This is a genomic window from Microbacterium sp. nov. GSS16 (assembly GCF_028198145.1).
Classification (GTDB): Bacteria; Actinomycetota; Actinomycetes; order Actinomycetales; family Microbacteriaceae; genus Microbacterium.
In genome coordinates this window covers 2,104,543-2,217,796 of the sequence record NZ_CP116338.1, presented here as the reverse complement: position 1 = coordinate 2,217,796, position 113,254 = coordinate 2,104,543, and the positions used below count along the sequence as shown (strand labels likewise).

Below are 113,254 nucleotides of genomic sequence, written 5' to 3'. Positions count from 1 at the left end.
CACGATGTCGAGCACTTCGAGGCGCGGCGGCAGCACGGCGATCCGCACGCGACTGTGCGGTGAGAGCAGGACGGAGACCTCCGCCCCCTCGGCGGTGCGGAAATCCACGAACCGACTGTGGGCGGCGGCTTCCTCGATGCGCACCTTCAGATCACCGATGTCCTCGTCGTGCCCAAGGGGCATGCTGTCGTCGTCGTCGATCACGATGATCGCGTGCTGCATCTGCCCTGTGGTCATGCCTGCGACCGTAATCACGCTGGCCGACTTGCAGGAGGGGGTTGCGCTCGGCGCATCCGCCAGCAACATTCTCGATGTGCGCGCGGGCCCGGAACGAGAAAACCCCCGGACTCGTCCGGGGGTCTCTGTCTGTGCGCGATACTGGGATCGAACCAGTGACCTCTTCCGTGTCAGGGAAGCGCGCTACCGCTGCGCCAATCGCGCCTAGAAGGCTGTTCAGTTGTCAGAGAGGTGGCGACGGGATTCGAACCCGTGTAAACGGCTTTGCAGGCCGGTGCCTAGCCTCTCGGCCACGCCACCGCGAGGTGGATTCGAACCCACATGCCGAAACCCCCTGAAGGGGGCTCCTGCACTCGAGCGGATGACGAGACTCGAACTCGCGACCCTCACCTTGGCAAGGTGATGCGCTACCAACTGCGCTACATCCGCATATTCTGTTTTCGTTTCCGGCGTCCCGGGCACTTGAAATACATTAGCCCAGGATCAGCGCATCACCAAACCGCTCCACGCCGCCGGGCGTGTCTTCACCCGCCCCTCGAGCCGCCACGCCCGGCTGGCCGCACGGTGTCAGGACGCAAGCGCGGATCGGGTATGCTTTCTGACTGTGCCACCGTGCACGACACAACTCCACAAGGGCGATTGGCGCAGTTGGTAGCGCGCTTCCTTCACACGGAAGAGGTCGTCGGTTCGAGTCCGGCATCGCCCACCAGCCCGAGGCCCCCGTCAGTGATCTGCCGGGGGCCTCGTCGTGTGTGACGGGCGCATCGGGGCACGCCCCGTAGCACAGACGGACGCGAATCGCGCCCCCGTTCACACATCCGCGCGCGGCGATCAGGCTGAACGCATGCTTCACCGGATCGCAGACGACGCCCCCCTTCTTCTCGTGCACGGCTACGACCTCGGCGCCCGCATCTGGTCACGAGTGCGTGAGGGTGCGCGCGGCGCCCCGATGCGGCTGCTCGGCCATCGCGCGGTGTTCGTGCGCGGCGAGGAGGGCGTGAGTCTGTTCTACGACGAGACCCGCGTCGCCCGGCACGGCGCCATGCCGCGCTTCGTCCAGGAGACCCTGTTCGGGCACGGATCGGTGCACAGCCTCGACGGCGCGGACCACCGTCATCGCAAGGCCACTTTCGTCGACGTCGCCTACGAGGACGAGCAGGTGCGCCGCCTGGAGCCGGAGCTCGAGCGCGAGTGGCGGCGCGAGCTCGACGAGTGGATCGCGGGCGGCGACCGCACGGCCTACGACGCCGCCGTCGGGGCCTTCGGTCGCGCCGGCATGCAGTGGGCGGGCCTTCCCGGCTCCGACGACGCGCGCACCAGATGGGCGGGGCGGCTCGCGCAGATCGTCGACGGCTTCGGCCGCCCCCTCTCCCCCGCCTTCGCCGAGGCGCTGTTCAACCGCCTCTGGTCCGACCGACGTGCGGCGCGACTCATCCGCGATGTGCGCGCCGGCACCCTCACCCCGCCCGAGGGGACGGCGCTGCACGAGTGGGCGTGGCATCGCGGAGCGGATGGAAGGCTTCTCCCCGAGCGGCTGGCCGGGGTCGAGCTGCAGAACAGCATCCGTCCGCTCATCGCCGTCGCACGCTTCGTCGCCTACGCGGCGAAGCAGCTCCTCGAGAACCCGGACTGGCGCCTGCGCATCCATGCCGAGACGGCGCGCAGCGGGCGACTCGTGGGCGGGCAGCTCGCTGTGGCGTTCGCCCAGGAGATCCGCCGGACGTCGCCGTTCGTTCCGATGCTGCCGGGGCGGGCGATCACCGACATCGACTTCGACGGGCAGCACGTTCCGGCGGGTGGGCGCGTCGTCATCGACATCCTCGGCACGAACGTCGACGACGCATCGTGGGACGATGCGAGCGAGTTCCAGCCGCAGCGTTTCACCCACCGCCCCGATTACGAGGCGATCCCGGCGTTCATCCCGCACGGTGGCGCCGACGTCGCCACGGGCCACCGCTGCCCGGGCGAAAAGCTCGCGATCGCCGGCCTCTCCGCCGCCATCGCCGCTCTCAGCGACCCACGCGTGCGGATCGACCCCGAGGGCCTCGACGTCGATCGACGCCGGCTGCCCACGATGCCGGCATCCGGCGGCTGCGTGCACGCGGCGGCCGCGCAGCGCGCAGACACCGGCCGAGACGACGACCGAGACCACGAGCACGAAGACGAGCACGACGAGCAGAGGAGCATCTCATGAAGGCACTGACCTGGCACGGCAAGCGCGACGTCCGCATCGAGCAGGTGCCCGACCCGGGCATCCTCGAGCCGACCGACGCGATCATCCGCGTCACCTCCACGGCGATCTGCGGTTCCGATCTGCATCTCTACGAGCTGCTCGGCCCGTTCATCGACCGGGGAGACATCCTCGGCCACGAGACGATGGGCGAGGTCGTCGAGGTCGGTTCCGCGATCGAGAATCTGACCCCCGGCGACCGCGTCGTCATCCCGTTCAACATCTCGTGCGGCACGTGCTGGTTCTGCCGGCGGGGTCTGCAGTCGCAGTGCGAGACGACCCAGGTGCGCGAGTACGGCAGCGGCGCCGCCCTGTTCGGGTACACGAAGCTGTACGGGCAGGTGCCAGGTGGGCAGGCGGAGTATCTGCGCGTGCCGCTGGCGGACTACAACCACGTGAAGGTCGGCGGCGCCCTGCCAGACGATCGCTACCTGTTCCTCAGCGACATCCTGCCCACGGCATGGCAGGGGGTCGAGTACGCCCACATCCCCGCCGACGGCACCGTCGTCGTGCTCGGGCTCGGTCCGGTCGGCCAGTTCGCCGCCCGTATCGCCCGCTTCCGCGGGCACCGCGTGCTGGCCGTCGACCCTGTTCCCGAGCGCCGCGCCATGGCCGCCCGGCACGACATCGAGGTGTTCGACCTCGACGACGACACCGTTGCGCATCTTCGCGACCTGACGGCCGGCCGCGGCGCCGACTCGGTGATCGACGCGGTCGGGCTCGAAGCGCACGGCAGTCCGGCGACCTCCCTCGTGCAGCAGGCGGTGGGGCTGCTGCCCGATCCGCTGTCGCGACCCATGCTCGAGCACGCCGGCGTCGACCGGCTCGCCGCGCTGCACGCCGCCATCGACTTGGTGCGTCGCGGCGGCACGGTCTCGCTGAGCGGTGTGTATGCGGGCGACGCCGACATCCTGCCGATGAAGACGATGTTCGACAAGCAGATCGCTATGCGGATGGGCCAGTGCAACGTCAAGCGCTGGACCGATGAGATCCTGCCCCTCGTGGAGGACGACACCGATCCGCTCGGCGTGATGGACCTCGTCACCCACCGGGCTCCCCTCGACGACGCACCCGACCTGTACCGCACGTTCCAGCGCAAGGAGGACGGCTGCATCAAGGTCGTGCTGAGTCCTGGCGCCACGCAGTCGGCGCACGCGCCCGCCGGCGACGGCGCCCTATGATCGGCTTCACCGGCACGCGAACGCTGCCGCGGGCAGAACGGTGGCGCACATGAACGACTCACGCATCGTCGTATCCGGTGCGAGCGGTCTGATCGGCGGGGCGCTCACGCGGTCGCTTCGCGGGGACGGCGTGCGCGTGGTGCACCTGGTTCGGCGTCCCGCCCGCAACGGCGACGAGATCGAGTGGCTCACCGGCGGCAGGCTCCACCCCGACGCGCTCGCGGGCGCTGCCGCCGTCGTGAACCTCAACGGCGCCAGCATCGGCCGGCTGCCCTGGGGCGCCGGCTACCGGCGCACGCTGCGCGAGTCGCGACTGCGGCCCACCTCGGTTCTCGCTGACGCTCTGCTCTCCCTGAAGGCCGATGCCCCTCCCCTGCTGTCGGCGTCGGCGGTGGGATATTACGGCGATCAGCCCGGCATCCGTCTGGACGAGAGTGCGGCATCCGGTGAGACCTTCCTCGCCGGCCTCTGCGTCGAGTGGGAGCGGGAGGCGATGCGGGCTGCCGCAGCGACGCGCGTCGCGCTGCTGCGCACCGCGCCGATCCTGCATCCGGATGCCGTGCTGAAGCCGATGATCGCCCTCACCCGCCTCGGGCTCGGCGGCCCGCTCGGATCAGGGCGGCAGGTATGGCCCTGGATCTCCCTGGAAGACGAGGTTCGAGCGATCCAGCACATCATCGACTCCGACCTGCACGGTCCGGTCAATCTCACCGGACCGCATCGGGCGACCGCTGGCGGGATCGGTCGCACCCTGGCTTCCCTGCTGCATCGGCCGTACCTCATCCCGGCGCCCGCCTGGACGCTGCGTCTGGGTCTCGGACGCGCCGCCGCAGACTCCCTGCTGCTGGCCGACGCCGACGCCGTGCCCGACGCGCTGACCCGCAGCGGGTTCGCATTCCGGCATCCCACCGCGCCGGAGGCTCTCGTCGCCGCGCTCGACTGAGCGACCACCAGCGTCGACGGCGGTTCACGTGACACAGCGGGGGTGCCCATGGCACCGCTGCGGGGCGCCGGCATAAGACACGTACGTGCCTTGCCGTCGCCCCACAGGGGTGCTAGCGAAGAGTGCTCAGGCCCGAGCCCGTGCCACGGCGGCGCGAGCGGGCTGCGGCTCCGAGAAGATCACCACGATGATCACGGTGATACCCACCACCACGTGGGGCACCCACGCGTTGGGGGCAGCGGAGATGAAGCCGAACAGCAGCGGCGACAGCGCCAGGAAGAGGCTGGCGACCACGTCGAAGACGAGGTGCACCGGCATCGGGATCAGCTTGAACGGTCCCCACTCGTAGCTGGTGAAGAGGCTGTAGACGATGAGGCCGACCCCCAGGACGATGGGGATCACGACGGCGGGTCCGCCCATTCCCGCGAAGCCGAAGAGCCAGGGAGCGACGATGAGCGCGGCTCCCACCAGGTAGTCGAGAACGCCGTGGACTTTCGTGGGAATGAAGCGCATGATTCCTCCTTGATCGGTCGAGCCGCGGACGGCGGCTCGGAGGGTGTTCGTCACTCCGGTCCGATCGGATTGCATGCCCGACGCTGCGCCTCAGTCCCGAGCCCACCCGTACCGGTCGACGAGCGCGCGGGCGATGCGACCATAGCGGGCGACATCGAGCACCGCCGCCTCTCTGCGCATGCCGTCGTGGTGCACGCTGTACAGCTGCTCGATGTCGACCCACGACTCGCGCCCCTGCGCGTCCCAGGCGCCGGACCCGATCGAGATGAAGTCCCCATCGCGCTCATGGGCTCTGCTCGTCATCCGCACCGCGTAGACGCGGTCGGAGCCGTGCCGCCCGATTACCAGCACCGGCCGGTCCTTGCCCCGTCCGTCGTTCTCCGCGTAGGGCACCCAGGTCCAGATGATCTCCCCGGAGTCGGGCAGGTGATTGCGCGAGGGCGAGTAGCCGACGCTCACACCGCCGACGCGCTCGGGGTCGACCTGCACGGTCTCGGCCCCGGGCATCCTGCCGGCCGAGGAGTCCCCCTCGGGTGTCGATCGGCTGCGGTCCGGTCGCAGGGTGGCACGCCGGCGGGGGCGGGCCTGCTGCCCGCCCCCGCTGCGCCCCGACAGCGCCCTGCCGAGAAGGTCGACGATGACCGAGAGGATCCTGCTGCCCGAGCTCACCCGCCCACCATAGCGGCGGGTGACGGCGCGAGCGCGTAGCCCTCCTCGCCGTGCACGGCCAGGTCGACACCGGCGAGCTCATCCTCGCCGGTGACGCGGAAGCCGATCGTCTTCTCGATCGCGAAGCCGATCGCGTAGGCGACTACGAACGAGTAGACCATCACTCCCCCGGCCGCGATCACCTGCACGGCGAGCAGCCGCAGATCACCTCCGGTGAACAGGCCCTGCCCGGTGGCGAAGAAGCCGAGGTACACGGTTCCGAGCAGCCCGCCGACGAGGTGCAGGCCCACGACGTCGAGCGAGTCGTCGAACCCGAGCCGGAACTTCAGATCCACCGCCAGTGCGCACGCGACCCCCGACAGCGCTCCCAGCAGCAGCGCCCATCCCGGCGTCAGGTCGGCGCAGGCGGGAGTGATCGCGACGAGACCCGCGACCAGGCCCGAGACCGCTCCGACCGAGGTCGGCTTCCCGACCCGCAGCTTCTCGACGAGCACCCAGCCGAGGATTCCTGCGGCAGCGGCGCCCAACGTGTTGATCGCGATCAGACCCACACCGCCCATGTCGTCCGAGAGCCATTCGGCCCCGGCGTTGAACCCGAACCATCCGAACCACAGCAGCGCCGCGCCCAGCAGCGTCAGCGGCACGTTGTGCGGCTTGTTGAGCTCGCGCCCGAAGCCGATGCGCTTGCCCAGTACGAGAGCCAGCGCGAGGGCTGCGGCGCCTGCGTTGATGTGCACGGCGGTGCCGCCGGCGTAGTCGATGACCGCCACTCCGCTGTCCTCCCCGAACAGCTCCGTGCCGAGGTTCATGATCCAGCCGCCGCCCCACACCCACGCGGCGATCGGGAAGTAGCCGATCGTGCCGAAGATGCCCACGAAGATGAGCCAGGGGCCGAAGCGCGCCCGATCGGCGATCGCACCCGAGATGAGCGCGACGGTGATGATCGCGAAGGTGGCGCCGTACGCGACTCCGAGCAGGGCGACGTTGGCGTCCGGTCCCGCCGATGCCGCCGCCAGGCCGAGATCGGCGAACGGGTCGCCGGCGAAGTGCGACGGAGACGCGACGCTGCTCATCGAGTAGCCGTAGAGAACCCAGAGCACAGCGATCAGACCGATCGCGCCGAAGCTCATCATCATCATGCTGATGACGCTCTTCGCCCTGACCAGACCACCATAGAAGAACGCCACCCCGGGCGTCATCAGCAGCACGAGCGCCGTCGCGGTGACCACCCACGAGACATTGCCTGTGGCATCCATGTCGAAACCTCCTCCGTTGAACGAACGAGGTCAGTCTGGGCTCCTGATGTTTCCGGCGGGCACGCATCGTGTTTCCGGCACGTTACGCCGCGGCGCGCGGTGTGACGATCGTGTTACTCGGCTGCGGAGTGGGTCAGCGCGTTCAGGCGCGAGATCGCGCGCAGGTACTTCTTGCGGTATCCCCCGGCGAGCATCTCGTCGGCGAACACCTGGTCGAGGGCGACCCCGGTGGCGACGATCGGCAGCTGGGCGTCGTACACCCGGTCGACGAACGCGACGAAGCGCAGCGCCTCGGACTGGTCGGTCAGGGTGTGCACGTCGCGCAGGCCGACTAGCGACAGCCCGTCGATGAGGCGGATGTAGCGGGACGGATGCACCCGCGCCAGGTGCTGGATGAGATCGGCGAACGCGTCGTCGGATGCCTCGCCCGAGGCCGCCGCCTGTTCGATCGCCCGCGCGTAGCGGGTGGCGTCGGACACCACCGAGCTGCCGTCGATCGCGCGCTGCCGGTAGTCGACGCCGTCGATGCGCAGGGTCTCGAAGCTCTCGGACATCGCGTGGATCTCGCGCAGGAAGTCCTGCGCGGCGAACCGGCCCTCACCCAGCGCGTTGGGCGGGGTGTTCGAGGTGGCGGCGAGCTTCGTGCCCGACGCCACCAGCTCGCCGAGCAGGCGCGTCATCACCATGGTGTCGCCGGGGTCGTCGAGCTCGAACTCGTCGATGCAGAGCAGATCCGCGCCGCGCAGCAGATCGACCGTGTTCTTGTAGCCGAGCGCGCCGACCAGGGCGGTGTACTCGATGAACGAGCCGAAGTACTTCCGGCGGGCGGGAAGAGCGTGATAGACCGAGGCCAGGAGGTGGGTCTTGCCGACACCGAAGCCGCCGTCGAGGTAGACCCCCGGCTTCATCGGGGTCTCCTTCGGCGCGCGGCGGAACAGGCCCGCCTTCTTCACCGGCGTGCCTCCGGCCGCGCCGGCGAAGCGCTGCAGCAGCTGCTTGGTGGCCTCCTGCGACGGATAGCGCTCGTCCGAGCGATAGCTGTCGAAGGTCGCTTCGTCGAACTGGGGAGGCGGGACGAGGCTCGCCAGCATCTCGGTTCCGGTCACGACGGGCGTGCGCTCGGTGAGGTGCACGACGCCCGTGCTGATCTGCTGGGTCATCACGTTCCTGAGGTCATAGTCTTACGATCCGGATGCGGGTGCGCGCCAGGGGATCTATCGTCATAGGGGACGGCTCAACTTTACGCCGTCGCATGCCCACCCGAGCCCGACCCCTGAGGAGCATCCGTGGCCGTCGATCGCGACACGTCATCCCCCAAGTTCGCCGAGTACGCCGAACCCGGCCGCCTCGTGACAACCGAGTGGCTCGCCGCCCGCCTCGGCACCCCCGGCCTCGTGGTGGTGGAATCCGATGAGGACGTGCTGCTCTACGAGACCGGGCACATCCCCGGTGCGGTGAAGATCGACTGGCACACCGAGCTCAACGACCCCGTCGTGCGCGACTACGTCGACGGCGAGGGCTTCGCCGAGCTGCTGAGCCGCAAGGGCATCGCCCGCGACGACACCGTGGTCATCTACGGCGACAAGAACAACTGGTGGGCCGCTTACGCGCTGTGGGTCTTCTCGCTGTTCGGACACGAGGACGTGCGCCTGCTCGACGGCGGACGTGACCGCTGGATCAGTGAGGGGCGCGAGATCACCACCGACAAGACAGTGCGCCCGGCCACCGAGTACCCCGTGGTCGAGCGCGACGACTCGCAGCTGCGTGCCTACAAGGAGGACGTGCTCGCCTTCATCGGCAAGGGGCCGCTGATCGACGTGCGCTCGCCCGAGGAGTACAACGGCGAGCGGACCACGGCGCCGGCCTATCCCGAAGAGGGCAGCCTGCGCGCCGGGCACATCCCCACCGCGCAGAGCGTGCCGTGGGGCAGGGCGGTCGCCGAGGACGGCGGTTTCAGGCCACGAGCCGAGCTCGAGGCGATCTACCGCGACGAGGCCGGCATCGACGACTCCGACGACGTCATCGCCTACTGCCGCATCGGTGAGCGCTCCAGCCACACCTGGTTCGTGCTGAAGCACCTGCTCGGCATCGAGAAGGTGCGCAACTACGACGGCTCGTGGACCGAGTGGGGCAGCGCCGTGCGCGTGCCCATCGTCAGCGGCAGCGAGCCCGGCACGCTCTGACCTCGCAGCCCCGGCGGGATGGGATGATGGCAGGGATGACTGACAAGCACGTCCCCGCCGTCCTCGCCGAGTTCCGCGACGAGTTCCTCGAGCTGCCCGAGCCCGATCGTCTCGAGCTGCTGCTCGAGTTCGCGAACGCGCTTCCTCCCGTCTCCGATGAGATCGCGGCCCATCCCGAGATGGCCGAGCGGGTGGCAGAGTGCCAGTCCCCCGTCTACATCTACATCGAGGTCACCGACGGCGTCGTCACGATGCACGCGACGGCGCCGCCGGAGGCCCCGACGACCCGCGGATTCGCGAGCATCCTCGCGCAGGGCCTGACGGGCCTCACCGCCGACGAGGTGCTCGCGGTGCCGAACGACTATCCCCAGAGCCTCGGTCTGACGCGGCTCGTCTCGCCGCTTCGGATCGGCGGCATGACGGGGATGCTGATGCGCGCGAAGCGTCAGGTCGAAGCCAAGCGCTGAGCGGCCGGCGACGGCCGCGGCTCGCCGTCAGACCAGGCCCTGGCCGGTCAGCCAGTCGGTGATCGCCCCCGACCAGCCCTGCTCGTCGTAGTTCCAGATCTTGGTGTGACGCGCACCGTGGAACTCCGGCATCGTCACGAGATCGGGTCGCGCCTCGGCCAGCGCGTGCGACGCATCGGCCGGCACGAACCCGTCGTCGTCGCTGTGCAGGATCAGGATCGGGGCGTCGAGCTCTGAGGCGCGGGCGACCATGTCGAGCCTGTCGAACGGGATCGCCTCCTCGGCTCCGCTGAGCCGGGCGAGGAACGTGTTGCCCAGCGCTCCCATCGCGAGCCCCGGCAGCGGTTCGCGCAGCCCCGACTCGCGTGCCTGGAAGCGCAGCACCGTTCGCCAGTCGACGACGGGCGAGTCGAGGATGACGCCGGCGATGGCATCCCGATGCTCGGACGAGACCGCGGTCTGCAGGGCGATGGCGCCGCCCATCGACCATCCCATCAGCACCACGCGCTGCGCGCCGTGACGCAGCGCATAGCCGATCGCCGCGTCGACATCGCGCCATTCCGAGGCGCCCAGGGCGTAGCTGCCCCCGCGCGTGCGCGGCGCCTCGCCGTCGTTACGATACGACGCGACCAGGGTCGGCAGACCGAGCGCGTTCATGACGGGGACGGCGCGCAGGCACTCGGAGCGCAGCGTGCCGCGGCCGTGCACCTGGATCACCCACGTCGACGAGTCGGCGGGGAACAGCCAGGCGGGGCAGGGGCCTGCGGGCGAACCGATCAGCACGCTCTCCCAAGGCAGGTGCAGCTCGCTCGGCGACACGTGGTACCAGCCGCTGAAAGCGGCGTCGCGGTCGACCCGCGCTCCCGGCTCGATCTGCGTGAGCAGCTTGCGGCGCACGCTCGCGGCATCGGCGCCGAGCACCGCCCCGAGCTTGACGTAGCCGTATGTGCCGGTGGTGAACAGTCCGTAGCGCCCAGGCAGCTCGGTGTCGGGCGTGCGGCTGAGCTCGATGGTCTGCGCGCCCGTGTCGACGGCGAGGATCTGCGTGTCATTGCGGCGCACCGAGGGCATGACCACGCGGCGGGCCGTGGCGAGCACGGCGGCTGCCCCGGCCGCGGCCCCCGCGGCGATGACAGCGGGGACGGCGAAGGCTACGGCGTGCCTGAGACTCTTCATCGCCTCCCGACTCTAGCCTGTCCAGGTGAGCGCACACCCGGATGCCGCGACGCTGTTCGACGCAGCGGCGGCAGAGCTTCGTGAGACGGCGTTCCGCGCCGACATCGTGGTGCGGGAGATCCCGTCACCCGCCGGGCTCGCGCCCTTCGCCCTGGCGCTCGCGGCCGATGTGCGTCCCGACGATCAGGGCGACTCGGTGTACGGCACCGGCCGCTTCGTGCTGCTGCACGATCCCGGCGAGCCGGATGCCTGGGGCGGCGCCTGGCGCATCGTCGGGTTCGCGCAGGCTCCCCTCGAGCCCGAGATCGGCACCGACCCGCTGCTCGCGGACGTCGCCTGGTCGTGGCTGGTCGACGCGCTCGATTCGCGTGGTGCCGTCTACCATTCGGCCTCCGGTACCTCCACCAAGATGCTCTCGAAGGGGTTCGGCGCGCTCGCGGCCGAAGGGGACGGAGCCCAGATCGAGCTTCGCGCATCGTGGACTCCGGATGCCCCGCTGCGCCCGCATGTGGAAGCATGGGCAGAGCTGGTCGGGATGCTCGCGGGACTCCCGCCCGGATCAGAGGACGTCGCCGTGTTCGGCGCGAGAAAGGGCGCACGTGGCTGAGTACTCCGTGATCGACGACCGTGCGGAGTTCGAGCGGGCGGCGCAGATGCTCGCCGAGGGATCGGGTCCGGTGGCCGTCGATGTGGAGCGGGCATCCGGATTCCGCTATTCGCAGCGCGCCTATCTCGTGCAGGTGTTCCGCCGCGGAACGGGTGTCTTCCTGTTCGATCCACCAGCGATCGGCGACTTCCGGCCGCTTCAGGATGCCATCGGCGACGCCGAATGGGTGTTCCACGCCGCCAGCCAGGATCTGCCCTCTCTGCGCGAGCTCGGCCTCGAACCCGGCCGCATCTTCGACACCGAGCTCGCCTCACGTCTTCTCGGCAGTGACGGCTTCGGGCTCGCTGCGGTCGTCGAGCACACGCTGGGCATCACTCTCGCCAAGGCGCATTCGGCCGCCGACTGGTCGACCAGGCCGCTTCCCGATCCGTGGCTGGAGTACGCGGCCCTCGACGTGCTCCACCTCGTCGATGTGCGAGACGCTCTCGTCGACGAGCTCGACGCCGCCGGCAAGTCGGAGATCGCCGCGGAGGAGTTCGATGCGACGCTGCACCGCCTGCCCAAGCCGCCGCGTGAGGAGCCGTGGCGCCGACTGAGCGGGCTGCACAAGGTGCGCGGGGCCCGGCAGCTGGCCGTGGCTCGCGAGCTGTGGACCGCGCGTGAGCAGTACGCCGAGCAGATGGATGTCTCCCCCGGCCGTCTCGTTCCCGACCGCTCGCTGCTCGCGGCCCTGCTGGCCGCGCCGCGGTCGAAGCAGGAGCTCGCCGGGCTCAAGGAGTTCAACGGGCGCGCGAGCCGCACCCAGATCGACCGCTGGTGGGCGGCGATCGAGCGCGGTCGCACCACGGAGGATCTTCCGCGCGAGCGCGTGCCGAGCGATGCCCTCCCGCCGCCTCGCGCGTGGGCCGATCGCAACCCCGATGCCGATCTGCGGCTCAAGGCCGCCCGGCCCGTGGTCGAGGCCCTCGCTGAAGAGCTGCACATGCCGACCGAGAACCTGCTCACCCCCGAGCACCTGCGCCGTGTCGCCTGGCAGCCGCCGGCCGACCTCACGGCGGAGTCGATCTCGGCCGCGCTCATCGACCTCGGCGCTCGGCCATGGCAGGTTGCGCATACCGCACAGAAGATCGTGGATGCGTTTGTAGAGGGGCCGCAAACAGCCGTCGAGGGGTTCCCGACCGCTTCGTAGGTTCGATCCAACCGATTCCAGGCGGTCATACCGCGCTCCTAGGCTGGACGAGAACCCCAACCTATGGAGGCAGAGTGGCCGAGATCTCGGACGTCTACTTCGTCGATGGAGTGCGCACCCCCTTCGGGCGCGCCGGCGAAAAGGGCATGTACTGGAACACCCGCGCTGATGACCTCGCCGTCAAGGCGACCATCGGCCTGATGGAGCGCAACGCCGCCGTGCCGGCCGACCGCATCGACGACGTCGCGATCGCGGCGACCTCGCAGACCGGCGACCAGGGCCTCACGCTCGGCCGGTCGGTCGCCATCCTCGCGGGCCTCCCGCAGACCGTGCCGGGCCTCGCCGTCGAGCGCATGTGCGCAGGCGCGATGACCAGCGTCACCACGATGGCGGCGTCGATCGGTGTCGGCATGTACGACTTCGCCCTCGCCGGCGGCGTGGAGCACATGGGCCACCACCCCATCGGCGGCAACGCCGACCCGAACCCGCGTTTCGTCGCCGAGAAGATGGTCGACCCCGGCGCACTCAACATGGGCGTCACCGCAGAGCGCATCTTCGACCGCTTCCCGCACCTCACCAAGGAGCGCTCCGACCGCTTCGGCATGCTCAGCCAGCACAAGGTGCAGGCCGCGTACGACGCGGGCAAGATCCAGCCCGACCTCGTGCCGGTCGCGATCAAGGGCGCCGACGGCGCCTGGGGTCTGGCCACCGAGGACGAGGGGCGTCGCCCGCAGACCACGATGGAGGATCTCGCCGCGCTGAAGACGCCGTTCCGTCCGCACGGGCGCGTGACCGCCGGCACCTCCTCGCCCCTCACCGACGGCGCGACCATGTCGCTGCTGGCCGGCGGCGGCGCGGTGAAGGAGTTCGGGCTGACCCCGAAGATGAAGATGGTCTCGTTCGCCTTCGCGGGGGTGCAGCCCGAGATCATGGGCATCGGCCCCATCCCGTCGACCGAGAAGGCGCTGAAGAAGGCGGGCCTCGACATCTCCGACATCGGGCTGTTCGAGCTGAACGAGGCCTTCGCCATCCAGGTGATCTCCCTGCTCGACCACTTCGGGATCGCCGACGACGACCCGCGCGTCAACCAGTGGGGCGGCGCGATCGCGCTGGGACACCCGCTCGCGGCATCCGGAGTCCGACTGATGATCCAGCTGGCGGCGCAGTTCGCCGAGCGTCCCGACGTGCGCTACGGCCTGACCGCCATGTGCGTCGGCCTCGGCCAGGGCGGCTCGGTCATCTGGGAGAACCCGTTCTACGACGGCAAGAAGAGGAAGTGACCGCGATGGCCGAGACGATCAGGAACCAGTACGTCGGCGTCGACTTCACGCCGCTCTCCGCCCTCTCCGACGACGAGGTCGTCACGCACTCCCCCGTGCGCGACATCCGCCTCGCATCGGGCAAGGTGCTCGCACTCATCACGCTCGACAACGGTCGCGACCACACCAGGCCGAACACGCTGGGCCCCGCAACACTCACCGAGCTCGGCGAGACGCTCGACTCGCTCCGAGCTCGCGCGGCCGCGGGCGAGATCCAGGCGGTGGGCATCACCGGCAAGCAGTACATCCTCGCCGCCGGCGCCGACCTCTCCGACATCAGCCGGGTGGGCTCGAAGGACAACGCCCGCCTGATCGCGCAGCTCGGACACAAGGTGCTCGGCTCGCTGTCCGAGCTGGGAGTGCCGTCGTTCGCGTTCGTCAACGGACTCGCGCTCGGCGGCGGAATGGAGATCGCGCTGAACTCGACCTATCGCACGGTCGACGCATCCGCTGCGGCTCTCGCCCTGCCGGAGGTCTTCCTCGGCATCATCCCCGGCTGGGGCGGCGCCTACCTGGTGCCGAACCTCATCGGCATCGAGAACGCTCTCGAGGTCGTCGTCTCCAACCCGCTCAAGCAGAACCGCATGCTCAAGCCGCAGCAGGCGTTCGAGCTCGGGCTGATGGACGCCATCTTCCCGGCATCCACCTTCCTGGAGAGCTCGCTGGCATGGGCAGACGCGGTGCTCGGCGGGAAGAAGGTCGAGCGCAGGAACGAGCCGGGCAAGATCGAGCGCACCGTCAAGTGGCCGATCGCGATCAAGATGGCCCGCGGCATGCTGGAGTCGAAGATCGGCACCGTGCCCCGCTCGCCCTACGTCGCCCTCGACCTGCTCGAGAAGGCGAAGAGCGGCACGAAGGCCGAAGGCTTCGCCCGTGAGGACGAAGCTCTCGCCGAGCTCGTCACCGGCGATCAGTTCGCCGCGTCGATGTACGCCTTCGACCTCGTTCAGAAGCGCGCCAAGCGCCCCGTCGGGGCACCGGACAAGGCGCTCGCGAAGAAGGTCACCAAGGTCGGCATCATCGGCGCGGGTCTGATGGCCAGCCAGTTCGCCCTGCTGTTCGTGCGCAGGCTCCAGGTCCCGGTGCTGATCACCGACCTCGACCAGGCGCGCGTCGACAAGGGCGTGGCGTACATCCACGACGAGATCGGCAAGCTCGAGCAGAAGGGCCGCCTGGACGGCGATACCGCCAACAAGCTGCGCTCGCTCGTCACCGGCACGACCGACAAGAGCCAGTACGCCGACTGCGACTTCGTCATCGAAGCCGTGTTCGAGGAGGTCGGCGTCAAGCAGCAGGTGTTCGGCGAGATCGAGAAGATCGTCGCCGAGGACGCGATCCTCGCCACGAACACCTCGTCGCTGTCGGTCGAGGAGATCGGCTCCCAGCTCGCCCACCCCGAGCGCCTGGTCGGCTTCCACTTCTTCAACCCGGTCGCGGTCATGCCGCTGATCGAGATCGTGAAGACGCCGCAGACTTCGGAGGCAGCCCTGTCGACGGCCTTCGTGGTCGCGAAGGGCCTGGGAAAGAACGCCGTGCTCACGGCCGATGCTCCCGGCTTCGTCGTGAACCGTCTGCTCGCGAAGGTCATGGGCGAGGCGGCTCGGGCCGTGTACGAGGGCACTCCCATCGCAGACGTCGAGAAGGCCTTCGGGCCGCTCGGACTGCCGATGGGGCCGTTCCAGCTGATCGATCTGGTCGGCTGGAAGGTGGCGGCTCACGTGCAGGACACGATGGTGCGTCACTTCCCCGACCGCTTCTACGCGAACGAGAACTTCCACGCGCTCGCCGAGTTGGATGCCGTGGTCGAGAAGGACAAGGGCGGGCGCGTGACCGGCTGGACCAAGGGCGCCGAGAAGGTGCTCAAGGGCCATGTCGGCAGCTCGCCGGCATCCGCCGAGACCATCCTGCAGCGCGTGCAGGACGGCCTGGCGCAGGAGATCCGGCTCATGCTCGATGAGGGTGTCGTGCCCGAGGTCGAGGACATCGACCTCTGCCTGATCCTCGGCGCCGGCTGGCCGTTCATCGACGGCGGTGCCTCGCCGTACCTCGATCGCGAGGGCGCCTCGGAGCGCGTGTTCGGCAGCACGTTCCACACCCCGCCGATCCGCGGGATCGCGAACAGCTGACTCGCGCGAGCCGATGCCGGCTCAGACAGGGGTCGCACCTGCGGGTGCGGCCCCTGTCTGCCGTTCCAGGCCCGTGCTCACCCCATCTGAGGCGGCCGGCGGTCCTCGTGGCCGCGGCGCGGCCAGTGGGCGAAGGCGCGCTCTGCGAGAGCGGTGATGGTGAGCGAGGGGTTCACCCCCGGGTTCGCCGGCACGGCCGCTCCGTCGACGACGTGGATCCCGGGATGCCCCCACACCCGGTTCCACGGGTCGACGACACCGCGGTCGGGTGACTCGCTGATCACCGCACCGCCCAGGAAGTGCGCGGTCAGCGGGATGCCGAAAACCTCGGGCCACGATCCGCGGGGTTCGGTGCGCACACCGGTCTCCTGCTGCATCCGGCGTGCGATCGCCGCGACTGCTCTATGCGCCTCGGGCAGGTGCGAGGGGTTGGGCTCGCCGTGCCCCTGCCGGCTGGTGAGCACGTCACGGCCGAACCGCCGGCGCAGCGAGAGCGTGAGCGAGTTGTCCGCGGTCTGCATCACCAGTGCGATGATGCCGCGCTCGCTCCAGCGGTGCAGCCCGGCAAGGCGCAGCTGGCGGAGCGGATGCCTGGCGAGCGCGCCGATCAGCGAGACGAGCCGTCCGGCCACCGACTGGTCTCCGGGGACGAGGACGGTGGCGAGGGCGCCGCCCATCAGATTCGAGCCGGGGCCGTAGCGCACGTTCTCGACGTGCGTGCGCTCGTCGACGTGGAACGAGGTGGTGATGGCCACACCGTGCGCGTAGCCCGCGGCATCCGGCACCCTCGTCGCCACAGCACCGTCCAGCGCCTCCGAGTTGGTGCGGGTGATCTGGCCCACGGCATCCGAGATGCGCGGCAGCGCGCCCGATGCACGCATGCGGTGCAGCAGCTGCTGCGTACCCCATGTGCCTGCCGCCAGGACCACCTGCTCGGCCTGGACAGTCTGCCTTCTGCGGCGCAGCCAGGCGCCCGAGCGCTCGGTCGTGACGAGGAATCCGCCCCGCGGATCCTCACGGACGTCGACGACGGTGCGCATCTCGTCGATCCGCGCACCGCGTCGCTCGGCGAGGGCGAGATAGTTCTTCACGAGCGTGTTCTTCGCTCCGACCCGGCAGCCGATCATGCAGTTGCCGCACAGGGTGCATCCGGTGCGATCCGGTCCCTCCCCGTCGAAGAACGGATCCGGCACCCGCACCCCCGGCATGCCCAGGAAGACCCCGACCGGAGCGCGTCGGAAGGTGTCTCCCACGCCGAGGTCCTGTGCGGCGCCGGCCATGATCCGCTCGACAGGGCCGGTGTGCGGGTACTCGTCGACGACACCGAGCATGCGCGTCGCCGTGGCGTAGTGCGGGGCGAGCTCGCCCTGCCAGTCCACGCCGGCAGGCCAGTTGCGATCGGCGAAGAACGTCGGCGGCGGCTCGTAGAGGGTGTTCGCGTAGTTCAGAGATCCGCCGCCCACGCCCGCACCGGCGAGGATCATGACATGCGGCAGGCGGTGGATGCGCTGCACACCGAAGCACCCGAGTCTCGGCGCCCACAGGTAGCGACGCACGTCCCATGACGTCTTCGCGAAGTCGTGGTCCTCGAAGCGCCGACCCGCCTCGAACACGCGGACGCGGTACCCCTTCTCGGACAGGCGCAGCGCGGCGACGGATCCGCCGAAGCCCGATCCCACGATCACGACGTCCTCGTCATACGGCATGCGCTCACTCCCTCGGGATCATCATCGTCACGGCGGCCGGGCGGACGCCGATCGAGCACTCCCCCGCGCCGACGCGCTCGCCGTCGGCGTACACGACCAGGTCGGGTGCCGACACCCGCACCGAGCCGGCCCGCCGGCGCTGCACCTCCGGCCGACGCAGGTGGGTTCCGCGCAGCAGCAGCGGGAACAGCCGGAGCAGCCGCAGTCGGGTGAGCGGTGCGACGTGCACGACGTCGAGCCGCCCGTCGTCGGCTCGGGCGTCGGGGCAGATCGGCATGCCGCCACCGTAGCTGCCGGTGTTGCCCACGGCCAGCAGCGTGCCCGGCTGCTCGTGTTCGACTTCGCCGTCGACCGAGATCCGGAACGCCGTCTGACGAAGTCGGGCGAGCTCGACGACGAGCGCGAGGTAGTAGCGCAGCCGACCGCTCGGGTGCCGCAGCGTGTTCGTGCGCTCGCTCACCTTCGCGTCGAAGCCGAGGGCGGCCACGGTGAGGAAGACCCGTTCCGACCCCTGCGACGAGATCGTGCCGAGGTCGATCGTCCGTGCGGAACCGCTCAGTGCGGCGAGGGCGGCCCGCTGCGGGTCTGCCGTCGGGATGCCGAGCGCTCTCGCCAGATCGTTCCCGGTGCCCGCCGGAACGAGGGTGATCGGAAGCCCGCTCTCCGCCAGCAGGTCGACGATCCCGGTGAGCGTCCCGTCTCCGCCCACGACGACGATCCCATCGGGTTCGTCGCGCACCGCCCGCTGAGCGAGCGATCGGGTCTGCTCGGCCGAGCTTCCCTCCAGCAGCGCCACCTCCGCCCCGGCCGTCCGCAGCGCGCTCTCCGCCTCGGCTCCTGCGCGGGCGGCGTGCCCCCTGCCCGCCTGCGGGTTGATGATGAGGGCGAGGCGCACGACCTCATTCACGGTGCGGTTCTCCGCCGACCAGCGCGTTCGGGTTCATGATCCCCCGCGGGTCGAGTTCGCGCTTGACCGCCCGAAGGATGCGGATGCCCGTCTCGCCGACCTCCCGAGGCAGCCACTGCGCGTGGTCGCGGCCGATCGCGTGATGGTGGGTGATGGTGCCGCCGGATGCCACGATCGCGTCCCCCACCCGGCGTTTCACCGTGTCCCACGTCTGCAGCTGATCGTTCCTGACCCCGGCGAGGACGGTGAAGTACAGCGAGGCGCCGGTGGGGTAGAGATGCGAGATGTGGCACATCACGAAGCTCCGCGCGCCGGCCGCGGCGAATCCGTCCTTGAGCGCGGAGGTCACCGCGGCCCGCAGCCGCTGCAGGTTCGACCAGGTGGTCGCGGTCTCCAGCGTCTCGCAGAAGACGCCCGCATCGAGCAGCGCGTCACGAAGGTACGGTCCGTCGAACCGCGTTCTGGCCCAATCCTCGGCTGCGCCCTGCCCGGTGCTGGTCCCGCCGGCGGCGGCGATCAGCTCCGCCGTGCGGGCGCGCCTGTGCTCGGCATCCTCGCCCTCGAAGACGGTCACCGCGCTGGCGCCCTTCGCGAGCGCCTTGCCGATGCGGCCGACCTGCGCCAGGCTCACGCCGGTCTCCGCCTCGTCGGAGAGGCGGATGACTGTGGGTGTGCCGCCACGCTGGACGACCTCGCGCAGGGCGTCTGCTCCGGTGGTGAAATCCGGGAAGCTCCATGATTCGACGACGCGGGTCTGCGGTATCCGATGAACGCGAACGCGCACTTCGGTGATCACCCCGAAGATCCCCTCCGAACCGAGCAGCAGTCGGGTGAGGTCCGGACCCGCCGCCGATCCGGGGGCGCCGCCGAGATCGAGATCACCGGTCGGCGTCGCCGCGCGCAGCCCGGTGACCATCGCATCGAACCGCCCGTAGCCGGCGGAGTTCTGGCCGGAGGAGCGCGCGGCCGCGAACCCGCCGATGCTGGCATACCGGAAGCTCTGCGGATAGTGCCCGAGTTCGAAGCCGTGCTCGGCGAGCAGGCGCTCCGCCTCCGGACCGCGCGTGCCGGCGAGCAGCACCGCCTCGCCGCTGACCGGGTCGAGTCCGACCAGCCCGCTCAGCCGGGCGAGGTCGAGAGCGATCACCGCTCGGTGACGGCCGGCGTCGGGGGCGACTCCGCCCACCACGCTCGTGCCGCCGCCGACCGGCACGACCGCGATCCCGTGCTCGCCGGCGACCGCCAGCACCGCCGCGACCTCGTCATGGGTCGATGGACGCACCACCGCGTCGGCGGCTCGCTGTCGTGGTTCGCGTCGGCGAAGCAGATCGGGGGTGGATCTGCCGCCGGACCGCCGCACTCTGGACTCGACGTCGATGCGGACCTCACTGTCGCCGACGACGGCCCGCAGAGCGTCGATGTCGGCGCCGGAGAGTCGGGACGGCGCGACCTGCACGTCGTCCAGATGCACCGAGGGCGCCGGCCGCGGCACTCTGCCCAGCAGCAGCGGCAGCAGCGCCCGGACCGCGCGGGGCAGCTCGACGGCGCGGTCCGGATCTCCCCAGCCGTTCCATCGCATCTCCTGCGGCTCGACGGCGGTGTCGCTCGAGGACGTCATGCATTACAGTGTGACAGATCATGGAAGATCGTCAACCGCAGACCGATGCCATGGTCTCCGACGGCGCGCTCCCCGGGCGCTGGGAGGCCATGCAGCATCGCATCCTCGACGCCGCCGAGCTGCTCATCGCGCAGCGCGGCGTGCGCGGACTCGCGATCGCCGAGCTCGCTCGCACCGCCGAGGTCAGCCGCCCTACCGTGTATCGCAGCTGGGCGAGCGCCGACGAGGTGGTGCGCACCACTCTGCTGCGGCGCATGCTGCGACTGCTCGACGGGATCCCGGTGGCGGCGGATCGCCCCGCCCTGGTCACCGCGGTGCACGATTTCACCCGCGCCTTCCAGGCGGATCCGCTCTACGCGGCGTTGCTCGAGCGTGAGCCCGAGATCTTCACGCGCTACACCCTGCACAGGTTCGGTGCCAGCCAGCGCGCCATCCTGCGCTGGCTCTCGGCATCCGTCGCCGCCGGACAGACGGGCGGATCGGTGCGCACCGGAGACCCCGGGCACATCGCCGTGATGCTGCTGATCATGACCCAGTCCGCGATCCTGTCCCACGGCACCGTGTCGGATCTGATCAGCGACGACGCCTGGGAGCACGAGCTGCATGCCGCCGTCGACGGGATGCTGCGGCCATGAACAGCTCTGCGTCCAGGAAGGGCTCTGCGTCCAGGAAGGGCTCTGCGTCCGGGAACAGCTCTGCGGCCCTGAACGCATCGCGGCGCCGGATCGAGCTCGCGCGGGCTGCGGAGACCGTCGCCGACGTGCTGATCGTCGGCGGAGGCATCACCGGAACGGGCGCGGCGCTCGATGCCGCCGCCCGAGGATTGAGCGTCGTGCTGATCGAAGCGCACGATCTCGCGTTCGGCACCAGCCGGTTCAGCTCGAAGCTCGTGCACGGCGGGCTGCGGTACCTGGCCACCGGTGATGTCGCGACCGCCAGGGAGAGTGCCAGGGAGCGCCATCTGCTGATGACCGCCATCGCCCCGCACCTCACCCATCCACTTGCCCAGCTGCTGCCGTTCTCTCCCGGCATCGACATCCGCCAACGCGGCGCGGGCGCTGCGGGCATGGTGATCGGAGATGCGCTGCGCTGGCAGGCGCACACGCCGCGTCGCGTGCTGCCGGCGCCGCACCCGGTGTCGGGCCGCCACGCGCGCCGTCTCGTACCCGCGCTGGCACGCGAGGGACTGCACGGCGGCATGGTCGCGTACGACGGCCAGCTCGACGACGACGCGCGTCTCGTCGTCACGGTCGCGCGCACCGCGGCGGCGCTCGGCGCGAAGATCCTCACTCGCGTGCGCGCCCGCGCCCTGCATGCGAATGCGGTGGACGCCGAGGACGAGCTCAGCGGCGAGAGACTGCAGCTGCGCGCTCGCACCGTCATCAACGCCACCGGCGTCTGGGCGGGATCACTCGACGGAGCGATCCGGGTTCGGCCCAGCCGCGGCACGCACATCGTGCTCGACGGCGCCGACCTCGGGCATCCCACCGCCGCGCTCACCATCCCGCACCCCGGCTCGATCAGCCGCTACGTCTTCGCCCTCCCGCAGCCGGACGGGCTCGTCTACGTAGGACTGACCGATGAGGACGCGCCCGGCCCCGTGCCCGATGTCGCCGAGCCGACCGAAGGCGAGATCGTGTTCCTGCTCGACACGCTGAATCGAGTGCTCGCTCGTCCCCTGCCGCGGGAGCGGGTGCTCGGGGCGTTCGCCGGCCTTCGTCCGCTGGTCGACAGCGGCGATGCCACCTCGGCCGACGTGTCGCGTCGTCACCTCGTGACGGTGTCCGACGCCGGCGTCGTGAGCGTGCTGGGGGGAAAGCTCACGACGTACCGTCGCATGGCGCAGGACGCCGTCGACGTCGCCGTCGAACGCGGCCGACTCGAGGCGGCTGCGTGCACCACGGCCTCTCTGCGGCTGGTGGCGCTGCCCGAGCGGATCCCGCAGGCGCCGCTCGTCGACGGTGCGGCGGCGACCGAGCAGGACGTCGTGAACGCCGTGCGCGAGGAGGGCGCTCTCGATGCCGATGACGTGTTGGATCGTCGGCTGCGAGCGGACGTGGTGCCCGCGCGGCGCGCAGCTCTGCTCGCGCCGGTCACCCGGCTCGTCGACCGGACGCTCGACGAGCTCAGTGCTTCTGAATGAGTGAGAGGTCGATGGCGCCGGTCTGTCCGGCCGCCTTCGCCACCGGGATCCTGGTGCCTCCCACCTGTGCGACGATGTCGGCCGTGATCTTCTCGGCCGTGAGCCCGGCGTCCTCGAGGATCTGCTCGCGCGAGGCGTGCTGCAGGAACTCGTCCTGCACGCCCAGCTCATCGACGCCGGTGTCGATCCCCGCCTCGCGGAGCACCTGACGCACGCGCGTGCCGATGCCGCCCGCGCGGATGCCGTCCTCCAGCGTGATCACAAGACGATGCCGCGCCGCCAGGGATACGACCGACGGCTGCACGGGAACCGCCCACCTCGGATCGATCACCGTCGCGCCGATGCCGCGCGCATCCAGTCGCGCGGCGATGTCGACGGCCACCTCGGCGAACGAGCCGATCGCGACGATCAGCACGTCCTCCTCGTCTCCGCGAGCCAGCACATCGGTGCCGTCGGCGAGGCGCTCGACGGCGGTGATCGGGTCGGGCACGTCTCCCTTCGGGTAGCGGACCACGGTCGGCGCGTCGTCGATCGCGACGGCTTCGGCGAGGCACTCGCTCAGCCGCACGGCGTCTCGTGGGGCGGCGATGCGGACGCCGGGCACCATCTGCAGCATCGCGAGATCCCACACCCCGTTGTGGCTCGGCCCGTCCGGACCGGTCACGCCGGCCCGATCGAGCACGAACGTCACGCCGGCGCGGTGCAGCGCGACATCCATCAGCACCTGATCGAACGCACGGTTCATGAAGGTGGCGTAGATCGCCACGACGGGATGCAGACCGCCGAAGGCGAGCCCGGCGGCGGACGCGACGGCGTGCTGCTCGGCGATCCCGACGTCGTACACCCGGTCGGGGAAGCGCTCGGCGAAGGCGGCGAGGCCGGTCGGGCGCAGCATCGCGGCGGTCATCGCGATGACCTTGTCATCACGGCTGCCTATCTCGACGAGCGCGTCGGAGAAGACCGAGGTCCACGACGTGCCGGACGACGACGACAGAGCGCCGCCCGTCTTCGGATCGATGCGACCCACGGCGTGGAACTGGTCGGCCACATCGTCGAGCGCCGGCTGGTAGCCGCGCCCCTTCTCGGTGATGGCGTGCACGATGACAGGGGCGCCGTAGTCCTTCGCGTATCGCAGCGTCTCGATGAGCGCCTCGACGTCGTGGCCGTCGACCGGGCCGAGGTACTTGATGTCGAGGTTGGAGTACAGCGCGACGTTGTTCGCGAAGCGCGAGAGGAATCCGTGCGTGCCACCGCGCACGCCGCGGAACACCGCGCGGCCGAGCGGGCCGAACGCGCGGAACAGACGATCGGACTTCCGGTGCATCTCGCGGTACATGCCCGCGGTGCGCACGCGATTGAGATAGCGCGACATGCCGCCGATCGTCGGAGCGTAGGAGCGGCCGTTGTCGTTGACGACGATGACCAGATTGCGCTCGTTGTCGTCGCTGATGTTGTTCAGCGCCTCCCAGGTCATCCCGCCGGTCAGCGCGCCGTCGCCGACGACCGCGACGACGTGCCGATCAGCGCGACCGGTCGCGGTCAGCGCCCGTGAGATGCCGTCGGCCCAGCTCAGCGAGCTCGACGCGTGCGACGACTCGACGACGTCGTGCACGCTCTCGGAGCGCTGCGGGTAGCCGGCGAGCCCGCCCCGCGAGCGGAGGTTCGAGAAGTCCTGGCGACCGGTGAGCAGCTTGTGCACGTACGACTGGTGCCCGGTGTCGAAGATGATCGGATCGTCGGGTGAGGAGAACACCCGATGCAGGGCGATCGTGAGCTCGACGACGCCGAGGTTCGGCCCGAGGTGCCCGCCGGTGCGAGCGACGTTCTCGACCAGGAATGCTCGGATCTCAGCCGCCAGCTCGACCATTTCCCCGTTGGAGAGTCGATCGAGATCTCGGGGGCCGGTGATGCTCGGCAGGATCGGCATGGACGTCCTTCCGCGACGTTGACCGCACGCCGGAGACGGCGCGCGCATCCGGATATTCTACCGCGCGATACGACGAGGGCCCGGATGCCGAGGCATCCGGGCCCTCGTCTGCTCGCGTCAGACCAGCGAACGCAGCACGTACTGCAGGATGCCGCCGTTGCGGTAGTAGTCCGCCTCACCGGGGGTGTCGATGCGGACGACCGCATCGAAGGTGATGGGCTCGCGACCCTCTGCCGAGAACTCGCTCGGGGTGGCCGTGACCTTGACCGTCTTCGGCGTGGTGCCCTCGTTGAGGGCGGTCAGACCCTCGATCGAGATGACCTCGGTACCGTCGAGGCCGAGCGACTCCCAGGTCTCTCCCGCCGGGAACTGCAGCGGGACGACGCCCATGCCGATGAGGTTGGAGCGGTGGATGCGCTCGAAGCTCTCGGTGATGACCGCCTTGACGCCGAGCAGGTTGGTGCCCTTGGCCGCCCAGTCGCGCGACGAGCCAGAGCCGTACTCCTTGCCGCCGAAGATCACCAGCGGGATGCCCTGATCCTGGTAGTTCTGCGACGCGTCGTAGATGTACGCCTGCGGACCGCCCTCCTGGGTGAAGTCGCGGGTGAAGCCGCCCTCGATCTGCTGACCGTCGTTGACGGCCTTGACCAGGGCGTTCTTCAGGCGGATGTTCGCGAACGTGCCGCGGATCATCACCTCGTGGTTGCCTCGACGCGATCCGTAGGAGTTGAAGTCGCGCTGCTCGACGCCGTGCTCGGTGAGGTACTGCGCGGCCGGCGTGCCGGCCTTGATGTTGCCGGCGGGCGAGATGTGGTCGGTGGTGACCGAGTCGCCCAGCGTGGCCAGCACGCGAGCACCGGTGATGTCGGTGACGGGCGCGGGGGTGAGCTCCATTCCGTCGAAGTAGGGCGCCTTGCGCACGTACGTCGACGCGTCGTCCCACTCGAAGATCGGACCGGTCGGCGTCGGCAGGTTCTTCCAGCGCTCGTCGCCGTCGAAGACGGTGGCGTACTGCTTGATGAACTGGTCGCGCGAGATCGACGAGTCGATGATCTCCTGCACCTCGTCGGCGGCGGGCCAGATATCCTTCAGGAAGACATCGTTGCCGGCCTCGTCCTGACCGAGCGGGTCGGTCTCGAAGTCGAAGTGCATCGAGCCGGCGAGGGCGTACGCGACCACGAGCGGCGGGCTGGCCAGGTAGTTCATCTTCACATCGGGGCTGATGCGTCCCTCGAAGTTGCGGTTGCCCGAGAGCACCGCCGTGACCGCGAGGTCGTGCTCGTTGATCGCCGCCGAGACCTCTTCGATCAGGGGGCCGGAGTTGCCGATGCAGATCGTGCAGCCGTAGCCGACCGTGTAGAAGCCGAGACCCTCGAGATCCTTGTCGAGGCCGGACTTCTCGTAGTAGTCGGTTACGACCTTCGAGCCGGGGCCGAGCGTGGTCTTCACCCACGGCTTCTGCTTGAGGCCCTTCTCACGCGCCTTGCGGGCGAGAAGGCCGGCTGCGATCATCACAGACGGGTTCGACGTGTTGGTGCACGAGGTGATGGCGGCCAGGGTCACCGCGCCGTTGTCGAGGATGTAGTCCTGACCCTCGGGGGTCGTCACCTTGACCGGGTTGGATGCGCCGTGGTCGCCGCTCGAGGCGAGCATGGAGTGCTGGTGCGCGCTCTCGTGCTGGTACGAGACGCCCTCCTCCGACACGTGCTCGCGCTCGACACCTGGCGCATTGCCGGGGTCGGATGCCGGGAACGTGCCCTCGACCTCGACCGAGGCCTCGTTCGCGGAGGTGTAGTTCAGGATGTCCTTCTCGAACTGACTCTTCGCCTCGGCGAGCAGGATGCGGTCCTGCGGGCGCTTGGGTCCGGCGATCGAGGGGACGACCGTCGACAGGTCGAGCTCCATGTACTCGGAGTACGAGGGCTCCTTGTCGGCGTCGTGCCAGAGGCCCTGCGCCTTGGCGTACTGCTCGACGAGCTCGACAGCGTGCTCGTCACGGCCGGTGAGGCGCAGGTAGTCGATGGTCACGTCGTCGATGGGGAACATCGCCGCAGTCGACCCGAACTCCGGCGACATGTTGCCGATGGTCGCGCGGTTCGCGAGGGGGACGGATGCCACACCGGCGCCGTAGAACTCGACGAACTTTCCGACCACGCCGTGCTGACGCAGCATGTCGGTGATTGTGAGCACGACGTCGGTGGCGGTGACGCCTGCGGGGATCTCGCCGGTGAGCTTGAAGCCGACCACGCGCGGGATGAGCATCGACACCGGCTGACCGAGCATCGCCGCCTCGGCCTCGATGCCGCCGACGCCCCAGCCGAGCACGCCGAGTCCGTTGACCATCGTGGTGTGCGAGTCGGTGCCGACGCACGTGTCGGGGTATGCGCGCAGCACGCCGTCGACGGTGCGGTCGTAGATGACCTTGGCGAGGTGCTCGATGTTCACCTGGTGCACGATGCCGGTGCCGGGGGGCACGACCTTGAAGTCGTCGAACGCGGTCTGGCCCCAGCGCAGGAACTGGTAGCGCTCGCCGTTGCGCTGGTACTCGATCTCGACGTTGCGCTCGATCGCGTCAGGTCGACCGAACAGGTCGGCGATGACGGAATGGTCGATCACCATCTCGGCGGGAGAGAGCGGGTTGATGCGGTTCGGGTCGCCGCCGAGCGCCGTGACGGCCTCGCGCATGGTGGCGAGGTCGACGATGCAGGGCACGCCGGTGAAGTCCTGCATGACCACGCGCGCCGGCGTGAACTGGATCTCGGTGTCGGGCTCCGCGGTGGGGTCCCACGATCCGAGCGCCTCGATCTGCGCCTTCGTCACGTTCGCGCCGTCCTCGGTGCGCAGCTGGTTCTCGAGGAGCACCTTCAGAGCGAAGGGGAGCTTCTCGCTGCCGGGGACCGAATCGATGCGGAAGATCTCGTAGTCGGTGCTGCCGACTGTCAGGGTGCTCTTGGCACCGAAGCTGTTCACCGTGGACACGAATCCGTCTCCTTCTGATCGGATGGGAGCGACAGGCGCTTCCATCTTGCTCGCCGAGTGAGCACCAGGGCTAGCAAGGCCTGCCTTACCAGTCTGCGCCGGACGACCGCTCGGCGGAATGAGCAATTTATCTTGACGTCGAGATAAATCTAGCAGAAGAGACGCCGCTCGGCGGCTACTCGACGCGCCGGTAGAGCGCTCGGACGACCAGCCACGTCACGGCGACCATGGGTGCGAACAGCGGCAGACCCATGACCAGCTTGAGGGTGCCGAGCAGGGTGACCTGATCCGTGAGGTACAGCGGCAGCTGCACCGCCAGGCGCAACAGGAACAGCGCGCCCCAGGCGAGTCCGAGCCAGAAGAAGGCGCGGCGCTTGCGTCGGTCGTCGCGCCACGCGGTGCCCTCCCCCATCAGGAATCCGACGGCGAGGCCGATGATCGACCAGCCGATCAGGGCGGCGACGACCATCACCGTGCCGTAGAGCGCGTTCGTGATCAGACCGGGGATGAAGTTGTCGGCGCCGCGTCCCGTCCACAGCGCCAGCCCGGCAGCCGCAGCCGCGGCGACCAGACCGCCGAACGCCGCAGCCGGTGGTGACTTCTGCACGAGCCGGACGATCGTGAACACGGCGGCGATCCCGACCGACACGCCGAGCGACAGCAGCAGCGGGTCGGGCCGGAGGGTGAACAGGATCACGAACGCGAGACTGGGCAGCACCGACTCCACGATCCCGCGCCATCCGCCCATCGCACTCCACACGACCCGGTGGGCGCTCTCGTCGGTCTCCGAGCTCAGCCCGGCACGGCGGGCGGCGCCGCCGAGAGCGGCGCCGATGACGTCGGCCGCCGACGGCTCGGGTGATCCAGCGGGCTCGGGTGATCCGGCGGGCTCGGGTGATCCCGCGGGCACGGGCGAGGAATGGGCGGGAGCGCGCGACTCGCCCCGGTCGTTCGCCTGCGTCACGCCGATCCCGGCGTGGAGGGCATCTTCAGGGGGATCAGATCGCGCGGCGGCATCGGCGTCGCGCCTCGCACGACGACGATCGAGCGGAACAGGTCCTCGACCTGCTCGGCGGCGGACGGATCGGAGGCCGCATCACCGCCGATGACTCCGCGCAGGAACCACCGCGGACCGTCTACGCCGACGAAGCGCGCCAGCCGCATGCCTGACCCCTCCGCGGCCGTCGCGGGCACCTCGGCGAGAAGCTCCCTGCCCAGGGTGCCCTCGCGCTCCTCGACCCGCCCGCCCTGCGTGCGGATCTGTTCGCGCAGCTGCACCCGCGTCTCATCCCACAGGCCGCGCGAGCGCGGCGCGGCGAAAGGCTGCACCTGCAGCGACGAGCCGGCGTAGTCGAGCCCCACTGCCACGATCCTCTTGCTCTGCTCCTCGACCTCGAGGCGCAGGTTCAGACCCTCGCGGGGCAGCACCTTGATGCCGCCGAGGTCGATGTACGGACGAACGGGGTTCGCCTCGCTGTCGTCGAACGGGCCGGCGGTCGCGCGATCGGCCGGTGCGGACTTCAGCGTGGGTTCGATCTCTTCAGTCATTCGCTCTTTCCCTGGGTATAGCCGGTCGACCCGAATCCGCCGTCACCGCGCGCACTCTCGGGCAGCTCGTCGACGGGCTCGAAATGCGCCTGCACGACGGGCATCACGATGAGCTGCGCGATGCGGTCGCCGACCGCCACATCGTACGCTTCCCTGCTGTCGGTGTTGAGCAGGCTGACTCTGATCTCGCCCCGGTAGCCCGCATCGACGGTGCCGGGCGAGTTCACCACGGTGATGCCGTGCTTGGCGGCGAGGCCGCTGCGCGGCACGACGAATGCCGCGTAGCCCTCGGGTAGCGCGATGCGCACGCCGGTGCCGATCAGCGCGCGCTCGCCCGGCTCGAGCCGGACGGCCTCGGCCGACAGCAGATCCGCCCCGGCGTCTCCGGGGTGCGCGTAGAACGGCGCGTTCGCCGAGATAATGGGGACGGCAACGGAATGAGTCACCCCATGAGGCTAATGCAGAACATCCACTCCGACACGCGTGAGACCTACCGCGAACGACTGTCCCCCGGCCTGTGGCTGCTGGTCACCATCGCCCTCGCGGGACCGATGGTCTCGCTCGTGCTGACGCCCCTGGATGCGAGCCTGGCGCTGCTGGTCGGCGGGGGCGTCTCGCTCGTGCTGGTGACGCTGAGCATCGTGCTCTCCCCCACCGTCCGAGTGATCGACGGCGTGCTGCACGCGGGCCGCGCGCACATCGATGCCGTGTGGCTGGGCGAGCCCGCCGAGTTCTCCGGTGAGGATGCCAGGGCGCGGCGCACGCATCAGATCGCCAGGGACGGGTGGAACCTCCTCCGCGGCGGGATCGACGGCGTGGTCGTCGTGCCCGTCACCGATCCCGACGACCCCATGAACAGCTGGACGATCTCCTCGCGGACACCCGACCGCCTGGCCGCCGCGATCCGGGCGGCACGAGCTCAGTGCGGCTGACGCCGCTGACCACGGTCGGACCCGAGACACAGAACGCGCCCCGAGCCATCAGGCCGGGGCGCGTGCGTGTCGGTGATCAGGCGGCGCATTCCTTGCAGATCGGGCCGTCGGCGCCGTCGTGATCGAGCTGCGAGCGGTGCTTCACGAGGAAGCAGCTCATGCAGGTGAACTCGTCCTGCTGCGCGGGCAGCACGACGACATCGAGCTCCATGTCGGAGAGGTCGGCGCCGGGGAGCTCGAACCCGGTGGGGTTGTCGGAGTCCTCGACATCGCCGGCACCGGACTGGGTGCTCGGCACGCGCTCCTTGAGGGCTTCGATCGACTCTGAGTCGTCTTCGCTCTTGCGAGGGGCGTCGTAATCGGTTGCCATGCGGTGATTCTCCACTTCCGTGGTGCGGTGATCGTGGGGGTGGGGGGATCCGATTTCGGGTGATCGGCGGGCCATAGTTTGCACGACTGAGCACCAATTAGCAAATGCCCTCAGGCCCGGTCGGGGAAACTCGCGGCACGCCCACGGTATTCCCCGCCCGATCACGGTGCGCGTGACACCATGAACGCACACCCACCAGAGGGGCATCAGCATGGAAAACGTCACCATCGTCGGAACGGAAGCGGGAGTCCTCGTCCTCGCCACCGAGTCCGGTCAGCGATTCGCGCTGCCCATCGACGACGTCCTGCATCGCGAGGTGCGTCGAGCGACCCGCGAGGCGGAGCCCGCTCCGGCTCGTCTGGCCGCGAGCCCGCGCGACATCCAGGCGCAGATCCGCGCAGGTCTGACCGCCGCCGAGGTCGCGGCGCTGCTCGGCGTGAGCGAGTCGGATGTGGCGCGCTTCGAGGGCCCCGTCCTCGCCGAGCGAGAGCACATCGTCAACCAGGCGCTCGCTGTGCCGGTGCTGATCGGCAGCGAGGTCGAGCCCGATGCGCAGCCGACCTTCGGCTCGGCCGTGCGCGAGAAGCTGGCTGACCTGGCGGCATCGGACGAGCGCTGGGCGAGCTGGAAGGACGAGGCCGGCTGGACGGTCAAGCTCGAGTTCACGGCGAACGAGGTCGCACACGACGCGCGATGGACGTTCGACCCCCGCCGCAGCACGCTGTCGCCGATCAATGCCGATGCCGCGCAGCTCTCCCGGCAGGGCTCCCTTCCCGAAGGGCTCATCCCCCGCCTCCGCGCCGTCGAGGCGGAGCGCGTCTCGCCCTACAAGGACGACAGCCGCTTCGACTCGGGGGCATTCGGACCGCGCCTGCTTCCGCCGCCTGAGGAGGGTGAGGACTCCCCCGCCGCAGAGCACTCGAGCGCGGCCGTTCAGGATGCCGCGGCCCGCCGCGCACCCGACGAGCACCGCACGAGCTCCGAGACCGCGGACCTGCTCGAGGCGCTGCGTCGCCGCCGTGGCCAGCGCGAGTCCGCCCCACTGTTCGAAGAGAGCGAGGAGGAGGACGCGTCGCCGCTGGCGCTCTTCGACGCGCTGGACGAGTCCGAAGAAGAATCGACCGCGGCGAAGCCGGCTGCAGAGCCCGCCGCCGAGCAGCCGAGCGGGCGCCGCAAGCGGCGCAACGCCATGCCCTCCTGGGACGAGATCGTGTTCGGAGCGCGCACAGACGAGTGACCCCTCGACAGGCTCAGGGACTCAACCGCGTCAGCGCCCGAAGGCGCCGAGCCGGATGAACGGCACACGCCATTCCTCCGGCGTCAGCGCACCGTGCTGCCCGACCATGCCGCGCCCGCGCTGGTCCTCGGCCTCGGCGTCGTAGAGGGCGACATTGCCACGGGCGATGACGAGCAGGTCGCCGATGCGCTGGCGCACGGCATCCGAGACCACCGGGCCGAACAGGCCGGCGTCGATCGCCTCGACGCGCCCCACCACGTCCGCCGTCCCCTCCAGATCGCGTCGCCAGCGCGCCAGCAGGGCCGCGTGGTCGACATCCGGCTCGGCGTAGACGTGCAGCATCCGCGGCTCGCCTCCAATGTGCCGGATGCCGTCATGCCAGCCGCCTGCGGCATCCAGAACGAGATGACGGTGCTGCGGCACATCGATCATCCCGTGATCGGCGGTGACCAGCACGCCCACCCCGTCGGGCACCGGCCGCGCCAGCGCGGCGTCGATGTCCTCGAGAGCGGCGACCCACTCGGCTGAATCGACGCCGTGCCGATGACCCGCCTTGTCGACCTCCGGCAGGTAGCAGTACACGAGGGCTCCGTCGTGGGCATCCGCCAGCTGCCAGGCCAGCTCCACTCGCTCGGCCGCACTGCGCGCCGAGCGGAAGTCCGCGCCGCGCAGGGTCGCGGCTGAGAATCCGCTGCCGGCGTAGGCCGGGATCCCGAGAGCGAAGACCGGATGCCCGGCCGCTGCGGCCTGCTCGAACACGGTCGGAGTGGTCTGCCACTGCAGCGGGTCGATGCCTCCCGCCTCCCACCCGCTGAGCAGGTTCACCAGCGCGTCGGACTCCGGCTCGCGCACGCGGTAGCCGACCAGTCCGTGCGCACCGGGAGCCGCTCCCGTGAGCAGACTGGTCAGTGCGGCTGCCGTCGTCGTCGGGAACACGGCCCCCGCGACGTCCTTCTTCGCCATCGCCGATGACAGCGTGCGTGCGTGCCCCGCGTGCGCGCGCAGCGACAGGGCGCCCAGCCCGTCCACGACCACCAGCACGGTCGACCGCACGGCGGGGAGGTCGGCGGATCCGCCGCGCAGCGAGGCGAGCAGCTGCGGCGCCACCCCGCTGATGTTCCGCGTCGAATCAAGGCTGGTCGGTAGGATGAGAGGCATCCGGGTCAGTCTCGCACAGGTGGCCCGACGCACCGCGCCCGAGCGTTGTTGCGAGTCCGCACCGAGCGACCAGCAGGAAGTCCATGCCAAAGCCCTCGTCATCCGAGCCCGTTCAGGAGCGCATCCAGGACATCGACCTCTCGCAGGAGATGCAGGGCTCGTTCCTCGAGTACGCCTACTCGGTGATCTACTCGCGCGCGCTGCCCGACGCGCGCGACGGGCTGAAGCCGGTGCAGCGGCGCATCCTGTACCAGATGGCCGAGATGGGCCTGCGCCCCGATCGCGGCCACGTCAAGAGCGCGCGCGTCGTCGGCGAGGTGATGGGCAAGCTGCATCCGCACGGCGACTCCGCCATCTACGACGCCCTCGTGCGGCTCGCGCAGGACTTCGCGCTGCGCGTGCCCCTGGTCGACGGGCACGGCAACTTCGGCTCGCTGGATGACGGCCCGGCGGCGTCGAGGTACACCGAGGCGCGTCTTGCGGCATCCGCTCTGGCTATGACCGAGAGCCTCGACGAGGACGTCGTCGACTTCGTGCCCAACTACGACGGGCAGTTCCAGCAGCCGGCCGTGCTCTCGGCCGCATTCCCCAACCTGCTCGTCAACGGCGCCAGCGGCATCGCCGTCGGCATGGCCACGAACATGGCGCCGCACAACCTCATCGAGGTGGTCGCGGCCGCCACCCACCTGCTCGAGAACCCCGAGGCGACCACCGCCGAGCTGATGGAGTTCGTGCCGGGTCCCGACTTCCCCTCCGGCGGCATCCTCATGGGTCTCGACGGGGTCAGGGACGCGTACGAAACGGGTCGCGGCGCCTTCCGCCTGCGGGCGAAGACCTCGATCGAACCGCTCGGGCCGCGCAAGACCGGCATCGTCATCACCGAGCTGCCGTACCAGGTCGGGCCCGAGCGCGTCATCGAGAAGCTCAAGGATGCGGTCACCGCCAAGAAGCTGCAGGGCATCAGCGATGTGCAGGATCTGACCGACCGCAAGAACGGCCTGCGCCTGGTGATCACCGTCAAGACCGGATTCGACCCGGCGGCGGTGCTCGAGCAGCTGTTCCGCTTCACGCCCCTCGAGGAGTCCTTCTCGATCAACAACGTCGCGCTCGTCGACGGCCAGCCGCGCACGCTGGGCCTGAAAGAGCTGCTGCGGGTCTACCTGCAGCACCGCATCGAGGTCGTGACCCGGCGCAGCCGCTATCGTCTGGCGCGACGCAACGAGCGACTGCATCTCGTGCGCGGCCTGCTGGTGGCCATCCTCGACATCGACGAGGTCATCCAGGTCATCCGCTCGTCCGACGACTCGGAGGCTGCTCGCTCGCGCCTGCAGCAGGTGTTCGAGCTCGACGAGGTGCAGGCCGAGTACATCCTCGAGCTGCGGCTGCGCCGCCTCACCAAGTTCTCGCGTCTCGAGCTCGAGGCCGAGCGCGACAAGCTGCTCGCCGAGATCGCCGAGCTCGAGACCCTGCTCGCCGATCCCGCGCTGCTGCGGGCGCAGGTCGCACGCGAGCTGGATGCCGTGGCCGAGCAGTTCGGCACGCACCGGCGCACCCTGCTGCTGAACGCTGCCCCACCCAAGGCGCGCACGACGAAGTCGGCGGCGGAGCTGCAGATCGCCGACGCGCCGACCACGCTGCTGCTGTCGACCACGGGCCGCGCCGTGCGCATCGACCTCGAGCCCGGCGGTGTCATCACGACGCCCCCGCGTCGCAGCAAGCACGATGCCATCCAGGCGCGACTGGAGACGACCACGCGCAGCGAGATCGGCGCGGTCACGACGGCCGGGCGCGTCGTGCGATTCACCCCCGTCGACATCCCCGCCGTCCCCGCCTCGTCGGTCGGTCTGGGCGCCGGTGTGCGCATCTCCGACTATCTCGGACTGACCGATCGCAGTGAGCGGGTCATCGCTCTCATCCGGTTCGACGACGACACGCCCCTCGCTCTCGGCACCAGGGACGGCGTCGTGAAGCGCGTCGTGCCGTCGACCCTGGCGGTGCGCCCCGAGCTGGAGGTCATCGGGCTGAAGCCGAAGGACGTCGTCGTGGGTGCGGCACCCGCCCCTGACCACGCAGAGCTCGTCTTCATCACCTCGGATGCTCAGCTGCTGCACTTCTCGGCGTCGAACGTGCGCCCGCAGGGGGCACCCGCCGGCGGAATGGCCGGCATGAAGCTCGGGCCGAAGAGTCAGGTCATCTCGTTCACGGTGATCGACTCGGCCGATGAGGCCGTGGTGGTGACGGTCTCGGGTTCCGAGGGCACGCTCGCCGGCGCTGACGCCGGCCGCGCCAAGGTCTCGTCGTTCGCCGAGTTCCCCGCCAAGGGCCGGGCCACCGGAGGGGTGCGGGCGCACGCGCTCCTCAAGGGCGAGGACGGGCTCCGCCTGGCCTGGGCCGGCGTCGACCCGCGCGCAGTGGGGACAGACGGCGCAGCTCGCGTCCTGCCCGCCTCCGGCGCGAAGCGCGATGGCTCGGGCCAGCCGCTGGACGCCGTGATCGGGTCGGTCGGCACCGCGATCGGCTGACCCTTCGGCGCGGTCAGGGACCCAGTTCACTGAGGCCCCTTCGGCAGGTCAGGGACCCCACTGGGCTCAGGGACCCAATGGGGGTGGGAGCTGCGGGGGCTCAGGCGTCGATGGCCTCGCGGCTGAGACGGTCGCTCGAGGTCATGATGAACTCCCGGCGCGGGGCGACCTCGCTGCCCATCAGCAGCTCGAAGGTGCGCACCGCGGCGTCAGCCGACTCGGCGTCGTCGATCGTCACGCGCCGCAGCAGACGACCGGACTTCTCCATGGTCGTATTGGCCAGCTGATCGGCATCCATCTCGCCCAGGCCCTTGTAGCGCTGGATCGGATCCTGCCAGCGCTTGCCGGCCTTCTGCAGCTTCGTGAGCAGCGCGTGCAACTCGGCCTCGGAATACGTGTAGATGGTCTCGTTCGGCTTCGAGCCCGGGTTCATGACGATCACCCGATGCAGCGGCGGAACGGCCGAGTACACGCGACCCGCCTCGACGAGCGGTCGCATGTAGCGGAAGAAGAGGGTGAGCAGCAGCGTGCGGATGTGCGCGCCGTCGACGTCGGCGTCGCTCATCAAAATCACCTTGCCGTAGCGAGCGGCGCTGAGGTCGAAGGAGCGGCCGGAGCCTGCGCCGATCGTCGTGATGATCGCCGCGCACTCGGCGTTGCCGAGCATGTCGCTGATCGACGCCTTCTGCACATTGAGGATCTTGCCGCGGATCGGCAGCAGCGCCTGGAACTCGCTGTTGCGTGCGTGCCGGGCGGTGCCGAGCGCGGAGTCTCCCTCGACGATGAACAGCTCGCTCTGCTCGAAGTCCTTCGAGCGGCAGTCGACGAGCTTCGCGGGCAGCGACGACGACTCCAGCGCCGTCTTGCGCCGCTGCGTCTCCTTGTGAGCGCGAGCCGAGAGACGAGCCTTCATCTCCGAGACGATCTTGTCGAGCAGCATCGACGCCTGGCTCTTGTCGTCGCGCTTGGTCGAGGCGAAGCGCTCGGCGAGCTGCTTGCGCACCACCTGCGCGACGATCGTGCGCACGGCGGGCGTGCCGAGCACCTCTTTCGTCTGCCCCTCGAACTGCGGCTCGGGGACGGTGACGGTGAGCACCGCCGTGAGGCCGGCCAGCACGTCGTCCTTCTCGAGCTTGTCGTTACCGACCTTGAGGCGTCGGGCGTTCTGCTCCACCTGCCCGCGCAGGGTCTTCAGCAGCTCCTGCTCGAAGCCCTGCTGATGCGTGCCGCCCTTGGGCGTGGCGATGATGTTCACGAACGAGCGGATCGTGGTGTCGTACCCGGTGCCCCAGCGCAACGCGAGATCGACCTCGCACTCGCGCTCGACCTCGGTGGCCTTCATGTGCCCGTCGGACTGCAGCACCGGCACGGTCTCGGTGAAGCGCCCGCTGCCCTGGATGCGCCACGTGTCGGTTACTGGCGCGTCGGATGCGAGGAATTCGACGAACTCGGATATGCCGCCCTCGTACAGGTACGAGGTCACGCGCGGCTCCGCAGACGCATTCCCTTCCGCCGCCGGGGTGGCAAGCGGGCGGGCGTCGCGGATCTCGATCTCGAGGCCCGGCACGAGGAAGGCCGTCTGACGCGCCCGGGTCTCGAGCTCGGGAAGCTGGAAGGCGGCGTCCTTCGTGAAGATCTGCCGGTCGGCCCAGTACCTCACCCTGGTGCCGGTGACGCCCTTGGCGACCTTGCCGATCACGCGCAGCTCGCTCTGCTGCTCGAACGGCGTGAACGGCGCGTCGGGGCGAGGCTCGCCGTCATCGGCGAAGATGCCGGGCTCGCCGCGATGGAACGACATGGCATAGGTCTTGCCCCCGCGGTCGACCTCGACGTCGAGGCGCTCCGAGAGAGCGTTCACGACCGACGCACCGACACCGTGCAGGCCGCCCGATGCGGCGTACGAGCCGCCGCCGAACTTCCCACCCGCATGCAGCTTGGTGTAGACGACCTCGACGCCGGTGAGTCCGGTGCGCGGTTCGACGTCGACAGGGACGCCGCGGCCACGATCGGCCACCTCGACGCTTCCGTCGTCGTGCAGCGTGATGTCGATCTTCGTGCCGTTGCCGGCGACGGCCTCGTCGACCGAGTTGTCGATGATCTCCCACAGGCAGTGCATGAGACCGGGCGACCCGTTCGAGCCGATGTACATGCCGGGACGCTTGCGCACGGCCTCGAGGCCCTCGAGAACCTGGAGATGGTGGGCGGAGTACTCGGCAGTCACAGTCATCGATTCTATTTCCGCGCGGGCACGGGCAGGACCGCGACACTCCCCGCGCGGCAAGGCAGTCGGCCGCGCGTACGCGCACAGCGAAACACGCGCCGATCCGGGCATGCACACAGCACGCGCGTGGTTGTATTGAGCACGATCGCAAGGATCTGAACCGCTGAGGAGGCACCGAGATGAACGCCACGACTGAGCGCGAGACCGTCGAGTACCGCCTCACCGCGATGGACCGCTGCGACTCCTGTGGGGCGCAGGCGTACATCGCCGCCGAGGTGAACGGCACCGAGATGCTGTTCTGCGCGCACCACGGACGCAAGTACGAAGAGAAGCTGCGCGCCGTCGCCACCTCGTGGCACGACGAGACCGCCCGCCTCATCGAGGCCTGAGCGGCTCAGTCGACCACGAGTCGTCGCACCGCGGGGGTCAGCCTGGTGATGATCTCCTCGCCGACCGTGTCCACTCGCTCGGCGAGGGCTGTCGCATCCGGCTCGCCCTGCGTGCCGGGGCCGAACAGCACAACACGCTGACCCGCGCTCGCGCCTTCCCATGGCTCGACCGTGAGGGCGTCGCCGCCGATGTCGATGATGCGACGCGATCCGCCGGGCGTCGCGACCTCCGCTCCGCGCAGGATGGACGGCAGGCCGTGGAAGGCTCCGATCCCGACGCGGACGGCATCGGCTGCGACCTCTTCCACCGGGGCGCTGAGCCGGGCGATCAGCCTGAGACTGTCCAGCGGCGGTCCGTCCGCCGATCGGATGCCGTAGCAGAACGCGCCGACGCGACTCAGCGAGCCTCGCAGCTCGGGGCGCCACCACGCAGCAGCGGACGCGGTGAGGTGCAGCACCTCGGGCTCGCCACCGGCGGCGACGAGCTGCTCCACCGCATCGAGGAACACCCGCTGGGATGCGTCGTCGTCGGCGTCGCTGGCCTCGGAGAGGTGGCTCCACACACCCGAGATGCTGATGCTGCCGCGTCGCTCGGCGGCTCGTGCGGTGCAGACCGCGTCGTGCCACTGTTCGGGACGGAAGCCGTTGCGATGCAGGCCCGTGTCGATCTTGAGATGCACGCGCACCCGTGCGCCCGCGGCTTCGGCCTCCGCGATCACATCGTCGAGATAGGCGGCCGATCCCACACCGAGGTCGACGTCCGCGGCGATCGCCTGCGCGATCTCCGTACGCGGTGATGTGGCCCAGGCGTACACCCGCCGATCGGTCAGAGTGCGAATGCGCAGCGCCGTCGGGATGTCATAGCCCCCGAACCAGTGCACCCCGACCGCGGACGCCTCGGCGACAGCCCAGTCTATGCCGAGACCGTACGCGTCGTCCTTCATGACGAGCAGCAGCTCGGACGGCGCCAGGCGTCGTCGCACCGCCGTGACGTTGTGTCGGAACGCGCTCCGCGAGATCTCGAGCAGAGGTCCGCTCATGCGGTCCACTCCTTCTGTCCGTGCCGCCCTATCACCACGGCAATCTCGAGCGGGGTGAGTCCGCTCACCGCCGACCAACCTGCCAGCCCGTCTCGAGCGCCCCCGCGACCGCCGAAGTACACGACGGGCGCGCCGTCGTCGACCTCGCCGCCCTCCAGGTCGACCACGCACACGTCCATGGCGATCCGTCCCACGATGGGGAGCATCCGATCGCCGATCCCGACGCGCACCCGATTGCCGAGGATCCGAGGGATGCCCTGGGCGTAGCCCCCGGTCACCAGCGCGACGCGCGTGTCATCGGCAGCCCGGTGGGTGTAGCCGTACGAGACGGCCTCCCCGGCGCGAAGCGACTTGGTCGAGAGCACTCTGCCCTGCAGGCTCATCACCGGTTCGCGAGGCGCCTGGACTGCGGCATCCGGGATCCCGAAGAGCGCGGCCGGGTCGACATCGGCCTCTCCGTCGGTCTGCACGCTCAGATCGGCATGGGCGGATGCCGCAGCGACGTCGGCCGGGTCGACGATCACATCCGTGACCCCCGCCTCGGCGAGCACCGCGAGCACGTCAGCTGCACCGTGCCCGAAGCCGTCGTGCCGGAGGTCGACACGCGCGCCCGGCGCGACCAGAGCACGCGCCGCTCGATCGAGCGCCCCTCGGGAGAGGAGCACCCGTGGCAGCGCACTGCTGACAGTCATGACGATCTCCCGCTCTCAGAGCTGGATGGTCTTGAAGCCCTTGTCGTGGATGAAGCGCTCGATGGCATCGCGTGCGCCCTTCGCGTACTCGTCGAACGAGCTCGCGGCCGCGGCCGGAAGCTCCAGGCCGCGACGGGTGGCCACTGCGCCGACGAGCACATCGGCCAGGGCGGGGTTGAGCGGCAGCACCGGGCCCTGCACGTTGCCGGTGACGGCGTTGCGGTGGCGCACGAACTCTCCGCGGGCAGTCCCGCGCGCGTAGCTTCCGCGCCCGGCGACCACCGTGCCGTACGCGGCGGTCTCATCGGTCAGCGTCCACTCGGAGGCGTGGTCCTCAAAGCCGACGACCGCGGCATCCTGCGTGCGGACGGTGATGTACCCGACGCGGCGGTCGCGGGTGCGTGCGACGCGGTACGGCATGACGCCCAGGCCCGTCACGCTGTCGCCGTCGGTGAGGTCGATGCGCTCGCCGAGCATCTCGGCCGAGCCGCCGACCGCGAACAGCGCGCGGTCGTCGGCGATCAGCGCGCGCAGCTCATCCGCGCGCGCGAGGAAGTCCGCGTGCACGCCTCGCAGCGCCGAGAGCGGTCCGTTGCCGATGACGACGATGTCCACATCGTCCGGCAGCCGCTCGCCGACGCCGACGAGGGTGGTGGTCGACTCGATGCCCCGTGCACGAAGCCGCTCCTCGAGGGTGCGCACGTTGCCGCGGTCGCCGGTGATGCCCAGCTCGGCGGGATACAGCTGGACGATGCTGATCTGCGTCATCGGCGCGCCACCTCCTGATCGCCGTACCCGAGGATGCGGCGACCGATCATCATCAGCTCGTAGTTGACGAACCATGTCTGCTTGCCGGCCGCGGTCTCGGGGAACGAGCGCATGATCTCGACCGCCTTCTCCATATCGGGCTCGACGGCGCCGATCTCGACGCCGGCGTAAGCCAGTGCCAGAGCCAGCTGATGTGCCTTGTCTCCGGTGACCACGTCCACACGCGGCAGCGCCGCGAAGTCGACGTCGTACAGCCAAGAGACGTCGGGGGTCCCCTCGTCGATCGCGATCAAGGCGCGCTCGGGCGTTCCGTCGAGCGCGTCCAGGTTCATCTGAATGCTGGGAGCGTTCTTGAACATGACGAACTCGACCTGCTCGCCGTTGCGGTCGCGACGCAGCGGGATGACCTCGCCGCGGCCGTAGGCGGGAGCCATGTTCGCGAAACCGGCGGCGGCGCGCGATGCGTCGAAATCGGCGCCGAGCACGCCGGATGCGACCGCCAGGGCGGCCGCAGCGTCGGCCGCGTAGTGCAGTCCTCGTGCGGGCAGGGTGATGCGGGCATCCGCTCCCCCGACATTCACGACCACCTCACGACCGGAGACTTCGCGGACCTCCGAGAACGCCTCGCGGTCGATGATGCCGGCCGTGCCGCTGCGGGTGTCGACCGCGTTGGCCAGACCGTGCGCGGAGGACGCGACGATGTCGGACGCGACTCCGAAGAAGGTCACGGGTGCGCGCATCGCGTCGACGTCGATCTTCGACAGGTAGGGGTCGTCGCGGTTGACGACGACATGCGCGGAGGCGCGCTTCGAGGCCTCCAGCATCATGTCCGCGACCCGCTCGGTCTCGTAGAACCGGTACAGCTGATCGACCTGCACGTTCAGCGACAGGATCACCGACGGCGAGAGGCGATCGGCGAGGTCGGCGGCGAAGCCCTCATCGATCTCGAGCACAGCGACGTCGGCGCGGATGCGACCGGTGAGGGTCGCGTCGGCGAGCAGCGCGCTGGTGACCCCCTGCGGCAGGTTGGCCCCCGTCGGGTTGGTGAACACCCTCAGCCCGTGCGCGCGCAGCACCTCGCTGATCATGTGCGTCGTCGTGGTCTTGCCGTTCGAGCCCAGCACGAAGACGACGCCGTAGCGGAACTGGTCGGCCAGCGTCGGCAGCAGCGTCGGGGCGAGACGGTTGGTGAGGTATCCGGGGAATGCGGACCCTCCCCCGCGCAGACGGGTCGCGAAACGCGCGAGCTTGCCCGCCAGCACGGGGAAGACGTACCGCAGGCCGGCTGAGCGCGCCTGAGGTGTCGCCTGCATCATTCGAGGTAGTCCCGCAGCGACTGCGACCGGCTCGGGTGACGCAGCTTGGCCATCGTCTTCGACTCGATCTGACGGATGCGCTCGCGCGTCACGCCGAAGGTGTCACCGATCTGGTCGAGGGTCTTGGGCTGTCCGTCGCCGAGGCCGAAGCGCATCCGGATCACACCGGCCTCGCGCTCGGACAGCGAGTCCAGCAGCTGCTCGAGCTGGCGCTGGAGCATCGTGAACCCGACGGCATCCGCCGGCACGACCGCCTCGGTGTCCTCGATGAGGTCGCCGAACTCGCTGTCGCCGTCCTCGCCGAGCGGGGTGTGCAGCGAGATCGGCTCACGACCGTACTTCTGCACCTCCACGACCTTCTCGGGGGTCATGTCGAGCTCACGCGAGAGCTCTTCGGGCGTGGGCTCGCGGCCCAGGTCCTGCAGCATCTGACGCTGCACGCGCGCGAGCTTGTTGATGACCTCGACCATGTGCACCGGAATGCGGATGGTGCGGGCCTGGTCGGCCATGGCGCGGGTGATCGCCTGACGAATCCACCACGTCGCGTACGTCGAGAACTTGAAGCCCTTGGTGTAGTCGAACTTCTCGACCGCGCGGATGAGTCCGAGGTTGCCCTCCTGGATCAGATCCAGGAACTGCATGCCGCGACCGGTGTAGCGCTTGGCGAGCGAGACGACGAGGCGCAGGTTCGCGCCGAGCAGGTGGCTCTTGGCCCGCTGACCGTCGCGCGCCACCCACTGCAGGTCGAGCCCGAGCTGGCTCGACTTCTCGGCAGCCGACATCGTCGACAGCTTCTCCTCGGCGAACAGACCGGCCTCGATCCGCATCGCGAGCTCGACCTCTTCGGCCGCGTTCAGCAGGGCGACCTTTCCGATCTGCTTCAGGTAGTCCTTCACCGGATCGGCGGTCGCACCGGTGATCTGCGTCGAGTAGACGGGAACGTCGTCCTCGTCCTTGGATGTCAGGACGATCGCGCCGGTGGGCAGCGGCTCGGTGAAGGCGGGCTTCTTGTCGCCCTCCTCGTCGTCGCCGTCCTCGGTCTCGACGCCCTCGTCATCGACCGGGGTCTCGTCGTCCTTCTTCTTCGCTGTGCGACGGGCGGGGGTCTTCTTGGCCGGAGCCTTCGCAGCGGTCTTCGTCGCCTTCTTGGGCGTCGCCTCGGCGACGTCGGTCACCTCCGCCTCGACGGCCTCGGTCTCGGCAGCGGTCTTCTTCGTCCGGGGGTTCTTGCTCGTGGCAGGAGTCACGTTTCGCCTTTCACGGAGCGGTGCGCGCGCTCCGAGCCGTTTCGGACACTAGTAAGACCCTTGTCAAGTCCATCCGCGAGGAATCTGTTGACAACGGGTCGAGCATCCATTATCACACACGACCGCGTCCGCTTTCTCCGATTCGCCGAATCCGCGCGCGTCTCAGCGCTGCTTGTCGTCGTCTCCCGGACGACGCGTGGCCAGATACCGCTCGAGTTCCGCGGCCAGCTCGTCGGCGCTGGGCAGGTCGCGCTCGTCGAAACCGCCCTCGTCACCGGTGTCGTCCCTGCCTGCCATGTACGCGTCGTAGCGCTGCTCGAGCCCGCGCAGCATCTGCACCAGCTCCTCACTGCCCTGCACCTGCTCCGCGACGCGGGCGTGGAACTCCTCGCTGCGCTCGTGGACGGCATCCATCCTCAGGACCAGCCCGGTGCCCGCCATCAGCTTGTCGGCCGCGGCCACGACCGTGTCGGGATACTCGGTGTCGGCGAGGTAGTGCGGCACGAGCAGGACGAAGCCGGCCACGCGCACGTCGTTCTCCGCCAGGCGGAACTCGAGCAGGTGCGCGGCGGTCGCCGGAACCTGGGTGCGCGGGCGCCACACCGAGTGCACGGCGGTGAGGTCGCGTCGGTTGCCGCTGACAGTGACGCCCAGCGGGCGGGTGTGCGGAACGGGCATGGCGATCGAGTGCACCCACGTGACGGTCGAGACCTGGAACGCCTCCACGAAGTCGACGACGGCTCGCGCGAACGCGTTCCACGCGAAGTCGGGCTCGTAACCGGAGAGGAGGAGGAACGACTGGCCGAGCGCGTCGTGCGCCAGCGAGAGCTCGAGCCGCGCCGGGCGGTACTCGGTCAGGTGGTCCTGGTCGAAGACCACGATCGGGCGGCGTGCGCGATAGTCGAGCAGGTCGTCGTTGTCGAACACGGCGAGCGGCTTCGGGTCGGTCGTCGCGTCGAGGTGCTCGATGAGGCCGGCGACGGCGCTGCCGGCGTCGGTGAAGCCGGTGAGCAGGATGACCAGGGGCAGGCCGGTCGGCACATCGGGTGCCCCGGGAACCGACTCGAAGAGGTCAGCAGGTGACGGCATGTCTCCATGCTACGAGTCGCGTCCCCGGCTCGGGCGGCGCCGTGCATGCTCACAGCGAACACGGCCGGGGCGCCTCGGCCCGGCCGTGGGAGGCCGTCCATAGGATGGGGGCATGACGCTTCCCGTGATCACCCACACGACCGATCCGTTCCCCGGAGGCACCGCAGACGCCGCTGTGCTCGTCATCCCCGATCCCTCCTCCGCCGCCGACGCGCTGAGCGGATACGAGGGGCTTGCCGACACCCTGGCAGGCATCGGATTCAAGGGAACGGCCTCCGCTTACGCCCGCGTGCACCTGCCGACAGTGACGTCGCTGCCGCTTGCCGTCGTCAGCGCGGGGAAGACCCCGGATGCCGCGGCCGTGCGCGACGCCGTCGCGACCGCGGTGCGCTCGCTGACGGGCTTCGCGACGGTGTCGCTGGGCTTCGCCGGCGACCTCGAGCAGTACGCCGATGCGGCGGCGGAGGGCGCGCTGCTCGGCGGTTACCGCTTCGACGACTACCGCTCCGAGAAGAAGCCCTCGCGCGCCGAGACCATCGTGCTGCACGCCGCCACGATCGGCGAGAGCGCGCTCGAGCATGCTCGCGCCGCCGCGGAGGCCGTTGCCCTGGTCAAGGACCTCGTCTCGGTGCCCGCGGAGTGGCAGAGCCCTGCTCAGCTCGCCGACGAGGCTGTGAAGGCGGTCGCCGATCTTCCGATCGAGGTCGAGGTGCTCGACGAGAGTCAGCTCGAGGAGCAGGGCTACGGCGGCATCCTCGGCGTGGGGCGCGGATCGGACCGTCCCCCGCGTCTGGTGCGCCTGTCGTACTCCCCCGCCGATGCGACGCGCCACATCGCGCTGGTCGGCAAGGGCATCACCTTCGACACCGGTGGCCTCTCGCTCAAGCCCGCCGCCAGCATGGTCGGGATGAAGTTCGACATGGCGGGCGCTGCCACCTCGCTGGCCGCCGTCCGAGCCGTGGCCGCCCTCGGGCTGCCGGTGCAGGTCACCGCGTTCCTGTGCATCGCCGACAACATGCCGTCCGGCCGCGCCACCCGTCCCGGCGACGTGCTACGGATGCTCGACGGGCAGACCGTCGAGGTGATGAACACCGACGCCGAGGGTCGCCTGGTCATGGCCGACGGGCTCGTCGCCGCCAGCAGGGAGAACCCCGACGTGATCATCGACGTCGCGACGCTCACCGGCGCGATCATCGTGGCGCTCGGGATGCGCCACACGGGCGTGATGGGAGACGACGACGCGGTCGCGGAGTACCTCGCCGCCGCCGAGTCCGTCGGTGAGGACGCCTGGCCGCTTCCGCTTCCCGATTTCATGGAGGAGAGCCTCGACTCGCAGATCGCCGACATGGTGAACGCGAACATGGCCGACCGCTCGGGCGGGTCGCTCTTCGCCGGTCTGTTCCTGCGCCGCTTCATCGGCCGCACATCGGATGCCGAGGACGCGCCGCGCATCCCGTGGGTGCACCTCGACATCGCCGGCTCGGGTGAGCACAAGGGCGCGCCATACGGGTTCACGGAAAAGGGCCCCACCGGCGCCGCGGTTCGCTCGCTCATCGCCTTCGCCCTGGCATCGGCGAAGGAGTCCTGATGGCAACGCACGAGTTCGATCTCGTCGTCCTCGGCGGTGGCAGCGGCGGCTATGCGGCCGCGCTGCGCGCCAGCGAGCTGGGCAAGAAGGTCGCCCTGATCGAGAAGGACAAGGTCGGCGGAACCTGCCTGCACCGGGGCTGCATACCCACCAAGGCCCTGCTGCACGCCGCCGAGGTGGCCGACCACGTCCGCTCGGCGGCATCCGTCGGCGTGACGGCGACCCTCGAGACGGTCGACGCGGCCGGAGTTCGCTCGTACCGCGAAGGCATCGTCGCCAAGAAATTCAAGGGCCTCGAGGGACTCATCAAGGCGCGCGGCATCACCACGGTCTCCGGAGAGGGCCGGCTCGACGCCGACCGCTCGGTCGTCGTGGGCGACGACCGCTACGTGGGCACGGACGTCGTCCTCGCCACCGGCTCGTACAGCCGGTCGCTGCCCGGTCTCGAGATCGGCGGGCGCATCCTCACCAGCGAGCACGCCCTGGCGCTCGACGAGGTGCCCGGCAGCGTGATCATCCTGGGTGGCGGCGTCATCGGCGTCGAGTTCGCCAGTGTCTGGAAGTCGTTCGGCGCAGAGGTCACGATCGTCGAAGCGCTGCCGCATCTCGTCCCCAACGAGGACATCGCGATGAGCAAGGGCCTCGAGCGTGCCTTCCGGCGTCGCGGCATCCGCTATTCGCTCGGCACGCGCTTCGCGAAGGCAGAGCAGGACGACGCGCAGGTGACCGTGACGCTCGAGGACGGCAAGAGCTTCACCGCCGACTACCTCCTCGTCGCGGTCGGTCGCGGACCGGTGACCGAAGGCCTCGGGTTCGAGGAGGCGGGCGTGAGCCTCGAGCGCGGCTTCGTGACGGTCGACGAGCAGCTGCGCACCGCCGTACCCGGCGTCTGGGCGGTCGGCGACATCGTGCCGGGTCTGCAGCTCGCACACCGGAGCTTCCAGCAGGGAATCGCGGTGGCCGAGCGGATCGCGGGAATGGACGTGCCGACTCCCCCCGAGTCGCAGATCCCTCGCGTGACCTACAGCAGTCCCGAAGTGGCGTCGGTCGGCATCACCGAGGAGGCCGCCGTCGCCGCGCACGGTGCCGATGGCATCGTGTCGTACGAGTACAACCTCGCCGGCAACGGCAAGAGCGAGATCATCGGCACGAGCGGCACGGTCAAGGTCGTACGCCGCAAGGACGGCCCGGTTCTCGGTGTGCACCTGCTCGGTGACCGCGTGGGGGAGCTCATCACCGAAGGCCAGCTCGCCGTGGCCTGGGAGGCGCATCCCGAAGACATCGCGCCGCTCATCCACGCGCACCCCACGCAGAGCGAAGCGCTCGGCGAGGCTTTCCTCGCACTCGCCGGAAAACCGCTGCACGCGCTGTAGGAACGCACCAATATCCATGGACTCCCAGGTCACTAAGCTTGGGGCATCACAATTTTCCGAAGGAGACTCGACATGAGCACAGCCGTGGTCCTTCCCGCACTCGGGGAGAGCGTCACCGAGGGCACGGTCACTCGCTGGCTGAAGCAGGTCGGCGACACCGTTCAGGCTGATGAAGGCCTGCTGGAGATCTCGACCGACAAGGTCGACACCGAGATCCCGTCCCCCGTCAGCGGTGTGATCGAAGAGATCCTCGTCGCAGAGGATGAGACCGTCGAGGTCGGCGCGCTTCTCGCGCGCATCGGCGACGGCAGCGGTGCGTCGTCGGGCGGCGACGCCCCGGCTGCCGAAGCACCGGCCGAGCAGCAGCAGGCACCCGCCGAGCAGGCCCAGTCGCCGGCAGCCCCGGCAGAGAACGAGGTCGAGGCCGCTCAGCAGTCCGCCCAGAGCGGACCGTCCGCGCCTGCGGCATCGGGCGACGCCACGGACGTGGTTCTGCCGGAACTCGGCGAAAGCGTCACCGAGGGCACCGTCACGCGCTGGCTGAAGCAGGTGGGCGACGACGTCGCGGTCGACGAGGCACTGCTCGAGATCTCGACCGACAAGGTCGACACCGAGATCCCGTCGCCCGTCGCCGGAACCCTCCAGGAGATCCTGGCCGGTGAAGACGAGACCGTCGAGGTCGGCGCGGTCCTCGCCCGCATCGGATCCGGCGCACCCGCGGCCCCTGAGGCACCGGCCCAGCAGGCGCCCGCTCAGCAGGAGGCACCGGCCCAGCAGGCGCCCGCTCAGCAGGAGGCACCGGCCCAGCAGGAGGCACCGGCCCAGCAGGAGGCACCGGCCCAGCAGGAGGCACCGGCCCAGCAGCAGGCACTGGCCCAGCAGCAGGCACCGGCCCAGCAGCAGGTACCGGCCCAGCAGCAGGCACCGGCTCAGCAGGCACCCGCTTCCAGCGACTCCGACTCCGACTCGCTCTACGTGACTCCGCTGGTGCGCCGCCTGGCCAGCCAGCAGGGCGTCGACCTGACGAAGGTCACCGGCACCGGCGTCGGAGGACGCATCCGCAAGGAGGACGTCCTCAAGGCCGCCGAAACGGCCTCGCAGGCACCGGCCGCCGAGGTGGCCGCTCCGGCAGCTCCCGCACTCGAGGTCTCCCCGCTGCGCGGCACGACGCAGAAGATGTCGCGTCTGCGCAAGGTCGTTGCCGAGCGTGCGGTGGCGTCGATGCAGCAGACCGCGCAGCTGACCACGTTCGTCGAGGTCGATGTCACCAAGCTCGCGGCTTTCCGCAACGCGAAGAAGGACGAGTTCAACCAGAAGACCGGCGCGAAGCTCTCGTTCCTGCCGTTCTTCACGCTCGCCGCCGCGGAAGCGCTGCAGGCCTTCCCGATCATCAACTCGACCGTCGACGGCGACTCGATCGTGTACCCGGCGAGCGAGAACATCTCGATCGCGGTCGACACCGAGCGCGGCCTGCTCACCCCGGTCGTCCGTGATGCGGGAACGAAGAACATCGCCCAGCTCGCGCAGGAGATCGCCGACCTGGCGGCCCGCACGCGTGACAACAAGCTGAAGCCCGACGAGCTCGCCGGCGGCACCTTCACGGTGACCAACACGGGCTCGCGCGGCGCGCTGTTCGACACGCCCCTGGTGTTCCTGCCCCAGTCGGCGATTCTGGGCACCGGCGTCGTGTTCAAGCGCCCCGGCGTGGTCACGGTCGACGGCGTGGACGCCATCGCCGTCCGCTCGTACGTCTACCTGGCGATCTCCTACGATCACCGCACGATCGACGGCGCCGACGCTGCCCGCTTCCTCGGCGCGATCAAGACCCGCCTCGAGTCGGCGGAGTTCACCGCGAACCTCGGGATCTGAGCGCGCTCAGCCCTGACTTGATGGCTGGTCCGCGACGTCGTAGACGTCTCGGACCAGCCATCGGTCTTTCTGCATGACGAGCACCAGCATCTGCTCACCGCGCTCGCCTGACGGGCCGAGGCGCAGCACGCTCACATCGCCGTGGTCCTCCACAGCCGAGATCGTGCGCGTCGCGTCCGTTCCGGTCAGCCTCGCCCGCACTGCGCCGCCTGCGCCATCGACGATCGCGTCGGCGCATTCCCGGTCCCCCCTGTCCGCGCACGCCAGCACGGCTGTCAGCAGCTCAGCAGCATGCTGCTGCGCAGAGCCGTCCAGCACGGCATCCGGCGCGGGCACGGTCGCCGGCTGCCGCTCGTCCGCCGCATCGGTGGGCGCCCGTGCCGCATCACCGGGATCCGGCGCCGGTGCCGACCCCGCCGGTGGCTCCGCGGCGTGATCGGCCGCGCCCGTCGACGCCGGCGCACCTGTCGCCTCAGCAGCCCCTTCGATCGCCGCAGAGTCCTCATCCGCCGTCGGCCACATCAAGCCGCCGACCAGAACCAGCGCGGCCGCCGCACCGCCGACGACCAGCACGCGCGCTCGCGGGGCGCGAGCTGTTCGCCCGGCCGCCCCGACCTCCGACGCGACCGGCTCCCGGCGACGCCCGGCTTCTCGCGCGGCACGTCTCCCGCTGCGTCCGACTGCGGACCGCAGCAGATGCCCTACGTGCTGTGCTGTCGCCGCCAGCCGGTCCCGCACGCGGTGCAGTGCGCTCGGCTCCGCGGCCAGCAGGTCCGACTCCGCGCGCAGATGCGCCCTGTGCACGCCGATCGACACCACGCGTTCGGGGGCGAGGACGTCACGAACCAGCGCGCGAGGTGCCGCCAGCTCCGTCAGCTCGCGCTCGAATCGCTCGATCTCCCGGCGGACGATGCGCTGATCTCCTGCCGCCGCACCGATCTCGTCGAGCACCCTGGTCATCGCGCGATCCGTGCAGCCCTCCCGCAGCCGTGCGATGAGCGCGACCGCGGACGCGGCGCACCCCATCCCCTCGCCCGGCGCGAACACGGGGCGCGCCTCGTCGGTCAGCCACCACTGCCCTGTGACTCCGCGATCGGCGACCTCGACGATCCCGCGCAGCAGGCTGCCGACCAGCGTCACCGTCTCCCCCGCCGAGAGAGCGCTCTGCGCCGCAGCACGGCGCCCGACGAACACCTCCACCCGTTCCGCACACCACGGGAGCACCGCGTCGTGACCGTCCGCCCTGCGCAGCACATCGCGCACGCCGGCGACGTGCTCGGCACCGGCCAGCTCCCACAGCTGCTCGGCCACGGCTTCGGCGTCCACCCGCACAGCACGTCGCTCGCCGTCGGTGATCAGCTCGCCGGCGTACGCGGATTCGTGCGCATCCAGCATCCGGATCGCGCGGTGCGCCCCCGACGTCAGCACTGCCCTCTCATCCATTCGACCATCTCAGCGCGCGTCATCGTCCGTGCGCGCCGGAAGGAGCCGACCTGGGGACGATCGAGCCGATCTCGCCGGCTGTGCAGGAGGAACGGACATCGCGGAATCGGTAGGCTGTACGCATGGCAAAGAGTGCTCCCGTCACCGAGAAGCGGCCCGGCTTCTTCTCGCAGATCCGTTCCCTGTTCCGTTTCACGCGGGACGTGTACGGCTGGCTGCCGTGGGCACAGATCGCCATCCTCATCGCGGGTGTGCTGATCGGTCTGATCATCGGATTCCTCATCAGCGGCACCTCTGTGCTCGGGCTGATCCTGTGGGGCTTCACCGGCCTGCTGTTCGGAGTCCTGGGCGCGATGTTCCTCATGACACGCCTGTCCACCACAGCGATGTACGCCAAGATCGACGGGATGCCCGGCGCGAGCGGCCACGTGCTCAGCACCAGCCTGGGTCGAAGCTGGTCGGCCTCCGACACCCCCGTCGGCATCAACCCGAAGACTCAGGAGGCGGTGTACCGCGTGGTCGGCCGCGGTGGCATCGTGATCGTCGGCGAAGGCGCTCGCGGTCGTCTCACCCGGCTGATCAACGAAGAGCGTCAGAAGGCGCAGCGCGTCGCGCACGGTGTGCCGGTCACGGTTCTCTACGTCGGACACGGCGATGACGATGTCGCCATCGCCGACCTGTCCAAGACGATCAAGAAGCTGCCGAAGGCGATCGACAAGGCCACCATGGCCGCGGTGATCCGCCGCATCGAGTCGGTTTCGCAGTCGCTGTCGTCGCTGCCGATCCCGAAGGGCATCGACCCGACGCGCGTGCGCTCGCAGCGTCCACGCTGAGCCCGCCGGCCCCGAGACATGCAGAACGGCCCCTCTCGATCGAGAGGGGCCGTTCTGCATGTCTCACTCGCCCAGGGGCTCCTTCGGCAGTCGCCGCACGCGCGGACGGCGGCGTCGCTTCTCGGGAATCATCGAGCGCATCTCCTCGAGCTTGCCGAAGCACAGCAGCCGGTCCTCGGCCTCGAGCTCGACGTGCTTGCGCGGGTTGGGAATCACGCTCACGCCGCGGTGCAGCGTCAGGACCGTGATGTCACGATCCCACAGGCCGAGATCGCCGAGCTTCATGCCCACCTGCTCGGCGCCGGAATGGATGAGCAGCTCCGCCACCCCGTAGCCCGTCGAGACGCTCAGCCGCTGACGCACGTCGATGTCGGGGAACGCGACCTGGTTCGCGATGTAGTCGATGATGGCGCCGGCCACGTCGAGCTTCGTCGCCGTCTCGATGCCCTGCAGCCCCGGAGACGAGTTGACCTCCATGACCAGCGGGCCGTCGTCGCTCTCGAGCATGTCGACCCCCGCGACGCGAAGACCCATGATCTGGGCCGAGCGCACCGCCGTCTGCTCGTACACCGGGTCGAGGGTCACCGGCTCCACGCGTCCGCCGCGATGCACGTTCGAGCGGAACTCGTCGCCGTCGGCGACGCGGCGCATCGCGGCGACGACGCGATCGCCGACCACGAGAGCCCGGATGTCGCGCCCGCGGCTCTCGGCGATGAACTTCTGGATGAGCACGTTCTGCTTCGTCGAGTGCAGCGTCTCGATGATCGCCTCCGCGACCTTGACCTGCGGGGCGAGGATCACGCCGATCCCCTGAGTGCCCTCCAGCAGCTTGATCACGACGGGAGCACCGCCCACCCGTTCGATCGCCGGGCGGACATCCGCACGGTTGCGCACGAACGCGGTCGGCGGCATCGCGATGTTGTGCCGGGACAGGATCTGGTTGGCGCGGAGCTTGTCGCGCGCGCTCGAGATGCCGTTGGCCGTGTTCGGCGTGTAGACGTCCATCTGCTCGAACTGACGCACCACGGCGGTGCCGAAGTAGGTGATCGAATTGCCGATGCGAGGCAGGATCGCGTCGTACTCGCTGAGCTGCTTGCCGCGGAAGAAGAGATCGGGCGCGTCGGCGGTGAGATCGATCGCGAACCGCAGCGTGTTCAGCACCTTCACGTTGTGCCCGCGCTGCTGCGCGGCGGCCCGAAGACGCTGCGTCGAGTAGGAGTGCGGGGCGCGCGAGAGAACAGCGATCTTCACAGAGGTTTCCTGCCAGGATGTAGAGGTGACACGGTCCTCTCATTCAAACACGTCCACGGGTTGGCGGGAGTGGGTCGGACTGCCGGACCTGGGCATCGACTGGCTCAAGGCCAAGATCGACACGGGCGCTCGCACATCGTCACTGCACGCCTTCGACGTGAGCGAGTTCGAGCGCGACGGCGAGGACTGGGTGCGCTTCACCGTGCACCCCTGGCAGGACAGCACCGCCGATGCGGTGGTGCACGAGACGCGCGTGCACGACCGACGGGCCGTGCGCAGTTCATCGGGGCACACCGAGCACCGCATCGTCGTCACCATGCGGCTGCGGCTGGTGGGCAGGGAGGTGGATGCCGAGGTCACCCTCACCAACCGGGACGAGATGGGCTTCCGGATGCTGATCGGCCGCGAGGCGCTGCGTCAGGGGTTCCTCGTCGACCCCGCCCGCTCGTACCTCGGCGGTCGTGCCCCGCGCGAGATGCGCAACCGCAACCGCGGCCGCTGACGCTTCGACAGGCTCAGCGACCCAGCTGCAGGACGCGGTCCCGCATGTCAGCCGCGGGTCAGCACCGTGCCGGCGAGCTTGTCGTGCAGGCCGCGCTGATCGGCATCCCAGATCACCGCGGGGATGACGAACACCAGCAGCAGCGTCCGCACGATCGGACGCCACAGCCCCACCCACGCGCCGTCCAGACGCAGCACGCGCATGCCGAGCATTCGGTGACCGGGGCTGCCGTTGGCCGTCGGCAGGAACACGATCTGCAGCAGGGCGAAGACCATCATCGGCGCGAACTGGCGCCACCCGGCCTCGGCCGGCAGCTCGAGCGGGTCGTAGCCGAGGAAGCCGATCGCGATGATCGTGGCCGCGAAGTAGTCGATCGCCAGGGCGGCGATCCGGCGGCCGGGTCGGGCGATGCTCCCCGGTCCGGAGATGGGCATTCCGAGGCGTTCGCCGGGGTAGTCACTCACCCTCTCAGCCTACCGAGCGGCTGTAACATGCCTGAAACACAGCGGACACGACTGAGAAACTCCATGCGCATAACCTGCGTAAGGTTGATGCAACCGATACCCGATCAGGAGTCGTACATGTTCACAGAGCCCGCCGAGGTCGTCCGCTACATCGAGGAGAACGACGTCAAGTTCCTCGACATCCGATTCACCGACCTTCCCGGGGTCCAGCAGCACTTCAACATCCCCGCGTCGACGGTCGATGACGACTTCTTCCGCGACGGGCAGCTCTTCGACGGCTCGTCGATCCGCGGCTTCGCGAGCATCCACGAGTCGGACATGCAGCTGATCCCCGACGTCACCACCGCGTACATCGACCCGTTCCGTGCGGCGAAGACCCTGGTGATGATCTTCGACATCTACAACCCGCGCACAGGCGAGATCTACAGCAAGGACCCGCGCCAGGTCGCCAAGAAGGCTGAGAAGTATCTCGCATCGACCGGCATCGCCGACACCGCGTTCTTCGCCCCCGAGGCGGAGTTCTACATCTTCGACGACGTGCGCTACTCGGTGACCGCCGGCGAGAGCTTCTACAAGATCGACTCCGAGGAGGCCGCGTGGAATTCGGGTCGTGAGGAGGAGGGCGGCAATCTCGCCAACAAGACGCCGTTCAAGGGCGGCTACTTCCCCGTCGCCCCGGTCGACAAGACCGCCGATCTGCGCGATGACATGACCCTGCGCCTGATCGACTCGGGCTTCCATCTCGAGCGCTCGCACCACGAGGTCGGCACGGCCGGCCAGCAGGAGATCAACTACCGCTTCGACACGATGGTCAGCGCGGCCGACGACATCCTGAAGTTCAAGTACATCGTCAAGAACACCGCCGAGGAATGGGGCAAGACGGTCACGTTCATGCCCAAGCCGCTCTTCGGCGACAACGGCTCCGGCATGCACACGCACCAGTCGCTCTGGCTCGACGGCAAGCCGCTGTTCTTCGACGAAGCCGGCTACGGCCAGCTCAGCGACATCGCGCGCTGGTACATCGGCGGTCTGCTCAAGCACGCCCACGCCGTGCTCGCGTTCACCAACCCGACGCTGAACAGCTACCACCGCCTGGTGAAGCACTTCGAAGCACCCGTGAACCTCGCCTACTCCGCCGGCAACCGCTCGGCGGCGATCCGCATCCCCCTCACCGGTTCCAACCCGAAGGCGAAGCGCATCGAGTTCCGCGTTCCGGATGCCTCGTCGAACCCCTACCTCGCCTTCGCCGCGCAGCTGATGGCGGGCCTGGACGGCATCAAGAACCGCATCGAGCCGATGGAGCCCATCGACAAGGACCTGTACGAGCTTCCCCCCGAGGAGGCGGCGAACATCCCGCAGGTGCCGAACTCGCTGCTCGACTCGCTCGAGGCGCTGCGCCGTGACCACGACTTCCTCCTCGAGGGCGGCGTGTTCACACAGGAGCTCATCGACACCTGGATCTCGTACAAGTACGACAACGAGATCCTGCCGATGGCCCAGCGCCCGCACCCGTACGAGTTCGAGCTCTACTACGGCTGCTGAGCACCAGCCCACCGAGAAACCACTTCCTGCCTGAGGCACAACGCGTGAGCGTGTGGCTCACGCCGGAAGTGGTTCCTCGCGTTCCGGGGCGATGCAGCGCGTGGGCAGGTCAGCGCAGCGCGTCTGTGACCGTGTCCCACCACCGGGCGGCGTCAGTGCGGTGCCGATGGATGCGCTCGGCAGCGGCGCACGTGGTGGCTGCCGAGGTCGCGGCGATCGCGGAGAGTCGCCGGGGAGCATCCGTCAGATCATCGAGGTCGAGAACGCCGTCCTGTCCCCAGTGGGCGAGCGCGCCCGTGAGCTTGATGCGCGTGTACTCGTCGGCGGCGAGAGCGAGGATCGGCACCCCCGCCGGCGCGGCGAACACGGCCGGGTGGTAGCGACTGGTGACGAGCAGTCGCGCCGTGCGGGCCAGTCGCGCGGCGGTCGGCGAGTCGCCGCTCGGGACGACCTCGCTCGGGCGCCGCATCCGGGCGCGCACCCGCTCGTGCAGCGCAGCATCGCCGGCAGGCGCTGCGCCCGCCGACTCGGGGCCGAAGTGGGCATGGAAGACGACGGATCCCACGGTGTCGGCGGCGTGATCGAGCAGCGCCGCGATCCCCTGCTCGACCTCGTCGACGGGACGGCCGGCGAACCACCCCGACAGGCTCACCAGCACGCGGTCGGATGCACGTGGACCGTCGAGCTCGGTCGGTCCACCGCCGAGGAACGACGCGTCGTCGACACCGGCATGCACCTGTGCGCCCCATCGGCGGGCCAGCTGCGCCGACGCGTGCTCGCGCACGCCGGTCAGCGCGGCAGCACGCGCCATGGCGGCGACCCGCTCCGCGTCGGTGTCATCGAGATCGGGCCCGAAGGTCTGCCCGGACACCACGACAGGCAGATCGCGCGCCCGCGCCATCGCGGCGAGCGTCGTGCGCTCGTAGACATGCACCGGCCAGCGTGAGGCGAGGTTGCCGCCTCCGGCGATGAGCACGCCGGACGCCTCGCCGAGGGCGTCGAGAGCCGCCGTGGCCGGATCGCCCGCCTCGAGCGCGGCGCGTCCCTCCGCGACGTGCACGAGAAGCGACGAGCGGCGCGCGGCGGCAGCGCGGTCGAGCCCGACGAACCCGAGGCGAGGCACGCTGGGCACGCCGTAGCGGGCAGCGGACTCCCCCGGCGCCGATGAGATGCCGACGACGTCGAGACCGCGGGCGGCGAGCTCGTCGCGCGCGGCTTCGAACATGGCCTCGTCGCCGATGTGGATCATGTCGGAGAGCACGCCGATGTCGCCGATGGTGAGAACGCTCACGCCTGTCCTTCGCTGGGAATCCGGAGCCGACGATCGGCGCCTTGTCAACCGTAAACCCCGATCTGCTCGCCGCAGTACGATTCGAAGCGGTGCCTCAGTCGGCGCCCGTCCGGAGGGCAGCATGGGTATTCAGACGGCGATGGACCGCATCACCGAATCCGCATCGATCATCGAGGCTATGCGCGCCGCCGACGACCTCGCGTTCGAAGCAGGACGCGACCCCGGAGTGCGCACATTGCGCGTGCTGTCGGCCGCTCTGTCGGGCGATGACGATCTCGCCGCGATCGCGGCCGTGCACGCTCTGGCGGAGATGAACGACGAAGAGGCCGCACGGCTGCTCTCGAGTCTGCTGTCGTCGCCACGGCCGTACATCGTCGAGCACGCTGCTGACGCGCTCGGACGCAGGCCGGCGCGACCGGAAGCCGTCGGTCGTCTCGTGCGGCTCGTCGCCGACGGCGGGTTCGCCGGCATGCTCGCTCAGCACACGCTCGAGAAGTGGTCGACGGGCGCGGCCGAGCTGATGGCTGTGGCGCTGGAGACCGCGTGCACCGGCGCTCTCTCCGACGACGCCCGCGCCCGGCTCGTCGAGACGATGGGGCTCGTGCGCCATCCGCTCGCCGTCCGACCGCTGCGGGCCTGGGCGACCGACGCGGCGGCCGCGTCCGCGGTTCGGGAGGCGGCCGTCGCCGCGCTCGGTCAGCGCCGCGAGCCGGCCGCGATCGCCGCGCTGGAGGACATCGTCGTCGAAGGCGGTGTGATCGGAGACCTCGCCCGCCTCGCCCTGATCGACGCGGAGCCCGTTCCGAGCGACTGCGCCGATGGCGAAGGACTCACCATCGCCCAGCTGTTCCTGCATGCGGACATCGATCCCTCGCTGTCTTCGGCCGGATCCGGTGACAACGGCGGCATCGCCACACTTCTCGTGCGCCTTGGCGACGCTCTCGTCGCCGAGCCGGCCGCCGTGCGTCGTGTACTGACCCTGTCGCGGGGCACGGCCGCACAGGCCGGGCCCGATCTGCTGCACGTCGCGGGCGGCGAGACCGGTCATGTCTACGGACACATCCCGCTCAGTCCCCCGCCGGTCAGCTCGGCCGCGGCGTGGCCGCTGCGGGTGAGCGTGCGACGAGGCATCCGGCGCCTGCTGCGTGCTGCGGGACGGGTGGACGTGCTGCATCTGCGGATGGCGGACGTCGGCAGCCTGGCGGCCGCCGATGTGGCGCGCGAACTGGGGATTCCCACCGTGTTCACGGTCGCACCCGACCCGCACAGCGTCATCGCGTCGCTCGAGCGCTCCGGCACACTCACCAGGAAGGACTTCGGTCGTGCCGACCTGGCGGAGCACTTCTGGTTTCGCACGCATCTGGTGCAGAGCCTCGCCGCATCGGCCGCGCATTCGGTGTTCTTCCCACGGCCCGAGCTCGAGCGCGACATGCATGCGCTGATCGGCATCGACATGTCCTCGCACCCCGAACGCCACACCGTGGTCGCAGAGGGAGTCGACCTCGAGGTCGTCGATCGCGCCGTCGCGCACGCTCGTCGGGTCGCGGACGGTGCCGAGCCCGACGCAGCGCTCGCCGAGCTCGGCGCACTGCTCGACGAGCTGCCGGAAGAGCGTCGGCGCCTGCCCCTGCTCGTCACTGTCGGGCGGATGCACCGCATCAAGGGCATGGCCACCCTCGTGCGCGCCTGGGCTGAGGGACCGCTCGCCGACGCCGCCAACCTGCTCGTGGTCGGCGGCGATCTCGAGCATCCCTCTGTCGACGAGCGCGAGCAGCTCGACCGCATCGACACCGCTGTCCCTGCCGCCGAGCGCGCGGCCCGCGGCCTGCTGCTGACCGGCCACCGCTCCAACGACGTCGCGGCGGACTGGCTCGCCGCGGCGCGCTTCGGGCTCCCCGATCGAGCCGCACCCGGTGGGGTGTACGTCTGCGCGAGCCTCAAGGAGGAGTTCGGTCTGGCGATCCTCGAGGCGATGGCCACCGGTCTGCTCGTGGTCGCACCCGACAGCGGCGGACCGGCCACCTATGTCGAAGACGATGTGACCGGCTTCCTCACCGAGACGGCGAACCCCGCCAAGCTCATCGCGACCGCCGAGCGCGCGCTCGAGCGCGCGGCGCGCGGAGATGCACGAGCGGCTTCCCGCGCTCGCGATCTCGTGGCGGACCGCTTCACGATCCAGGGCATGGCCGCGAAGCTCGCGCCGGTGTACGAATCCGTCGCCCGCAGCGAAGCCGAACTGCAGCGAGCCGCGGAGCTGCTGGCATGACTCTGCTGATCATCAGTCCCGACTACGCCTCGCACCTGCTGCCGCTCGCCGCGCTCGGCACAGCCTGGCGGGATGCGGGCGAGGACGTGGTGGTGGCGACGGGACCGGCGACGGCGGGCATCGTCGCCGACTTCGGGTACCGCCGCGTCGATCTGCCCCTCGGTCGCGGTGCGAATGCCGGCGTCATCCGCAGTTCGGAGCAGCAGGCCGAGGAGGCGGCGTCACTCGAGGGATTCTTCGCGGCGACCCGCGTGGGCATGGTCCCCGCGCTCGCCTATCAGGCGCGCGAGCGCCTCACCGACCTCATGTGGCAGCCGGTCGACCGAGCGCGAGCGACCCTGCAGGTGATCGACGAGGTCGCACCCGACGCTATCCTCGTCGATCACCTGGCCTACAGTGCGCGCCTGGCTCTGCACACCCGCGGGATCCCTTACGGCGACGTCGTTCTCGGCCACCCGAGCGCGCTGCCGATCGCGGGCGAGGTCTACGGCTACCCGCCCGCGTGGCCGACGGCCTTCACGCCCGGGGAAGGCGAGCTGAGCGATCTGCGCACGCTGTGCGAGGAGGTGTCGCGGCGCTTCACGGCCCAGTGGAACGACGCGGCCGTGGTTCTCGACCCGCATGCCCGACAAGTCGCCGATGCGTTCGCGCTGCACGGCGACACCGTCCTCTACAACTACCCTGCGGAGCTCGCCTCCGGCGACAAGAGAGAGCTGCCGCCGCACCGCTTTCTCGGATCGACGCTGCGCGACGAGCCCGCCGCATCCGACGTCGAGGGATGGATCGCCGAGGGGACCCCCTACGTGTACGTGAGCTTCGGCAGCTTCCTGTCGGTGCGCGGCGATGTGCTCGCCCGCGTCGCGGCGGCGCTGCGCCAGGCCGGGCTCCGCGCGGCGATCGCCACGGGCACGACGGACGCCGCAGCTCTCGGACCGATCCCCGACGACTGGCTGGTCGCGGAGTACCTGCCGCAGGTGCGCCTGCTCGCCTCAGCGGCCGCTGCCGTGACGCACGGGGGCAACAACTCCGTCACCGAAGCCGTGGGGCACGCAGTTCCGCTGCTCGTGCTGCCCTTCTCCACCGACCAGTTCACGGGCGCTGCCGCGATCGAGCGCACGGGGACGGGTCGCGCGCTCGATCCGAACGCGGCGTCGGTCGACGAGCTCGCCGCGGCGCTTCGTGACATCGTCGATCCCGCCTTCACCGGACGCTCGCTGCTGGATGAGGCGGCTGCCGCGCAGGCGGTGCGCCCGGGTCCGTCGATCGCGTACGCGACGGTGTCGGGCTCTGCTGCGCCGACGCGCGTCTCCCCGGCGGGGTGAGCGGGGCGGTCAGACGACCGCGTCGGGCAGGCGTACGGCCCCCACCAGCGCGGCCATCGCCGCAGGGTCGCCCGCCGCCGCACGATAGCTCTCCATGCGCGCGGCGTTCGCGTCGTACGCGGCACCCGCGCGCACCTCGCCGACGTGGTGCAGTGCGTACACGCGGCCGGGGTGACGCACAGGCGGTGCCCCGAGGATCGTCGAGTGCGCGAGGAACCATGCCGCGTCTTCGAAGCCCCACCCACGGAAGCCCTCGTCCTGACCGCCGTGACTGTCCCAGGCGCGCGGCGTCGCCACGTACACGCCCGAGCAGGCACCTTCGACGTGCTGCTCGACGGTGCAGTCCGCGAGGGGCACCCCCGCGGCGTGATCGGCGGAGCCGGTGCGCCCGAGCCAGCGGTACTCGTCGTACGGCAGGTGCACGAACGGGCTGTCGGCGGCGGCGCGGATCGCCGCGATCAGCGGCTCGCGCTCCGGAATGGTGTCGGCATCGCCCACGACGACGACCTCGTCCGCGGCGGCGTTGCGCATCGCGGCGTTGCGGCATGCAGCGAGGACGAACGGCGTATCGCCGGTGTCGACGGTCTGCAGGGGGATCTGCGGCAGCGTCTCGCGGTACCAGGCGACCACGCGTTCGAAGGCGTCGATCCGCGACGGCGCGGGGCGCCAGGGAATCACGATCCGGGCGGGGGGAAGCGTTGAGTCGAGGGTGGTCATGCACCGTCCTTTCCCACTGAGTTTAGGGGACGACGGAAGACGGCATGACGTCGCACTCAGCAGCGCACCCGCAGCGCACCCGGCTGCACGCGCACGGCGAGCTTGGAGATGTCGCCCGCCTCTTCGCCGTCGATCTCGAAGGGCACCGGACCCGGCAGCGCGACGGCGATAGCCTCGCCTGTCAGGTGCTGGGTGAAATCGTTGCTGACCGTCTCGTCGTCGCCTCCGAGAAGGCGGCGGATGCCGTTGTCCCAGACCACGGTGCGCAGGGTCTGCAGCCACTGCGTGACGTTCTCGGCGCTGATCAGCAGCAGATCCAGACGCCCGTCATCGACCACGGCGTCGGGCAGCAGCGTGAACCCGCCCTGGATGTCACCGCAGTTGCCGATGAGCAGCGTGTGGCCGCTGAAGGTCTGCTGTTCTCCGTCGTCGAGAGTGATGTGGAAGTCGACCGTCTCGGAAGCGGTGACCGCACGCCCCATCGCCGCGACGTAGGCGAGCCATCCCGCCTTGCCCTTCAGATCGTCGTCGGTCTCGGCGAGCATGTGCGCGTCGAGACCGAATCCGACCATGACCAGGAATCCGGTCTCGACCTCCGCATCGTCGGTGCGGGTCCAGCCCATGTCGATGCGACGCTCCTCACCTGCGACGATGACATCCAGCGCCTTGGGGATGCTGCCGATCGGGATTCCGAGGTTGCGCGCGAGCAGGTTGCCGGTGCCCTGCGGGACGATGCCTAACGCCGGCGCCTTCTCCCCCGCCGATGCGAGCACCTCGGCGACCGTGCGCACCGTGCCGTCACCGCCCACCGCGATGACCACGTCACAGTCCGCGTGCACCGCTTCGGCTGCCATCGCCCGACCGGGATCGTCGGCAGAGGTCTCCCACCACATGAGCTCGGTGTCGGCCGGGACGGCCGTCGTCACGACACCCCGAAGCTCCTCGCCGTCGATCTTGGTCGGATTCCAGATGATCCCGAAGCGCTGCGCCATCTGCTCCCCCTTCATCACGGCTGGATCTCAGCCGTAGAACTGCTTCTCGAAGACTCGCCGCGCCCGGCGCGTGACACGGAGGTAATCCTCTTCGAGCACGGTGGCGGCGCGGTCAGGATATCCCAGAAGACGCCCGACCCCGTCGAGCTCGCGGATCTCGCTCGGCAGCATGTCCTTCGTCTGGCCGGTCAGCAGCGTCATCGCCGAGCGCAGCCGGCTGGCGAGCACCCACGCCTCTCGCAGGCGCTCGGCGTCGTCGGCGGGCATGAGATCGGCGAGGACCGCCGCGTCGAGCGCCTGCAGGGTGGACGTCGTGCGCAGGTCGGGCACGCGGTGACCGTGCTGAAGCTGCAGCACCTGCACCATCCACTCGACGTCGCTCAAGGTTCCGGGGCCGAGCTTCAGGTGCCGTCGAGGATCGGCTCCCTGCGGCAGCCGCTCGCCCTCGACCCTCGCCTTGATTCGCTTGATCTCGCGCACGCCCTGCAGAGACACGCTCTCCGGGTAGCGGATGCTGTCGGCGAGCTCGGTGAACCGGGCGATCAGTTTGACGCTGCCCGCGATCCCGCGCGCGCGCAGCAGCGCCTGCGCCTCCCACGACAGCGACCAGCGGCGGTAGTACTGCGTGTACGCCTCGATGGTGCGCACGATCGGACCGTTCCTGCCCTCCGGGCGCAGGTCCGCGTCGAGTTCCAGCGGCACACGCTGATCGGTCAGGTGCTCGCGCAGGCCCGCGACGATCTTCGCGGCGTGCTGCTGTGCGCGCTGCGGATCGATACCGTTCGGGTCGTAGATGAACAGCACATCGGCGTCCGAGCCGAAGCCGAGTTCGGCGCCGCCGAAGCGGCCCATGGCGATGATCGAGAAATCCATCGCATCGTCTTCGGGCGGCACGATCTCGCGTCGCACCGCACGCAGCGCCGCCTGGATCGTCACCTCGGTGATCTCGGTCAGTGCCCTCGCCATCTCGTCGACGCCGACCTGGTCGAGCACGGCACCCATCGCCGTGCGCAGCAGCTCACGCCGGCGCAGCGCCCGCACCGCCCGCAGCGCATCCTTGATGGTCGAGTGCCGGGTCTGGATGGCCCTGGCCTCCTCGTCGAGGGCGGCACCCCCGCGCGGCCGCAATGCGGCAGATGTGTCGAGCCAGGCGACCGACTCCGGGATCCACTCCATCAGCTCGCCTACGTAGCGGGAGCTCGAGAGCAGACGCGTCAACCTCTCCGCCGCCCCGGACGAGTCGCGCAGCATCCGCAGGAACCAATGCGTGTCGCCGAGTCGCTCGCTGATCCGCCGGAAGGCGATGAGCCCGTAGTCGGGGTCCGTGCCGTCGGCGAACCAGCGCAGCATCACCGGCATGAGGTGCTTCTGGATGGTGGCCTTGCGACTCAGACCCGACGTGAGCGCCGCGATGTGGCGCAGTGCTCCTGCCGGGTCGCGGAACCCGATCGCGGCGAGACGCGAGCCGGCCTGTGCGGTGGAAAGTGTGCGCTCCTCGGCCGGCAGCGCCGCGACGGCCGAGAGCAGCGGCCGGTAGAACAGGCGCGTGTGCTGGTCGCGCACCGCACGGCGCACGTCGTCCCAGATCTCCTGCAGGCCCGTTGCGCTGTCGGCCAGCGCGGTCGCTCTCGCAAGGCGCCGCATGCCCTCGTCGTCTCTCGGCATGAGGTGCGTGCGGGTGAGGTCGTGCAGCTGCAGCCGATGCTCGAGCAGGCGCAGGATGCGGTACTGCTCGCCGAAGGCGCTCGCCTCGGCCCGCCCGATGTAGCCGCCCTCGACGAGCGCGTCGAGCGACTCCAGTGTGCCCCGGGTGCGGATCCCCTCGTCGCTGAGCCCGTGCACGAGCTGCAGCAGCTGCACGGTGAACTCGATGTCGCGCAGACCACCCGGACCGAGCTTGATCTGGTACGGCACGTCGTCGGCCGGGATGTGGTCGGTGACCCGCTCGCGCATCCGCTGCACGCTCTCGACGAAGTCCGACCTCTCAGCGCTCGTCCACACCTTGGGCTGCACGGCGTCGATGTAGTCGGCGCCGAGGTCGGCGTCGCCCGCCAGCGGGCGCGCCTTGAGAAGCGCCTGGAACTCCCAGCTCTTCGCCCATCGGTCGTAGTAGGCGAGATGGGATGCCAGCGAGCGCACCAGCGCGCCCTGCTTGCCCTCCGGACGCAGGGCGGCATCGACCTCCCACAGCGGCGGCTCGATCTCCACCCCGCTGAGGGCGGTCATGGTCTCGCGCGCCAGGCGCGTGGCGATGTCGATCGCTCTGGCCTCGCTGACGACGCCGTCGTCGGCCGTTCCTGCGACGAAGATCACGTCGACGTCGCTCAGATAGTTCAGCTCGCGAGCGCCCGCCTTTCCCATGCCGATGATCGCCAGCCTCGTCGCGGCGATCTCGTCGCGCGTGCCGGCGCGACCCGATCCCGCGACCGCTGTGCGGGCGATGGCGAGCCCGGCTTCCAGAGCCGCGGCCGCAGCATCGGCGAGGGCGGCCGAGACGCCGGCGATCGCGACCGTCGCGGATTCCGACGACAGGTCGGCAGCCGCGATCTCACTCAGGCAGCTGCGGTACTCGACTCGCAGCGCCGTGATCGCCTCCGCGGCACGTGCGAAGCCCTCATCGGCGTCGACCGCTGCGAGCATCCGGTCGGTCAGCTCGGCGGCGTCGGGCAGGTCGGCGCGCAGCAGCGCATCGGCGCGCAGGCGCGAGGGATGCCGCTCGAAGAACGAGCCGAGTGCACGAGACGCCCCGAACAGCCGCCATGCGGCTTCCCTCGCCGCGGGGTCGGTGAGCACCGCCGTGACCTGGACGGCATCACGGCGTGCGACGGCGACGAGCCCCCGCACAGCGGCATCCGGGTCGGCGGCGACCATCCCGTCGGCGAGCTGCACGCGGTCGAGACCGCTCAGCTCCGACAGCTCGGTGAGGTCGGCTGACGCCGAGGTCAGCTCGACGAAGCCGAGCCGTGCCAGCGCGGACAGGGAAATGGACGCATCAGGACGCGCCATCGCCGCCTCAGAGCAGCCCGAGGTTGTTCTTGAGCTCGAACGGCGTCACCTGGCCGCGGTATGCCTCCCACTCCTTCTGCTTGTTCAGCAGCACGTAGTTGAAGACCTGCTCACCGAGCGTCTCCGCGACGAGTTCCGAGTCGCGCATGTACTCGAGGGCGTGGTCGAGACTCGCCGGCAGCGGCGCGTAGCCGAGCGCGCGGCGCTCGGAATCGCTGAGCGACCACACGTTGTCCTCGGCCTCGCGCGGCAGCTCGTACTCCTCCTCGATGCCTTTGAGTCCAGCGGCGAGCGTCAGCGCGTACGCGAGATACGGGTTCGCCGCCGAATCGAGCGCGCGGTACTCGATCCGGGTCGACTGCCCCTTGTTGGGCTTGTACATCGGCACGCGGATCAGCGCAGAGCGGTTCGCATGCCCCCAGGTGACGAAGCTCGGCGCCTCGTCGCCGCCCCAGAGGCGCTTGTAGGAGTTGACGAACTGGTTCGTGACTGCGGCGATCTCGTTGGCGTGCCGCAGCAGGCCCGCGATGAACCGGCGGCCGGTGAGCGAGAGCTGGTACTCGGCCCCGGCCTCGTAGAACGCGTTCACGTCGCCTTCGAACAGCGACATGTGCGTGTGCATGCCGCTGCCGGGGTGGTCGTTCAGCGGCTTCGGCATGAACGTCGCGTATACGCCCTGCTCGATCGCTACCTCCTTGACCACCGTGCGGAAGGTCATGATGTTGTCCGCCGTCGTCAGCGCGTCGGCGTAGCGCAGATCGATCTCGTTCTGCCCCGGGCCGCCCTCGTGGTGGCTGTACTCCACCGAGATGCCCAGGTCCTCGAGCATCCGCACGGCGCTGCGGCGGAAGTCGTGCGCGGTGCCGCCGGGAACGTTGTCGAAGTAGCCCGCGCTGTCGGCGGGGACGGGGCCCTCGGGGCCCAGCTGCGAGGACTTCAGCAGGTAGAACTCGATCTCCGGATGCGTGTAGAAGGTGAATCCGGCATCCGCCGCCTTCGCCAGTGCCCGCCGCAGCACGTTGCGCGGGTCGGAGACCGCCGGGCGGCCGTCGGGCGTGGTCAGGTCGCAGAACATGCGCGCGGTCGGGTCGATCTCGCCGCGCCAGGGCAGGATCTGGAACGTCGTGGGGTCGGGCTGTGCGAGCAGATCGGACTCGTAGGTGCGCGTCAGACCCTCGATCGCCGAGCCGTCGAAGCCGATCCCCTCCGCGAACGCGCCCTCGACCTCAGCGGGGGCGATGGCGACCGACTTCAGGGTGCCGATGACGTCGGTGAACCAGAGCCGGACGAACTTGACGCCGCGCTCCTCGATGGTGCGCAGCACGAAGTCGCGCTGCTTGTCCACCCTCACTGCCCGGACTCGAGAGAGCTGGAGCCCCACGAGTCGTCGGCCGCGTCATCCTCGGCCCACGCGCGAGAGCGCTCACGCAGGGTCTCGGGGGCGCGGGCGGCATCCTCGCGGGTGTCGAACGGACCGACCCGGTCGACCGATGCGGACTGCATGCCGAACTCGACCTCCCCGGTGCTGAGGTTGTACCAGTACTTCTCGTCGCCGTCGGACATGTCAGCTCCTTCGTCGGGATCTCGTCACGATCCTAATCGCTGGGTCGTGCATCGCTAGGCTATTCGCCATGGCACAGGCAATCGGCGTCGACATCGGCGGAACAGGCATCAAGGCGGGCATCGTCGACCTCTCCACTGGCACTCTGGATTCGGATCGCGTGCGCGTGCCCACGCCCGAGGGCGCCCACCCCGCGGACGTGGTCGACACCGTGCGCGAGGTTCTCGACACCCTGGGAGTCGCCGAGTCCACGCTGCCGCTGGGCGTGGCGTTCCCCGCGATCGTCAAGTACGGGCGCACGCTCTCCGCGGCGAACATCTCGAAGGAGTGGATCGACTTCGAGGCCGAGAAGTTCTTCGAGAGCGGCCTGAACCGCAGCATCACGTTCGTCAACGACGCCGACGCGGCTGGCGTCGCAGAGGCCCGCCACGGTGCGGCACGCGACGCACGGGGTCTGACCATCATGACGACGCTCGGCACGGGTATCGGCTCGGCCTTCATGTACAACGGCGTGCTCGTGCCGAACACCGAGCTCGGGCACCTCAAGCGTGACGGCGAGTCGATCGAACGGTGGACGGCGTACTCGGCGATGGAGCGCGAGAGCCTGTCGTGGGAGGAGTGGTCGGCCCGGCTGCAGGAGTTCTACTCGCACGTCGAGTTCCTCTTCAGCCCCGATCTGTTCGTCGTCGGCGGCGGCGTCTCCAAGCACCCCGAGAAGTTCCTGCCGCTGCTCGACCTGCGCACGCCGATCGTGTCGGCCGTGCACCGCAACGCCTCCGGCATCATCGGCGCGGCAGCTCTCGCCGCCGACTGATCGGCGTACAGCAGGAAGGCCCGGTCATCGACCGGGCCTTCCTGCATGTTCGGGGCGAGTGGGCCGGCCTGTACGCCGGGTTCTGTTCAGGAGTTCTTCGCTCCCTTGACGGCCATCTCTCTCGACGACACGTTGCCGTGTCGTTCCAGCGACCTACCCGAGGACTCGGCGAGCCGCGTCAACGTCCTCTGTCTGGTCTTGCTCCGGGCGAGGTTTACCTGGCGGAGCGCGTCACCGCGCTCCCCGGTGGTCTCTTACACCACCCTTTCACCCTTACCCATCCGGCCCTTCCGGGTCGAACGGGCGGTCTTCTCTCTGTGGCACTGTCTCGCGGATCACTCCGGGTGGGTGTTACCCACCGCCCTGCCCTGTGGAGCCCGGACGTTCCTCGGTGCGCTCACGCGCCACGCGGCCGTCCGGCCGACCCACTCGCCCGTCGATTCTACGCGCCCTTCGCGGCGTCCTCCGCGATGTGCACGTCCAGTGGGACGTCGATCGCGAAACCGGGGAACAGGCGTGCGGTGGCCGCATCCGCGGCCTCCCGCAGGATGCCCGCGACGGCATCGGCCTGCTCAGCCGGGGCGTGCACGATCACCTCGTCGTGCAGGAAGAAGGCCAGATGCGCTCGGTCGCGGAAGACCGGACCTGACGCCGGTGCCGGCATCGATGTCGGCGGCAGCGCCATCAGGCGGTGGCGGATCTCGGCGAGCCACAGCAGCGCCCACTCGGCGGCAGTGCCCTGCACGATGAAGTTGCGGGTGAAGCGTCCGCGATCTCGCGCGCTGCTGCGCGCCCGGCTCTCGTCGGCTCCCGCGGCGTCGGGCCCGCCCGCCTGCGATTGGGCGAGGCGCCACGCGTCGTCGGGCCTGGGCGAGCTGCGACCGAGCAGCGTGCTCACGACGCCGCCCTGCTCACCCGTGCGCGCGGCGGCGTCGACGAGCGCCATGGCTCGGGGATACACGCTGCGCAGCCTCGGCACGAGCTGCCCGCTCTTACCCGTGGTGGCGCCGTACATGGCTCCGAGCACCGCGTACTTCGCCTCGTCGCGCGTCGTGACCGCGCCCGAGCGGACCACGCCCTCGTACAGATCGCGCCCGCGCGCGGCGTCGACCATCGCGCTGTCGCGCGACATGGCAGCCAGCACACGCGGCTCGAGCTGGGCGACATCCGCGTCGACGAGGGTCCACCCGGGGTCGGCCCGCACGGCGGTGCGCAGCTGACGGGGTATCTGCAGCGCCCCGCCGCCGGACGACGCCCAGCGTCCGGTCACCACGCCTCCGGTGAGATAGACCGGACGGAACCGCTCCTCGTGCACCCAGTCGTCGAGCCACGCCCAGCCGTTCGCGGCGAACAGCCTGGCGAGCTTCTTGTACTCCAGCAGCGGCCCGACCACCGGATGCGCGACGCGCGAGAGCTCCCATCGTGACGTCGAGTCGACGAACACGCCCGCCCGGTGCAGCGCGCGCAGCAGACGGGGTGGACTGTCGGGGTTCAGGCCCGGATCGTCCAGGCACCGGCCGATCTGTTCGGCGAGAGCCGCCATCCGGGCCGGCCGTGCGCCGCGCAGGGGGCGCGCACCCAGCTGCTGCTCGAGGATGCCCTGATGCACGCGCGTGCTCCACGGCAGACCGGCCGCGGTCATCTCCTCCGCGACGAGGGCGCCGGTCGACTCCGCCGCGCACAGCAGCGCGAGGCGCGAATCGGGTGCCGAGGCCAGTGCCGCCAGCTGCGCGCGCCACTGCTCGCGCACCTCGTCGACGCCATCGTCTCGTTCGGCCGCCGCATCGCCGACATCGAACAGCCCCGGCTGCCCGGGTGCACCGTCGACGTCGTCGTCGACGCGCAGCCAGCGGCGCGATGGCGCGAGCGGACGCGCCAGCGACGCGGTGTCGCGCAGGATCGCGTGGCAGAGCAGCAGATCGTGCGCCCGGCGCAGACGCACCCCGGCTGCCAGCAGCGGCGGGTAGAAGGTGCGCAGGCTCCGCACCGTCCACCGCGGTGATCGTCGCTGCTCGAGCTCGCGCACCCGCGAGACGAGCTCGTCGTGCGGCACGTCGATGATCTCGGCGACGGCATCGACACCGGCGTGCAGAGCGATGACCCACCCGCCGCTCGTCGACCGCGCCACCACGGCATGCGACGGCTCAGCGGCGGGGGTCACAGCATCCGGTCCATCAGTCGCGTCCGACACCGCCGCCGGAGCGACGGTCGGTCGTCACAGACCCGACTCGTCGGTGCGCACGAGGATCCCGCCGCACTCCGGGCACGACACCACGTCGTCGTCCGCTGCGGCGCGCACGGCGCCCAGCTCGCTGCCGGCGAGCACCATCTGGCACCCCTCGCAGATCCGCCGGCGCAGCAGGCCCACGCCGATGCCGCCGCGTGCGGCTCGTCGGGTGTACTCGGCGAGCAGCTCGGCCGGCACGCTCTCGGCGAGGGCAGCACGATCGCGGACGAGGTGCTCCCCCTCGGCGGCAGCCGCTGCCATGTCGGCCTTCGCCGCTGCGGTCAGCTGAGCGCCCTCGGCCTGGGTCTGGTCGATCAGCGCCTGCTGCGCGTCGACGGCCGCCTGCGCCTCCTCCACGCGCGCCATCACGTCGAGCTCGGAATCCTCGAGCATGGTGATGCGCCGACCGAGGCTCTCGATCTCGTTCTCGAGCGCCTGGGCCTGCTTCGGATCGGTGGCGACGGCCAGCCGCTCGGCATCCTTGTCACGCCGCTGCGCGGCGAGGGCGACGTCCGACTCCAGCCGCGTCAGTTCGGCCTTCGCGTCGTCGAGCACACCGGTGAGTGCGGTCAGCTCGCCCAGCTGCTGCTGGCGCAGAGCGGCCAGCTCGTTGATGCGGGCACCCTGCGCGGGTGAGGTGCGGGCGCGCTCGGCCTGCGCGATCTTGCGATCCAGGTCGGCGATGTCGAGGAGGCGGCGCTGATGCTCGGGGCTGGCTTTCACCCCTCAAATCTATCCGCTGCGGGTGACACCGTCGACGTAGAGCCCGAGCCGGTCCTCAGGCGTCCCGGCCGCTGCGGGTGACACCGTCGACGTACAGCCAGACCTTGTTCTCGCGCACGAAGCGGCTGCGTTCGTGCAGCGTGCCCCGCCCTTGATGGTCACGGTAGAAGGCCTCGAACTCGACCACGCCTCGGTCGTCGAACGGACCGCCGTCCTCCCGATCGAGGATGTCCAGGCGCTGCCAGCGGATGCCGGGGTCGAGATCGAGCAGGTCAGGACGCGTCGAAGGGTGCCAGGTGCGCAGCAGATGCCCGGCGTCGCCGATCGCGAACGCCGTGAACCGGGAGCGCATGAGCCGCACGGCGGTCGGCGCGGACCCGGATGCCAGCACCGGGCCGCAGCACGAGCCGAACACGTCTCCGCTGGTGCAGGGGCATCGCTGATCGCTCGCGGGCATCGACATGCCTCCATGCTGACACGCGGGCACGCCCCGGCCCCTCCTAGGCTGGGCGTGACCGACGACCCGGAGGACCACCACTATGACCACTGTTCCCGTCTTCACCGCCCACAACGGATTCCAGCTGCCCTCAGTGGGGCTGGGCACGTACCGGTTGAACGGCGAGGCCGGTGCGCAGTCGGTCGCCTCGGCGATCGGCCTCGGCTACCGTCTGATCGACTCGGCCTTCAACTACGAGAACGAGGGCGCCGTGGGCGCCGGAGTGCGCGCATCCGGAGTCGACCGCTCCGAGATCATCGTCACCACGAAGCTGCCGGGCCGGCACCACGAGACCACCAAGGCGCGGACCAGCATCGAGGAGAGCCGATTCCGTCTCGGACTGGATGCCATCGACCTGCACCTCATCCACTGGCCCAACCCGACCACCGGGCGGTACGAGCAGGCCTGGCGGGGTCTCGTCGACGCGCAGCAGCGCGGCACCGTCCGCCAGATCGGCGTGTCCAACTTCCTTCCCGAGCACCTCGAGCGCATCGAGGCGGCAACGGGAGTGCGGCCCGTCGTGAACCAGATCGAGGTGCACCCCTATTTCCCGCAGGAGGAGGCGCTCACCTTCCATGCCGAGCGCGGCATCCTCACCGAGGCCTGGTCTCCGCTCGGCCGCGCGGCGCATGTGCTCGATGAGCCGGTCGTGGTCGAGATCGCCGAGCGGCATGGCATCTCCCCCGTGCAGGCGATCATCGCCTGGCACGTCGCTCGCGGCACCGTGTCGATTCCGAAGGCGTCCTCGCCCGAGCATCAGCGCACCAACCTCGAGGCGGCTTCGGTCGCTCTCGACGCCGCCGAAGTCGACGCGATCACCGGGCTGGGTCGTTCGGACGGTCGCCTGTTCGACGCCGATCCGGCCACGCACGAGGAGATGTGAGTTCGGGATGCCCCTGACCTCTCTATACGAGGCCCTGCCCGGCACCCATCCCGCCCTGCGGGCATGACCTTCTTCGAACAGGCGCCGATGGGGCGCCACGCCTCCCGCAGACGGCGCTCCCTCGTCGGACGCGTCAGCACAGCGGCGATGCTCGTCGTGCTCGCGGCGGCCACCGTCGGCGGACTGTGGCTGATGTCGCAGGACTCGAAGGCCGACGAGCCGCTGCTCGAGCGGATCTTCCCCGCGCTGGCCGCAGCCCCACCGCCGCTGAGCGCGGAGTTCGCCGACCTCGCCGATCGGATGATGCTGACAGCAGAGGGCAGGGAGGTGTTCGCCTCCACGCAGCCGCGATACGCCGACGCCGACGAGATCGCCGCGCTCTGCCGAGATGAATCCCACGACCCCGAGAATGAGTCCACGCTGGGCTGTTTCACGGGTTTCGAGCAGTCCCGCGCCCAGGATCGGATCTTCATCTACCGTCCCACCGACGAGCGCCTCGGCCAGTCGACGGTGACGACGGCAGCCCACGAACTGCTGCACGCGGTGTACGCACGCATGTCGTCCGACGAGAAGACGCGGGTCGCAGAGCTGCTGTCGGCGGCGACCGCGCTCGTGTCTGCCGACGATCCCGTCCACGATCAGATCGCCGCCTCGATGGACGGCGACGACGAGAAGCGGGCCACCGAGCAGTTCGCCTACCTCGGCTCGCAGGTGCACCCCGACACGGGATTCAGCGCCGAGCTGGAGCAGATCTACGCACGCACGATCACCGATCGCGCTGCGCTCGTCGAGACGCACCGGCGAGCCGTCGCCGTGCTCGACGATGTGCGGGCGGCGGTCGCCCGCGCCTGGGAGGACGTCGCGGCAGCCGAGCAGGCGAACGCGCAGACGCGCGCCCAGCTGGAGGCGGACGTCGACGCGCTCTCGAAGGCCGCGGCGCGCTTTGCCGACGATCGTGCCGAGTTCGAGGCGACGAGCCCCGAGGACCGAGCGCGGTGGCGGGTCACTCTCACCCCCGCGGGCGGCGAGCCGATCACGATGTCGTGGGAGGAGTCGATCGCGTATCGCGACGACGATCTGAACCGCATCCGGGGTGAGCACAACGCACGGCGCACCGAGCTCGAGCTGGCGGAGGCGGAAGCGGCGCGGCTGCGCGCCGACACGCAGGCCCTGCAGGACGACGCACTCGCCCTGCTGCGCGATGCGTATCCCGGTCAGACGTTCGAGGGCTGAGCGCACCGGCGCGAGACGGAGTACGGTGGGCCCTGCCGGGATCGAACCGACGACATCCACGGTGTAAACGTGGCGCTCTACCAGCTGAGCTAAAGGCCCTGGTACCCCCATTCTACGGTGCGGAATTCGCGGAACCGGTCCTTGCGAACGGATATAGGCTGAGCACAGCGCGCGTTGTGCGGTGCCGACAAGGCCCGGCCGCGGCTCATCCCGTTTCCTTGGCACGACCTGCCAGCTTGACGAAAGGCTCCACGTGACCGTCCACGATCAGGATCCGTACTCCCAGGCACCTCTGGACAGCGACCCAGAGGAGACCGGCGAGTGGCAGCAGTCGCTCGACGAGCTGGTGGATGCGAAGGGTCCCGGCCGCGGCCGGGAGATCATGCTCAGCCTCCTGAAGCGCTCGAAAGAGCGTCATCTCGGCGTGCCGATGGTGCCGACCACCGACTACATCAACACGATCGCCGCGTCGAACGAGCCGGAGTTCCCGGGCGACGAGGAGATCGAGCGCCGCTACCGCCACTGGATCCGCTGGAACGCGGCCATCACGGTGCACCGCGCGCAGCGCCCCGGCATCGGCGTCGGCGGGCACATCTCCACCTACGCCGGTGCTGCCTCGCTGTACGAGGTCGGCTTCAACCACTTCTTCCGCGGCCAGGACCACCCCGGCGGTGGCGACCAGATCTTCATCCAGGGTCACGCGTCCCCCGGCATCTACGCCCGCTCGTTCCTCGAGGGACGCCTGAGCGAGGCCGACATGGACGGCTTCCGTCAGGAGAAGTCGCACGCCGGTCACGCCCTCCCCTCGTACCCGCACCCGCGGTCGATGCCCGAGTACTGGCAGTTCCCCACCGTGTCGATGGGTCTGGGTCCGATCAACGCGATCTACCAGGCGCAGGCGAACAAGTACCTCACCAACCGCGGCATCAAGGACACCGGCGACCAGCACGTCTGGGCCTTCCTCGGCGACGGCGAGATGGACGAGGTCGAGAGCCGCGGTCAGCTGCAGGTGGCGGCGAACGAGGGCCTCGACAACCTCACCTTCGTGATCAACTGCAACCTGCAGCGTCTCGACGGGCCCGTGCGAGGCAACGGCAAGATCATCCAGGAGCTCGAGTCGTTCTTCCGCGGCGCCGGCTGGAACGTCATCAAGGTCATCTGGGGCCGCGAGTGGGACGACCTGCTCGCCCGTGACACCGACGGCGCTCTGCTGAACATCATGAACGCCACCCCCGACGGCGACTACCAGACGTACAAGGCGGAGTCGGGCGCGTACATCCGCGAGAACTTCTTCGGTCGTGACGAGCGCGCCGCCGCCCTGGTCAAGGACCTCTCCGACGACGAGATCTGGCACCTCCGCCGCGGTGGTCACGACTACCGCAAGGTGTACGCGGCCTACAAGTCGGCGATGGAGCACAAGGGCCAGCCCACCGTCATCCTCGCCAAGACCGTCAAGGGCTACGGCCTCGGACCGCACTTCGAGGGCCGCAACGCGACCCACCAGATGAAGAAGATGACGCTGGACAACCTCAAGACGTTCCGCGACACCATGCAGATCCCGATCACGGACGCGCAGCTGGAAGAGAACCCGTACCTGCCCCCGTACTACCACCCGGGCCAGGACGACGAGACGATCCAGTACATGCTCGAGCGTCGCCGCAGCCTCGGCGGCATGATCCCCGAGCGCCGCACCGCGTACACGTCCATCACGCTGCCCGAGGAGTCGACCTACGCCCTTCCGCGCAAGGGTTCCGGCACGCAGGAGATCGCCACGACCATGGCGTTCGTCCGTCTGCTGAAGGATCTGCTGCGGGCGAAGGACTTCGGCAACCGCATCGTGCCGATCATCCCCGACGAGGCGCGCACCTTCGGCATCGACGCGTACTTCCCGACCGCGAAGATCTACAACCCGAACGGTCAGCACTACACGTCCGTCGACCGGCAGCTGCTGCTCGCGTACAAGGAGAGCCCGCAGGGTCAGATCGTGCACGTCGGCATCAACGAGGCCGGCGCCATGGCGGCCTTCACCGCCGCCGGCACGTCGTACTCCACGCAGGGCGAGCCGCTGATCCCGATCTACATCTTCTACTCCATGTTCGGCTACCAGCGCACCGGAGATGCGATGTGGGCGGCCGGTGACCAGATGGCGCGCGGCTTCATCATCGGCGCCACGGCAGGGCGCACGACGCTGACCGGCGAGGGCCTGCAGCACGCCGACGGGCACTCCCCGCTGCTGGCATCCACCAACCCGGCCACCGTCTCGTACGACCCCGCATACGGCTACGAGATCGCGCACATCGTGCGATCGGGCCTCGAGCGGATGTACGGCGGCTCGCACCCCGACCCCGACGTCATGTACTACATCACGGTGTACAACGAGCCGCTCGTGCAGCCCGCTGAGCCGGAGGATGCGGACATCGACGGCATCATCCGCGGCATCCACCGCGTCAAGCCGGGTACGGGCGAGGGCCACAAGGCCCAGCTGTTCGCCTCGGGCGTCGGCGTGCCGTGGGCGCTGGAGGCCCAGGAGCTGCTGCAGCAGGACTGGGGCGTCAGCGCAGATGTGTGGTCGGTCACCTCGTGGAGCGAACTGCGCCACGACGGTCTCGCCGTCGACGAACACAACTTCCTGCACCCGGAGGAGGAGCCCCAGACGGCGTACCTCACCCAGAAGCTGCAGGGCGCAGAGGGCCCGGTCGTCGCGGTCAGCGACTTCATGCACGCCGTGCAGGACCAGATCCGTCCGTGGGTGCCCAACCCGTACTACACACTGGGCGCAGACGGCTTCGGCTTCTCGGACACCCGTGCCGCGGCTCGTCGCTTCTTCAAGATCGACGGCCCGTCCATGGTGGTCCGCACCCTGCAGGCGCTGGCCGACGAGGGCAAGGTCGACCGCTCGGTCATCGGCCAGGCGATCGAGAAGTACCGCCTGTTCGATGTGAACGCCGGCACCAGCGGAAACGCGGGCGGCGAGAGCTGAACCTGTGAGCAGTACCTCCCAGCAGGCCATGGACAAGGCCGCGACTCTCGCCTGGCTGCGCCGGATCTCCGGCGACATCGCCACGGTGACGATCAAGCGGCTCGAGGACACCCTGCCGTGGTACGCCGACATGCCACCGGCCCGACGCTCCGCCGTCGGGCTGGTGGCCCAGGCCGGCATCACCTCGTTCATCCAGTGGTACGAGGATCCGACGTCCACGCCCTGGATCGCCGCCGACATCTTCGCCGCGGCTCCCCGTGAGCTGCTGCGCAGCGTCAGCCTGCAGCAGACCCTGCAGCTGATCCGCGTCACGGTCGAGGTCACTGAGGAGCGAGTCGCGGGACGCGGGGAGGATCTGCGCGAGGCGATCCTGCTGTACTCGCGCGACGTCGCGTTCGCCTCGGCTGACGTGTACGCCCGCGCCGCCGAGGCCCGGGGGCTGTGGGATGCGCGGCTCGAGGCCCTCGTAGTCGACTCGATCCTCACCGGCGAGGCCGACGAGGAGCTGCCCAGCCGCATCGCCGCCCTCGGCTGGCACGGCCATGGCGAGGTCAGCGTCATCGTCGGCACGACTCCCCCGCAGTTCGACGTCGACCTCGTGCGGCGCACCGCGCGGCGCATGTCGGTCGATGTGCTGATCGGCGTGCAGGGTTCGCGCCTCGTGCTCGTCATCGGCCGCGCCCGTGTCGCCGGCAAGGAGGACGAGGGCGAGGAGCTGCCGTTCAGCGAGATCGCGCAGCGCCTGGAGCCCTCGTTCGGCCCCGGGTACGTGGTGCTCGGACCCCCGGTGAGCGCCCTCGTCGACGCCGGGCAGAGCGCCCGTGCCGCCCTCGCCGGCTTCGCCGTCGCACGCGCCTGGCGCGGAGCACCCCGCCCGGTCGAGGCCGACGACCTGCTGCCCGAGCGCGCGCTGGCCGGCGACACGCTGGCGAAGCAGACGCTCATCGAGCGGATCTTCCGGCCCCTGCAGGCGCATTCCACCGATCTGGTCACGACGCTGTGGAGTTACCTCGACAACGGCCGATCGCTCGAGGCGACGGCGCGCGAGCTGTTCGTGCACCCGAACACGGTGCGCTATCGACTCAAGCGCGTCACCGAGGTGATCGGCTGGGACGCGACCGGTCCGCGCGAGGCGCTGATCCTGCAGACGGCGCTGATCCTCGGGTCGATCGGCAGCGCCGAGCCGTCACGACGGCGCACCGTGGCGCGGCGCCGCTGATCGGAGAGCTCTCCGCACGCGCGGGACATGTGCGCCACGCACAATCGATCTGGCGATTGTTGTGATGTTTCATCCACCACCCACGCCTGATCGTTGGCAGACTGGTCTGGTGATCGTCGTCGCATCGCCCGGACAGGGCTCTCAGACTCCCGGCTTCCTCGCCCCCTGGCTCGAGCTCGACGGAGTCGCCGACCAGCTGGCCGCCTACTCGGAGGCCGCCGAGGTCGATCTGATCGCGCACGGCACCGAATCGGACGCCGAGACCATCCGCGACACCCGCATCGCACAGCCGCTCATCGTCGCGGCCTCGCTGGTCGCGGCAGACCAGCTGTCCCGGCGCGCCGGCCGTCGGCCGGACGGAGCGGCCGGTCACTCGGTGGGCGAGCTCGCCGCCCTGGCCGGCGCCGAGGTGCTGACCGCCGACGACGCGATGCGGCTGGTCGGCATCCGCGGACGCGCGATGGCGGATGCCGCGGCGCAGACCCCGACCGGGATGAGCGCCGTGCTCGGCGGAGACGCCGACGACGTCCTCGCGCTGCTCGAAGAGCTCGAGCTCACTCCCGCGAACTACAACGTGGCCGGCCAGATCGTCGCCGCAGGCGCGCTGCCCGCGCTCGCACAGCTGGCCGAACGGGCTCCGCGCGGCGTGCGTGTGATGCCGCTGCAGGTCGCGGGCGCATTCCACACCTCGTACATGTCCTCCGCCGTCGACACGCTGCGCGCCGCCGTGTCGGACGTCCCGGCTGGCGAGCCGACCCTCACCCTGTGGTCGAATCGAGACGGCGCCGTCGTCGACTCAGGGCGCGACGCACTCGAACGCATCGTGACCCAGGTGTCGTCCCCGGTGCGCTGGGACCTGTGCATGACGTCGTTCATCGACGCGGGCATCACCGGCTTCATCGAGGTCGCGCCGGCCGGCGCGCTCTCCGGCCTGGCCAAGCGCGGCCTGCGAGGCGTGCCGAATGTCGCAGTGAAGACCCCCGACGACCTCGACGCAGCGGCTGAGCTGCTCGCCGGGGCATCGCAGAACGGAGCAGTCTCGTGAGCACTCTCAAGCAGGCCACCGGCCCCGCCTACACGCGCATCTACTCGGTCGGCGCAGCGCGCGGCGAGAACGCCGTGCCCAACGACGACCTGGTCGGGCCGATCGACTCCAGCGACGAGTGGATCCGGCAGCGCACGGGCATCATCACCCGCACCCGCGCCGTCGCCGAGACGAGCGTGATCGAGCTGTCCACCGCCGCGGCGAAGGAGGCCGTCGAGCGCTCGGGCGTCGATCCGGCCGAGATCGACCTCGTGATCGTCGCCACGATCAGCAACCCGAAGCAGACCCCCTCGGTGGCCGCCATCGTGGCCGACCGCATCGGTGCGACCCCCGCGGCGGCGTACGACATGAACGCCGCCTGCGCCGGGTACGCCTACGCCATCGCGCAGGCGGACGCGCTCATCCGCGCCGGAGCCGCCCGACACGCCGTCGTCATCGGCGCCGAGAAGCTCTCCGACGTCGTCGACCCCACCGATCGCAGCATCTCCTTCCTGCTCGGTGACGGAGCCGGAGCCGTGGTGATCGGTCCGAGCGAGACACCGGGCATCTCCGCGACCATCTGGGGCTCGGACGGCTCGAAGTCCGACCTCGTGGGCATGAACCACACCCTCACCGACTTCCGCGACGGGAAGGCGCCCTGGCCGACTCTCCGCCAGGAGGGGCCGAGCGTGTTCCGCTGGGCCGTGTGGGAGATGGCCAAGGTCGCTCGCGAAGCGCTCGAGCGGGCCGGCATCGAGGCATCCGACCTCGCCGCATTCATCCCCCACCAGGCGAACATGCGAATCATCGAGGAGTTCGCCAAGCAGCTGAGGCTGCCCGAGAGCACCGTCATCGCGCGCGACATCGAGACCACCGGCAACACCTCGGCCGCCTCGATCCCGCTTGCGACGCACCGTCTGCTCGAGGAGCACCCGGAGCTGAGCGGCGGCCTGGCGCTGCAGATCGGATTCGGCGCCGGCCTGGTCTTCGGCGCGCAGGTGGTCGTGCTCCCCTGATCGGGTGCGCGCCTTCCCTAGACTGTTCACCGGTTCAACCCATTCCGAGAAAGTAGGAAACACCATGGCTCTCACCAACGACGAGGTCCTCGCCGGCCTTGCTGAGCTGGTCACCGACGAGACGGGCATCGACGCGTCCGAGGTCACGATGGAGAAGTCGTTCACCGACGACCTCGACATCGACTCGATCTCGATGATGACGATCGTCGTCAACGCCGAGGAGAAGTTCGGCGTGACCATCCCCGACGACGAGGTCAAGAACCTCAAGACCGTCGCCGACGCCGTGAACTTCATCGTCGCCGGCCAGGAGTAACACCTGCGGATGCCACCCCCGCGGACCGCGGGGCGTGGCATCCTCCTGCACCGATCCCTCCTCCTCACGAAGGACCCCCATGACCAAGCGCATCGTCGTCACCGGCATCGGCGCCACGTCCGCTCTGGGCGGCACGGCTCCCGAGAACTGGGCGAACCTGCTCGCCGGCCGGTCCGGCACCCGCACGCTGCCGCACGACTGGATCGAGAAGTATCAGATCCCCGTGCACTTCGCCGCGGAGGCCAGCGTGCGTCCCGAGGAGGTGCTGCCCCGGCATGAGGCGAAGCGCCTCGACCCGTCGACCCAGTTCGCGATGATCGCGGCCCGCGAGGCGTGGGAGGACGCCGGTGCACCCGACGTCGCCCCCGAGCGACTGGGCGTCGACTGGGCGACCGGCATCGGCGGCGTCTGGACGCTGCTCGACGCCTGGGACACTCTTCGCGAGAAGGGACCGCGGCGCGTCATGCCGCTGACCGTCCCCATGCTGATGCCGAACGCCGGCGCCGGCAACCTCTCCCTCCACTTCAATGCGAAGGCCTTCGCCCGCACTGTCGTCAGCGCATGCGCGTCGAGCACCGAGTCGATCGCGAACGCGTACGAGCACCTGCAGGACGGCCTCGCCGATGTCGTGATCGCCGGTGGTGCCGAGTCGGCGATCCACCCGATCACCATGGCGTCGTTCGCTTCCGCCCAGGCGCTTTCCCGGCGCAACGACGACCCGGCGACGGCATCCCGCCCCGGTGCGATCGACCGCGACGGCTTCGTGATGGGTGAAGGCGGGGCCGCACTCGTCCTCGAGACCGAGGAGCACGCCAAGGCCCGCGGCGCGAAGATCTACGCGTACGTGGTGGGCGGCGGAGTGACAGCCGACTCGTACCACATCACCGGGAACGACCCGGAGGGCGCCGGCGCCGCACGCGCGGTCGAGGCGGCTCTCGCGCAGGCGGGCGCGTCGCCGGACGAGGTCGCGCACATCAACGCTCACGCCACCTCCACCCCGGTCGGCGACCCGAACGAGTACGAGGCCCTCAAGCGCGTCTTCGGAGACCGCATCGACGAGATCCCCGTGTCGGCGACCAAGGCGTCGACGGGCCACCTGCTCGGCGGCACGGGGGCGCTCGAGGCCGTGTTCACCATCCTCGCGCTGCGCGACCGCATCGCTCCCCCGACGATCAACATGACCGAGCCCGACCCCGCCGTGCCCTTCAAGCTCTCCACCGAGCCGCAGCCGCTCGGCGACGGCGACCTGCTCGCGATCAGCAACTCGTTCGGCTTCGGCGGCCACAACGCCGTCGTCGCCTTCCGCAGCGCCTGACGCCGGACGACTCGCCTGCGGACATCACGAAGCCCCCGCCTTTCCGGCGGGGGCTTCGTCTGATGCGGGAGATTCGCTTCCCCGGTCTCCGGGTGCCCCCACCGGATCCCGCTACTCGCGCCTCTCCCGCACGCCTGTGCCCGAGTCAACCCACCTTGTGCAGCCAGACGACGTGCGTGTCGTCGCCCGCGTGCCGGAACGGCTCGAGCTCCTCGTCCCATGCCGAGCCGAGCGCGACATCCAGCTCGCGCTGCAGCTCGGACGCATTGCCCGCCGCGATCTCCATCGCATAGCGGATCCGGTCCTCGCCGATCACGATGTTGCCCGCGGAGTCGGTCTGGGCGTAGTGGATCCCGAGATCGGGCGTGTGCAGCCACCGGCCGCCCTCGCTGCCCGGGGTCGGATCCTCCGAGACCTCGAAGCGCAGGTGCTCCCAGCCGCGGATCGCCGTCGCAAGCGCAGCTCCCGTCCCGGCGGGCGCGTCCCAGTAGAACTCCGCGCGGCGGGTGCCCTGCTGCACCGGCTGGTCGCTCCATTCGAAGCTGACGGCACGACCGATGGCGCGTCCTACCGCCCACTCGAGGTGCGGGCAGAGCGCGCGTGGAGCGGAGTGGATGAACACCACTCCGCGTGCGTATCCCGTCGCCATGATCTCTCCGTTTCATCAGGTACGTCTTCCCCTACGACCTGATCCGAAGATGCGGCGAACTATGCGGTTGTACGGCGATTATCGCCCAGAACAGCGCGAATCACAAGATTGTCATTCCGCATGCGACGGCGGCCCCGGTCGTGATGACCGAGGCCGCCGTCGTTGTAGACAGAAGGGTTACGCCTCGCTCATCGCGAGCTTGGCCTGCTGCCCCTTGGCTGCGTAGTAGGCGGCGCGAGCGGCATCACGACGAGCCTGCTCCGCGTAGCCGGCCTCGAGCACGTCCTGCGGCACCTCGACCTGCTCGTGCTGGTCGGTGCCGTGGTACTTCTCGATGTAGGCATCGAGCTCGGGGCCCGACTCCCACGAGGTGATCAGGCAGTAGCGCGGCTCGGTGCCGTTGTGGGTGGTGGCGTGCCACAGACGCTGGGTGTCGACGATGAGCTGAGCGCCGGCGGGAAGCGCGATGCGGTACTCGATGCTCGGGTCGGTGCGGTTCTCACGCAGGACGAAGTAGCTGTCCTTGTCGTCGGTGAGGTTGAAGAACCCGCGCACGACCCAGCCTGTGCCGTCGGGGTTGAGACGGTTGTTGTCGTCCTGGTGCAGGTTGTAGAGGCACTCGCCGTACGGCGTGGGCTGCAGCTCGATGACACGGCAGCGACCGACGTTGGCACCCGGCTCCTTGGCGCGAGCGGTCAGGGTCGGAGCGATCGCGGTCTGCGAGTCGATCCAGACCCCGTCCTTGTCGGTGCGCGGCGGCTTGTGGTTCCAGAAGCCGTTGCACTCGATCTCGCCCTTCGCGCTGGCGAGAGGTGAGAAGCGGGTGTCGCCCGAAGACTTCCAGTCGACATACTCGATGTCGAGCCATTCCTTCGGGTCCATCTCCCCGCCGTAGCTGTCGAGGATGACGAATCCCTTGTCTTCGAGGGCTGCGGACTTGATGTATCCCATGATCTGAGTCATGTCCTTTCGTAATGGGCCAGCACGTTTTAACAGGCCCTACTTAGGCAAGCCTACCTCGGGCTCCTGGACGCGCCCCGGCGGCTCGGCCGGGGAAAATCGCCCCGGACTAGACTCGATCCGGCGGCTCGTCACCCCGCCGTCCGGAGGAATCACGCAGTCATGGCAACGGCGACCAATGTCGAGGCACACGCGACGGGAACGATCGAGTGGCTCTCCGCTCCCGCGACCAACATCGTCGTCCCGGTCTATCAGCGCCAGTACCGATGGGACATCGGGGGGTGCGAGAAGCTGCTCTCCGACATCCGTGCGGTCGCCGGTGAGGACGACGGTCACCGCCATTTCATCGGCTCGATCCTGTCGGGCCGCGATTCCGCATCGGGTCATGCAAGCGGGGGTGCGGAGCACGACGATCTGATCCTCATCGACGGGCAGCAGCGGATCACCACGATCATGCTGCTCATCGCCGCGCTGCACCACACCGTCCGGGACAGCGACCCGGCGCTCGCAGCTGAGCTGCAGCGGGTGCTGGTGCGCGCAGACGATCCCGCGCGCACGAAGCTGCGCCCTCACGATGCGTGGGCCGGCCTGTACGAATCGGTGGTGCTCGACCGGCGCGACGACGGCGATCGCGAATCGCGCTTCGACGACAACTACGCCTTCTTCCGCAGTCAGGTGCACGCCGACGAGGCGCCCGCCATCTGGCGCGGTCTGCAGCGCCTCGAGCATGTGTCGATCACTCTGGGGCCGCAGGCCAGCGCTCAGCAGATCTTCGAGAGCCTGAACTCGACCGGGCAGCCGCTGCGCGACCACGAGCTCATTCACAACTACATCCTGATGGGTCTCTCCCACGCCGAGCAGCAGCGCATCGAGCGGGATTTCTGGCTGCCGATCGAACAGCACACCGGCGAGACGATCGGCGCGTTCTGGCGGCACTACCTCGTCATGACGACCGGGCGCGAGATCGACGCGGCCGGGGAGCACGGCGTCTACGCGGCGTTCCGCGGGTCGTTCCCCCGACTCGACGTCGAGCACCTGCGATCGGATGCGTCGGTATGGCGTGAGTACGCCGAGATCTACGGCATCCTCCTCGACCCGTCCCGCGAGTCGGACGCGGGACTCCGCCTTCAGCTGAACCTGCTGAACACCTTCGGGCGCACCTCGTATCCGCTGGTGATGAGCGCCTACGCCGATCACCGTCGCGGCAGCATTCCGCGGGAGCAGCTGATCGACGTGCTGGAGTGGGTGCAGGCGCTGTTCCTGCGCCGCGCGATCGTCGGCCTGCCGACCGATCGTCTCATCGCCCGGCTGTGCCGCGCCCGCACCGAGGGGCATGATGCGCTGATGCGCGCCATCGGCCGCATCACTCCGTCGGATGAGCGGATCAGCGCGGTGCTCAAGTACGGCGAACTCCCCCACCCCGCGTACGTGCTCGGGCGGATCGAGGGCGTCGAGGACCTGTCGGACTACGACGTCGAGACCATCGTCCCGCCCGTTCCCGCCACGTCGTGGAGCGGCGATGGCTCACGACCGTGGAACGAGTACAGCGAAGACGAGCAGAATGCGCACCGGGCGCTGACGCCGACTCTCGGCAACCTCACCCTACTCGAGGACTCGCTCACCCTGCGCGTGTTCGGCGCCTCGTTCCCCGAGAAGCGCGATCGCGCGTATGCGCGCAGCTCGATCTCGGCCACCCGTGAACTGGCGGACGTCCCGGCGTGGAACACGGCGGCGATCGCCGCCCGAACCGTGCGTCTGACCGCGCAGCTGTTGAGGATCTGGCCCCGACCGGACGTCGGGGAGATCGATGACGACGGGCTCACACCCGTGCTCGACGCCGTGCGCCGCCGCGGGTGGCCCGCCGGGTGGGAGCGCGAGTTCGACTACTGCGAGTACCGCGGCGAGCACTGGGAGATCAAGGACGTCCGCGCTCTGTTCAACCGCATCTTCCGTCGTGCATGGACCGATGACCGCGCCGCCGCCCTCGCCTACAGCGCTGAGCACGGCGGTCCGCTCTACGACGAGATGGCCTGGAAGGGCCAGTGGGACGAGTTCGACGAGTCGCACTTCCTCTACATGGGTTGGGACTCGCACTACATGATGACGGCGCTGCAGGGTGTGCTGGAGCAGTCCGGCATCGCCTCCGAGGTGTTCGTGAAGTACTCCTACATAGGGAACGTGATGTGATGACCGCCACCATCGGCGCCGCCAGGACCGCTGTTCGCCACATGCAGGACATCACGGTCGAAGAGCACACGCTCACCCTCCCGCTCGTCTGGGGCGACGACGCCGACACCCGCACGATCGACGTGTTCGCGGCCGTCGTCAGCCGTTCCGGCGGCGAGAACCTGCCCTACCTGGTGTTCCTGCAGGGCGGCCCCGGTCACGAGGCGCCTCGCCCGTTCCGCTCCCCCTCCGCCCCGTCGTGGCTGGATGCGGCCCTCGCCGAGTACCGCGTCGTGCTGCTCGACCAGCGCGGCACCGGCCGGTCGACGCCGGTGGGCGACGGCGACCTGAGCCGAGGCGCAGAGGCGGTCGCCGAGCACCTCACGCATCTGCGCGCGGATGCCATCGTGCGCGACTGCGAGGCGCTGCGCGAACACCTCGGCGCGGGGCGCTGGAATGTGCTCGGGCAGTCGTTCGGCGGATTCACGACCCTGGCCTATCTGTCCACCGATGCATCGTCGCTCGACCGGGTCTACATCACCGGCGGTCTGAGCACGCTCCACCGCTCGCCCGACGAGGTGTACGCGCTCTGCTACGACAAGATGCGCGACGCGTCCGAGCGGTACTACCATCGCTTCCCCGCGCACCGCGATCGGATGCGCCGGCTCGCCGACCTCGCGCTCGCCGGCGATCTCACGCTTCCCGACGGCGAGGTGGTCTCGCTGTCGCGGCTGCGCTCGGCAGGTTCCGCGCTGGGCACCGACGACGGCTGGCAGACGCTCTGGTCGCTGCTCGAGCTCGATCCCGCCTCGAACGCGTTCCGGCACGACCTCGCGGCGGCGATGCCGTACGGCGGGCGCAACCCGCTGTACTTCGTGTTCCACGAGTCGAGCTACGCCTCCGGCCACGCCACTCGCTGGTCGGCGGAGCGTGTCGAGCCTGCGGACTTCGCCGCCGATCCGACGCTCTTCACCGGCGAGCACATCCGTCGTGACTGGGTCGACGCCGTTCCCGCCTTCCGCCCTTGGCGAGATGTCGCGCTCGCCCTTGCCGAGCACGAGTGGCCGAGCATCTACGATGCGGCCGCCGTGCAGGCGTCCGGAGCGGTCGGCGCCGCCGCCGTCTACGTGAACGACGTGTACGTGCCCTTCGAGTTCTCGATGGAGACCGCGCGCCTGCTGCCCGGTGTGCGCACCTGGGTGACCAGTGAGCACGAGCACAACGGGCTGCGCGCCGGCGATGTGCTTCCCCGTCTGATCGATCTCGCGCACGACCGTCGCGTGCGCTGACCGGGCGCCGGTCAGGCCTCTTCTTCCCGATCGTCGTCGTCGACCGGCACGTCGATGCTCTGCTCGATGACGTCTGCCGGATCGGCCTCGACGCCCTCCGGCAGGGGCTCGGTGATCGTCCGCTCCGGGTCCTCCGGCTGCTCGACGGCATCGCGCCCCTGCTCCAGTGCATCCGCCTCGGGGATCTCCGTGCTCCGATCGTCAGGGCTCCGACCGTCGTGCTGACCGCTCATCTCGTCCTCCTCCTCGGTGGCTCCCAGCGTGACCGCGCTCTCGTCGCACGTCAAGGCCGTGGCGGCCGACGGTGCGAACACCTATGGTGCTCGAGATGACCTCGCTCCCTCCCTCCCCCGCCGCCGTGCCGCGCATTCGCGTCGGGACGTCCGGCTGGCGCTACCGCTCATGGCGCGATGACTTCTACCCGGCGGGCCTGGTGCAGCGGGCCGAGCTGGCGTACATCGGCGAGCACCTCTCGACCGTGGAGCTGAACGGATCGTTCTACTCGCTGCAGCGCCCGCAGAGCTACCTGCGCTGGCGCGACGCGGTGCCCGAGGGCTTCACATTCGCCGTCAAGGGATCGCGGTACATCTCGCACATGCTGCGACTGCGCGACACCACCGCCGCACTGGCCAACTTCTTCGCGTCGGGCGTGCTCGCGCTCGGTCCGACCCTCGGCCCGATCCTGTGGCAGCTGCCGGCGCGGCAGGAGTTCGAATCCGGCGTCCTCGAAGCGTTCCTCGCCGCGCTGCCGCGCACCACGGCCGAAGCGAATGCGCTCGGGCGGCAGCACGACGAGCGCATGAACGGACGCACCTGGTTGGAGGATGTCGAGGATCGTCCGCTGCGCTACGCACTCGAGCCGCGCTCCGACACCTTCGACGATCCTCGCGCGGCGGACATCCTGAATCGGCACGGCGTGGCCCTCACCGTCGCGGACACCGCCGGCAGATGGCCGCGGTTCGACCCCGGTGACGCGGGTCTGGTCTACGTGCGACTGCATGGCGCATCCGAGCTGTACGCGAGCGGATACACCGATCGGGAGCTGCAGGAGTGGGCCGAGCGGTGCACCGGCTGGGCGGCACAGGGCGAGGGCCGCGACGTCTTCGTCTACTTCGACAACGACGCGCGCGGGCATGCGCCGCATGACCCGGTGGCGCTCGCGCGGCTGGTCGGCGACCAGCCGGCCGGGCGCTGATCGGTCAGCGTCGCGTGCGGCGCAGCCGACGTGCCAGCCGCTCGTCGGCCACGTCGTTCTCGGCGGTCTTCTCGAGCCGTGTCGTATCGCGCAGCGACACCTGCAGCTCGCGCTCGGCCGGCACGCCACGACGCAGCTCCCGCACCCGCTCCAGTTCGGCGTCGAACAGCGCGCCGACGAGCAGCGCGATGTTGCCGATCCACAGCCAGAGCAGGAAGATCACCACACCGGCGAACGACCCGTAGATCCGGTCGTAATCGGCGAGATGGCTGACGTAGAACCCGAATCCGAGGGATGCCAGTGCGAACGCGGCGATCGCGACCAGTGCCCCCACACTCATCAGCCGGAACTTCGGGTGATCGACGTTCGGCGCGAAGTAGTACAGGATCGCCACGATCAGGCAGACGACAAGGGCGACGGCCGGCCAGCGGGCGATGCGCCAGAGCGTCAAGGCGACCTCGCCGGCGCCCAGCGATCGCCCGAGCGCCTGCGCGAGGGGCCAGCTGAGAGCAGCAAGGGCGCAGGCGATGGTGACGAGCACGAACACGGCGAACGTGACGAGCAGATGGGCCGGCTTCGCCCGCCAGAACATCCGCCCCTCCGGCACGCCGTAGATGCGGTTCATGGCGCGGCCGAGCGCCGTGACGTATCTGGCGACCGACCACAGCGCGAACACGAGCGCCAGCACGATCAGCCACCCCGCCCCCGCGGTGGAGGCGACCTGCTCCAGCGGCTGCCGCAGCGCCTGCACGATGTCCCTCGGGGCGACCTCGCGCAGCAGGTCGAGCACGGCCTCGGCCGCGCCGCGCTTCTCACCGAACACGCCGATGACCGAGAACGCGGCGATCAGGGCGGGGAACATCGCGAGGATCGCGTAGAACGTCAGCCCGGCCGCCGCATCCGGGCAGTAGGTGCGGAAGAATCCTCGCGCCACGCGCCGGACGATCAGCACCATCGCCTGCCGACGCTCGCCGTCACGCTGCACTTCGGGACCCCGCGCATCTGACGCCATGGGTTCAGGATGCCGGATTCCGGCGACCCGTGGCATCCGCCTTGCGTCCGGTCCGACCGCGATGCTACCGCGCGGCGCGCGCCGGTCAACCCCGTTGCCCGCCCGGCTCACTCCGGCCACGGTGGAAACGGAAAGGAGCAGAGATGTCGAACATCCACGAGCAGCCCGACGAGGAGCCCTCCACGGAGGAGCTCGACGAGCCGAGCACCGAGAAGGAGCCGGGCGAGGAGCCCAAGGTCGAGCATCCCGAAGACCCCGAACCCGACCACGACGCGGTGGGGATCGGCGTCATCGGCGGACCCCAGAGCGACACCGCCGATCAGGGGTCCGCACCTGCCTCGGACGGAGATCAGGCGGGCTGACGCTCGTCGCGCAGCGAGCTGCGGCCTGCCTCCCACGCATGCAGGATGTGCTCGCCCGCCCATCCGTCGACGGTGAGGCAGGCCGCGGCTCCGAAGAGGATGTCGTCGAGGAGCTCCGGCGAGTCCTCGGCCAGCGACCCGGCCAGGTCGCGCGCCGCGATCTGCTCGTGCACCGCATCGGCCTCGACGTGCTCGTCGTAGTACGCCGCCACGTCGTCTCCGAAGCCGAGCCGCCTCAGCCCCTCGGCTATCGCCCGACTCGGCAGCGAGGAGGTCATCTCGAAAGCTGCCAGGTGACCCACCACGGCGCCCTGCAGTCGGCGGTTCAGCGCGAACATCGACATCAGATTGAACGAGGCGAATGTGATCGCCGGCACGGCGTCGATGTACCCGCCGTAGGTGTCGTCGAGTCCGGCGCCGCGCATCGCGTCGGCGAACATCACCTGGTGCATGCGCTCCACCCGACCCCCGCCGTACTCGTCGGCCTGGATCTCGATCAGCGCCGCCTTGGCTCGGCCGGTCAGTCGGGGGATCGCCCACGAATGCGCGTCGGCCTCGCGGAGCGTGTAGATGCTGCGCTGCATCAGCAGCTCGCGCGCCTGCTCGACGTCGGCCCTGCGGCTCACGAAGCGCGACAGGCTCGGCCCGGGCTGCGGAGCGGCCAGGGCGAAGAGTGCCGCGGCGACGGCCTCGCGGGTGGGCTCCGGCGGCTCGGGCAGCGGCACCGCGGCGCGCACGGCATCCTCGAAAGCACGCTCGAGAACGGCACGAGTGGTGAGAAGTGAGACATCCCATTCCCAGTGGGCGCCGAACTGCGGCAGCGACCCGTATGCAACGGAATACAGCAGGAAGAGCGAGAGCTGCACGTCGTCGTCGGTGATCGGATCTTCGACCAGGACGGCGTCGCGGGCCAGCTGCGGCAGATGTTCCGCCCGCTCGGGCGCGCGATCGGCGAGCACCTCGAGCAGCTCGGCGCTGAGAGGGCCGCGCGGTGTGAGGGCGACGGCCGTCGCGTCGGAGGAGAGGCTGAGCGTCATGGGGCTCCTTTGTCAGGCGGGGATCCGACCGGATCCGTGTGCGCCCACCCTAGGCGGGCCCGGCGACACGATGACAGCCCTTGACACCACCACGGCCTGCAGTCAAGACCCTGCCCAGGGAGCCCCGCGGACGGAAGACTCGCATTCCACCGCGACGAGGAGGGCACATGACTGCGAGAACCGAGGCGCCGACGATCACCGCGTGCACGGACGGGCCGCTGCTCGTTCGGGGCGACGTCGACCTGCAGTCCGCGGCGGGGCGGCCGATTGAACGTCACCGCCGGACGATTGCGCTGTGCCGGTGCGGGCTGTCGTCGATCAAGCCGTTCTGCGACGGCGCGCACAAGACATCAGGCTTCCGCACCGAAGACTGAGCGCGCGAGACCGAACGCGCGAGACCATGAGAGTAGGGCGGGTCGGACTTGAACCGACGATCGTTGGGTTATGAGCCCACTGCCTTAACCAGCTTGGCCACCGCCCCGTAGAGCACCAGCCTACCGCCCGCTCGGCCGGCTATCGTGTCTGCGCGGCCGCGTGCGTGCGGGTGTGCTCGAGGTAGATCGCGGCGTTCTCGATGAGTCCGCGGCGCTCGTCATCGGTGAGCGGCCTGCGCACCTTCGCGGGAACGCCCGCGACCAGCGAGCCGTCCGGCACCTGCGTGCCGCCCAGCACCACGGCGCCACCGGCGATCAGGCATCCGGCGCCGAGCACCGCACCGCTCAGCACTACGGCCCCCATGCCGACGAGCGAGCCGTCGCCGATCGTGCACCCGTGCACGACGGCGTTGTGCCCGATCGAGACGTCCTCTCCGATGACGACCGGATGCGCGCTGTCGACATGCACCGAGACGTTGTCCTGTACGTTGCTGCGCGCACCGACGGCGATGGCTGCCGAGTCCGCGCGCAGCACCGCGTTGTACCACACGCTCGCGGACTCACCCAGCACGACGTCTCCGATGATGCGTGCGCCGTCGGCGACGAAGGCTTCGGCGCCGATCCGGGGAACCCGCGATCCGAGGGCGATGACAGAGGCGTTCTCGGCGATGCTCATGAAGGTGAGACTACCCTCACTTCCGCGTGATTCCGCGGAAATCAGGGCCGGTAAGCGTTGCCTACACTTGCTTGCGGAATGGTCGGCGCTGAGTAGCGTTGTACTCAGAAGACGTGGCAGAACACACTCGGAGGTTCACATGAGCAAGGCCCAGACCGTTCCCAGCATCGCCGTCGACCCGACCGTGGCCGCCGCCGCCGCGCAGTTCCTCTCGCCCGTGGTGCTCGGCCTGCAGGCTCTCACCGTCAACGGCAAGCAGGCGCACTGGCACGTGCGCGGTGCGAACTTCGTCGGCGTCCACGAGCTGCTCGACACGATCGTCGAGCACGCCGGCGACTTCGCCGACACGGCCGCAGAGCGCATCGTCGCCCTCGGCCTGCCGATCGACGCCCGCGTGCAGACCGTCGCAGAGCGCGCCGGCCGCACCGCCGTCCCCGCCGGCTTCGAGCAGTCGGATGAGCTCATCCGCGCGGTGATCGGCGACATCGACGCGATCCTCGTCGACGTGAAGGCCGCCGTCGACGGTCTCGACGAGGTCGACCTGACCAGTCAGGACGTGGCCATCGAGATCCAGCGAGGGCTGGAGAAGGACCGCTGGTTCCTCATCTCGCACATCGCGGCCTGACACATGGCGGAGCCTGACCGCGGGGCCTTGCCCCGCGTGACCTGACCCCGCGTGACCGAGAAGGGCGCTGCAGCATCGCTGCGGCGCCCTTCTCGCGCTCCGCGTCCGGTGCGCTCACTCCACGTGCGTGAGGCTGCCGCGCAGAAGCGTCGCCGCGACGGGCATCCGGCTCAGCTCGGCGCGATCGGCGGTCAGCGGATCGGTGCCGCACAGCACGAGGTCCGCGACGCCGCCGATCTCGAGATCGGTGTCGCCGTGGCGGCTGCTCGCTCGCAGCGCGGATGCGACTCCCACCCGTTCCGCCGGCTGCCACGGCTCGCGTTCGTCTGCGGTGCGGTGCACGGCCGCCGCGATCGTCGTCCACGGGTCGAGGGGCGCCACCGGGGCGTCCGATCCGAACCGCACCGGGATGCCGGCCGCGAACAGCGATGCGAGCGGGTGACTCAGTGCCCGCTGGTGCTGCCACAGGCTGCCGACCATGTCGCGATCGTCGACGGCGTGCTCGGGCTGCACGCTGGCCACGACGCCCAGGCGGGCGAAGCGGGCGAGGTCGGCGTGCCGCACCAGCTGTGCGTGCTCGATCGTGCCCCGCGCCTGGGTATAGGTGAACGCGTCAAGGGCTGATGCCACGGCGCGGTCGCCGATGGCGTGCACGGCCGCATCGATCCCTGACGCTGTCGCCTGCGTCAGCAGATCGCGGAGGCGGTCGGGGTCGATCGTGAGCACGCCGAAGTTGGTCACGTCATCGTCGTACGCGTGCGAGCACGCGGCTGTGCGCGTGCCGAGCGAGCCATCGGTGATGAGCTTGAGGGGGCCGACGTGCACGAGCCCGTTCGTGCCGGGCAGCTCCTCGCCCGTGCGGAGCCCCTCCGCGATCGCCCGCGGCAGGTCCGCCGCATAGAAGGCGAACTCGACCCGGTGCGCGGCGAACCCGGCATCCGCACGGCGCCGCCACGCCTGCGCGTTCCACGCCATGTCGAAGTCGACGAGGCCGGTGATCCCGCGAGCGGCGGCCCGCTCGCCCGCGCGCAGGACCGCCGCGTCGGCCGTGAGATCGTCCGCCGCGTTCAGTCGCCGCGAGATCTCGAAGGCGTCCTCCTCCCTGAGCATCCCGTCCTCAGTCGGAGCGAACCCCTCGCGCTGGAACGCAGCCGAGTTCAGCCACACACTGTGCACATCGGCGTTGATCAGGTACGTCGGTCGGTCCCCGGTGCGCTCATCGAGCAGGGTGAGGGACGGCGCATCCGCCCAGAGAGCGTCCCGCATCCCGGCGCCCACGCGTCGACCATCCGCGAGAGCGTCAGCATCGCCCATGACCCGTGCCGCCTCCGCGGCGCTGTGCACCTCGCCCAGCTGCACGCGGTCGGCGTTCAGCGCCCACTGCACGGTGTGCACATGGTGGTCCCACAGTCCCGCGACCACCCGGCGCCCCTCGCCCTCGAGCACCAGCCCGCTCGGCGGCAGCACACCCGTCGGTGCCGCGTCGGCGAGGCGTCCGTCACGGATCACGAGGTCGACGGGCTCGTCGCCGAAGGTGAGCGCCAGCGGTCCGCTCAGCCGCGCCGCGCGCACGAGGTCGACATGATCGCCGCGCGCGGTCACGATCGATCCCCTCGGCGCGCGTCGCGGGCGCGGCGCATCTCGGCGGCCAATGCCCGGTTGGAGTGAGGGCCGTCGCCCTCGAGCGCCGCGATCACCTCGTCGACGGTCTCGGATGGCTTGTTCTGGCTCAGCTTGCGCTTCGCGACGACCTTCGCCGGCGTGAGCCGGAAGCCGACCGTCCCCGCGGCGAGGCGATGCACGAACGTCTCATCGTTGGGCAGCTGCCACATGCCGCGAGGACTCGGCATCCGGTTCTCGAAGACGTCGACCATCCGCTCGAGCACTCGCAGGTTCTCGGCCTCGGAGAGGATCTCGGGGACTCCACTGAGGTGCACCGACACGTGGTTCCATGTGGGCACCGCCGGCACGTCGCCGTACCATCCGGGCGAGATGTAGCCGTGCGGACCCTGGAAGGCGATGAGAACTTCGCGCTCGCCCAGGCCGTGGATGAGATCGTCCGGACGCCCCACATGACCCACCACCGTGAGATCGTCGCGCTCGTCGTCGAGCAGCACGACGTAGTGCGAGGCGACGAGCCCGTCATCCGCGTCGCTGATGAGGGTGGCCCACGGGTTGAGCTCGATGATCCGGCGCAGTTCGGCCGGGTCTGCCATGGCGAAGCTGGGGTTCTGACGCACCCTGCAAGCCTATGGCCGACCCGGCCGCACCACGCCTCACCGGGAGGTCTTGACCACCGGGATCGCCTGGGTCTTCCAGTCCTCGAACGCCTGGTCACCCGACATGAACGCGTGGACCTCGGCGGGGGTCGCCCTCAGCTTCGGGTCGTTGTCGAGGTACTTCTTCGTCTCGCGCGCGACGAGGCCGGAGAGGATGAGCAGACCGATGAGGTTCGGCAGCGCCATGAGGCCGTTCATCACGTCCGAGAACGCCCACACCACGCCCAGCTGCACCGTGCAGCCGATGAAGACGACGAGCGAGAACAGGATGCGGAACGGCATCACGGCCTTGCGGCCGATCAGCCGCTCGATGCTGCGCTCGCCGTAGTACGACCAGCCGAGGATGGTGGAGCCGGCGAACAGCACCAGGCCGATCGTCACGATGTAGTGGCCCCATTCGCCGGGCAGGCCGTGCGAGAACGCCTCGCCCGTCATCAGCGCCGCGCTGATCTGCTCGCCCGTCTCGGGATCGGTCATGTTCCACACGCCGGTGGTGATGATCACCAGTCCCGTGCAGGTGACCACGATGATCGTGTCGATGAAGGTCTGCGTCATCGACACCAGGCCCTGTCGCACCGGGTGGCTGGTCTTGGCGGCCGCGGCCGCGATCGCCGCGGAGCCCATTCCCGACTCGTTCGAGAAGATACCTCGGGCGACACCCATCTGCACGGCGATGATGATGGCGGAGCCGGCGAAGCCGCCGATCGCGCTCGTGCCGGTGAAGGCCTCGGTGAAGATCTGCGCGAACGCGGCCGGGACGCCGCCGATGTTCGCGATGAGGATGTAGATGGCGCCGAGCACGTAGAAGATGATCATCACGGGCACGAGACCGGCAGTGACGCGACCGATCGACTTGATCCCGCCGACGAGCACGAGCAGCGCGAACACCGTGAGCACGATGCCGGTGACCCAGGTGGGCACGTTGAAGCTGTTCTCGAGGTTGGCCGAGATCGAGTTGCCCTGCGTCATGTTGCCGATTCCGAAGCAGGCGATGACGGCGGCGATCGCGAAGAAGATGGCGAGGAACCTGCCGAACCCGCCCGGGATGCCCCGCTCGAGGTAGTACTGCGGCCCACCGGACTTCTCGCCCGCTGCGTCTGTGGTGCGGAAGCGCACGCCGAGGAACGCCTCCGAGTACTTCGACGCCATGCCGAGCAGCCCGGTCACCCACATCCAGAACAGCGCACCGGGGCCGCCGATGCCGATGGCCGTGGCGACGCCGACGATGTTGCCGGTTCCCACCGTGGCTGCGAGAGCGGTGGTCAGCGCCTGGAACTGCGAGATGTCGCCGTCGGAGCCGGGATCCTTGCGGGTGAACAGGCCGAGGCGCAGCGCTGCGCCGAGTCGGAGGAACTGGATTCCGCCCAGGCGGATGGTGAGGTAGAGGCCGGTGCCGAGCAGCAGCGGGATCAGGACCCACGGCCCCCAGATCCACGAGCTGATGTTCTCGAGCACGGCCTGCAGGCCGGAAAGGTCCATGGAATCTCCTGTCGTGCGACGGTGCGGACGGACTCCGCCATCCTATTCACAGCGCGCACTCAGGTTCGCTCATCCGCCGCGGGTCGGGATCAGCGCTGGCAGAACGGGCACCAGTACAGCTTGCGGGCGCCGATCTCCTCCAGGGCGATCTCCGTGCCGCAGACCCGGCACGGCAGCCCCGCGCGGTGGTACACCCAGTGACGATCGTCGCGGCTGGCCATGGCCGCGCGGTACGCATCGCCCGTGAGGCCATCCATCGTCATCATCTGCCCGGTCTCGACACCGATCGACAGCAGGCGCACCCAGTCGCGCCAGAGTTCGCGCACGACCTCCTCAGGAACATCGCGTCCGGGCGTGTGCGGCTCGAGCCGCGCCCGGAACAGCATCTCTGCGCGGTAGACGTTGCCGATGCCGCTCACCACCGACTGATCCATCAGCAGCAGTGCGATCGGCGTGGGCTTGCGGCGCACGATGCTCACGAAGCGCTCCTCGCCTTCGGCGAGGTCGCCGACGAGGGGGTCAGGGCCCAGCTTGGCGACCGTGGCGAGCATCTCGTCGGTGCTCTGCAGCGCGCAGGCCGTCGGACCGCGCAGGTCGGCGCAGGTGGTGTCGTTCAGCAGCCTCAGGCGCACCTGGCCCACCACCGGCGGGGGCCATTCGTCGCCCTCGTCGGCTAGGCCGCTGGTCTGCTCCGACATCCGCACGTGCACCCGTGACCTGCGCGGTGCGCCGATCGAGGTCAGCGAGTTCTCCCCGGCGTCGTCGAAGATCGCCTCCTCGTCCGCGTCATCGAGATGGGTGCCACGCTGGTTGGTCTGCCCCATGCGGCCGTTGGCGGATGCGATGGTCGCGTCCGCCACGATCTCTCCCGCGAAGTCCCACGCACCGTACAGACCGAGGTGCACGCGCAGCCAGACGGCCTCCTCGAACTCGAGGAACATCTGCTTGCCGACCGCCATCGCCTGCAGCATCTCGCGCCCGTCGAGCACTGCCGCCCCCTCGGCGAAGCGCCCCTGCGGACTCGACGCGCTGACCGGCCGGCCGACGAAGTTCCGCGCGAACTGTCGGGCGATGCGGTGGACGGAGTGACCCTCGGGCATCTCAGGCGCGCCCGTCGGCGGTACCGACACCCTCCTGACGCGGGTCGGGAAGCAGTGAGCCGTCCCGCTCGAAGTCCGCGATCTGCGCGATCCGGCGCACGTGCCGCTCTTCATTCGAGAACGGGGTCGCGATGAAGCGATCGATGAACGAGATCACCTCGGCGAAGCCGTGCTGGCGCGCGCCGATCGAGATCACGTTCGCGTCGTTGTGCTCGCGGGCGAGCTCTGCCGTCGACAGGTTCCACACCAGAGCCGCGCGGATCCCCTCGACCTTGTTCGCTGCGATCTGCTCGCCGTTGCCCGATCCCCCGAAGACGACGCCGAGCGCCTCCACGCCGGCGCGCTGGTCGGCGACGACCGCCTGCGCCGCACGGATGCAGAACGCGGGATAGTCGTCGAGCGCGTCGTACTCCACGGGGCCGTGATCGACGACTTCATGGCCCGCGTCGCTCAGATGCTGCTGCAGGCGGGTCGAGAAGTCGAGTCCGGCGTGGTCGGTGGCGATGTGGATGCGCATACCGCCATCCTATTTCGACGTGAAGGGCACGCGGCGAGGGGGCCACGCGCCCCGGAGGCTCAAGACAGCGCGAAGCGATGTGTTGAGTGGGGCGTGGGGATCAGGGAGCGATGCCCGCCGCGGCCGGCTTGAAGCCGGCGCGGATGTTCTCGCAGCAGCCCGGACGGCAGACGTCGTACCAAGGGCCGAGGTCGGTCACGTGAGCACGATCGGCGGCGGGGCGGCCTTCGAGACGCTCCTGCACCAGGTCGACGATGCCCGAGACGAACGCCGGCGAGACACCAGGGGTGGGTGTGCGGGTGAAGGCGAGGCCGGCCTCCTCCGCCGCTTCCTTCGCCTCGGTGTCGAGGTCCCAGAGCACCTCCATGTGGTCGCTCATGAACCCGACCGGGACGACGATGACCGCGCGGCGACCGCGCTCCGGCAGCTCGCCGATGACGTCGCAGACGTCGGGCTCGAGCCACGGCTGCGAGGCCGGGCCTGACCGCGACTGGTACACGAGCTCCCAGGGCACGTCTGCGGCGGCCGGGGTCAGTTCGGCGACGCGGGCCATCACCCACGCGCTGACCGCCTCGTGCTGCACGGCGTACGCCCCGCCCTCGCCCCAGTCGATGTCGCGCGGGCCCGAGCGCACGGCGTCGTCCATCGGAATGCTGTGGGTCGAGAAGAGCACCTGGATCTCATCCGCGGTGAACCCCTCCTCGAGACGCTGGCGCACGGCGTCGTGCACTCCCTCGACGAACGCCTGCACGAAGCCGGGGTGATCGAAGAACGGACGGATCTTGTCGATGGTGACGAGACCGTCGCACTCGGTGCCGTCGAGGACGCGCGCGAAGTCCTCGCGGTACTGCCGGCAGCTCGAGAACGAGCTGTATGCGCTGGTGGCGAAGGCGAGCAGAGTGGTGTGGTCGTCGGCGACCGCCTCGGCCACGGCGTCCTCGAGGTAGGGAGCCCAGTTGCGGTTGCCCCAGTACACGGGCAGGTCGATCGATCGCGCGGCGAGCTCGGCCTCCAGCGCCGCCTTCAGCGCGCGGTTCTGGGCGTTGATCGGGCTGACCCCGCCGAAGTGACGGTAATGATGCGAGACGTCTTCGAGACGCTCGTCGGGGATGCCGCGACCGCGCGTGACGTTGCGGAGGAACGGGATCACGTCGTCCTGCCCTTCAGGGCCGCCGAATCCGGCGAGCAGCAGGCCGTCGTAGGCGACGGGGACCTCGACGTGTGCGGAGCCGGTCGATGCGGCCGGCGAGGCGTGCGGGACGACGATCTTCTCTGAGGAGCTCACGGGATACATCCTGGCACCGACTCTCTATGAGCCAGCCCACCCTGACAGGAACGAGCCGGCATGAGGTCTGCACCTGCGCGCGGGCCTGGCGTAGGCTGTCATGGTTGCCGTCGGCGCCAGCAGCGTCGACGCACCTAGACATCCCCTTCACCAACGGGAGAAATCAGCTGTGCCTGGAGAAAACCTCACACGTATCGAAGCGCAGGAGCGCCGTGCCGTCATCGACACGCAGTCGTACGAGATCTCACTCGACCTGACCAAGGGTGCGGAGGTGTTCGGCTCGCGCAGCGTGGTCCGCTTCACCGCGACGCCAGGGGCGTCGACGTTCATCGACCTCATCGCACGCGAGGTGCGCGAGATCACCCTCAACGGCGAGCAGGTCGACCCGAGTGCCGCCTTCGGCGACTCGCGCATCGCCCTCGAGGACCTGCAGGCCGAGAACGTGCTCATCGTCGACGCCGACTGCCTCTACACCAACACCGGCGAGGGTCTGCACCGATTCGTCGACCCCGTCGACGGCGAGGTCTACCTGTATTCGCAGTTCGAGGTGCCCGACTCCCGCCGCGTGTTCGCGGTGTTCGAGCAGCCCGACCTCAAGGCGACGTTCCAGTTCACCGTCACCGCGCCCTCGGCGTGGAAGGTCGTCTCGAACTCCCCCACGCCCGAGCCGATCGTGCACGACGCGTCGTCGGGCTCCGAGGGCGTGGCCACCTGGGGCTTCGCGCCCACACCGCGGATCTCCTCGTACATCACCGCACTCGTCGCAGGTCCGTACGAGGCCACCTTCTCCGAGCTCACCAGCGCGTCGGGCAAGGTCATCCCGCTCGGCGTCTACGGTCGCAAGAGCCTGTGGCAGCACCTCGACGCCGACTACATCTTCGCCAAGACCCGGCAGGGCTTCGAGTACTTCGAGGCGAAGTTCGGCGTGCCGTACCCGTTCGAGAAGTACGATCAGCTGTTCGTGCCCGAGTTCAACGCGGGCGCCATGGAGAACGCGGGTGCGGTGACCTTCACCGAGACGTACGTGTTCCGCAGCAAGGTGACCGACGCCGTCAAGGAGCGCCGGGTCGTCACGATCCTGCACGAGCTCGCGCACATGTGGTTCGGCGACCTCGTCACCATGAAGTGGTGGAACGACCTGTGGCTGAACGAGTCGTTCGCGGAATGGGCATCCACCATCGCCACAGCTGAGGCGACCGAGTGGGAGGCCGCCTGGACGACCTTCAACGCGATGGAGAAGACCTGGGCCTACCGCCAGGACCAGCTGCCCTCGACGCACCCGATCGTCGCCGAGATCAACGACCTCGAAGACGTCATGGTCAACTTCGACGGCATCACCTACGCCAAGGGCGGGTCTGTGCTCAAGCAGCTGACCGCCTGGGTCGGCATCGACGCGTTCTTCACCGGCGTCGGCCAGTACTTCCAGAAGCACGCCTGGGGCAACACCGAGCTGAGCGACCTGCTCACCGAGCTCGAGGCGACCAGCGGGCGCGACCTCACCACCTGGGCGAAGAAGTGGCTCGAGACGGCCGGCGTGAACACGCTGGCACCGGTCATCGTCGACGATGCGGCCGGCGTCATCACGCGCTTCGCCGTCACGCAGACGGCTCCCGCCGACTACCCGACCATCCGTCCGCATCGCCTGGGCATCGGCTTCTACAACCTCACCGATTCCGCCGGGCGTTCCGAGCTCGTGCGCACGCACTACGTCGAGGTCGATGTCGACGGCGACCGCACCGAGATCCCCGAGCTGCAGGGTATCGAGCGTCCCGACATGGTGCTGCTCAACGACAACGACCTCGCCTACGCGAAGATCCGCCTTGACGAGCGCTCTCTCGCCACGGCCATCGAGCACCTGTCCGACATCTCCGACCCGCTCGCGCGGTCGCTCGTGTGGGGCGCGGCGTGGGACCAGACCCGGGATGCCGAGACCGCCGCATCCGACTACATCGACCTCGTGCTCGGCAACATCGGCCACGAGACCGAGTCGACCACGGTGCGCACGACGCTCGCGCAGCTGCAGCTCGCGGCGAACATCTACGTCGCACCCGAGACCCGCGCTGCCGCGCGCGAGAAGATCGCCGACGGCCTGTGGGCCCTCGCTCACCAGGCCGAGCCGGGAAGCGACAGCCAGCTGCAGCTGGTGACCGCGTTCGCCAACTCGATCGCCACGCCCGAGCAGGCGGGCATCGTCGGCCGGCTGCGCGCGGGCGAGGAGACGCTGCCCGGACTCGAGATCGACGCCGACCTGTCGTGGCTGCTCCTCGCCGGTCTCGCCGCTGCGGGTGCGACCGACGCCGCCGCCATCGACGCCGCGCTCGCCGCCGACAACACGTCCAAGGGTGCGGAGTTCGCCGCTCAGGCGCGCGCCGCGCTCCCGACAGCGGAAGCCAAGCAGGCCGCCTGGTCGTCGCTGATCGACAACAGCGACCTGCCGAACACGATCGTGCGCTCGGCCGCCCTCGGCTTCGTGCACCCGTCCGGTGTCGACGTGCTCGGGGCGTTCATCCCGAAGTACTTCGAGATGCTGCTGCCCATCTGGGAGGAGCGCACCTACCAGATCGCGGATTACCTGGTCGTCGGGCTCTACCCGCGCTCGCTCGCGAGCGTCGAGCTGCGCGATGCGACGCGCACCTGGCTCGCCGAGAACCAGGACGCCGCTCCTGCGCTGCGCCGGCTGGTGCACGAGAATCTCGCCGACGTGGAACGGGCTCTCGCGGCGCAGTCCCGCGACGCGGAGGACTGACAGCCACGGTCCACTCGTTTCCCGGCGCGGATCGGGACGTGACGCCTTGAGCCGGAGGGCCTCAGCGCACGCAGAATGCGCTGAGGCCTGATCGGTAAAATCGGGGTGATGGACATCCGCTTCGCCGCCGAGACGCCCGCCCCCGATCCCACCGATCCGGGGTGGTGGAGCGGCATGCTCGACATCCTGGTGACGATCGGCGGCCGGGCGCTCACTGTCGTCATCATCATCGCGAGCTGCGTGCTGATCGGGTTCATCCTGCGCCTGGTCATCCGCCGCGTCGTGCAGCGCATCGTGAACAGCGCCAAGTCGAAGGCGCGCGTCGACGACACTCAGGCCCTCGAGCGATCACCGCTCGCCGACATGCGCCTCGTCCAGCGCACCCGCACGCTCGGCTCGATCCTGCAGAACATCGTCAACGTGATGCTCGTGGTGATCGCGCTGGTCCTCATCGTGAGCACCGTCCTCCCCAGCCTGCTGGGCTCGCTGACCCTTCTCACCGCCGCGATCGGCGCCGGGCTCGGCTTCGGCGCGCAGAACATCGTCAAGGACGTGCTGAACGGCATCTTCCTCGTGGCCGAGGATCAGATCGGGATCGGCGACGTGGTCGATCTCGGCCTGGCATCCGGTGTCGTCGAGTACGTCAGCGTGCGCATCACGCAGGTGCGCGATGTGAACGGCACGCTCTGGTACGTGCGCAACGGCGAGGTCACCCGCATCGGGAACATGTCGCAGGGCTGGGCACGCGCCATCGTCGACCTCGGCGTCGCGCCAGACGCCGATCTCGAGCTCGTCGAGAAGACGATGCTCGAGACCGCGCAGCACCTGGCGAAGGACCCCAAGTGGCGCACGCGGATCATCGCGAAGCCCGAGATCTGGGGGCTGGAGAGCATCGACGGCGACGCGCTCGTGGTGCGGGTGGTCATGAAGACGCGCGCCAACGCGATGGACGACGTCTCGCAGGAGCTGCGCCGCCGGCTGCGCGCCGCGCTGGCCCAGAAGGAGATCGACGTGCCGCGCCTTGCCGCAGTGACGCTGACCGGCCTGGAGGGCGCGCGGCGGGTGCGCGGTGCCAACCCGCCCGTCACCAAGCCGAACCCGGTGACGGGCGTGCCGCGCATCGTCGATCGGGGCATCTGGCGACGCAGGAAGGCCAGCGACGAGGAAGGCGGCACGCAATGACGTTCTACGACGAGGTCGGCGGACAGCCCACCTTCGAGCGCCTGGTGACGGTGTTCTATCGCGAGGTCGCGCTCGACCCGGTGCTCAAGCCGATGTATCCGGAAGAGGATCTCGGACCCGCCGCCGATCGGCTCACGTGGTTCCTCGCCCAGTACTGGGGCGGGCCGAGCACCTACGGCGAGCAGCGCGGTCATCCGCGGCTGCGGATGCGGCACGTGCCCTTCCACATCGACCCCGACGCGCGCGACCGCTGGCTGCGTCACATGCGCACCGCGCTCGACGAGGTGCAGCTCTCGCCCCTGCACGAGGCGACTCTCTGGGACTACCTCGAACGCGCCGCATATGCCATGGTGAACACATTCGAGCCCTCGGGCATCGGCACGAGCCCCCAGGGACGCCCGACGCTCGAGCACCGCGCAGCCCCGGAGTCCACGGAGACCACATGACAGCCCTGCCCCGTACGCCCGCGCGGATGCCTGTTCTCCGGCCGTCAGGCGGGGCAGGCGGCGGCCCGCTGACCGGATCCCCTGTCCTGCTACTGGGCCCCTGAGCCTGCCGATGGGCCCGTCCCCCGCACCGCAGTGAGTCCGGTCACGGCGGGTCCTCGGCTGAGCACGTGCCCGCGGGCGAAGGCGAGCCGTGTCCAGCGCCCCGAACGGGTCACCCGCACATCCTCGGCGCCGCTGATGAATCCGAAGGCGTGCGCGGCGAACGCCATGCCGCGCGGCAGACCGGACAGGGCGTCGTCCGGCTCACCCCAGATGCGTGCGCGCAGCGCACGCACGGCCTCCTCCCCCGAGCCCGGTGCGGTGCCGTGCGCGACCGCCGAGATGCCCCACTGCGCGCGCTCCGCGACGGTCTGCGCGGTGAGATCGCCCACATGCATCCATTCCCCGCGCGGGGGCGCGACACCGGCCCACGCCGGTGCGCGTCCGGTGTCGGGAAGGGTGAGCTCGTGAGGGTTCTCACCCTCGGTGAGCTCGTCGACGACGATGTCGCAGCGCAGCTCGCGGTCGGCGCGCACGATGCGCATCGCGAGCACCGTGGGCGTCTGATCGAACAGGCTCTGCGGCGCGAGCGCCGCGGAGGTGAGGGCGAGCACGCCATCGGCCGCCTGCAGTCGCACCCCGTCGGCGCCGGCCTGCGCGGCACGTCCGGCGAAGGTCAGCACGTCGCGTGCGGTCTGGGCGTCGGCGAGCACGAGCGGTCGGGTCACTCCTCTACGTTAGCCCGACGACCCCGGGCCGAGCGCGACCGGCCGGTCGACCTAGACTGGTCGGATGACCGCTGAGCACGATGCCCGCCGATCCGTCGACGCCCTTCTCGACGTCCTGGATCTGGCGGAGTCGGAGGCGAGGACCACCGAGGACATCTTCACCGGTCGCTCGCACTTCATGCCCACCGGCCGGGTGTACGGCGGGCAGGTGCTGGCGCAGTCGCTGGTGGCCGCCGAGCGGACGCTGCCCGAAGACCGGGTGGTGCACTCGATGCACGGCTACTTCCTGCGCCCGGGAGACACCACGAGCAGGATCACCTTCTCGGTCGACCGCATCCACGACGGCCGCTCGTTCTCGACGCGCCGCTGCCAGGCCTTCCAGGGCGGTGTGCCGATCTTCTCGATGATCGCGTCGTTCCAGGACGAGGATCCGGGCGCCGATCACGCACAGCCGATGCCCGACGGCATCCCCGACCCCGAGCGGCTGCGCCCCGACGAGGAGCTCGTGGGCGACGTGCATCCGCTGACGAGGAAGATGCTCGCCGAGCGTCCCGCAGACGTGCGTCACGTCGAGGGCCCGCTGTTCGTCGACGTCGCGCGTGAGCAGGTCGCCCACCAGGCGGTGTGGATGCGGATGCGCGCGGCGCTGCCCGACGATCCGCGCCTGCACCGGGCGGCCCTCGCGTACCTCAGCGACATGACCGTCCAGGAGCCGATTCTGCGCCGTCACGGCGTGACGTGGAGCACGCCGGGGCTCAAGGTCGCCAGCCTCGATCACGCCATGTGGTGGCACCGCTTCGGCCGCGCGGACGAGTGGGTGGTGTACGTGCAGGAGTCGCCCAATGCGCGCGGCGGCCGCGGACTCTCGACGGGCCGCATCTACGATCGTGCGGGCACGCTGCTCGCCAGCGTGGCGCAGGAGGTCATGGTGCGGGTGCCGCAGCCCGAAGCCTGATCGTCAGCGGCGCGCGTAGCTGATCGGCTCGCCCACGTACGGCTCCCACGCCTCGCGCATCTCGGGACTGATCCGCACCGGCCGACCGGTGGCCGCATCGACGAGAACGATCACGGCGGTCGAGCGCGCGTACAGGATGCGGTCGGTGCTCGCCGGGTCGTTGTGCACCTCGTAGCAGACCTCAAGGCTCGACCCGCCGAGCTTGCCGAACCACATCTGCACCTCGAGGGGACGACGCTGGTACGGCACCGGCGCCAGGTACTCGATCTCCTGCCGGGCGATCAGGGTGAGTACTCCCTGATCGATGCCCGACTCGAGGATCGCCGTGTCGGGCGCCTGCTCCCCCGCCTCGGGCTTCCAGAAGGCGCGCACGCGGGCCTCCTCGAGCAGCTTGAGCATCGAGGTGTTGTTGACGTGGTTGAACGCGTCGAGGTCGCCCCACCGCAGGTGGATGGGGATGTGCAGGCGGGGAGTGTTACTGGTCATGACTTCCGTCAGGTTCCTATCGACATGCGGCCCCGCCCCGGAGGCGCCGGACAGCGCGAAGCGATGTTCGGAGTGGGGCGTGGTGATCAGTCGCGGGTGAGCTTGCGGTGCGTGGTGCGGTGCGGACGCGCCGCCTCCGGCCCCATGCGCTCGATCTTGTTCTTCTCGTACGCCTCGAAGTTGCCCTCGAACCAGTGCCACTGCGCCGGATTCTCGTCTGTGCCCTCGTAGGCGAGGATGTGGGTCGCGATGCGGTCGAGGAACCAACGGTCGTGCGTGATGACCACCGCGCAGCCGGGGAACTCGAGCAGCGCGTTCTCGAGCGAGCTCAGCGTCTCGACGTCGAGGTCGTTCGTCGGCTCGTCGAGGAGCAGCAGGTTGCCGCCCTCCTTGAGCGTCAGCGCGAGGTTGAGACGGTTGCGCTCACCACCGGAGAGCACGCCGGCCTTCTTCTGCTGGTCGGGTCCCTTGAACCCGAACTTGGAGACGTATGCGCGTGAGGGGATCTCGGTCTTGCCGACCGTGATGAAGTCGAGTCCGTCCGAGACGACCTCCCACAGCGTCTTGTTCGGGTCGATGTTCGCGCGGGACTGGTCGACGTAGCTGATCTTGACGGTCTCGCCGATCTTCAGCTCGCCGCCGTCGAGCGGTTCGAGGCCGACGATGGTCTTGAACAGCGTGGTCTTGCCCACGCCGTTCGGGCCGATGACGCCGACGATGCCGTTCGGGGGCAGGCTGAAGCTCAGGCCGTCGATCAGCACCCGGTCGCCGAACGCCTTGTGCAGCTTCTTCGCCTCGATGACGACATTGCCCAGGCGCGGACCGGCGGGGATCTGGATCTCCTCGAAGTCGAGCTTGCGGGTGCGCTCGGCCTCGGCAGCCATCTCCTCGTAGCGCGCCAGACGCGCCTTGGACTTCGTCTGGCGGCCCTTGGCGCTGGATCGCACCCAGTCGAGCTCATCCTTCAGTCGCTTGGCGAGCTTGGCATCCTTCTTGCCCTGGATGTCGAGTCGCTCGGCCTTCTTCTCGAGATAGGTCGAGTAGTTGCCCTCGTAGCCGATCAGGCGACCGCGGTCGACCTCGGCGATCCATTCCGCGACGTTGTCGAGGAAGTACCGGTCGTGCGTGATCGCGATGACCGCGCCCTTGTAGTCCTTGAGGTGCTGCTCGAGCCAGAGCACGCTCTCGGCGTCGAGGTGGTTGGTGGGCTCGTCGAGCAGCAGCAGGTCGGGCTTCTGCAGCAGCAGCTTGGCGAGAGCGACGCGGCGCTTCTCACCGCCCGAGAGCGGGCCGATCTCGGCATCGGCCGGCGGCGTGCGCAGGGCATCCATCGCCTGCTCCAGCTGCGAGTCGAGATCCCAGCCGTCGGCCGCGTCGATCTCCTCCTGCAGCACGCCCATCTCGGCGAGCAGCGAGTCGAAGTCGGCGTCGGGATCGGCCATCAGCGCCGAGATCTCGTTGAACCGGTCCAGCTTCGGCTTGATGGCCACACCGTCCTGGATGTTCTCGAGAACGGTCTTGGTCTCGTCGAGCTCGGGCTCCTGCATCAGGATGCCGACGCTGAAACCCGGGGTGAGCTTCGCCTCGCCGTTCGACGGGGTGTCCAGACCCGCCATGATCTTCAGGATCGTCGACTTTCCGGCGCCGTTCGGGCCGACCATGCCGATCTTGGCGCCCGGCAGGAACGCCATCGTCACGTCGTCGAGGATGAGCTTGTCGCCGACCGCCTTGCGGGCTCGCACCATGGAATAGATGTACTCAGCCATACCTTCACCGCTCCTCTGGAAGACCTGTCTCAGCGCCCGTGATCCGGCGCAGCGCATGCCGGGGACCGGATGCGCGAAGTGTGTGCGGCCGATCGCGGGGTGCTGCCCCCTTCTGTCGGCCCGGCTCCCTAGCCTACCGGTCGGCGCGTGCAACAGCGCTCAGGCGCCGTGGAGGCCGCTGCGACGCCGGCTCACCAGTCGATGGGCCGGGTGCCGCCCACCAGGCACGCCCCGTCCGCGAGTCGCGGAAGCCGCGCGGTGACCGGCTCGCCGGTCGACGGACCGACCTGACCCACCAGGCACTGCGTGTCGTTCACGGCGACCGAGAACTGCAGGCTCTCCGCGGCGGTGCCGACCGTGCTCCGGTCGGCCGTGACCTGCATCGCGTCCTTCTGGAACCCGGCCTCGACGAGCGCGTCGACGTAGGCGCGGCCCTGCCCGCGCGAGTCGGACGCCCACACGCGAGCGGTGATCTCGGTGAACGACGCGAGCGCGGCGTCCGACTCGTCCGCTGCGTCAGAGGCCTCGGGCGCCGCGGGCCCCGGTGATGGCGTGGCGGACGGCGCGTCAGGAGTCGCCGCCGGGCTGCAGGCCGTCAGCGCGAGCATGATCGCGCCCGCTCCCACCAGCAGCCGAGAGCAGCGCGCGCGCCGCCTGACGGAGACGGGGAACCTGTGGCGCACGCCTCGAGTCTAGGCGCTCGGATACCCGTCCCCGACGCGCCGGCTCTCACACGACGGTCAGAGCGTCACCCCGAGGTTCGCCCGACACGTCACCGCCGCCCGCCTCCCCCGTCAGGTGCAGACCTGCACCGCTCCACGCATCCTGATCGGCGGCACTGGGCCGGTCGAAGACCGGTGCGGCGTCTTCTGCGGGCGCGGCGCCGGACTGCTCGGGGCGCGGCCGACGCGCGAACGCGCTCGTGCCCCGACGCAGGTCGTGGCCGATCGAGTCGGCGGTGAGCTCGACGTCGATGCCCTTCTTGCCGTTCGCCTCCCATTCCTTCTGACGGAGGCGCCCGACGACGATGACGGGGTCGCCGCGGTGAAGCGATGCCCTGGCGTGCTCGGCGAGCCTGCCGAACGCCGACACCGCGTACCAGTTCGTCACTCCGTCGACCCACGCACCCGTGCGCTGGTCGAAGTAGCCCGACGACGTGGCCACGCGGAAGTTGATCACCGCCTTGCCGCTGCGGGTCTCGTTGGAGATGGGGTCGTTACCGATGTTCCCGGCGATCGTCAGGACGTCGTTGGTGATGCTCATAGCGTGCTCCTTCGTTGCCGGGACCAGCCCGGGTCCGACCAGAGTGCACGCCGGCGTCGGACGTGCGGAGCCGATTTCCCGACGCCGGTGGAGAAGTCGACGGCGCCGCGATCAGTGCAGGAACACCGGTTGCCCGGACCGGTTACGCGGACCTGTCCTCAGTGCAGGAACAGCAGAAGAGCGGCCACGGCGATGAACAGCGCGCCGAACACGGCGTTCAGGACGCGCTGACCCCGAGCATTCCTGGTGAAGCGCCGGAACGACTTCGCCGCCGCGGCGAAGAAGAACCACATCACCAGGATGTCGACGACGATCACAGTCCCGACCAGCACGAGGTACTGGGGCAGCGGATCGCGGTCCAGCCGGACGAACTGCGGCACGAAGGCCAGGAAGAACACGATCGCCTTGGGGTTGAGGAGGTTTACCCAGAATCCGCGTCGGAAGATCGACCAGGCGCCCTCGCGCACGCGAGCGGACTGATCGAGGCTCTGCACCTCGGGGGCGGCGAGGATCAGCCGGACCCCGAGGTACACCAGGTACGCGGCGCCGGCGTAGCGGATGATCTCGAACAGCACCGGCGAACGGGAGACGATCAGACCGACGCCGGCGGCGACGATGACCACGTGCACGATGAGTGCGGCCTGCTGTCCGAGCACTCCCCACAGTGAGCGACGCCAGCCCTGCACGAGCGCGTTGCTCATGGTGTTGATCGCGCCGGCACCGGGCGTGAAGCTGATCACCACGCACGCCGCGAGAAGCGAGAGCCACACGGTCCAGGTCACCAGCACAGCGTAGTGATCGGGCGCGTGCGGCACCCAATCGCGCGATGTCGGCACCCGCACCTACGGTGTGGCCATGACCTTCCCGCCTGATGCCCCGGCCTGGCTCACCCGTGTGGGCGTGTTCGACCTCGAGACGACCGGCGTCGATGTGACGCAGGATCGCATCGTCACCGCGCACGTCGGCGTGCTCGATCGGCACGGCAGAGAGCTCGCCGCGCGCGACTGGCTGGCCGACCCCGGAGTGCCCATCCCCGACGGCGCGGCGGCCGTGCACGGGATCAGCACCGAGCACGCCAGGGCGCACGGTCGACCCGCGTGCGAGGTGGTCGCCGAGATCGTGCACGCACTCCGCGTGCTCTTCGCCCAGGGGCTGCCGATTGTGGCGTACAACGCCTCGTACGACTTCTCGCTCCTCGCGCACGAGGCGCGCCGGCACGGGATTGCCGAGCTGGCCACCCCGTCGCCCGTGATCGACCCGCTCGTGATCGACAAGGCGTTCGACAGGTACCGCCCCGGCAAGCGCACGCTGACCGTCGTCGCCGACCACTACGCGGTTCCGCTGGACGACGCGCACCAGGCGTCGGCGGATGCCGTGGCCGCAGGTCGAGTGGCGTTCGCGCTCGCCCGCGAGTTCGCGCTGCCACGCTCGGCGGCGGAGCTGCACACGAGACAGATCGGCTGGGCGCGGGATCAGGCCGCGAGCCTGACCGAGTACTTCGTCGGAATCGGCCGGATCACGCCGGAGCAGCCTCTAGACGGGACATGGCCCGTCCGCGGGTGACGCCGGCCGCGGACGAGTCGTCCGCGGCTGACGGCGTTCCCGGTGAGATCGGGCGCTCGGCGAACGTCTTCCGGATATGACGAAGGCCCCGCCGGAGCGGGGCCTTCGCTGGGGCTGCTTACTTGGAGCCGCCGAAGTTCTTGAAGCGCTGGTTGAACTTCTCGACGCGACCGGCCGAGTCCATGATGCGCTGCTTGCCCGTGTAGAACGGGTGCGAGGCCGACGAGATCTCGACGTCGATGACGGGGTACTCCACACCGTCCAGCTCGATCGTCTTGTCGCTCGTGACGGTGGAGCGGGTGAGGAAGGTCTCGCCCGAGCCGAGGTCGCGGAACACGACGGCCTGGTACTCGGGGTGGATGTCAGTCTTCATGGGATTCCTTACGTGGTGCCCTGGATTCTGCCAGAGACGAGGGAAGTCTGCGGTGCGATCGCACCGAGGGTCTACTTTACACCACTCAGGCGGCGCGTGCCGCGTACCGTCCGGCATCCTGCGTGAGGGTGATCGGCATGCCGAACGCTTCGGTGAGAGTCTGCGCGGTCAGTGTCTCGGCGATGGGACCCGCCGCCACGACACCGCCGTCGCGCAGCAGCAGCACGTGGGTGAAGCCGAGCGGGATCTCCTCGACGTGATGCGTGACCATGACCATCGCCGGCGTGGTCGGCGACGCGGCGTACTCACCGAGCAGCTGCAGCAGTTCTTCTCGTGCGCCGAGATCGAGACTAGCGGTCGGCTCGTCGAGCAGCAGCAGCTCGGGGTCGGTCATGACCGCTCGCGCGATCTGCACGCGCTTCTGCTCCCCGTCGCTGAGCGTGCCGAACAGGCGTTCGGCGAGGTGCTCCAGGTGCCAGTCGGCGAGCACTCGCCTGGCGCGACGCTCATCGATGGTCTCGTAGTCCTCGCGCCATCGGCCCGTCACCGAGTACGCCGCGGTCATGACCGTGTCCAGCACGGTCTCATCGCGCGGGATGCGGCGAGCCATCGCCGACGAGGCGAAGCCGATCCGCGGGCGCAGCTCGAACACATCCGTGCGCCCCAGGGTCTCGCCGAGCACGCTCACCGTTCCCGACGTCGGGTGCATGAGCGTGTCCGCGAGCTGCAGCAGCGTCGTCTTGCCGGCGCCGTTCGGCCCGAGCACCACCCAGCGCTGATCCTCGGACACCGACCAGGTCACCCGATCGACGATGTTGCGGCCTTCGCGACGCACGACGACATCGGTGAGATCCAGAGCGCTCGACATGACGCCAGCCTATCGGCTCAGGCGGTCAGCTCCTCGTAGAGCGCGCGCGTGGTGTCGGCGATCGCACCCCAGCTGAACTGACTGCGCGCGCGCTCCCGTCCCGCTTCGCCGTACTGCCGTGCACGCGCCGGATCGCCGGTGACCTCGGTGAGCACGGCCGCGAGGTCTGACACGTATCGGTCGGGATCGACAGGCGTGCCGGTACCGTCCTGCAGCTGCTCGATCGGCACCAGCCGGCCGGTCACGCCGTCGTCGACCACCTCGGGGATGCCGCCGGTGGCGGTGCCGACGACCGCCGCGCCGCACGCCATGGCCTCGAGGTTCACGATGCCGAGAGGCTCGTACACCGAGGGGCATACGAACGTCGTCGCGGCGGCGAGGATCGCCGAGAGCTCGTCACGAGGCAGCATCCGCTCGATCCAGATCACCCCGTCCCGCGTCTGCTGCAGCAGACGGACGCCCTCCTGCACCTCCGCCATGATCTCCGGCGTATCGGGGGCGCCCGCGCAGAGCACGAGCTGCACGTCCTTCGGCAGCCGCTGCGCGGCCCTCAGCAGGTACGGCAGGCCCTTCTGCCGGGTGATGCGTCCGACGAAGACCACCGACGGACGCGAGGGGTCCATGCCGATGCTCGCCAGCAGAGCGGGGTTCTCGACCGGGCGCCAGCGCTCGACGTCGATGCCGTTGTGGATGACCCGCACGCGCTGCGGGTCGACCTGGGGGTAGCTGCGCAGGATGTCCTGGCGCATCCCGTCGCTGACGGCGACGATGGCGGCCGCGTTCTCGTACGCGAGCCGCTCGATCCCGCTGGAGACGGCGTAGCCGCCGCCGAGCTGCTCGGCCTTCCACGGCCGCAGCGGCTCGAGGCTGTGGGCGGTGAGGACGTGCGGGATGCCGTGCAGCTGGGATGCCAGATGCCCGGCGAAGTTCGCGTACCAGGTGTGGCTGTGCACGAGGTCGGCACCGGCGACGTCGCCCACCATGACCAGATCGGTGCCGAGGGTCTGCAGGGCCGGGTTCGCTCCCGCCAGCTCGGAGGGTGTGCGGTATGCCGTGGTTCCCGGTTCGGCGCGCTCGGCGCCGAAGGCGCGCACCTGCACATCGATGCTGCCGCGCAGCGCCGCCACGAGCTCTGCGACATGCACGCCGGCACCGCCGTAGATCTCCGGCGGATATTCCTTCGTGATGATGTCGACTCGCATGTCTGCACGGTAGTACATCGGTCGCCGGGCGCTCTATGGTGGACGCATGTCGGCTCCAAAGAAGGTTTTCGGGATCATCCTCGCCGGCGGTGAGGGCAAGCGCCTCATGCCCCTCACCGCAGACAGAGCCAAACCGGCGGTGCCCTTCGGCGGCCAGTACCGGCTGATCGACTTCGCGATATCGAACCTGATCAACTCAGGGCTCAGACAGGTCGTCGTGCTCACCCAGTACAAGTCGCACAGCCTCGACCGGCACGTCTCGCAGAACTGGCGCATGTCGGCGCTGCTCGACTCCTACGTCACCTCGGTCCCGGCCCAGCAGCGGCTCGGTAAGCGCTGGTTCTCGGGGTCGGCCGACGCCATCCTGCAGAGCCTCAACCTCATCAACGACGAGAAGCCCGACATCGTCGTCGTGATCGGAGCCGATCACGTCTACCGCATGGACTTCCAGCAGATGATCGACGCGCACATCGCCTCCGGCGCACCGGCGACGGTCGCCGGAATCCGTCAGCCGATCGCTCTGGCCTCTCAGTTCGGGGTGATCGACGCCGATCCCGACACGGGACGCATCCGGGACTTCCTCGAGAAGCCCGCCGACCCGGTGGGCCTTGCCGACTCCCCCGAGGAGGTACTCGTCTCGATGGGCAACTACGTCTTCGACGCCGACGCTCTCGTCGCCGCGGTCGAGGCGGACGGCGAATCCGCCTCATCCGGACACGACATGGGCGGCGACATCATCCCCTACTTCGTCCAGCGCGGCGAGGCGGGGTACTACGACATGAAGCAGAACGACGTTCCGGGGTCGTCGCCGCGCGACCGGTCGTACTGGCGGGACGTCGGCACCATCGACTCGTATTTCGACGCGCACATGGATCTGATCTCGACGCTGCCGATCTTCAACCTGTACAACACCGACTGGCCGATCCGCACGCAGAACGTCAACATGCCGCCGGCGAAGTTCGTCCGCGATGCGGTGGGCAGGATCGGCAACGCGATCGACTCGGTCGTCGCGGCCGGGTCGGTGCTGTCGGGCACGCACATCGAGCGCAGCGTCATCGGGCTCGGCGGTGTGGCGCTGGGCGGATCGACGATCACGGACTCGGTGCTGCTCGACAACGTGCAGATGGGTCTCGGATCTCGGGTGCGCCGCGCGGTGCTCGACAAGAACGTCGTCCTCGAGGACGGCGCGACGGTCGGGGTGGATCGCGAGCGCGACCTGGAGCGTGGCTTCACCGTGACCGACTCGGGCATCACCGTCGTGGGCAAGGGCGTTCGGATCACGCGCTGACCGCTACGCTCGACGGGTGACCGCCGCGCGTTTCCTCGTCGTCCTCGATGCCGATTCCACCCTCATCCGCGATGAGGTGATCGAGCTGCTCGCCGACGAGGCGGGTCGCCGTGCCGAGGTGCAGACGGCGACCGAGGCGGCGATGCGAGGCGAGGTCGACTTCGCGACCAGCCTTCGCTCACGCGTGGCCGCGCTGCGCGGGGTGCCGACGGCCGCCTTCGAGCGCGTGCGCGAGCGCATCGAGCCGACTCCCGGCGTGCACGAGCTCACCGCCGCGGTGCATGAGCGCGGCGGGATCGTCGGCGTCGTCTCGGGCGGATTCCACGAGATCCTCGACCACATCGCGCCGCAGCTGGGCGTCGATCGCTGGCGCGCGAACCGGCTGCTGCTCGACGGAGACTCGCTCGCTGGGTCGGTCGACGGCGAGATCGTCGATGCCGACGCGAAAGCGGCATCGCTGCAGAGCTGGGCTGCCGACCTGGGTGTGGCACGGCACGCGACCATCGCGATCGGCGACGGCGCCAACGACCTGACGATGATGGCCGTCGCCGGACTGGGCATCGCCTTCAACGCCAAGCCGGCCGTGCGCGCCGCGGCGTCGCTGGTCGTCGGGCCGCAGGATCTCTCCGAGATCATCCCGCTGCTGCCCTGACTCGTGATGCTCCGGGTCGACCGACGCTGGACGATGACGGCACCTGCGCGTAGCGTCTGCGCATGGACATCATCCTCGTTCCCGGGCTCTGGCTCGACGCCTCTTCGTGGGATCCGGTGGTGCATGCGCTCCGCGTGGCCGGCCATCGACCGCTCGCTCTGACGATGCCGGGTGTCGGCGAGCCCGCTGTCGCCTCGTCCGACATCGGCATGGCGGACTGGATCGACGCGGTCGTGCGGCGGATCGACGAGGCCGAGCAGCCGGTCGTGCTCGTCGGGCACTCCGGCGGCGGCAACGTCGTGTGGGGCGCGGCGGATGCCAGGCCCGAACGCGTGCGGCGGGTCGTGTTCGTCGACACAATCCCACCAGCGCCGGGCCGGGAGATCAGCGACTTCCCCCTCGTCGACGGCGTCGTGCCGTTCCCGGGCTGGGATTTCTTCCCAGAAGAGGATGTGTACGACATCGACGACGAGACGCGCGCCCGAACGCTCCCCCTCACGCGCACCATCCCCGCTCGCGTG

Annotated in this window: 102 protein-coding genes, 6 tRNA genes and 1 other RNA gene (2 of these 109 running past the window's edge); 47 read left to right on the top strand and 62 right to left on the bottom strand. The window is 69.6% G+C overall.

Annotated elements, in window-relative coordinates:
• The 4 genes from PGB26_RS10570 to PGB26_RS10555 all read right to left on the bottom strand — a co-directional run.
• Positions 1–237 carry the 5' portion of a hypothetical protein gene (locus PGB26_RS10570; RefSeq protein ID WP_271637573.1) on the bottom strand. Its footprint begins 42 nt before the window's first position, so the window shows 237 of its 279 coding nt (coding positions 1–237); it begins with the start codon at positions 235–237; its stop codon lies off the left edge, out of view.
• Between the two features lie 132 nt (positions 238–369).
• A tRNA-Val gene (locus tag PGB26_RS10565) sits at positions 370–441 on the bottom strand.
• Positions 442–466: 25 nt separating this feature from the next.
• Positions 467–537 (bottom strand) — tRNA-Cys (locus PGB26_RS10560).
• A 56-nt stretch (positions 538–593) separates the two neighbouring features.
• A tRNA-Gly gene (locus PGB26_RS10555) sits at positions 594–666 on the bottom strand.
• Between the two features lie 204 nt (positions 667–870).
• Here PGB26_RS10555 and PGB26_RS10550 point away from each other — a divergent pair.
• From PGB26_RS10550 to PGB26_RS10535, 4 genes are all read left to right on the top strand, one after another.
• Positions 871–946: transfer RNA gene (locus PGB26_RS10550), tRNA-Val, on the top strand.
• A gap of 135 nt (positions 947–1,081) precedes the next feature.
• Positions 1,082–2,431, top strand: coding sequence for a cytochrome P450 (locus PGB26_RS10545; RefSeq protein WP_271637572.1), 1,350 nt, complete (start codon positions 1,082–1,084; stop codon positions 2,429–2,431).
• Complete coding sequence (locus PGB26_RS10540; RefSeq protein ID WP_271637571.1) at positions 2,428–3,648, top strand: zinc-dependent alcohol dehydrogenase; 1,221 nt, start codon at positions 2,428–2,430, stop codon at positions 3,646–3,648. Before PGB26_RS10545 ends, PGB26_RS10540 begins: the two co-directional genes overlap by 4 nt.
• Positions 3,649–3,697: 49 nt before the next feature.
• Positions 3,698–4,591, top strand: coding sequence for a TIGR01777 family oxidoreductase (locus PGB26_RS10535; protein ID WP_271637570.1), 894 nt, complete (start codon positions 3,698–3,700; stop codon positions 4,589–4,591).
• A gap of 126 nt (positions 4,592–4,717) precedes the next feature.
• Here the strand turns inward: PGB26_RS10535 and PGB26_RS10530 are convergent, their stop codons facing one another.
• The 4 genes from PGB26_RS10530 to zapE form a co-directional block, all read right to left on the bottom strand.
• On the bottom strand, positions 4,718–5,104 hold the full coding sequence (locus tag PGB26_RS10530) for an SPW repeat domain-containing protein (RefSeq protein WP_271637569.1): 387 nt from the start codon (positions 5,102–5,104) through the stop codon (positions 4,718–4,720).
• 90 nt (positions 5,105–5,194) lie between these two features.
• Positions 5,195–5,773, bottom strand: coding sequence for a type II toxin-antitoxin system PemK/MazF family toxin (locus tag PGB26_RS10525; protein ID WP_271637568.1), 579 nt, complete (start codon positions 5,771–5,773; stop codon positions 5,195–5,197).
• Positions 5,770–7,029, bottom strand: a complete 1,260-nt coding sequence (locus PGB26_RS10520; protein WP_271637567.1) for an ammonium transporter — start codon at positions 7,027–7,029, stop codon at positions 5,770–5,772. Before PGB26_RS10520 ends, PGB26_RS10525 begins: the two co-directional genes overlap by 4 nt.
• 113 nt (positions 7,030–7,142) lie before the next feature.
• The gene (gene zapE / locus PGB26_RS10515; protein WP_271637566.1) at positions 7,143–8,189 is read right to left on the bottom strand and encodes a cell division protein ZapE; all 1,047 of its coding nucleotides are present in this window, start codon (positions 8,187–8,189) and stop codon (positions 7,143–7,145) included.
• A 126-nt stretch (positions 8,190–8,315) separates the two neighbouring features.
• Here zapE and PGB26_RS10510 point away from each other — a divergent pair, with 126 nt between their 5' ends.
• Positions 8,316–9,212 carry a sulfurtransferase gene (locus PGB26_RS10510; RefSeq protein ID WP_271637565.1) on the top strand — a complete coding sequence of 299 codons (897 nt, stop codon included), beginning with the start codon at positions 8,316–8,318 and terminating at the stop codon, positions 9,210–9,212.
• Positions 9,213–9,247: 35 nt separating this feature from the next.
• Positions 9,248–9,679, top strand: a complete 432-nt coding sequence (locus tag PGB26_RS10505) for a SufE family protein (protein WP_271637564.1) — start codon at positions 9,248–9,250, stop codon at positions 9,677–9,679.
• Positions 9,680–9,706: 27 nt separating this feature from the next.
• Here the strand turns inward: PGB26_RS10505 and PGB26_RS10500 are convergent, their stop codons facing one another.
• Positions 9,707–10,855: an alpha/beta hydrolase family protein gene (locus PGB26_RS10500; protein WP_271637563.1), complete on the bottom strand. Its 1,149-nt coding sequence runs from the start codon at positions 10,853–10,855 to the stop codon at positions 9,707–9,709.
• 25 nt (positions 10,856–10,880) lie between these two features.
• Here PGB26_RS10500 and PGB26_RS10495 point away from each other — a divergent pair, with 25 nt between their 5' ends.
• The 4 genes from PGB26_RS10495 to PGB26_RS10480 all read left to right on the top strand — a co-directional run bounded on the left by PGB26_RS10495 (position 10,881) and on the right by PGB26_RS10480 (position 16,096).
• Positions 10,881–11,462 (top strand): DUF3000 family protein, encoded by a 582-nt coding sequence (locus tag PGB26_RS10495; RefSeq protein ID WP_271637562.1) that lies wholly within the window; start codon positions 10,881–10,883, stop codon positions 11,460–11,462.
• Positions 11,455–12,651 carry a ribonuclease D gene (locus tag PGB26_RS10490; protein ID WP_271637561.1) on the top strand — a complete coding sequence of 399 codons (1,197 nt, stop codon included), beginning with the start codon at positions 11,455–11,457 and terminating at the stop codon, positions 12,649–12,651. Before PGB26_RS10495 ends, PGB26_RS10490 begins: the two co-directional genes overlap by 8 nt.
• Positions 12,652–12,725: 74 nt before the next feature.
• Positions 12,726–13,931 carry a thiolase family protein gene (locus PGB26_RS10485; protein ID WP_271637560.1) on the top strand — a complete coding sequence of 402 codons (1,206 nt, stop codon included), beginning with the start codon at positions 12,726–12,728 and terminating at the stop codon, positions 13,929–13,931.
• Positions 13,932–13,936: 5 nt separating this feature from the next.
• The gene (locus PGB26_RS10480) at positions 13,937–16,096 is read left to right on the top strand and encodes a 3-hydroxyacyl-CoA dehydrogenase NAD-binding domain-containing protein (RefSeq protein ID WP_271639642.1); all 2,160 of its coding nucleotides are present in this window, start codon (positions 13,937–13,939) and stop codon (positions 16,094–16,096) included.
• Positions 16,097–16,173: 77 nt separating this feature from the next.
• Here PGB26_RS10480 and PGB26_RS10475 read toward each other — a convergent pair whose 3' ends face one another.
• From PGB26_RS10475 to PGB26_RS10465, 3 genes are read right to left on the bottom strand one after another with little or no spacing between them, the layout of a single operon-like run.
• Positions 16,174–17,802: a GMC oxidoreductase gene (locus PGB26_RS10475; RefSeq protein WP_271637559.1), complete on the bottom strand. Its 1,629-nt coding sequence runs from the start codon at positions 17,800–17,802 to the stop codon at positions 16,174–16,176.
• A gap of 4 nt (positions 17,803–17,806) precedes the next feature.
• Entirely contained in the window at positions 17,807–18,709 is a 903-nt protein-coding gene (locus PGB26_RS10470) for a diacylglycerol/lipid kinase family protein (protein WP_271637558.1), read from the bottom strand.
• Positions 18,702–20,327 carry an FAD-binding oxidoreductase gene (locus PGB26_RS10465; RefSeq protein WP_271637557.1) on the bottom strand — a complete coding sequence of 542 codons (1,626 nt, stop codon included), beginning with the start codon at positions 20,325–20,327 and terminating at the stop codon, positions 18,702–18,704. The genes PGB26_RS10470 and PGB26_RS10465 overlap by 8 nt, the downstream gene beginning before the upstream one ends.
• Positions 20,328–20,347: 20 nt before the next feature.
• Here PGB26_RS10465 and PGB26_RS10460 point away from each other — a divergent pair, with 20 nt between their 5' ends.
• Both PGB26_RS10460 and PGB26_RS10455 read left to right on the top strand, forming a co-directional pair.
• Positions 20,348–20,962: a TetR/AcrR family transcriptional regulator gene (locus PGB26_RS10460; RefSeq protein ID WP_271637556.1), complete on the top strand. Its 615-nt coding sequence runs from the start codon at positions 20,348–20,350 to the stop codon at positions 20,960–20,962.
• On the top strand, positions 20,959–22,470 hold the full coding sequence (locus PGB26_RS10455) for a glycerol-3-phosphate dehydrogenase/oxidase (protein WP_271637555.1): 1,512 nt from the start codon (positions 20,959–20,961) through the stop codon (positions 22,468–22,470). The genes PGB26_RS10460 and PGB26_RS10455 overlap by 4 nt, the downstream gene beginning before the upstream one ends.
• Here PGB26_RS10455 and dxs read toward each other — a convergent pair.
• From dxs to dut, 5 genes are all read right to left on the bottom strand, one after another.
• Positions 22,454–24,397, bottom strand: a complete 1,944-nt coding sequence (gene dxs, locus PGB26_RS10450; RefSeq protein ID WP_271637554.1) for a 1-deoxy-D-xylulose-5-phosphate synthase — start codon at positions 24,395–24,397, stop codon at positions 22,454–22,456. The two genes, PGB26_RS10455 and dxs, sit on opposite strands and share 17 nt — an antisense overlap.
• 117 nt (positions 24,398–24,514) lie before the next feature.
• On the bottom strand, positions 24,515–27,421 hold the full coding sequence (locus PGB26_RS10445; RefSeq protein ID WP_271637553.1) for an aconitate hydratase: 2,907 nt from the start codon (positions 27,419–27,421) through the stop codon (positions 24,515–24,517).
• A gap of 130 nt (positions 27,422–27,551) precedes the next feature.
• On the bottom strand, positions 27,552–28,286 hold the full coding sequence (locus PGB26_RS10440; RefSeq protein ID WP_271639641.1) for a DUF3159 domain-containing protein: 735 nt from the start codon (positions 28,284–28,286) through the stop codon (positions 27,552–27,554).
• A 50-nt stretch (positions 28,287–28,336) separates the two neighbouring features.
• Complete coding sequence (locus PGB26_RS10435; protein WP_271637552.1) at positions 28,337–28,924, bottom strand: DUF3710 domain-containing protein; 588 nt, start codon at positions 28,922–28,924, stop codon at positions 28,337–28,339.
• A complete protein-coding gene (gene dut / locus PGB26_RS10430) occupies positions 28,921–29,370 on the bottom strand; it encodes a dUTP diphosphatase (protein WP_271637551.1) in 450 nt (149 codons plus the stop codon). Before dut ends, PGB26_RS10435 begins: the two co-directional genes overlap by 4 nt.
• Before the next feature lie 3 nt (positions 29,371–29,373).
• Between dut and PGB26_RS10425 the strand changes: the two genes are divergently transcribed.
• Complete coding sequence (locus PGB26_RS10425) at positions 29,374–29,856, top strand: DUF3093 family protein (RefSeq protein WP_271637550.1); 483 nt, start codon at positions 29,374–29,376, stop codon at positions 29,854–29,856.
• Positions 29,857–29,932: 76 nt separating this feature from the next.
• Here the strand turns inward: PGB26_RS10425 and PGB26_RS10420 are convergent, their stop codons facing one another.
• Complete coding sequence (locus PGB26_RS10420; RefSeq protein ID WP_071640407.1) at positions 29,933–30,226, bottom strand: DUF4193 domain-containing protein; 294 nt, start codon at positions 30,224–30,226, stop codon at positions 29,933–29,935.
• A gap of 211 nt (positions 30,227–30,437) precedes the next feature.
• Between PGB26_RS10420 and sepH the strand changes: the two genes are divergently transcribed.
• On the top strand, positions 30,438–31,463 hold the full coding sequence (gene sepH, locus PGB26_RS10415) for a septation protein SepH (protein WP_271637549.1): 1,026 nt from the start codon (positions 30,438–30,440) through the stop codon (positions 31,461–31,463).
• Between the two features lie 30 nt (positions 31,464–31,493).
• Here the strand turns inward: sepH and PGB26_RS10410 are convergent, their stop codons facing one another.
• The gene (locus PGB26_RS10410; RefSeq protein ID WP_271637548.1) at positions 31,494–32,621 is read right to left on the bottom strand and encodes an alkaline phosphatase family protein; all 1,128 of its coding nucleotides are present in this window, start codon (positions 32,619–32,621) and stop codon (positions 31,494–31,496) included.
• An 83-nt stretch (positions 32,622–32,704) separates the two neighbouring features.
• Here PGB26_RS10410 and PGB26_RS10405 point away from each other — a divergent pair, with 83 nt between their 5' ends.
• Positions 32,705–35,143 carry a DNA gyrase/topoisomerase IV subunit A gene (locus tag PGB26_RS10405; protein ID WP_271637547.1) on the top strand — a complete coding sequence of 813 codons (2,439 nt, stop codon included), beginning with the start codon at positions 32,705–32,707 and terminating at the stop codon, positions 35,141–35,143.
• Positions 35,144–35,243: 100 nt separating this feature from the next.
• On the opposite strand, the gene PGB26_RS10400 is transcribed toward PGB26_RS10405, so the two are convergent.
• Entirely contained in the window at positions 35,244–37,370 is a 2,127-nt protein-coding gene (locus PGB26_RS10400; RefSeq protein ID WP_271637546.1) for a DNA gyrase/topoisomerase IV subunit B, read from the bottom strand.
• 173 nt (positions 37,371–37,543) lie between these two features.
• On the opposite strand from PGB26_RS10400, the gene PGB26_RS10395 reads away from it, so the two are divergent.
• A complete protein-coding gene (locus tag PGB26_RS10395) occupies positions 37,544–37,753 on the top strand; it encodes a DUF7455 domain-containing protein (RefSeq protein ID WP_099196012.1) in 210 nt (69 codons plus the stop codon).
• A 5-nt stretch (positions 37,754–37,758) separates the two neighbouring features.
• Here the strand turns inward: PGB26_RS10395 and PGB26_RS10390 are convergent, their stop codons facing one another.
• The 6 genes from PGB26_RS10390 to PGB26_RS10365 form a co-directional block, all read right to left on the bottom strand.
• Positions 37,759–38,793 carry an alanine racemase gene (locus PGB26_RS10390; RefSeq protein WP_271637545.1) on the bottom strand — a complete coding sequence of 345 codons (1,035 nt, stop codon included), beginning with the start codon at positions 38,791–38,793 and terminating at the stop codon, positions 37,759–37,761.
• Positions 38,790–39,485, bottom strand: coding sequence for an alanine racemase C-terminal domain-containing protein (locus tag PGB26_RS10385; RefSeq protein WP_271637544.1), 696 nt, complete (start codon positions 39,483–39,485; stop codon positions 38,790–38,792). Before PGB26_RS10385 ends, PGB26_RS10390 begins: the two co-directional genes overlap by 4 nt.
• Before the next feature lie 15 nt (positions 39,486–39,500).
• Positions 39,501–40,253, bottom strand: a complete 753-nt coding sequence (locus PGB26_RS10380) for a glutamine amidotransferase (RefSeq protein WP_271637543.1) — start codon at positions 40,251–40,253, stop codon at positions 39,501–39,503.
• Entirely contained in the window at positions 40,250–41,569 is a 1,320-nt protein-coding gene (locus PGB26_RS10375; protein ID WP_271637542.1) for a MurT ligase domain-containing protein, read from the bottom strand. The genes PGB26_RS10380 and PGB26_RS10375 overlap by 4 nt, the downstream gene beginning before the upstream one ends.
• Complete coding sequence (locus PGB26_RS10370) at positions 41,566–42,816, bottom strand: RNA polymerase sigma factor (RefSeq protein ID WP_271637541.1); 1,251 nt, start codon at positions 42,814–42,816, stop codon at positions 41,566–41,568. Before PGB26_RS10370 ends, PGB26_RS10375 begins: the two co-directional genes overlap by 4 nt.
• Positions 42,817–42,978: 162 nt before the next feature.
• Positions 42,979–43,905, bottom strand: coding sequence for a proteasome assembly chaperone family protein (locus PGB26_RS10365; protein ID WP_271637539.1), 927 nt, complete (start codon positions 43,903–43,905; stop codon positions 42,979–42,981).
• 112 nt (positions 43,906–44,017) lie between these two features.
• Between PGB26_RS10365 and PGB26_RS10360 the strand changes: the two genes are divergently transcribed.
• The 3 genes from PGB26_RS10360 to sucB all read left to right on the top strand — a co-directional run bounded on the left by PGB26_RS10360 (position 44,018) and on the right by sucB (position 48,735).
• Positions 44,018–45,493 carry a leucyl aminopeptidase gene (locus tag PGB26_RS10360; RefSeq protein WP_271637538.1) on the top strand — a complete coding sequence of 492 codons (1,476 nt, stop codon included), beginning with the start codon at positions 44,018–44,020 and terminating at the stop codon, positions 45,491–45,493.
• Positions 45,493–46,866: a dihydrolipoyl dehydrogenase gene (gene lpdA / locus PGB26_RS10355; protein ID WP_271637537.1), complete on the top strand. Its 1,374-nt coding sequence runs from the start codon at positions 45,493–45,495 to the stop codon at positions 46,864–46,866. The genes PGB26_RS10360 and lpdA overlap by 1 nt, the downstream gene beginning before the upstream one ends.
• A gap of 72 nt (positions 46,867–46,938) precedes the next feature.
• Positions 46,939–48,735, top strand: a complete 1,797-nt coding sequence (sucB, locus tag PGB26_RS10350) for a 2-oxoglutarate dehydrogenase, E2 component, dihydrolipoamide succinyltransferase (RefSeq protein WP_271637536.1) — start codon at positions 46,939–46,941, stop codon at positions 48,733–48,735.
• A gap of 6 nt (positions 48,736–48,741) precedes the next feature.
• Here the strand turns inward: sucB and PGB26_RS10345 are convergent, their stop codons facing one another.
• Entirely contained in the window at positions 48,742–50,178 is a 1,437-nt protein-coding gene (locus PGB26_RS10345) for a hypothetical protein (protein ID WP_271637535.1), read from the bottom strand.
• A gap of 122 nt (positions 50,179–50,300) precedes the next feature.
• On the opposite strand from PGB26_RS10345, the gene PGB26_RS10340 reads away from it, so the two are divergent.
• A complete protein-coding gene (locus tag PGB26_RS10340) occupies positions 50,301–51,011 on the top strand; it encodes a DUF4191 domain-containing protein (RefSeq protein ID WP_271637534.1) in 711 nt (236 codons plus the stop codon).
• 63 nt (positions 51,012–51,074) lie between these two features.
• Here PGB26_RS10340 and PGB26_RS10335 read toward each other — a convergent pair whose 3' ends face one another.
• Entirely contained in the window at positions 51,075–52,262 is a 1,188-nt protein-coding gene (locus PGB26_RS10335; RefSeq protein ID WP_101186677.1) for a RimK family alpha-L-glutamate ligase, read from the bottom strand.
• Between the two features lie 25 nt (positions 52,263–52,287).
• Here PGB26_RS10335 and PGB26_RS10330 point away from each other — a divergent pair, with 25 nt between their 5' ends.
• Positions 52,288–52,764, top strand: coding sequence for an ATP-dependent zinc protease family protein (locus PGB26_RS10330; protein ID WP_271637533.1), 477 nt, complete (start codon positions 52,288–52,290; stop codon positions 52,762–52,764).
• Between the two features lie 47 nt (positions 52,765–52,811).
• Here PGB26_RS10330 and PGB26_RS10325 read toward each other — a convergent pair whose 3' ends face one another.
• Positions 52,812–53,198, bottom strand: a complete 387-nt coding sequence (locus PGB26_RS10325) for an RDD family protein (RefSeq protein ID WP_271639640.1) — start codon at positions 53,196–53,198, stop codon at positions 52,812–52,814.
• 147 nt (positions 53,199–53,345) lie between these two features.
• Between PGB26_RS10325 and glnA the strand changes: the two genes are divergently transcribed.
• Positions 53,346–54,770 carry a type I glutamate--ammonia ligase gene (glnA, locus tag PGB26_RS10320; protein WP_271637532.1) on the top strand — a complete coding sequence of 475 codons (1,425 nt, stop codon included), beginning with the start codon at positions 53,346–53,348 and terminating at the stop codon, positions 54,768–54,770.
• A 109-nt stretch (positions 54,771–54,879) separates the two neighbouring features.
• Here glnA and PGB26_RS10315 read toward each other — a convergent pair whose 3' ends face one another.
• Positions 54,880–56,061, bottom strand: a complete 1,182-nt coding sequence (locus PGB26_RS10315; RefSeq protein ID WP_271637531.1) for a polysaccharide pyruvyl transferase family protein — start codon at positions 56,059–56,061, stop codon at positions 54,880–54,882.
• Between the two features lie 121 nt (positions 56,062–56,182).
• Between PGB26_RS10315 and PGB26_RS10310 the strand changes: the two genes are divergently transcribed.
• Positions 56,183–58,327 (top strand): glycosyltransferase, encoded by a 2,145-nt coding sequence (locus PGB26_RS10310; protein WP_271637530.1) that lies wholly within the window; start codon positions 56,183–56,185, stop codon positions 58,325–58,327.
• Entirely contained in the window at positions 58,324–59,649 is a 1,326-nt protein-coding gene (locus PGB26_RS10305; RefSeq protein ID WP_271637529.1) for a glycosyltransferase, read from the top strand. Before PGB26_RS10310 ends, PGB26_RS10305 begins: the two co-directional genes overlap by 4 nt.
• A gap of 9 nt (positions 59,650–59,658) precedes the next feature.
• Here PGB26_RS10305 and PGB26_RS10300 read toward each other — a convergent pair whose 3' ends face one another.
• Genes PGB26_RS10300 through PGB26_RS10280 form a run of 5 tightly spaced genes read right to left on the bottom strand, consistent with a single transcriptional unit; the run spans position 59,659 to position 65,927 of the window.
• Positions 59,659–60,366: a hypothetical protein gene (locus tag PGB26_RS10300; protein ID WP_271637528.1), complete on the bottom strand. Its 708-nt coding sequence runs from the start codon at positions 60,364–60,366 to the stop codon at positions 59,659–59,661.
• A 56-nt stretch (positions 60,367–60,422) separates the two neighbouring features.
• Positions 60,423–61,358 carry a diacylglycerol/lipid kinase family protein gene (locus PGB26_RS10295; protein ID WP_271637527.1) on the bottom strand — a complete coding sequence of 312 codons (936 nt, stop codon included), beginning with the start codon at positions 61,356–61,358 and terminating at the stop codon, positions 60,423–60,425.
• Between the two features lie 27 nt (positions 61,359–61,385).
• Positions 61,386–64,364 (bottom strand): bifunctional [glutamine synthetase] adenylyltransferase/[glutamine synthetase]-adenylyl-L-tyrosine phosphorylase, encoded by a 2,979-nt coding sequence (locus tag PGB26_RS10290; RefSeq protein ID WP_271637526.1) that lies wholly within the window; start codon positions 64,362–64,364, stop codon positions 61,386–61,388.
• Between the two features lie 7 nt (positions 64,365–64,371).
• Positions 64,372–65,709 (bottom strand): glutamine synthetase family protein, encoded by a 1,338-nt coding sequence (locus PGB26_RS10285; RefSeq protein ID WP_271639639.1) that lies wholly within the window; start codon positions 65,707–65,709, stop codon positions 64,372–64,374.
• A 2-nt stretch (positions 65,710–65,711) separates the two neighbouring features.
• The gene (locus PGB26_RS10280) at positions 65,712–65,927 is read right to left on the bottom strand and encodes an SPOR domain-containing protein (protein ID WP_271637525.1); all 216 of its coding nucleotides are present in this window, start codon (positions 65,925–65,927) and stop codon (positions 65,712–65,714) included.
• A gap of 68 nt (positions 65,928–65,995) precedes the next feature.
• Between PGB26_RS10280 and ppgK the strand changes: the two genes are divergently transcribed.
• Positions 65,996–66,739 (top strand): polyphosphate--glucose phosphotransferase, encoded by a 744-nt coding sequence (gene ppgK, locus PGB26_RS10275; RefSeq protein ID WP_271637524.1) that lies wholly within the window; start codon positions 65,996–65,998, stop codon positions 66,737–66,739.
• 55 nt (positions 66,740–66,794) lie between these two features.
• Here the strand turns inward: ppgK and rnpB are convergent.
• The 4 genes from rnpB to PGB26_RS10255 all read right to left on the bottom strand — a co-directional run bounded on the left by rnpB (position 66,795) and on the right by PGB26_RS10255 (position 70,146).
• Positions 66,795–67,167: RNase P RNA component class A (gene rnpB / locus PGB26_RS10270), an RNA gene on the bottom strand.
• Between the two features lie 14 nt (positions 67,168–67,181).
• On the bottom strand, positions 67,182–68,900 hold the full coding sequence (locus PGB26_RS10265) for a bifunctional 3'-5' exonuclease/DNA polymerase (RefSeq protein WP_271637523.1): 1,719 nt from the start codon (positions 68,898–68,900) through the stop codon (positions 67,182–67,184).
• 54 nt (positions 68,901–68,954) lie between these two features.
• Positions 68,955–69,689, bottom strand: a complete 735-nt coding sequence (locus PGB26_RS10260) for a zinc ribbon domain-containing protein (protein ID WP_271637522.1) — start codon at positions 69,687–69,689, stop codon at positions 68,955–68,957.
• A gap of 55 nt (positions 69,690–69,744) precedes the next feature.
• Positions 69,745–70,146 carry a YchJ family protein gene (locus PGB26_RS10255; RefSeq protein ID WP_271639638.1) on the bottom strand — a complete coding sequence of 134 codons (402 nt, stop codon included), beginning with the start codon at positions 70,144–70,146 and terminating at the stop codon, positions 69,745–69,747.
• Positions 70,147–70,228: 82 nt separating this feature from the next.
• On the opposite strand from PGB26_RS10255, the gene PGB26_RS10250 reads away from it, so the two are divergent.
• Both PGB26_RS10250 and PGB26_RS10245 read left to right on the top strand, forming a co-directional pair.
• Positions 70,229–71,068 carry an aldo/keto reductase gene (locus PGB26_RS10250; RefSeq protein ID WP_271637521.1) on the top strand — a complete coding sequence of 280 codons (840 nt, stop codon included), beginning with the start codon at positions 70,229–70,231 and terminating at the stop codon, positions 71,066–71,068.
• A 63-nt stretch (positions 71,069–71,131) separates the two neighbouring features.
• Entirely contained in the window at positions 71,132–72,301 is a 1,170-nt protein-coding gene (locus PGB26_RS10245; protein WP_271637520.1) for a hypothetical protein, read from the top strand.
• Between the two features lie 26 nt (positions 72,302–72,327).
• Here the strand turns inward: PGB26_RS10245 and PGB26_RS10240 are convergent.
• Positions 72,328–72,400: transfer RNA gene (locus tag PGB26_RS10240), tRNA-Val, on the bottom strand.
• Positions 72,401–72,554: 154 nt separating this feature from the next.
• Between PGB26_RS10240 and aceE the strand changes: the two genes are divergently transcribed.
• From aceE to PGB26_RS10210, 6 genes are all read left to right on the top strand, one after another.
• Positions 72,555–75,281: a pyruvate dehydrogenase (acetyl-transferring), homodimeric type gene (gene aceE, locus PGB26_RS10235; RefSeq protein ID WP_271637519.1), complete on the top strand. Its 2,727-nt coding sequence runs from the start codon at positions 72,555–72,557 to the stop codon at positions 75,279–75,281.
• Positions 75,282–75,309: 28 nt separating this feature from the next.
• Positions 75,310–76,500 (top strand): PucR family transcriptional regulator, encoded by a 1,191-nt coding sequence (locus PGB26_RS10230; protein WP_271639637.1) that lies wholly within the window; start codon positions 75,310–75,312, stop codon positions 76,498–76,500.
• A 109-nt stretch (positions 76,501–76,609) separates the two neighbouring features.
• Complete coding sequence (locus PGB26_RS10225; protein WP_271637518.1) at positions 76,610–77,545, top strand: ACP S-malonyltransferase; 936 nt, start codon at positions 76,610–76,612, stop codon at positions 77,543–77,545.
• Positions 77,542–78,540, top strand: coding sequence for a beta-ketoacyl-ACP synthase III (locus PGB26_RS10220; protein ID WP_271637517.1), 999 nt, complete (start codon positions 77,542–77,544; stop codon positions 78,538–78,540). The genes PGB26_RS10225 and PGB26_RS10220 overlap by 4 nt, the downstream gene beginning before the upstream one ends.
• A gap of 64 nt (positions 78,541–78,604) precedes the next feature.
• On the top strand, positions 78,605–78,853 hold the full coding sequence (locus PGB26_RS10215) for an acyl carrier protein (protein ID WP_071641880.1): 249 nt from the start codon (positions 78,605–78,607) through the stop codon (positions 78,851–78,853).
• A 79-nt stretch (positions 78,854–78,932) separates the two neighbouring features.
• Positions 78,933–80,168: a beta-ketoacyl-[acyl-carrier-protein] synthase family protein gene (locus tag PGB26_RS10210; RefSeq protein WP_271637516.1), complete on the top strand. Its 1,236-nt coding sequence runs from the start codon at positions 78,933–78,935 to the stop codon at positions 80,166–80,168.
• Between the two features lie 145 nt (positions 80,169–80,313).
• Here the strand turns inward: PGB26_RS10210 and PGB26_RS10205 are convergent, their stop codons facing one another.
• Both PGB26_RS10205 and PGB26_RS10200 read right to left on the bottom strand, forming a co-directional pair.
• Positions 80,314–80,817 (bottom strand): DUF3145 domain-containing protein, encoded by a 504-nt coding sequence (locus PGB26_RS10205; RefSeq protein ID WP_271637515.1) that lies wholly within the window; start codon positions 80,815–80,817, stop codon positions 80,314–80,316.
• Positions 80,818–80,994: 177 nt separating this feature from the next.
• Positions 80,995–81,768: a hypothetical protein gene (locus PGB26_RS10200; RefSeq protein WP_333909441.1), complete on the bottom strand. Its 774-nt coding sequence runs from the start codon at positions 81,766–81,768 to the stop codon at positions 80,995–80,997.
• Between the two features lie 171 nt (positions 81,769–81,939).
• On the opposite strand from PGB26_RS10200, the gene PGB26_RS10195 reads away from it, so the two are divergent.
• Positions 81,940–83,964 carry a DUF262 domain-containing protein gene (locus PGB26_RS10195; RefSeq protein ID WP_271637513.1) on the top strand — a complete coding sequence of 675 codons (2,025 nt, stop codon included), beginning with the start codon at positions 81,940–81,942 and terminating at the stop codon, positions 83,962–83,964.
• Entirely contained in the window at positions 83,964–85,232 is a 1,269-nt protein-coding gene (locus PGB26_RS10190; protein ID WP_271637512.1) for an alpha/beta fold hydrolase, read from the top strand. Before PGB26_RS10195 ends, PGB26_RS10190 begins: the two co-directional genes overlap by 1 nt.
• An 11-nt stretch (positions 85,233–85,243) precedes the next feature.
• On the opposite strand, the gene PGB26_RS10185 is transcribed toward PGB26_RS10190, so the two are convergent.
• Entirely contained in the window at positions 85,244–85,546 is a 303-nt protein-coding gene (locus PGB26_RS10185) for a hypothetical protein (RefSeq protein WP_271637511.1), read from the bottom strand.
• Positions 85,547–85,560: 14 nt separating this feature from the next.
• Between PGB26_RS10185 and PGB26_RS10180 the strand changes: the two genes are divergently transcribed.
• Positions 85,561–86,427 (top strand): DUF72 domain-containing protein, encoded by an 867-nt coding sequence (locus tag PGB26_RS10180; protein WP_271637510.1) that lies wholly within the window; start codon positions 85,561–85,563, stop codon positions 86,425–86,427.
• 4 nt (positions 86,428–86,431) lie between these two features.
• On the opposite strand, the gene PGB26_RS10175 is transcribed toward PGB26_RS10180, so the two are convergent.
• Positions 86,432–87,439, bottom strand: a complete 1,008-nt coding sequence (locus PGB26_RS10175) for a YihY/virulence factor BrkB family protein (RefSeq protein WP_271637509.1) — start codon at positions 87,437–87,439, stop codon at positions 86,432–86,434.
• A gap of 143 nt (positions 87,440–87,582) precedes the next feature.
• On the opposite strand from PGB26_RS10175, the gene PGB26_RS10170 reads away from it, so the two are divergent.
• The gene (locus PGB26_RS10170; protein WP_271637508.1) at positions 87,583–87,801 is read left to right on the top strand and encodes a hypothetical protein; all 219 of its coding nucleotides are present in this window, start codon (positions 87,583–87,585) and stop codon (positions 87,799–87,801) included.
• Here PGB26_RS10170 and PGB26_RS10165 read toward each other — a convergent pair.
• Complete coding sequence (locus PGB26_RS10165) at positions 87,789–88,838, bottom strand: iron-containing redox enzyme family protein (RefSeq protein WP_271637507.1); 1,050 nt, start codon at positions 88,836–88,838, stop codon at positions 87,789–87,791. The two genes, PGB26_RS10170 and PGB26_RS10165, sit on opposite strands and share 13 nt — an antisense overlap.
• A 167-nt stretch (positions 88,839–89,005) precedes the next feature.
• On the opposite strand from PGB26_RS10165, the gene PGB26_RS10160 reads away from it, so the two are divergent.
• Entirely contained in the window at positions 89,006–89,212 is a 207-nt protein-coding gene (locus PGB26_RS10160) for a CDGSH iron-sulfur domain-containing protein (RefSeq protein ID WP_271637506.1), read from the top strand.
• A gap of 33 nt (positions 89,213–89,245) precedes the next feature.
• Here the strand turns inward: PGB26_RS10160 and PGB26_RS10155 are convergent.
• Together PGB26_RS10155 and PGB26_RS10150 are read right to left on the bottom strand one after the other, a co-directional pair.
• A tRNA-Ile gene (locus tag PGB26_RS10155) sits at positions 89,246–89,319 on the bottom strand.
• A gap of 32 nt (positions 89,320–89,351) precedes the next feature.
• Entirely contained in the window at positions 89,352–89,888 is a 537-nt protein-coding gene (locus PGB26_RS10150) for a gamma carbonic anhydrase family protein (protein WP_271637504.1), read from the bottom strand.
• 139 nt (positions 89,889–90,027) lie between these two features.
• On the opposite strand from PGB26_RS10150, the gene PGB26_RS10145 reads away from it, so the two are divergent.
• Positions 90,028–90,513 (top strand): Dps family protein, encoded by a 486-nt coding sequence (locus tag PGB26_RS10145; RefSeq protein WP_271637503.1) that lies wholly within the window; start codon positions 90,028–90,030, stop codon positions 90,511–90,513.
• A gap of 114 nt (positions 90,514–90,627) precedes the next feature.
• Here the strand turns inward: PGB26_RS10145 and PGB26_RS10140 are convergent, their stop codons facing one another.
• The 6 genes from PGB26_RS10140 to PGB26_RS10115 all read right to left on the bottom strand — a co-directional run bounded on the left by PGB26_RS10140 (position 90,628) and on the right by PGB26_RS10115 (position 97,182).
• A complete protein-coding gene (locus tag PGB26_RS10140) occupies positions 90,628–92,118 on the bottom strand; it encodes an amidohydrolase (protein WP_271639636.1) in 1,491 nt (496 codons plus the stop codon).
• Entirely contained in the window at positions 92,112–92,753 is a 642-nt protein-coding gene (locus PGB26_RS10135) for an FMN-binding negative transcriptional regulator (RefSeq protein WP_271637502.1), read from the bottom strand. The genes PGB26_RS10140 and PGB26_RS10135 overlap by 7 nt, the downstream gene beginning before the upstream one ends.
• 36 nt (positions 92,754–92,789) lie before the next feature.
• A complete protein-coding gene (locus PGB26_RS10130; protein ID WP_271637501.1) occupies positions 92,790–94,271 on the bottom strand; it encodes an alanine/glycine:cation symporter family protein in 1,482 nt (493 codons plus the stop codon).
• Between the two features lie 89 nt (positions 94,272–94,360).
• Entirely contained in the window at positions 94,361–95,371 is a 1,011-nt protein-coding gene (locus PGB26_RS10125) for an Fpg/Nei family DNA glycosylase (protein ID WP_271637500.1), read from the bottom strand.
• Position 95,372: 1 nt separating this feature from the next.
• The gene (locus PGB26_RS10120) at positions 95,373–95,888 is read right to left on the bottom strand and encodes a ribose-5-phosphate isomerase (protein ID WP_271637499.1); all 516 of its coding nucleotides are present in this window, start codon (positions 95,886–95,888) and stop codon (positions 95,373–95,375) included.
• A gap of 100 nt (positions 95,889–95,988) precedes the next feature.
• A complete protein-coding gene (locus PGB26_RS10115; RefSeq protein ID WP_271637498.1) occupies positions 95,989–97,182 on the bottom strand; it encodes a ferrochelatase in 1,194 nt (397 codons plus the stop codon).
• Between the two features lie 160 nt (positions 97,183–97,342).
• On the opposite strand from PGB26_RS10115, the gene pepN reads away from it, so the two are divergent.
• From pepN to PGB26_RS10100, 3 genes are all read left to right on the top strand, one after another.
• Complete coding sequence (gene pepN / locus PGB26_RS10110; RefSeq protein WP_271637497.1) at positions 97,343–99,919, top strand: aminopeptidase N; 2,577 nt, start codon at positions 97,343–97,345, stop codon at positions 99,917–99,919.
• A 108-nt stretch (positions 99,920–100,027) separates the two neighbouring features.
• A complete protein-coding gene (locus PGB26_RS10105; RefSeq protein WP_271637496.1) occupies positions 100,028–101,101 on the top strand; it encodes a mechanosensitive ion channel family protein in 1,074 nt (357 codons plus the stop codon).
• Positions 101,098–101,547: a globin gene (locus PGB26_RS10100; RefSeq protein WP_271637495.1), complete on the top strand. Its 450-nt coding sequence runs from the start codon at positions 101,098–101,100 to the stop codon at positions 101,545–101,547. The genes PGB26_RS10105 and PGB26_RS10100 overlap by 4 nt, the downstream gene beginning before the upstream one ends.
• Before the next feature lie 89 nt (positions 101,548–101,636).
• On the opposite strand, the gene PGB26_RS10095 is transcribed toward PGB26_RS10100, so the two are convergent.
• Positions 101,637–102,317, bottom strand: a complete 681-nt coding sequence (locus PGB26_RS10095) for a hypothetical protein (protein WP_271637494.1) — start codon at positions 102,315–102,317, stop codon at positions 101,637–101,639.
• 64 nt (positions 102,318–102,381) lie between these two features.
• Between PGB26_RS10095 and PGB26_RS10090 the strand changes: the two genes are divergently transcribed.
• Entirely contained in the window at positions 102,382–103,272 is an 891-nt protein-coding gene (locus PGB26_RS10090) for an acyl-CoA thioesterase (RefSeq protein ID WP_271637493.1), read from the top strand.
• A 3-nt stretch (positions 103,273–103,275) separates the two neighbouring features.
• Here the strand turns inward: PGB26_RS10090 and PGB26_RS10085 are convergent, their stop codons facing one another.
• The 5 genes from PGB26_RS10085 to PGB26_RS10065 all read right to left on the bottom strand — a co-directional run bounded on the left by PGB26_RS10085 (position 103,276) and on the right by PGB26_RS10065 (position 107,569).
• Complete coding sequence (locus PGB26_RS10085; RefSeq protein WP_271637492.1) at positions 103,276–103,758, bottom strand: acyl-CoA thioesterase; 483 nt, start codon at positions 103,756–103,758, stop codon at positions 103,276–103,278.
• Positions 103,759–103,844: 86 nt separating this feature from the next.
• Complete coding sequence (gene ettA / locus PGB26_RS10080) at positions 103,845–105,524, bottom strand: energy-dependent translational throttle protein EttA (RefSeq protein ID WP_271637491.1); 1,680 nt, start codon at positions 105,522–105,524, stop codon at positions 103,845–103,847.
• Between the two features lie 191 nt (positions 105,525–105,715).
• The gene (locus PGB26_RS10075) at positions 105,716–106,207 is read right to left on the bottom strand and encodes a DUF6993 domain-containing protein (protein WP_271637490.1); all 492 of its coding nucleotides are present in this window, start codon (positions 106,205–106,207) and stop codon (positions 105,716–105,718) included.
• A 46-nt stretch (positions 106,208–106,253) separates the two neighbouring features.
• Complete coding sequence (locus tag PGB26_RS10070; RefSeq protein WP_271637489.1) at positions 106,254–106,787, bottom strand: single-stranded DNA-binding protein; 534 nt, start codon at positions 106,785–106,787, stop codon at positions 106,254–106,256.
• A gap of 158 nt (positions 106,788–106,945) precedes the next feature.
• Positions 106,946–107,569, bottom strand: coding sequence for a LysE family translocator (locus PGB26_RS10065; RefSeq protein WP_271637488.1), 624 nt, complete (start codon positions 107,567–107,569; stop codon positions 106,946–106,948).
• Positions 107,570–107,642: 73 nt separating this feature from the next.
• Between PGB26_RS10065 and PGB26_RS10060 the strand changes: the two genes are divergently transcribed.
• Positions 107,643–108,350, top strand: a complete 708-nt coding sequence (locus PGB26_RS10060; RefSeq protein WP_271637487.1) for a 3'-5' exonuclease — start codon at positions 107,643–107,645, stop codon at positions 108,348–108,350.
• A 118-nt stretch (positions 108,351–108,468) separates the two neighbouring features.
• Here the strand turns inward: PGB26_RS10060 and PGB26_RS10055 are convergent, their stop codons facing one another.
• From PGB26_RS10055 to glgA, 3 genes are all read right to left on the bottom strand, one after another.
• A complete protein-coding gene (locus tag PGB26_RS10055; RefSeq protein ID WP_271637486.1) occupies positions 108,469–108,723 on the bottom strand; it encodes a type B 50S ribosomal protein L31 in 255 nt (84 codons plus the stop codon).
• A gap of 85 nt (positions 108,724–108,808) precedes the next feature.
• Complete coding sequence (locus PGB26_RS10050) at positions 108,809–109,591, bottom strand: ABC transporter ATP-binding protein (RefSeq protein WP_271637485.1); 783 nt, start codon at positions 109,589–109,591, stop codon at positions 108,809–108,811.
• Positions 109,592–109,608: 17 nt separating this feature from the next.
• Complete coding sequence (gene glgA, locus PGB26_RS10045) at positions 109,609–110,793, bottom strand: glycogen synthase (RefSeq protein ID WP_271637484.1); 1,185 nt, start codon at positions 110,791–110,793, stop codon at positions 109,609–109,611.
• A 46-nt stretch (positions 110,794–110,839) separates the two neighbouring features.
• On the opposite strand from glgA, the gene glgC reads away from it, so the two are divergent.
• From glgC to PGB26_RS10030, 3 genes are all read left to right on the top strand, one after another.
• Complete coding sequence (gene glgC, locus PGB26_RS10040; protein WP_271637483.1) at positions 110,840–112,081, top strand: glucose-1-phosphate adenylyltransferase; 1,242 nt, start codon at positions 110,840–110,842, stop codon at positions 112,079–112,081.
• Positions 112,082–112,097: 16 nt separating this feature from the next.
• The gene (gene serB / locus PGB26_RS10035; protein ID WP_271637482.1) at positions 112,098–112,733 is read left to right on the top strand and encodes a phosphoserine phosphatase SerB; all 636 of its coding nucleotides are present in this window, start codon (positions 112,098–112,100) and stop codon (positions 112,731–112,733) included.
• Positions 112,734–112,795: 62 nt separating this feature from the next.
• Positions 112,796–113,254, top strand: partial view of an alpha/beta fold hydrolase gene (locus PGB26_RS10030; protein WP_271637481.1) — the 5' portion only. It continues 237 nt past the right edge of the window; the window shows 459 of its 696 coding nt (coding positions 1–459); the start codon lies at positions 112,796–112,798; its stop codon lies beyond the right edge, outside the window.

Bases quoted from the DNA above. Each gene is read 5' to 3' on its own strand.
- sucB (WP_271637536.1), top strand. From the start codon at position 46,939: ATGAGCACAGCCGTGGTCCTTCCCGCACTCGGGGAGAGCGTCACCGAG.
- ettA (WP_271637491.1), bottom strand. From the start codon at position 105,524: ATGGCTGAGTACATCTATTCCATGGTGCGAGCCCGCAAGGCGGTCGGC.
- PGB26_RS10400 (WP_271637546.1), bottom strand. From the start codon at position 37,370: ATGACTGTGACTGCCGAGTACTCCGCCCACCATCTCCAGGTTCTCGAG.
- PGB26_RS10480 (WP_271639642.1), top strand. From the start codon at position 13,937: ATGGCCGAGACGATCAGGAACCAGTACGTCGGCGTCGACTTCACGCCG.
- PGB26_RS10505 (WP_271637564.1), top strand. From the start codon at position 9,248: ATGACTGACAAGCACGTCCCCGCCGTCCTCGCCGAGTTCCGCGACGAG.
- PGB26_RS10085 (WP_271637492.1), bottom strand. From the start codon at position 103,758: ATGACCAGTAACACTCCCCGCCTGCACATCCCCATCCACCTGCGGTGG.
- PGB26_RS10175 (WP_271637509.1), bottom strand. From the start codon at position 87,439: ATGGCGTCAGATGCGCGGGGTCCCGAAGTGCAGCGTGACGGCGAGCGT.
- PGB26_RS10255 (WP_271639638.1), bottom strand. From the start codon at position 70,146: ATGCCCGCGAGCGATCAGCGATGCCCCTGCACCAGCGGAGACGTGTTC.
- PGB26_RS10160 (WP_271637506.1), top strand. From the start codon at position 89,006: ATGACTGCGAGAACCGAGGCGCCGACGATCACCGCGTGCACGGACGGG.
- PGB26_RS10170 (WP_271637508.1), top strand. From the start codon at position 87,583: ATGTCGAACATCCACGAGCAGCCCGACGAGGAGCCCTCCACGGAGGAG.
- PGB26_RS10165 (WP_271637507.1), bottom strand. From the start codon at position 88,838: ATGACGCTCAGCCTCTCCTCCGACGCGACGGCCGTCGCCCTCACACCG.
- PGB26_RS10245 (WP_271637520.1), top strand. From the start codon at position 71,132: ATGACCTTCTTCGAACAGGCGCCGATGGGGCGCCACGCCTCCCGCAGA.
- PGB26_RS10380 (WP_271637543.1), bottom strand. From the start codon at position 40,253: ATGACGCAGATCAGCATCGTCCAGCTGTATCCCGCCGAGCTGGGCATC.
- lpdA (WP_271637537.1), top strand. From the start codon at position 45,493: ATGGCAACGCACGAGTTCGATCTCGTCGTCCTCGGCGGTGGCAGCGGC.
- PGB26_RS10360 (WP_271637538.1), top strand. From the start codon at position 44,018: ATGACGCTTCCCGTGATCACCCACACGACCGATCCGTTCCCCGGAGGC.
- PGB26_RS10365 (WP_271637539.1), bottom strand. From the start codon at position 43,905: ATGCCGTCACCTGCTGACCTCTTCGAGTCGGTTCCCGGGGCACCCGAT.
- PGB26_RS10050 (WP_271637485.1), bottom strand. From the start codon at position 109,591: ATGTCGAGCGCTCTGGATCTCACCGATGTCGTCGTGCGTCGCGAAGGC.
- PGB26_RS10150 (WP_271637504.1), bottom strand. From the start codon at position 89,888: ATGAGCATCGCCGAGAACGCCTCTGTCATCGCCCTCGGATCGCGGGTT.
- PGB26_RS10405 (WP_271637547.1), top strand. From the start codon at position 32,705: ATGCCAAAGCCCTCGTCATCCGAGCCCGTTCAGGAGCGCATCCAGGAC.
- PGB26_RS10340 (WP_271637534.1), top strand. From the start codon at position 50,301: ATGGCAAAGAGTGCTCCCGTCACCGAGAAGCGGCCCGGCTTCTTCTCG.
- PGB26_RS10455 (WP_271637555.1), top strand. From the start codon at position 20,959: ATGAACAGCTCTGCGTCCAGGAAGGGCTCTGCGTCCAGGAAGGGCTCT.
- glgC (WP_271637483.1), top strand. From the start codon at position 110,840: ATGTCGGCTCCAAAGAAGGTTTTCGGGATCATCCTCGCCGGCGGTGAG.
- glgA (WP_271637484.1), bottom strand. From the start codon at position 110,793: ATGCGAGTCGACATCATCACGAAGGAATATCCGCCGGAGATCTACGGC.
- PGB26_RS10215 (WP_071641880.1), top strand. From the start codon at position 78,605: ATGGCTCTCACCAACGACGAGGTCCTCGCCGGCCTTGCTGAGCTGGTC.
- PGB26_RS10385 (WP_271637544.1), bottom strand. From the start codon at position 39,485: ATGACTGTCAGCAGTGCGCTGCCACGGGTGCTCCTCTCCCGAGGGGCG.
- PGB26_RS10390 (WP_271637545.1), bottom strand. From the start codon at position 38,793: ATGAGCGGACCTCTGCTCGAGATCTCGCGGAGCGCGTTCCGACACAAC.
- PGB26_RS10105 (WP_271637496.1), top strand. From the start codon at position 100,028: ATGGACATCCGCTTCGCCGCCGAGACGCCCGCCCCCGATCCCACCGAT.
- PGB26_RS10375 (WP_271637542.1), bottom strand. From the start codon at position 41,569: ATGATGCAGGCGACACCTCAGGCGCGCTCAGCCGGCCTGCGGTACGTC.
- PGB26_RS10530 (WP_271637569.1), bottom strand. From the start codon at position 5,104: ATGCGCTTCATTCCCACGAAAGTCCACGGCGTTCTCGACTACCTGGTG.
- PGB26_RS10200 (WP_333909441.1), bottom strand. From the start codon at position 81,768: ATGGGATACATCAAGTCCGCAGCCCTCGAAGACAAGGGATTCGTCATC.
- ppgK (WP_271637524.1), top strand. From the start codon at position 65,996: ATGGCACAGGCAATCGGCGTCGACATCGGCGGAACAGGCATCAAGGCG.
- PGB26_RS10205 (WP_271637515.1), bottom strand. From the start codon at position 80,817: ATGGCGACGGGATACGCACGCGGAGTGGTGTTCATCCACTCCGCTCCA.
- PGB26_RS10190 (WP_271637512.1), top strand. From the start codon at position 83,964: ATGACCGCCACCATCGGCGCCGCCAGGACCGCTGTTCGCCACATGCAG.
- PGB26_RS10060 (WP_271637487.1), top strand. From the start codon at position 107,643: ATGACCTTCCCGCCTGATGCCCCGGCCTGGCTCACCCGTGTGGGCGTG.
- PGB26_RS10055 (WP_271637486.1), bottom strand. From the start codon at position 108,723: ATGAAGACTGACATCCACCCCGAGTACCAGGCCGTCGTGTTCCGCGAC.
- PGB26_RS10130 (WP_271637501.1), bottom strand. From the start codon at position 94,271: ATGGACCTTTCCGGCCTGCAGGCCGTGCTCGAGAACATCAGCTCGTGG.
- PGB26_RS10145 (WP_271637503.1), top strand. From the start codon at position 90,028: ATGAGCAAGGCCCAGACCGTTCCCAGCATCGCCGTCGACCCGACCGTG.
- PGB26_RS10210 (WP_271637516.1), top strand. From the start codon at position 78,933: ATGACCAAGCGCATCGTCGTCACCGGCATCGGCGCCACGTCCGCTCTG.
- PGB26_RS10500 (WP_271637563.1), bottom strand. From the start codon at position 10,855: ATGAAGAGTCTCAGGCACGCCGTAGCCTTCGCCGTCCCCGCTGTCATC.
- PGB26_RS10125 (WP_271637500.1), bottom strand. From the start codon at position 95,371: ATGCCCGAGGGTCACTCCGTCCACCGCATCGCCCGACAGTTCGCGCGG.
- PGB26_RS10520 (WP_271637567.1), bottom strand. From the start codon at position 7,029: ATGGATGCCACAGGCAATGTCTCGTGGGTGGTCACCGCGACGGCGCTC.
- PGB26_RS10540 (WP_271637571.1), top strand. From the start codon at position 2,428: ATGAAGGCACTGACCTGGCACGGCAAGCGCGACGTCCGCATCGAGCAG.
- PGB26_RS10250 (WP_271637521.1), top strand. From the start codon at position 70,229: ATGACCACTGTTCCCGTCTTCACCGCCCACAACGGATTCCAGCTGCCC.
- PGB26_RS10460 (WP_271637556.1), top strand. From the start codon at position 20,348: ATGGAAGATCGTCAACCGCAGACCGATGCCATGGTCTCCGACGGCGCG.
- glnA (WP_271637532.1), top strand. From the start codon at position 53,346: ATGTTCACAGAGCCCGCCGAGGTCGTCCGCTACATCGAGGAGAACGAC.
- PGB26_RS10070 (WP_271637489.1), bottom strand. From the start codon at position 106,787: ATGAGCATCACCAACGACGTCCTGACGATCGCCGGGAACATCGGTAAC.
- PGB26_RS10445 (WP_271637553.1), bottom strand. From the start codon at position 27,421: ATGGAAGCGCCTGTCGCTCCCATCCGATCAGAAGGAGACGGATTCGTG.
- PGB26_RS10395 (WP_099196012.1), top strand. From the start codon at position 37,544: ATGAACGCCACGACTGAGCGCGAGACCGTCGAGTACCGCCTCACCGCG.
- PGB26_RS10420 (WP_071640407.1), bottom strand. From the start codon at position 30,226: ATGGCAACCGATTACGACGCCCCTCGCAAGAGCGAAGACGACTCAGAG.
- PGB26_RS10535 (WP_271637570.1), top strand. From the start codon at position 3,698: ATGAACGACTCACGCATCGTCGTATCCGGTGCGAGCGGTCTGATCGGC.
- PGB26_RS10435 (WP_271637552.1), bottom strand. From the start codon at position 28,924: ATGACTGAAGAGATCGAACCCACGCTGAAGTCCGCACCGGCCGATCGC.
- PGB26_RS10120 (WP_271637499.1), bottom strand. From the start codon at position 95,888: ATGCGCATCCACATCGCCACCGACCACGCCGGACTCGACTTCTCGACC.
- PGB26_RS10295 (WP_271637527.1), bottom strand. From the start codon at position 61,358: ATGGCGCAGCGCTTCGGGATCATCTGGAATCCGACCAAGATCGACGGC.
- sepH (WP_271637549.1), top strand. From the start codon at position 30,438: ATGGAAAACGTCACCATCGTCGGAACGGAAGCGGGAGTCCTCGTCCTC.
- PGB26_RS10230 (WP_271639637.1), top strand. From the start codon at position 75,310: ATGGACAAGGCCGCGACTCTCGCCTGGCTGCGCCGGATCTCCGGCGAC.
- PGB26_RS10310 (WP_271637530.1), top strand. From the start codon at position 56,183: ATGGGTATTCAGACGGCGATGGACCGCATCACCGAATCCGCATCGATC.
- PGB26_RS10545 (WP_271637572.1), top strand. From the start codon at position 1,082: ATGCTTCACCGGATCGCAGACGACGCCCCCCTTCTTCTCGTGCACGGC.
- PGB26_RS10115 (WP_271637498.1), bottom strand. From the start codon at position 97,182: ATGTATCCCGTGAGCTCCTCAGAGAAGATCGTCGTCCCGCACGCCTCG.
- PGB26_RS10100 (WP_271637495.1), top strand. From the start codon at position 101,098: ATGACGTTCTACGACGAGGTCGGCGGACAGCCCACCTTCGAGCGCCTG.
- PGB26_RS10425 (WP_271637550.1), top strand. From the start codon at position 29,374: ATGAGGCTAATGCAGAACATCCACTCCGACACGCGTGAGACCTACCGC.
- PGB26_RS10410 (WP_271637548.1), bottom strand. From the start codon at position 32,621: ATGCCTCTCATCCTACCGACCAGCCTTGATTCGACGCGGAACATCAGC.
- PGB26_RS10305 (WP_271637529.1), top strand. From the start codon at position 58,324: ATGACTCTGCTGATCATCAGTCCCGACTACGCCTCGCACCTGCTGCCG.
- PGB26_RS10465 (WP_271637557.1), bottom strand. From the start codon at position 20,327: ATGACGTCCTCGAGCGACACCGCCGTCGAGCCGCAGGAGATGCGATGG.
- PGB26_RS10195 (WP_271637513.1), top strand. From the start codon at position 81,940: ATGGCAACGGCGACCAATGTCGAGGCACACGCGACGGGAACGATCGAG.
- PGB26_RS10180 (WP_271637510.1), top strand. From the start codon at position 85,561: ATGACCTCGCTCCCTCCCTCCCCCGCCGCCGTGCCGCGCATTCGCGTC.
- dxs (WP_271637554.1), bottom strand. From the start codon at position 24,397: ATGCCGATCCTGCCGAGCATCACCGGCCCCCGAGATCTCGATCGACTC.
- PGB26_RS10300 (WP_271637528.1), bottom strand. From the start codon at position 60,366: ATGACCACCCTCGACTCAACGCTTCCCCCCGCCCGGATCGTGATTCCC.
- PGB26_RS10090 (WP_271637493.1), top strand. From the start codon at position 102,382: ATGACCGCTGAGCACGATGCCCGCCGATCCGTCGACGCCCTTCTCGAC.
- PGB26_RS10345 (WP_271637535.1), bottom strand. From the start codon at position 50,178: ATGGATGAGAGGGCAGTGCTGACGTCGGGGGCGCACCGCGCGATCCGG.
- PGB26_RS10475 (WP_271637559.1), bottom strand. From the start codon at position 17,802: ATGCCGTATGACGAGGACGTCGTGATCGTGGGATCGGGCTTCGGCGGA.
- PGB26_RS10280 (WP_271637525.1), bottom strand. From the start codon at position 65,927: ATGTCCGACGGCGACGAGAAGTACTGGTACAACCTCAGCACCGGGGAG.
- zapE (WP_271637566.1), bottom strand. From the start codon at position 8,189: ATGACCCAGCAGATCAGCACGGGCGTCGTGCACCTCACCGAGCGCACG.
- PGB26_RS10325 (WP_271639640.1), bottom strand. From the start codon at position 53,198: ATGCCCATCTCCGGACCGGGGAGCATCGCCCGACCCGGCCGCCGGATC.
- PGB26_RS10290 (WP_271637526.1), bottom strand. From the start codon at position 64,364: ATGGCGCGTCCTGATGCGTCCATTTCCCTGTCCGCGCTGGCACGGCTC.